This is a genomic window from Catellatospora tritici, assembly GCF_019083965.1.
GTDB lineage: Bacteria > Actinomycetota > Actinomycetes > Mycobacteriales > Micromonosporaceae > Catellatospora > Catellatospora tritici.
This window is the reverse complement of the sequence record NZ_JAHRCY010000005.1, coordinates 171,724-282,441: the sequence shown is the minus strand read 5'-3', so window position 1 is coordinate 282,441 and position 110,718 is coordinate 171,724. Positions and strand designations below refer to the sequence as shown.

The 110,718-nt window shown below is 71.7% G+C and carries 115 protein-coding genes, 2 tRNA genes, 3 pseudogenes and 1 riboswitch (2 of these 121 cut by a window edge); of the genes and pseudogenes, 74 read left to right on the top strand and 46 right to left on the bottom strand.

All coding sequences use genetic code 11. The features are described from left to right. From KUA19_RS13590 to KUA19_RS13580, 3 genes are all read left to right on the top strand, one after another. Positions 1-1,126 carry the 3' portion of an ABC transporter substrate-binding protein gene (locus KUA19_RS13590; RefSeq protein WP_217396361.1) on the top strand. It extends 149 nt beyond the left edge of the window, so only the last 1,126 of its 1,275 coding nucleotides appear in the window; the start codon falls outside the window, past its left edge; it ends in the stop codon at positions 1,124-1,126. Between the two features lie 75 nt (positions 1,127-1,201). Next, on the top strand, positions 1,202-2,098 hold the full coding sequence (locus KUA19_RS13585; protein ID WP_217396360.1) for a carbohydrate ABC transporter permease: 897 nt from the start codon (positions 1,202-1,204) through the stop codon (positions 2,096-2,098). Further along, complete coding sequence (locus KUA19_RS13580; RefSeq protein WP_217396359.1) at positions 2,095-2,982, top strand: carbohydrate ABC transporter permease; 888 nt, start codon at positions 2,095-2,097, stop codon at positions 2,980-2,982. Before KUA19_RS13585 ends, KUA19_RS13580 begins: the two co-directional genes overlap by 4 nt. Before the next feature lie 194 nt (positions 2,983-3,176). On the opposite strand, the gene KUA19_RS45285 is transcribed toward KUA19_RS13580, so the two are convergent. Beyond that, entirely contained in the window at positions 3,177-4,367 is a 1,191-nt protein-coding gene (locus KUA19_RS45285) for an Hsp70 family protein (protein ID WP_504739740.1), read from the bottom strand. Positions 4,368-4,456: 89 nt separating this feature from the next. Between KUA19_RS45285 and KUA19_RS13570 the strand changes: the two are divergent. Beyond that, positions 4,457-4,820, top strand: a pseudogene (locus KUA19_RS13570) (ABC transporter permease subunit); the annotation flags it as partial. A gap of 67 nt (positions 4,821-4,887) precedes the next feature. Here the strand turns inward: KUA19_RS13570 and KUA19_RS13565 are convergent. The 5 genes from KUA19_RS13565 to KUA19_RS13545 all read right to left on the bottom strand — a co-directional run bounded on the left by KUA19_RS13565 (position 4,888) and on the right by KUA19_RS13545 (position 10,172). Beyond that, positions 4,888-5,355 (bottom strand): hypothetical protein, encoded by a 468-nt coding sequence (locus tag KUA19_RS13565; protein WP_217396314.1) that lies wholly within the window; start codon positions 5,353-5,355, stop codon positions 4,888-4,890. A 128-nt stretch (positions 5,356-5,483) separates the two neighbouring features. Beyond that, positions 5,484-7,784 carry an Hsp70 family protein gene (locus tag KUA19_RS44530; RefSeq protein ID WP_217396313.1) on the bottom strand — a complete coding sequence of 767 codons (2,301 nt, stop codon included), beginning with the start codon at positions 7,782-7,784 and terminating at the stop codon, positions 5,484-5,486. Beyond that, on the bottom strand, positions 7,781-8,107 hold the full coding sequence (locus tag KUA19_RS13555) for a Pepco domain-containing protein (RefSeq protein WP_217396312.1): 327 nt from the start codon (positions 8,105-8,107) through the stop codon (positions 7,781-7,783). Before KUA19_RS13555 ends, KUA19_RS44530 begins: the two co-directional genes overlap by 4 nt. Before the next feature lie 95 nt (positions 8,108-8,202). Further along, positions 8,203-8,448, bottom strand: coding sequence for a DUF6289 family protein (locus KUA19_RS13550; RefSeq protein ID WP_217396311.1), 246 nt, complete (start codon positions 8,446-8,448; stop codon positions 8,203-8,205). A 101-nt stretch (positions 8,449-8,549) separates the two neighbouring features. Further along, entirely contained in the window at positions 8,550-10,172 is a 1,623-nt protein-coding gene (locus KUA19_RS13545) for an MFS transporter (protein ID WP_217396310.1), read from the bottom strand. Positions 10,173-10,356: 184 nt separating this feature from the next. Here KUA19_RS13545 and KUA19_RS13540 point away from each other — a divergent pair, with 184 nt between their 5' ends. Continuing rightward, positions 10,357-11,763 carry an aminopeptidase P family protein gene (locus KUA19_RS13540; protein ID WP_217396309.1) on the top strand — a complete coding sequence of 469 codons (1,407 nt, stop codon included), beginning with the start codon at positions 10,357-10,359 and terminating at the stop codon, positions 11,761-11,763. A 60-nt stretch (positions 11,764-11,823) separates the two neighbouring features. On the opposite strand, the gene KUA19_RS13535 is transcribed toward KUA19_RS13540, so the two are convergent. Both KUA19_RS13535 and KUA19_RS13530 read right to left on the bottom strand, forming a co-directional pair. Then, complete coding sequence (locus KUA19_RS13535; RefSeq protein ID WP_217396308.1) at positions 11,824-12,528, bottom strand: hypothetical protein; 705 nt, start codon at positions 12,526-12,528, stop codon at positions 11,824-11,826. Positions 12,529-12,623: 95 nt separating this feature from the next. Further along, positions 12,624-16,187, bottom strand: coding sequence for a choice-of-anchor D domain-containing protein (locus KUA19_RS13530; RefSeq protein WP_217396307.1), 3,564 nt, complete (start codon positions 16,185-16,187; stop codon positions 12,624-12,626). 319 nt (positions 16,188-16,506) lie between these two features. Here KUA19_RS13530 and KUA19_RS13525 point away from each other — a divergent pair, with 319 nt between their 5' ends. Beyond that, entirely contained in the window at positions 16,507-17,379 is an 873-nt protein-coding gene (locus KUA19_RS13525; RefSeq protein ID WP_308167432.1) for an ATP-grasp domain-containing protein, read from the top strand. A 62-nt stretch (positions 17,380-17,441) separates the two neighbouring features. On the opposite strand, the gene KUA19_RS13520 is transcribed toward KUA19_RS13525, so the two are convergent. The 3 genes from KUA19_RS13520 to KUA19_RS13510 form a co-directional block, all read right to left on the bottom strand. Further along, entirely contained in the window at positions 17,442-18,254 is an 813-nt protein-coding gene (locus KUA19_RS13520) for a dioxygenase family protein (RefSeq protein WP_217396306.1), read from the bottom strand. A gap of 37 nt (positions 18,255-18,291) precedes the next feature. Next, positions 18,292-19,194, bottom strand: a complete 903-nt coding sequence (locus tag KUA19_RS13515; protein WP_217396305.1) for a helix-turn-helix domain-containing protein — start codon at positions 19,192-19,194, stop codon at positions 18,292-18,294. Positions 19,195-19,378: 184 nt separating this feature from the next. Beyond that, positions 19,379-20,434: a LacI family DNA-binding transcriptional regulator gene (locus tag KUA19_RS13510; protein ID WP_217396304.1), complete on the bottom strand. Its 1,056-nt coding sequence runs from the start codon at positions 20,432-20,434 to the stop codon at positions 19,379-19,381. Between the two features lie 131 nt (positions 20,435-20,565). Here KUA19_RS13510 and KUA19_RS13505 point away from each other — a divergent pair, with 131 nt between their 5' ends. From KUA19_RS13505 to KUA19_RS13440, 14 genes are all read left to right on the top strand, one after another. Further along, complete coding sequence (locus KUA19_RS13505; RefSeq protein ID WP_217396303.1) at positions 20,566-20,928, top strand: VOC family protein; 363 nt, start codon at positions 20,566-20,568, stop codon at positions 20,926-20,928. 75 nt (positions 20,929-21,003) lie between these two features. After that, positions 21,004-22,056, top strand: a complete 1,053-nt coding sequence (locus KUA19_RS13500; RefSeq protein ID WP_217396302.1) for a zinc-dependent alcohol dehydrogenase family protein — start codon at positions 21,004-21,006, stop codon at positions 22,054-22,056. Positions 22,057-22,066: 10 nt separating this feature from the next. Then, positions 22,067-22,519 (top strand): Lrp/AsnC family transcriptional regulator, encoded by a 453-nt coding sequence (locus KUA19_RS13495; RefSeq protein ID WP_217396301.1) that lies wholly within the window; start codon positions 22,067-22,069, stop codon positions 22,517-22,519. Between the two features lie 110 nt (positions 22,520-22,629). Next, complete coding sequence (locus tag KUA19_RS13490; RefSeq protein ID WP_217396300.1) at positions 22,630-22,998, top strand: SCP2 sterol-binding domain-containing protein; 369 nt, start codon at positions 22,630-22,632, stop codon at positions 22,996-22,998. A gap of 2 nt (positions 22,999-23,000) precedes the next feature. Further along, the gene (locus KUA19_RS13485; RefSeq protein WP_217396299.1) at positions 23,001-25,070 is read left to right on the top strand and encodes an amylo-alpha-1,6-glucosidase; all 2,070 of its coding nucleotides are present in this window, start codon (positions 23,001-23,003) and stop codon (positions 25,068-25,070) included. Between the two features lie 93 nt (positions 25,071-25,163). Continuing rightward, positions 25,164-25,607, top strand: a complete 444-nt coding sequence (locus tag KUA19_RS13480) for a DUF6325 family protein (RefSeq protein WP_217396298.1) — start codon at positions 25,164-25,166, stop codon at positions 25,605-25,607. Positions 25,608-25,630: 23 nt separating this feature from the next. After that, positions 25,631-25,948 carry an SHOCT domain-containing protein gene (locus KUA19_RS13475; RefSeq protein ID WP_217396297.1) on the top strand — a complete coding sequence of 106 codons (318 nt, stop codon included), beginning with the start codon at positions 25,631-25,633 and terminating at the stop codon, positions 25,946-25,948. Between the two features lie 242 nt (positions 25,949-26,190). Then, positions 26,191-28,950, top strand: a complete 2,760-nt coding sequence (locus KUA19_RS13470) for a cation-translocating P-type ATPase (protein WP_217396296.1) — start codon at positions 26,191-26,193, stop codon at positions 28,948-28,950. Between the two features lie 21 nt (positions 28,951-28,971). Continuing rightward, positions 28,972-29,973, top strand: a complete 1,002-nt coding sequence (argF, locus tag KUA19_RS13465; protein WP_217396295.1) for an ornithine carbamoyltransferase — start codon at positions 28,972-28,974, stop codon at positions 29,971-29,973. A gap of 2 nt (positions 29,974-29,975) precedes the next feature. After that, a complete protein-coding gene (gene arcC / locus KUA19_RS13460) occupies positions 29,976-30,911 on the top strand; it encodes a carbamate kinase (RefSeq protein ID WP_217396294.1) in 936 nt (311 codons plus the stop codon). Between the two features lie 2 nt (positions 30,912-30,913). After that, positions 30,914-32,176 carry an arginine deiminase gene (locus KUA19_RS13455; protein WP_217396293.1) on the top strand — a complete coding sequence of 421 codons (1,263 nt, stop codon included), beginning with the start codon at positions 30,914-30,916 and terminating at the stop codon, positions 32,174-32,176. Positions 32,177-32,187: 11 nt separating this feature from the next. Next, entirely contained in the window at positions 32,188-32,340 is a 153-nt protein-coding gene (locus KUA19_RS13450) for a hypothetical protein (RefSeq protein ID WP_217396292.1), read from the top strand. Then, positions 32,333-33,670 (top strand): Na+/H+ antiporter NhaC family protein, encoded by a 1,338-nt coding sequence (locus tag KUA19_RS13445; RefSeq protein WP_254549202.1) that lies wholly within the window; start codon positions 32,333-32,335, stop codon positions 33,668-33,670. The genes KUA19_RS13450 and KUA19_RS13445 overlap by 8 nt, the downstream gene beginning before the upstream one ends. Next, positions 33,651-35,150: a YfcC family protein gene (locus KUA19_RS13440; protein ID WP_217396291.1), complete on the top strand. Its 1,500-nt coding sequence runs from the start codon at positions 33,651-33,653 to the stop codon at positions 35,148-35,150. Before KUA19_RS13445 ends, KUA19_RS13440 begins: the two co-directional genes overlap by 20 nt. Here KUA19_RS13440 and KUA19_RS13435 read toward each other — a convergent pair. From KUA19_RS13435 to KUA19_RS13425, 3 genes are all read right to left on the bottom strand, one after another. Continuing rightward, complete coding sequence (locus KUA19_RS13435; RefSeq protein ID WP_217396290.1) at positions 35,110-36,333, bottom strand: cation:proton antiporter domain-containing protein; 1,224 nt, start codon at positions 36,331-36,333, stop codon at positions 35,110-35,112. The two genes, KUA19_RS13440 and KUA19_RS13435, sit on opposite strands and share 41 nt — an antisense overlap. A gap of 85 nt (positions 36,334-36,418) precedes the next feature. Next, positions 36,419-36,865: an FMN-binding protein gene (locus KUA19_RS13430; RefSeq protein ID WP_217396289.1), complete on the bottom strand. Its 447-nt coding sequence runs from the start codon at positions 36,863-36,865 to the stop codon at positions 36,419-36,421. Positions 36,866-36,868: 3 nt separating this feature from the next. Further along, the gene (locus KUA19_RS13425) at positions 36,869-38,227 is read right to left on the bottom strand and encodes a ferredoxin reductase family protein (protein ID WP_308167431.1); all 1,359 of its coding nucleotides are present in this window, start codon (positions 38,225-38,227) and stop codon (positions 36,869-36,871) included. 127 nt (positions 38,228-38,354) lie between these two features. On the opposite strand from KUA19_RS13425, the gene KUA19_RS13420 reads away from it, so the two are divergent. Continuing rightward, positions 38,355-39,662, top strand: a complete 1,308-nt coding sequence (locus KUA19_RS13420) for a chloride channel protein (protein WP_217396288.1) — start codon at positions 38,355-38,357, stop codon at positions 39,660-39,662. 10 nt (positions 39,663-39,672) lie between these two features. On the opposite strand, the gene KUA19_RS13415 is transcribed toward KUA19_RS13420, so the two are convergent. Continuing rightward, positions 39,673-40,236 (bottom strand): histidine phosphatase family protein, encoded by a 564-nt coding sequence (locus KUA19_RS13415; protein WP_217396287.1) that lies wholly within the window; start codon positions 40,234-40,236, stop codon positions 39,673-39,675. Between the two features lie 183 nt (positions 40,237-40,419). Between KUA19_RS13415 and KUA19_RS13410 the strand changes: the two genes are divergently transcribed. Continuing rightward, positions 40,420-41,295, top strand: a complete 876-nt coding sequence (locus KUA19_RS13410) for a methyltransferase domain-containing protein (protein WP_217396286.1) — start codon at positions 40,420-40,422, stop codon at positions 41,293-41,295. A gap of 32 nt (positions 41,296-41,327) precedes the next feature. On the opposite strand, the gene KUA19_RS13405 is transcribed toward KUA19_RS13410, so the two are convergent. Then, positions 41,328-42,689, bottom strand: coding sequence for a KamA family radical SAM protein (locus KUA19_RS13405; protein ID WP_217396285.1), 1,362 nt, complete (start codon positions 42,687-42,689; stop codon positions 41,328-41,330). Between the two features lie 154 nt (positions 42,690-42,843). On the opposite strand from KUA19_RS13405, the gene kdd reads away from it, so the two are divergent. The 9 genes from kdd (at position 42,844) to KUA19_RS13360 (ending at position 52,969) form a co-directional block, all read left to right on the top strand. Continuing rightward, positions 42,844-43,917, top strand: a complete 1,074-nt coding sequence (gene kdd, locus KUA19_RS13400; protein ID WP_217396284.1) for an L-erythro-3,5-diaminohexanoate dehydrogenase — start codon at positions 42,844-42,846, stop codon at positions 43,915-43,917. A gap of 4 nt (positions 43,918-43,921) precedes the next feature. After that, complete coding sequence (locus tag KUA19_RS13395) at positions 43,922-45,472, top strand: amidohydrolase (RefSeq protein ID WP_217396283.1); 1,551 nt, start codon at positions 43,922-43,924, stop codon at positions 45,470-45,472. After that, positions 45,459-47,048, top strand: a complete 1,590-nt coding sequence (kamD, locus tag KUA19_RS13390; protein ID WP_217396282.1) for a lysine 5,6-aminomutase subunit alpha — start codon at positions 45,459-45,461, stop codon at positions 47,046-47,048. The genes KUA19_RS13395 and kamD overlap by 14 nt, the downstream gene beginning before the upstream one ends. Further along, positions 47,045-47,809 (top strand): lysine 5,6-aminomutase subunit beta, encoded by a 765-nt coding sequence (gene kamE / locus KUA19_RS13385; RefSeq protein WP_308167430.1) that lies wholly within the window; start codon positions 47,045-47,047, stop codon positions 47,807-47,809. Before kamD ends, kamE begins: the two co-directional genes overlap by 4 nt. A 76-nt stretch (positions 47,810-47,885) precedes the next feature. After that, entirely contained in the window at positions 47,886-48,269 is a 384-nt protein-coding gene (gene kal, locus KUA19_RS13380; protein ID WP_217396281.1) for a 3-aminobutyryl-CoA ammonia lyase, read from the top strand. 1 nt (position 48,270) lies between these two features. Then, positions 48,271-49,602 (top strand): glutamate mutase L, encoded by a 1,332-nt coding sequence (locus tag KUA19_RS13375; RefSeq protein ID WP_217396280.1) that lies wholly within the window; start codon positions 48,271-48,273, stop codon positions 49,600-49,602. Between the two features lie 405 nt (positions 49,603-50,007). Further along, entirely contained in the window at positions 50,008-51,615 is a 1,608-nt protein-coding gene (gene lnt, locus KUA19_RS13370; protein ID WP_308167434.1) for an apolipoprotein N-acyltransferase, read from the top strand. Positions 51,616-51,640: 25 nt separating this feature from the next. Then, positions 51,641-52,426, top strand: a complete 786-nt coding sequence (locus KUA19_RS13365; protein WP_308167429.1) for a polyprenol monophosphomannose synthase — start codon at positions 51,641-51,643, stop codon at positions 52,424-52,426. 24 nt (positions 52,427-52,450) lie between these two features. Next, positions 52,451-52,969 (top strand): FxsA family protein, encoded by a 519-nt coding sequence (locus KUA19_RS13360; RefSeq protein ID WP_217396277.1) that lies wholly within the window; start codon positions 52,451-52,453, stop codon positions 52,967-52,969. 63 nt (positions 52,970-53,032) lie between these two features. Here KUA19_RS13360 and KUA19_RS13355 read toward each other — a convergent pair whose 3' ends face one another. Further along, positions 53,033-53,371, bottom strand: coding sequence for an RNA polymerase-binding protein RbpA (locus KUA19_RS13355; RefSeq protein WP_217396276.1), 339 nt, complete (start codon positions 53,369-53,371; stop codon positions 53,033-53,035). A 196-nt stretch (positions 53,372-53,567) separates the two neighbouring features. On the opposite strand from KUA19_RS13355, the gene KUA19_RS13350 reads away from it, so the two are divergent. Further along, on the top strand, positions 53,568-55,055 hold the full coding sequence (locus KUA19_RS13350; RefSeq protein WP_217396275.1) for a peptide MFS transporter: 1,488 nt from the start codon (positions 53,568-53,570) through the stop codon (positions 55,053-55,055). Between the two features lie 14 nt (positions 55,056-55,069). Then, positions 55,070-56,053: a hypothetical protein gene (locus KUA19_RS13345; protein WP_217396274.1), complete on the top strand. Its 984-nt coding sequence runs from the start codon at positions 55,070-55,072 to the stop codon at positions 56,051-56,053. Positions 56,054-56,244: 191 nt separating this feature from the next. On the opposite strand, the gene KUA19_RS13340 is transcribed toward KUA19_RS13345, so the two are convergent. The 3 genes and pseudogenes from KUA19_RS13340 to KUA19_RS42720 form a co-directional block, all read right to left on the bottom strand. Further along, the gene (locus tag KUA19_RS13340) at positions 56,245-57,492 is read right to left on the bottom strand and encodes a flavin monoamine oxidase family protein (RefSeq protein ID WP_217396273.1); all 1,248 of its coding nucleotides are present in this window, start codon (positions 57,490-57,492) and stop codon (positions 56,245-56,247) included. Between the two features lie 37 nt (positions 57,493-57,529). Then, a pseudogene (locus tag KUA19_RS42725) lies at positions 57,530-58,174 on the bottom strand (maleylpyruvate isomerase N-terminal domain-containing protein); the annotation flags it as partial. 39 nt (positions 58,175-58,213) lie between these two features. Next, positions 58,214-58,630 (bottom strand): annotated as a pseudogene (locus tag KUA19_RS42720) (ASCH domain-containing protein); the annotation flags it as partial. A gap of 110 nt (positions 58,631-58,740) precedes the next feature. On the opposite strand from KUA19_RS42720, the gene KUA19_RS13330 reads away from it, so the two are divergent. From KUA19_RS13330 to KUA19_RS13320, 3 genes are read left to right on the top strand one after another with little or no spacing between them, the layout of a single operon-like run. Then, positions 58,741-59,055 carry a PadR family transcriptional regulator gene (locus KUA19_RS13330; protein WP_308167428.1) on the top strand — a complete coding sequence of 105 codons (315 nt, stop codon included), beginning with the start codon at positions 58,741-58,743 and terminating at the stop codon, positions 59,053-59,055. Continuing rightward, entirely contained in the window at positions 59,055-59,933 is an 879-nt protein-coding gene (locus tag KUA19_RS13325; protein WP_217396271.1) for a hypothetical protein, read from the top strand. The genes KUA19_RS13330 and KUA19_RS13325 overlap by 1 nt, the downstream gene beginning before the upstream one ends. Before the next feature lie 49 nt (positions 59,934-59,982). Next, positions 59,983-60,741 (top strand): MerR family transcriptional regulator, encoded by a 759-nt coding sequence (locus tag KUA19_RS13320; RefSeq protein WP_217396270.1) that lies wholly within the window; start codon positions 59,983-59,985, stop codon positions 60,739-60,741. A 51-nt stretch (positions 60,742-60,792) separates the two neighbouring features. Here the strand turns inward: KUA19_RS13320 and KUA19_RS13315 are convergent, their stop codons facing one another. The 3 genes from KUA19_RS13315 to KUA19_RS13305 are packed head-to-tail and all read right to left on the bottom strand — an operon-like array spanning position 60,793 to position 62,093. Then, complete coding sequence (locus KUA19_RS13315; protein WP_217396269.1) at positions 60,793-60,981, bottom strand: DUF1918 domain-containing protein; 189 nt, start codon at positions 60,979-60,981, stop codon at positions 60,793-60,795. A gap of 49 nt (positions 60,982-61,030) precedes the next feature. Then, complete coding sequence (locus KUA19_RS13310) at positions 61,031-61,582, bottom strand: histidine phosphatase family protein (protein ID WP_217396268.1); 552 nt, start codon at positions 61,580-61,582, stop codon at positions 61,031-61,033. A 43-nt stretch (positions 61,583-61,625) separates the two neighbouring features. Further along, positions 61,626-62,093, bottom strand: a complete 468-nt coding sequence (locus KUA19_RS13305; RefSeq protein ID WP_217396267.1) for a GNAT family N-acetyltransferase — start codon at positions 62,091-62,093, stop codon at positions 61,626-61,628. A gap of 60 nt (positions 62,094-62,153) precedes the next feature. Here KUA19_RS13305 and KUA19_RS13300 point away from each other — a divergent pair, with 60 nt between their 5' ends. The 4 genes from KUA19_RS13300 (at position 62,154) to KUA19_RS13285 (ending at position 64,771) form a co-directional block, all read left to right on the top strand. After that, complete coding sequence (locus KUA19_RS13300) at positions 62,154-62,678, top strand: DinB family protein (RefSeq protein WP_217396266.1); 525 nt, start codon at positions 62,154-62,156, stop codon at positions 62,676-62,678. A 355-nt stretch (positions 62,679-63,033) separates the two neighbouring features. Further along, positions 63,034-63,387, top strand: coding sequence for a hypothetical protein (locus KUA19_RS13295; RefSeq protein ID WP_217396265.1), 354 nt, complete (start codon positions 63,034-63,036; stop codon positions 63,385-63,387). Further along, positions 63,384-64,037, top strand: coding sequence for a nucleotidyl transferase AbiEii/AbiGii toxin family protein (locus KUA19_RS13290; RefSeq protein WP_308167427.1), 654 nt, complete (start codon positions 63,384-63,386; stop codon positions 64,035-64,037). The genes KUA19_RS13295 and KUA19_RS13290 overlap by 4 nt, the downstream gene beginning before the upstream one ends. 218 nt (positions 64,038-64,255) lie before the next feature. Next, the gene (locus KUA19_RS13285; RefSeq protein WP_217396264.1) at positions 64,256-64,771 is read left to right on the top strand and encodes an NUDIX hydrolase; all 516 of its coding nucleotides are present in this window, start codon (positions 64,256-64,258) and stop codon (positions 64,769-64,771) included. On the opposite strand, the gene KUA19_RS13280 is transcribed toward KUA19_RS13285, so the two are convergent. Next, a complete protein-coding gene (locus tag KUA19_RS13280) occupies positions 64,768-65,703 on the bottom strand; it encodes a LysR family transcriptional regulator (protein ID WP_217396263.1) in 936 nt (311 codons plus the stop codon). The two genes, KUA19_RS13285 and KUA19_RS13280, sit on opposite strands and share 4 nt — an antisense overlap. Before the next feature lie 76 nt (positions 65,704-65,779). Between KUA19_RS13280 and KUA19_RS13275 the strand changes: the two genes are divergently transcribed. The 4 genes from KUA19_RS13275 (at position 65,780) to KUA19_RS13260 (ending at position 70,041) form a co-directional block, all read left to right on the top strand. Then, complete coding sequence (locus KUA19_RS13275; protein WP_254549200.1) at positions 65,780-66,460, top strand: YqeB family protein; 681 nt, start codon at positions 65,780-65,782, stop codon at positions 66,458-66,460. Between the two features lie 184 nt (positions 66,461-66,644). Next, on the top strand, positions 66,645-67,346 hold the full coding sequence (locus KUA19_RS13270) for a succinate dehydrogenase cytochrome b subunit (RefSeq protein WP_372451792.1): 702 nt from the start codon (positions 66,645-66,647) through the stop codon (positions 67,344-67,346). Positions 67,347-67,348: 2 nt separating this feature from the next. Beyond that, the gene (locus KUA19_RS13265; RefSeq protein WP_217396260.1) at positions 67,349-69,283 is read left to right on the top strand and encodes a fumarate reductase/succinate dehydrogenase flavoprotein subunit; all 1,935 of its coding nucleotides are present in this window, start codon (positions 67,349-67,351) and stop codon (positions 69,281-69,283) included. 11 nt (positions 69,284-69,294) lie between these two features. Next, positions 69,295-70,041, top strand: a complete 747-nt coding sequence (locus KUA19_RS13260) for a succinate dehydrogenase/fumarate reductase iron-sulfur subunit (protein ID WP_217396351.1) — start codon at positions 69,295-69,297, stop codon at positions 70,039-70,041. Between the two features lie 71 nt (positions 70,042-70,112). Here KUA19_RS13260 and KUA19_RS13255 read toward each other — a convergent pair whose 3' ends face one another. Continuing rightward, positions 70,113-70,904 carry a class I SAM-dependent methyltransferase gene (locus KUA19_RS13255; RefSeq protein ID WP_217396259.1) on the bottom strand — a complete coding sequence of 264 codons (792 nt, stop codon included), beginning with the start codon at positions 70,902-70,904 and terminating at the stop codon, positions 70,113-70,115. A gap of 137 nt (positions 70,905-71,041) precedes the next feature. On the opposite strand from KUA19_RS13255, the gene KUA19_RS13250 reads away from it, so the two are divergent. The 4 genes from KUA19_RS13250 (at position 71,042) to KUA19_RS13235 (ending at position 73,962) form a co-directional block, all read left to right on the top strand. Then, positions 71,042-71,485 carry a VOC family protein gene (locus tag KUA19_RS13250; RefSeq protein WP_308167426.1) on the top strand — a complete coding sequence of 148 codons (444 nt, stop codon included), beginning with the start codon at positions 71,042-71,044 and terminating at the stop codon, positions 71,483-71,485. A gap of 133 nt (positions 71,486-71,618) precedes the next feature. After that, on the top strand, positions 71,619-72,026 hold the full coding sequence (locus KUA19_RS13245; RefSeq protein ID WP_217396349.1) for a YciI family protein: 408 nt from the start codon (positions 71,619-71,621) through the stop codon (positions 72,024-72,026). Further along, positions 72,023-73,171, top strand: coding sequence for an RNA polymerase sigma factor (locus KUA19_RS13240; protein ID WP_217396258.1), 1,149 nt, complete (start codon positions 72,023-72,025; stop codon positions 73,169-73,171). The genes KUA19_RS13245 and KUA19_RS13240 overlap by 4 nt, the downstream gene beginning before the upstream one ends. 62 nt (positions 73,172-73,233) lie before the next feature. Then, on the top strand, positions 73,234-73,962 hold the full coding sequence (locus KUA19_RS13235; protein ID WP_217396257.1) for a hypothetical protein: 729 nt from the start codon (positions 73,234-73,236) through the stop codon (positions 73,960-73,962). A gap of 65 nt (positions 73,963-74,027) precedes the next feature. On the opposite strand, the gene KUA19_RS13230 is transcribed toward KUA19_RS13235, so the two are convergent. Further along, positions 74,028-75,056, bottom strand: coding sequence for a prenyltransferase (locus KUA19_RS13230; RefSeq protein ID WP_217396256.1), 1,029 nt, complete (start codon positions 75,054-75,056; stop codon positions 74,028-74,030). A gap of 65 nt (positions 75,057-75,121) precedes the next feature. On the opposite strand from KUA19_RS13230, the gene KUA19_RS13225 reads away from it, so the two are divergent. Next, the gene (locus KUA19_RS13225; RefSeq protein ID WP_217396255.1) at positions 75,122-76,576 is read left to right on the top strand and encodes a gluzincin family metallopeptidase; all 1,455 of its coding nucleotides are present in this window, start codon (positions 75,122-75,124) and stop codon (positions 76,574-76,576) included. A 1-nt stretch (position 76,577) separates the two neighbouring features. Here KUA19_RS13225 and KUA19_RS13220 read toward each other — a convergent pair whose 3' ends face one another. From KUA19_RS13220 to KUA19_RS13210, 3 genes are all read right to left on the bottom strand, one after another. Further along, entirely contained in the window at positions 76,578-77,534 is a 957-nt protein-coding gene (locus KUA19_RS13220) for a phosphotransferase (RefSeq protein WP_217396254.1), read from the bottom strand. 22 nt (positions 77,535-77,556) lie between these two features. Beyond that, positions 77,557-78,021 carry a DUF3307 domain-containing protein gene (locus tag KUA19_RS13215; RefSeq protein WP_217396253.1) on the bottom strand — a complete coding sequence of 155 codons (465 nt, stop codon included), beginning with the start codon at positions 78,019-78,021 and terminating at the stop codon, positions 77,557-77,559. Between the two features lie 68 nt (positions 78,022-78,089). Next, positions 78,090-79,274, bottom strand: a complete 1,185-nt coding sequence (locus KUA19_RS13210; protein WP_217396252.1) for an MFS transporter — start codon at positions 79,272-79,274, stop codon at positions 78,090-78,092. 49 nt (positions 79,275-79,323) lie between these two features. On the opposite strand from KUA19_RS13210, the gene KUA19_RS43905 reads away from it, so the two are divergent. Both KUA19_RS43905 and KUA19_RS13200 read left to right on the top strand, forming a co-directional pair. Next, complete coding sequence (locus KUA19_RS43905; protein ID WP_217396251.1) at positions 79,324-79,782, top strand: helix-turn-helix domain-containing protein; 459 nt, start codon at positions 79,324-79,326, stop codon at positions 79,780-79,782. Positions 79,783-79,829: 47 nt separating this feature from the next. Next, positions 79,830-80,558, top strand: a complete 729-nt coding sequence (locus KUA19_RS13200; protein ID WP_217396250.1) for a hypothetical protein — start codon at positions 79,830-79,832, stop codon at positions 80,556-80,558. 10 nt (positions 80,559-80,568) lie between these two features. On the opposite strand, the gene KUA19_RS13195 is transcribed toward KUA19_RS13200, so the two are convergent. Further along, on the bottom strand, positions 80,569-81,123 hold the full coding sequence (locus KUA19_RS13195; protein ID WP_217396249.1) for a YbaK/EbsC family protein: 555 nt from the start codon (positions 81,121-81,123) through the stop codon (positions 80,569-80,571). Positions 81,124-81,165: 42 nt separating this feature from the next. Here KUA19_RS13195 and KUA19_RS13190 point away from each other — a divergent pair, with 42 nt between their 5' ends. Next, a complete protein-coding gene (locus KUA19_RS13190; RefSeq protein WP_217396248.1) occupies positions 81,166-81,582 on the top strand; it encodes an HIT family protein in 417 nt (138 codons plus the stop codon). A gap of 14 nt (positions 81,583-81,596) precedes the next feature. Here the strand turns inward: KUA19_RS13190 and KUA19_RS13185 are convergent, their stop codons facing one another. Together KUA19_RS13185 and KUA19_RS13180 are read right to left on the bottom strand one after the other, a co-directional pair. Continuing rightward, positions 81,597-81,851 (bottom strand): hypothetical protein, encoded by a 255-nt coding sequence (locus KUA19_RS13185; RefSeq protein ID WP_217396247.1) that lies wholly within the window; start codon positions 81,849-81,851, stop codon positions 81,597-81,599. A 122-nt stretch (positions 81,852-81,973) separates the two neighbouring features. Beyond that, a complete protein-coding gene (locus KUA19_RS13180; protein WP_217396246.1) occupies positions 81,974-82,417 on the bottom strand; it encodes an NUDIX domain-containing protein in 444 nt (147 codons plus the stop codon). 65 nt (positions 82,418-82,482) lie between these two features. On the opposite strand from KUA19_RS13180, the gene KUA19_RS13175 reads away from it, so the two are divergent. From KUA19_RS13175 to KUA19_RS13150, 6 genes are all read left to right on the top strand, one after another. After that, positions 82,483-82,905 carry a DUF1801 domain-containing protein gene (locus KUA19_RS13175; RefSeq protein WP_217396245.1) on the top strand — a complete coding sequence of 141 codons (423 nt, stop codon included), beginning with the start codon at positions 82,483-82,485 and terminating at the stop codon, positions 82,903-82,905. A 129-nt stretch (positions 82,906-83,034) separates the two neighbouring features. Continuing rightward, entirely contained in the window at positions 83,035-83,820 is a 786-nt protein-coding gene (gene yaaA / locus KUA19_RS13170) for a peroxide stress protein YaaA (RefSeq protein WP_217396244.1), read from the top strand. A 59-nt stretch (positions 83,821-83,879) separates the two neighbouring features. Beyond that, on the top strand, positions 83,880-84,767 hold the full coding sequence (locus KUA19_RS13165; RefSeq protein ID WP_217396243.1) for an alpha/beta fold hydrolase: 888 nt from the start codon (positions 83,880-83,882) through the stop codon (positions 84,765-84,767). After that, entirely contained in the window at positions 84,764-85,705 is a 942-nt protein-coding gene (locus tag KUA19_RS13160; protein WP_217396242.1) for a hypothetical protein, read from the top strand. The genes KUA19_RS13165 and KUA19_RS13160 overlap by 4 nt, the downstream gene beginning before the upstream one ends. Before the next feature lie 296 nt (positions 85,706-86,001). Next, positions 86,002-86,074 (top strand) — tRNA-Trp (locus KUA19_RS13155). A gap of 66 nt (positions 86,075-86,140) precedes the next feature. Beyond that, positions 86,141-86,217, top strand: a tRNA-Leu gene (locus KUA19_RS13150). A gap of 12 nt (positions 86,218-86,229) precedes the next feature. Here KUA19_RS13150 and KUA19_RS13145 read toward each other — a convergent pair. The 5 genes from KUA19_RS13145 to KUA19_RS43900 all read right to left on the bottom strand — a co-directional run bounded on the left by KUA19_RS13145 (position 86,230) and on the right by KUA19_RS43900 (position 90,724). Beyond that, entirely contained in the window at positions 86,230-86,736 is a 507-nt protein-coding gene (locus KUA19_RS13145; RefSeq protein ID WP_217396241.1) for a DinB family protein, read from the bottom strand. Between the two features lie 29 nt (positions 86,737-86,765). Then, a complete protein-coding gene (locus KUA19_RS13140) occupies positions 86,766-87,389 on the bottom strand; it encodes an SAM-dependent methyltransferase (protein WP_217396240.1) in 624 nt (207 codons plus the stop codon). Between the two features lie 53 nt (positions 87,390-87,442). Continuing rightward, positions 87,443-87,934 carry a hypothetical protein gene (locus tag KUA19_RS13135; protein WP_217396239.1) on the bottom strand — a complete coding sequence of 164 codons (492 nt, stop codon included), beginning with the start codon at positions 87,932-87,934 and terminating at the stop codon, positions 87,443-87,445. 149 nt (positions 87,935-88,083) lie between these two features. Then, a complete protein-coding gene (locus KUA19_RS13130) occupies positions 88,084-88,998 on the bottom strand; it encodes a site-2 protease family protein (RefSeq protein ID WP_217396238.1) in 915 nt (304 codons plus the stop codon). 31 nt (positions 88,999-89,029) lie between these two features. Beyond that, entirely contained in the window at positions 89,030-90,724 is a 1,695-nt protein-coding gene (locus tag KUA19_RS43900; RefSeq protein ID WP_217396237.1) for an ArnT family glycosyltransferase, read from the bottom strand. A gap of 146 nt (positions 90,725-90,870) precedes the next feature. On the opposite strand from KUA19_RS43900, the gene KUA19_RS13120 reads away from it, so the two are divergent. Together KUA19_RS13120 and KUA19_RS44965 are read left to right on the top strand one after the other, a co-directional pair. Beyond that, positions 90,871-91,107 (top strand): helix-turn-helix domain-containing protein, encoded by a 237-nt coding sequence (locus tag KUA19_RS13120; protein WP_217396236.1) that lies wholly within the window; start codon positions 90,871-90,873, stop codon positions 91,105-91,107. Beyond that, the gene (locus tag KUA19_RS44965; protein WP_217396235.1) at positions 91,107-91,700 is read left to right on the top strand and encodes a Clp protease N-terminal domain-containing protein; all 594 of its coding nucleotides are present in this window, start codon (positions 91,107-91,109) and stop codon (positions 91,698-91,700) included. The genes KUA19_RS13120 and KUA19_RS44965 overlap by 1 nt, the downstream gene beginning before the upstream one ends. A 43-nt stretch (positions 91,701-91,743) precedes the next feature. Here KUA19_RS44965 and KUA19_RS13110 read toward each other — a convergent pair whose 3' ends face one another. Beyond that, positions 91,744-92,172, bottom strand: coding sequence for an NUDIX domain-containing protein (locus KUA19_RS13110; protein ID WP_217396234.1), 429 nt, complete (start codon positions 92,170-92,172; stop codon positions 91,744-91,746). A gap of 67 nt (positions 92,173-92,239) precedes the next feature. After that, on the bottom strand, positions 92,240-92,707 hold the full coding sequence (locus KUA19_RS13105; protein WP_308167425.1) for an HIT family protein: 468 nt from the start codon (positions 92,705-92,707) through the stop codon (positions 92,240-92,242). Positions 92,708-92,747: 40 nt separating this feature from the next. On the opposite strand from KUA19_RS13105, the gene KUA19_RS13100 reads away from it, so the two are divergent. From KUA19_RS13100 to KUA19_RS13085, 4 genes are all read left to right on the top strand, one after another. After that, entirely contained in the window at positions 92,748-93,680 is a 933-nt protein-coding gene (locus tag KUA19_RS13100; protein ID WP_217396233.1) for a hypothetical protein, read from the top strand. Positions 93,681-94,162: 482 nt separating this feature from the next. Beyond that, positions 94,163-94,804: an ABC transporter ATP-binding protein gene (locus KUA19_RS13095; protein ID WP_217396347.1), complete on the top strand. Its 642-nt coding sequence runs from the start codon at positions 94,163-94,165 to the stop codon at positions 94,802-94,804. Continuing rightward, positions 94,801-96,312, top strand: coding sequence for a DUF6297 family protein (locus tag KUA19_RS13090; protein WP_217396232.1), 1,512 nt, complete (start codon positions 94,801-94,803; stop codon positions 96,310-96,312). The genes KUA19_RS13095 and KUA19_RS13090 overlap by 4 nt, the downstream gene beginning before the upstream one ends. A gap of 213 nt (positions 96,313-96,525) precedes the next feature. Further along, positions 96,526-97,689 (top strand): sporulation protein, encoded by a 1,164-nt coding sequence (locus tag KUA19_RS13085; RefSeq protein WP_217396231.1) that lies wholly within the window; start codon positions 96,526-96,528, stop codon positions 97,687-97,689. A 250-nt stretch (positions 97,690-97,939) separates the two neighbouring features. Here the strand turns inward: KUA19_RS13085 and KUA19_RS13080 are convergent, their stop codons facing one another. Together KUA19_RS13080 and KUA19_RS13075 are read right to left on the bottom strand one after the other, a co-directional pair. Beyond that, positions 97,940-98,743 (bottom strand): hypothetical protein, encoded by an 804-nt coding sequence (locus tag KUA19_RS13080; protein ID WP_217396230.1) that lies wholly within the window; start codon positions 98,741-98,743, stop codon positions 97,940-97,942. Between the two features lie 97 nt (positions 98,744-98,840). Beyond that, positions 98,841-99,716, bottom strand: a complete 876-nt coding sequence (locus KUA19_RS13075; RefSeq protein ID WP_217396229.1) for a bifunctional 5,10-methylenetetrahydrofolate dehydrogenase/5,10-methenyltetrahydrofolate cyclohydrolase — start codon at positions 99,714-99,716, stop codon at positions 98,841-98,843. 12 nt (positions 99,717-99,728) lie between these two features. Further along, positions 99,729-99,810, bottom strand: a riboswitch (ZMP/ZTP riboswitch). An 87-nt stretch (positions 99,811-99,897) separates the two neighbouring features. Here KUA19_RS13075 and KUA19_RS42685 point away from each other — a divergent pair. Next, the gene (locus tag KUA19_RS42685; RefSeq protein ID WP_308167424.1) at positions 99,898-100,503 is read left to right on the top strand and encodes a GNAT family N-acetyltransferase; all 606 of its coding nucleotides are present in this window, start codon (positions 99,898-99,900) and stop codon (positions 100,501-100,503) included. Here KUA19_RS42685 and KUA19_RS13065 read toward each other — a convergent pair. Continuing rightward, positions 100,500-101,036 (bottom strand): DUF6817 domain-containing protein, encoded by a 537-nt coding sequence (locus tag KUA19_RS13065; protein WP_217396227.1) that lies wholly within the window; start codon positions 101,034-101,036, stop codon positions 100,500-100,502. The genes KUA19_RS42685 and KUA19_RS13065 overlap by 4 nt on opposite strands. 113 nt (positions 101,037-101,149) lie before the next feature. Here KUA19_RS13065 and KUA19_RS13060 point away from each other — a divergent pair, with 113 nt between their 5' ends. Beyond that, complete coding sequence (locus KUA19_RS13060; RefSeq protein WP_217396226.1) at positions 101,150-101,527, top strand: FKBP-type peptidyl-prolyl cis-trans isomerase; 378 nt, start codon at positions 101,150-101,152, stop codon at positions 101,525-101,527. Between the two features lie 4 nt (positions 101,528-101,531). Further along, on the top strand, positions 101,532-102,332 hold the full coding sequence (locus KUA19_RS13055; protein ID WP_217396225.1) for an HAD family hydrolase: 801 nt from the start codon (positions 101,532-101,534) through the stop codon (positions 102,330-102,332). Here KUA19_RS13055 and KUA19_RS13050 read toward each other — a convergent pair. Further along, positions 102,323-102,694 carry an ankyrin repeat domain-containing protein gene (locus tag KUA19_RS13050; protein WP_217396224.1) on the bottom strand — a complete coding sequence of 124 codons (372 nt, stop codon included), beginning with the start codon at positions 102,692-102,694 and terminating at the stop codon, positions 102,323-102,325. The two genes, KUA19_RS13055 and KUA19_RS13050, sit on opposite strands and share 10 nt — an antisense overlap. A 131-nt stretch (positions 102,695-102,825) precedes the next feature. Here KUA19_RS13050 and KUA19_RS13045 point away from each other — a divergent pair, with 131 nt between their 5' ends. From KUA19_RS13045 to KUA19_RS13035, 3 genes are all read left to right on the top strand, one after another. After that, positions 102,826-103,506: a GOLPH3/VPS74 family protein gene (locus tag KUA19_RS13045; protein ID WP_217396223.1), complete on the top strand. Its 681-nt coding sequence runs from the start codon at positions 102,826-102,828 to the stop codon at positions 103,504-103,506. Between the two features lie 91 nt (positions 103,507-103,597). Continuing rightward, the gene (locus tag KUA19_RS13040) at positions 103,598-104,584 is read left to right on the top strand and encodes a DUF2332 domain-containing protein (protein WP_217396222.1); all 987 of its coding nucleotides are present in this window, start codon (positions 103,598-103,600) and stop codon (positions 104,582-104,584) included. A 42-nt stretch (positions 104,585-104,626) separates the two neighbouring features. After that, positions 104,627-105,010 (top strand): nuclear transport factor 2 family protein, encoded by a 384-nt coding sequence (locus KUA19_RS13035; protein WP_217396221.1) that lies wholly within the window; start codon positions 104,627-104,629, stop codon positions 105,008-105,010. Between the two features lie 13 nt (positions 105,011-105,023). Here the strand turns inward: KUA19_RS13035 and KUA19_RS13030 are convergent, their stop codons facing one another. From KUA19_RS13030 to KUA19_RS13020, 3 genes are all read right to left on the bottom strand, one after another. Then, positions 105,024-105,761, bottom strand: a complete 738-nt coding sequence (locus tag KUA19_RS13030; RefSeq protein WP_217396220.1) for a phosphotransferase — start codon at positions 105,759-105,761, stop codon at positions 105,024-105,026. Further along, positions 105,758-106,855 carry a sulfite oxidase gene (locus KUA19_RS13025; protein ID WP_217396219.1) on the bottom strand — a complete coding sequence of 366 codons (1,098 nt, stop codon included), beginning with the start codon at positions 106,853-106,855 and terminating at the stop codon, positions 105,758-105,760. The genes KUA19_RS13030 and KUA19_RS13025 overlap by 4 nt, the downstream gene beginning before the upstream one ends. A gap of 108 nt (positions 106,856-106,963) precedes the next feature. Beyond that, entirely contained in the window at positions 106,964-107,311 is a 348-nt protein-coding gene (locus tag KUA19_RS13020; protein ID WP_217396218.1) for a GlsB/YeaQ/YmgE family stress response membrane protein, read from the bottom strand. 111 nt (positions 107,312-107,422) lie between these two features. Between KUA19_RS13020 and KUA19_RS13015 the strand changes: the two genes are divergently transcribed. The 4 genes in view from KUA19_RS13015 to KUA19_RS13000 are tightly spaced (at most 32 nt apart) and all read left to right on the top strand, a layout consistent with a single transcriptional unit that may run on beyond the window. Beyond that, positions 107,423-108,205, top strand: a complete 783-nt coding sequence (locus tag KUA19_RS13015) for an RNA ligase family protein (RefSeq protein WP_217396217.1) — start codon at positions 107,423-107,425, stop codon at positions 108,203-108,205. Beyond that, entirely contained in the window at positions 108,192-109,331 is a 1,140-nt protein-coding gene (locus KUA19_RS13010; protein WP_217396216.1) for an AAA family ATPase, read from the top strand. The genes KUA19_RS13015 and KUA19_RS13010 overlap by 14 nt, the downstream gene beginning before the upstream one ends. A 32-nt stretch (positions 109,332-109,363) precedes the next feature. Further along, positions 109,364-110,170, top strand: a complete 807-nt coding sequence (gene otsB, locus KUA19_RS13005; protein ID WP_308167423.1) for a trehalose-phosphatase — start codon at positions 109,364-109,366, stop codon at positions 110,168-110,170. A gap of 21 nt (positions 110,171-110,191) precedes the next feature. Further along, on the top strand, positions 110,192-110,718 hold the 5' portion of the coding sequence (locus KUA19_RS13000; protein ID WP_217396215.1) for an SDR family NAD(P)-dependent oxidoreductase. The gene runs 283 nt beyond the window's last position; 527 of the gene's 810 nt are visible here — the first part of the coding sequence; its start codon is at positions 110,192-110,194; the stop codon falls past the right edge of the window.

Genomic DNA, 110,718 nt, shown 5'->3' with positions numbered 1-110,718 from the left:
GGCCGGTCTCGACGGCCTGGTCGCCGTGTTCGGCACCGATTGCAAGGACTTCAAGTTCGTCAACGGCGCCGTCGCCGGCGGCGCGGGCAGCAACGCCAAGCAGGTGCTGGCCTCCCGGCTGCAGCAGGGCACCCCGCCGGACACGTTCCAGGCGCACGCCGGTGCCGAGCTGTCGGACTACATCAACGACGACCAGGTCGAGGACCTGTCGGCGCAGTACGGCGAGTGGGGCCTGACCAACGCCTTCCCCAAGGGCCTGATCGACAACCTCACCGTGGCTGGCAAGATCTACTCCGTGCCGGCCAACATCCACCGTGCCAACGTGCTGTGGGGCAACAAGACCGTGCTGGCCAAGGCGGGCATCACCAAGGACGCGACCACCCTCGACGGGTTCTTCGCCGATCTGGACAAGCTGAAGGCCGCCGGAGTGGCCACGCCGCTGGCGCTGGGCAAGGACTGGACGCAGCAGATGCTGTTCGAGGCCCTGCTCATCAGCAAGCTCGGCCCGGAGAAGTTCAACGCGCTCTGGAACGGCACCGGTGACTGGACCGGCACCGACCTGACCGCCGCGATCAACGACTACAAGAAGCTGCTCACGTACACCAACAAGGACCGTGACACCTTCGACTGGACCGACGCCGAGAAGATGCTGATGGACGGCAAGGCCGCCTACCAGCTGATGGGCGACTGGGAGGCCGCCGACCTCGACGCCAAGGGCTTCAAGGACTACAGCTACTCGGTGTTCCCGGGCAACGGCAACGTCTTCCAGTGGCTGGCCGACTCGTTCGTGCTGCCCAAGGGCGCCAAGAACCCCGACGGCACCAAGTGCTGGCTGAAGACCGTCGGCAGCGCTGCCGGTCAGGCCGAGTTCAACAAGAAGAAGGGCTCGATCCCGGCCCGCACCGACGTCCCCGCCGACGGCTTCCCGGCCTACCAGCAGGCGGCCATGAACGACTGGAAGACCGCCACCCAGGTCCCGAGCTGCCCGCACGGCTCGGCCTGCGCGCAGACCTGGCAGGGCGCGGTCGGCTCGGCCCAGGGCAAGTTCTCCACCGACGGTGACGTCGCGGCGCTGCAGGCGGCGCTCGCGTCGGCGGCCGCGGAGTTCGGTCCGAAGGCCAAGTAACCGGTACGTGATAGGAAGGGCACCTTCCCGGATAGCTGTTGGGAAGGTGCCCTTCCTCACCCCTAGGAGGTCGCGTTGCGTCACCGTAGGCGGACCTGGATCCCCGGTCTGCTACTCATCTCCCCCTCGCTGATCCTGCTGGCCGTCTTCGTGTACGGCCTGATCGGCTGGACCGTCAACCTCTCGATGCAGGATCGCCACAACGCGCGACCGTCGAAGGGCTTCGTCGGCCTCGACAACTACGACAAGCTGTTCAACCACGACATCAACGACCGGTTCACCCACTCGCTGCTGAATCTGCTGGTGTTCACCGTCGTCTTCATCGTCGGCACCATCGTGCTCGGCCTGCTCTGGTCGCTGCTACTGGAGCGCGGCGCCCGCGCCGAGGGCTTCTTCCGCACCATCTACCTGTTCCCCATGGCGGTGTCGTTCGTCGCCTCGGGCGTGGTCTGGCGCTGGCTGATGAACCCCGGCCAGGGCGAGAACGCGGGCGGCATCAACGCCGTCTTCGAAGGCCTCGGGCTGCATTTCCTGGAAGGTCCGTGGTGGACCGACCCGGACTGGGGCATGGCCGCCATGGCGATGCCCGCCATCTGGCAGCTGTCCGGGTACGTGATGGCGCTGTTCCTGGCCGGGTTCCGGGGCATCCCCGACGAGCTGCGCGAAGCCGCGGTCGTCGACGGGGCGACCACCTTCCAGCTCTACCGCCGGGTGCTGTTCCCGCAGCTCACCCCGACCATCCTGTCGGCGCTGATCATCACCGGACACATGTCCATGAAGATGTTCGACCTGATCATGTCGGTGTCCGGGGCGCAGTGGCTCACCGAGGTGCCGGCCGTCTACGTCTGGCAGACCCTGCTCACCCGCGACTACGCCAAGGCCGCCGCGATCTCGGTGTTCCTGCTGCTGGTCGTCGCCGTGGTGGTCGTGCCGTACCTGATCCACGTCAACCGGTCGGAGAAGCGGTCATGACCACCCAGACCATGACAGCCCCGCCGGCGTCCGCCCAGTCCGCGGCGACCGGTCCGGGGCCGCGACGGCGGCGGCTGCCCAACGTCGTCCGGTACGCCGTGCTGCTGTTCTTCGTGCTGATCGTGCTGATGCCGCTGTACGTGCTGATTGTGACGAGCTTCAAGTCCGGCCGGGAGATCGGCGTCAACGGGCAGTGGACCCTGCCCGAGACGTGGACGTTCGCCTCGTGGGAGAAGGCCTGGCTTTCGCTCGGGCCGTCGTTCGGGCGCACGTTCCAGCTGGCGATCCCGGTGGCGCTGCTGTCGTCAATCATCGGGGCGGCCAACGGGTTCGTGCTGTCGCGCTGGCGGTTCCCCGGTGCGGACGTGGTGTTCACGCTGATCCTGTTCGGCATGTTCATCCCGTACCAGGCGGTCATGATCCCGCTGCGCGAGGTGGTGCTGTGGCTGGGTGTCGCCCCCGGCATCCCGACGCTGATCTTCGTGCACACCGTGTACGGCATCCCGATCTGCACGCTGATCTTCCGCAACTACTACGCGACCGTGGTGCCGGAGGAGCTGATCGAGGCGGGCATGATGGACGGCGCCGGGCTGCTGCGCACGTTCCGTTCGCTGATCCTGCCGATCTCGATCCCCGGCTTCGTGGTCACCGTGATCTGGCAGTTCACCTCGTCGTGGAACGACTACCTGTTCGCGATCTTCATGTCGAACACGCGCAACGGGCCGATCACCATCGCACTGAACGCCCTGGCGGGGGCGCAGTCACCGGACTACGCGGCGTCCATGGCCGGGGCGCTGATCACGTCGCTGCCGACGCTGCTGGTGTACATCCTGCTCGGCCGGTGGTTCATCGGCGGCCTCATGGCGGGTTCGGTCAAGAGCTGACAGTGAAGAAGGGCCGTTTCCCTCGCAATGCGATGTAGAGGGCCCTTCTTCACTTCCCTCCCTGACGCGCCGACCGCATCACTCACCGCTGCGGGTATCCCCGCCGGCGATGAAGGTCTCCAGCAGTGGCAGCATCCTGGGCGAGGCTGCCGGCCCCACTGGGGCAGGCAGCCTCGCCCGGTTCACGGCAGCGGTCACTGCTCGTACGTCACCTGCAGGATGAAGCTGTCCGACGTGAACTTCTTCCAGCTGTTGCTGTCGGTCTCGGTCTGCGCCCGCAGGCCGAAGGAGTAGTACAGCTTGTTGGCGTTCAGATTGGAGACCAGGTCGTTGATCAGGCCGGTCGACTGGAACTGCAGGGCCACCGGGCCGGCGCAACCGGTGGGGTACGAGACCGCGCTGCGCGTGTCCCGGATCTGGCTCCAGTAGGACTGCGAGTTGGTCCAGGTGACCGGCGTCCCTGCGGTGAGGTGGGTGTTCAGCGACCACAGCTGCACGGGGCTGGGGTTGCAGCTCCAGGTGTGGAAGAGCTGCCCGAGGATCGAGGCGTTCACGATCGTCTTGCCCTGCAATTGGCCGATGTCAGCCTGCATGAGGGCACGCCAGACGTTGCCGCTGCCGGTGGTGCTGTCACGGCCGACGCGGATCGCATCCCGGTTGGTGGTCCAGTTCGACTGGCTGGGGTACAGGCTCGCGACGGTGGTCCAGGTCGTGATGGGGATCTGGACCGTGACCTGGGCGACCGGGCGGGGAGCCGTGGCCGGGCGCGAGGCCCCTGTGGCCGGCGTGAAGGCTACGACCACGGCGAGCGCGGTCAGGGCCAGGGTCAGCGGTGCGAATCGGGCCAAGCGTCCAGTGGTGAGCGAGCGTGACAAAGTGTCTCCCCGTGTGGTGTGGGTGGTGCCGGTCGAACCGGTCGGCGGTCTCCGACGGGGCCGGCCCGGGTCGCGGGGACGTCGGAAAGGTCGCGCGAGGTATTGCCCCGCAACCGTTCTCGAACTCCCCGGCTGTACGCAATGAGAGCATTCGACCTCGGCCGCTGTCCGCCCCGTGACCGAATCGAGACCTGACCACCGAGCTCCACCGCAGTCGGGTAAGGGCGAGTGTGGAAAATGAGCACGCGTGCGGGCACCACGGGGGTAGCCGTGGCGGGCCCGTAGCTGGTCGACGGCGTAGTCGAACAGCGCCTCGTCGAAGTCGAGGCCGCCGATGAACTGGCTGCCGACCGACGACTTGAGCTCGGCGAGCGACCTTTCGTCGTCGATGCGCATGCAGTCCATCAGCGCCACGTCGAACGTGCCGCCGCCGAGGTCGACCACGAGGACCTCCTGCTCGTCAGCGGGGGTGGTGACCAGCGCGGCGAGGTTCGGCTCCCCGACGCTCAACGTGCCAGAGGGTCGTCTCGGTCCGGAACCGCTCCGCCTCCACTGCCGCCGCGCCGACCAGGTAGTCCGACCCGGGCAGGAAGTGCAACATCCCGTACCAGGCGGTCATGATCCCGCTGCGCGAGGTGGTGCTGTGGCTGGGTGTCGCCCCCGGCATCCCGACGCTGATCTTCGTGCACACCGTGTACGGCATCCCGATCTGCACGCTGATCTTCCGGAACTACTACGCGACCGTGGTGCCGGAGGAGCTGATCGAGGCGGGCATGATGGACGGTGCCGGGCTGCTGCGCACGTTCCGTTCGCTTCCTGCCGATTTCGATCCCCGGCTTCGTGGTCACCGTGATCTGGCAGTTCACCTCGTCGTGGAACGACTACCTGTTCGCGATCTTCATGTCGAACACGCGCAACGGGCCGATCGCGATCGCACTGAACGCCCTGGCGGGGGCGGCCTCATGGCCGGTTCGGTCAAGAGCTGACCGCTGGGCCTGGGCCCGGCTGTCACACCGGGCCCGGCCCTCGCCTACTCGCAGGAGTCGACGTCCTCGATCACGATGAGCGAGGCGATGGGCAACTGAACCCCGACCTCGTGCTTGACCAGGTCGCCGTTCCGGTCCACCTCATGCGCGCCTGGACCGGTCGGCTCCACCATGATCGTAATCGACAGGAAGTCGGCGTCCTTCGACGAGATCCGTCCGCACAGCGTGTCGGTACGGTCGGCTCCGGTCCGGTACGTGACCTTCGATGTGTTGTTGCCGAGCGCGACCACTGACGGCGGGGTCAGCGCCAACGCCACGGTTCCGATGAGGATTGCCAGGCCGCCTCCGGCAAACAGGCGCAGGTCGGCCGTTCGGATGCCGGCCAAGGTCAGACCGGTGAAGGCCAGCAGCAGCCCGAGCACCACCAGCCAACGGCGGCCGGTCCCGAGGTCGGCGACGAGCGCGGGTCCGCCGACGATCACGGCGGCCCCGAGAATGGCCGCGACGATCATGAGGGGCTTGCGGTCTTCGCCGGGAGCCGGTGGTGGTGCCGGAGCGGGCGCGGAGGTGACGGTGGGGTCAGTCATGCGCACAGATTAGAGATCTTGGTCAACGGCCGCTGCCCCGGCTCGGCCGACCATCACGTCCGCTTCCGCTGATTCTCGGCCTCTCGACGTATCTGCTTCCGCCGGGCGATGACATCTGCCCGTAAGACATCGGCGACCTCGATCCGGACGATCGAGTTCGCGTCGATGTCGACCACCACCTCGACGTGCCCGGTGGCGGAGGTGACCTCCCGGCGCTCCATCAGCTGGCGTTCGCCGGACAGCAACTCGTACACCTCCAGTGTGTGGGTGCGGCCGGCGCCGTTGGAAAGTCGAACTGCCTCGCTGCGCTTGGTGGGGATCGTGGTCTGCGCCTCGATGACCGTCAGCTGCTGACGGTTGTGGACCGGTTCGGCGTCGACGACCGTGAAGTCCTCGTCGTTGTCGGGATGAGCGACGTACGCGCAACCGAGGGCGACACCGTAGTGCAGGACGTTCAGCAGCAGCACGTCACCGACCTCCCCGGTCAGCACCCCGGCCTGCACCGCCCCGCCGCGGACCACAGCCGTCTCCGGCGATCCGCCGCCCGCCTGGACCAGATCGAACTCGGCCAGGACCTCCTGGACGGTGAAGATGCGCCCGCCCTGGCCCGCGAGGAAGACCGACGGTTTCGGCGAATCCGGGGCCGCGTACCGCAGCGCCTCGCGGATCTTCGTCCGGATGCCGGCCGTCATGTGCTGTGTCAGCAGCCGGAACGTGGGCCGGTCGATGCCGATGCTGACGTCACGGTAGCCCTGCTGCCCGTCGGGCAGGTCGGTCAGCAGCATGGTCGCCGACTCCTGCCGGCCGAGTTCGCGCTTGGCCCGTTCGGCCTCCCGCCGGATCAGGGCCTCGATCTCCGGCGTCAGCTCGCCGTGGTAGCCGTGGCGGCCGCGCAGTTGGTCGACGGCGTAGTCGAACAGCGCCTCGTCGAAGTCGAGGCCGCCGATGAACTGGCTGCCGACCGACGACCTGAGCTCGGCGATACCGTGCAGATAATCCACCAGTGCCACGTCGAACGTGCCGCCGCCGAGGTCGACGACCAGGATCTGGTCCTCCTCCGCCGCGTCGGTGACCATCCCGGCCAGGTTCGGTTCGCCGACGAACCGCACGGCGTCCCACTCGGCGAGCCGGAACGCCTCCCGCAGCGCCGCGAGCTGGGCCCGGCTGAAGTTGGCCGGATAGGAGGCGACGCATCGCGTGACCGGTATGCCGAGCGCCTCCTCGGCGTTGCGGCGCAGCGATCGCAGGATCAGGCTGGCGGCCAGCTCCGGACTGATCGAGCGGCCGTCGACCGTGTACCCCCGGTCGGTGCCCAGGCGCCGCTTGGCGTGCCGGATGGTCGCCTCCGGCCGGAACCGCTCCGCCTCCACCGCCGCCGCGCCGACCACGTAGTCGGAGCCGGGCAGCAGGTGCACCACCGACGGGACCACCAACCGGTTGTCGGGTCCGGGCAGCACGAGCGGCTTGCCGTCGGTGTCCAGCGCGGCGACCAGCGAGTACGACGTGCCGAAGTCGACCGCGACCATGCTGCTCGGCCGGGCCCGAGGGACCGGCGGCACTCGCCGGGTCCGGACCTCCACGCCCAACGGCGTGGCCGCCGCCCAGGCGCCGCCCCGCGACGGAGATACCAGTTCCAGGTGCTGCACGCCCAGCGGCTCCACCCGCGAGAACGGCGTCTGCCGCGGCTTGCCGTGTGCCACGGCCAGTTCCGGCACCCGCCGGGCCAGGTACGTGTCGAGTTCGTGCACCGTCCGGCAGCGGCCGATGTCGCTGAGGGCCTCGCACAGCGCGGCGGAGAAGATCCCCGACTGCAGCGCCTCGGCCTCGTACGAGACCCGCCCGGGCTGGCAGGAGCACAGCGACACCACCCCGGACGGGCACAGCGCGGCGATGTCGACCTGCCCGGCCCCGCCCGCGGACTTGCCACCCTCCACCACGTTGCGGCAGGCGTCGAGCATCAGCACCGTGTGCGGCGCGTCGGCCCGCCCCAGGTGCTGCACGACCCGGTCGAACGGCAGCGCGGTGTCCTCGATCTCGTCGGAGACGCAGTCCAGCGGCAGCAGAAACTGCGTGCCCGACCGGGACTGGATGCCGTGGCCGCTGAAGAAGAAGTAGAGGATGCCGTCGGCGGTCAGGTCCCGGGCCCGTACCAGCTGGCGCAGGATGTTCGACTTGGTCGGGCGCAGCCACGGGTCGGCGGCCTCGTCGTGCATCAGCACGAGCCGCTCGGCGGGCACGTCGCAGCTGTCGCGCAGCACCCGCGCCACCGCCTGGGCGTCGCGGGCGGCGAAGCGCAGCGGCGCGATGTCCGGGTCCTCGTACGATGAGCACCCGACGACGATCGCGGTGTTCACCCGCGTCGCCGGAAGGTCAGCGTGATGCCGCCCCGGATCTCGCTGGACACCGACCCGATCATGCGCACCTCGCCGGAGGCGGAGACGTCCAGCGACACCTCGAAGGACTCCAGCTCGTAGCCGCCCCGGGCCGTCTCGGCCGCCGCGACCAGCTGCCCGAGCTGGTCGCAGACCGCGGACAGGTTCCCGGCCAGCACCCCGGCATCCAGCACGCCGACGTGGGCGGCCGCCTTGCGCGCGGCGGAGAAGAGACCCTTCTCGCCGTCCACGGGAGTGCCGTCGACGGTGATGACCGAGAGCGTGCCGCCGGGGGAGGGGTTCATGCGGCGCAGTGTATTACGCCCGGTCCGGACTGGACCCGCCACCGAGTGCGGCTGGCGCGGCCCGGTCCGCCGCTACGGACCGGGCCGCGCGCCGGTCAGCAGTTGATGATCACAAAAGTCGAGTACGAGGTCTTGCGGCCCCACTGGAACGGCTCTCCGCAGTAGCCGTACGACCACTCGCCGACCACGGTCGTCTTGGCTGCGCTGGAGTAGTAGGTGAAGGTGACGCTCTGGTTCGGGCCGGCGGGCGGGATTGCCGCGGCGGGGGCAGCGGTGGTGACGGTGACCAGGGCGCACGCGGCTGCGGTCAGCAGGGCGGCGCGGCGGGCCATACGGCGCATGGTTGCTCCTCGATAATCGCGGCCGCACACCTACACATAGGTGTGCATCGATCGGTAAGTCTATTTAGGATGCGCTTTGCCGCGCAACCGGCAGCGGCGGCTCATTCGGATCCGGCTGGCGCGTCGGCCGTCGGCGGTCGGTCGGGGAGCTTCCGGCAGCAGAACAGCGCCGCCAGCGCGATCAACGACAGCAGGCCCAGCGCGGCCCGCAGGCCCGCCAGTCGGGCCTGTTCGTTCTCGGCCAGCACCGCCGCCGCGGTCTCCGGCGGCACACCCGCCGCGCCGAGCGCGGCTTCGAGTTGTGCGTCGGACAGGAACGGCACGCCCGCGGACAGCTCCACCTCGGCCTGAGCGGACAGGTCCGGGGGCACCGCCGGGTTGCCCGTGATCCCGGTGAGCAGCGACGCGGTCAGCCCGCCGATGAGCACCGCGCCGGCCAGCGCGGTGCCGATGGAGGCGCCCAGGTTGGTCATCGTGTTCTGCAGACCACCCACCTCGGCACTGCGCTCGTCAGGCTCGGCCGACACGGTGACGGCGCCGAGTTGCGAGGCCAGCGAGCCGATGCCCAGCCCGGCCAGCACCAGCGGCAGGGTCACGATCTCGGCTCCGGCGCCGGACTGCAACGCGGCCGCCAGCGTCACCAGGCCCGCCAGCAGCGTGGCGAAACCGACCCGGGCCACCTTCCGTGGTGAGGCGCGGGGCAGGAACCGCGGTACGCCGATCGCGGTCACCAGCAGCGCCAGCGACAGCGGCAGGATCCTGACCCCGGTCGCCACCGCCGACAGCCCGAGCGCCACGGACAGGAACAGCGGCACGGTGAAGAACAGGCCCGCCTGCAGCAGGTACTGGAAGCCGAACGCGGTCAGCCCGGCCCGCAGCACCCGGTTGTCCAGCATCGCCGGGTCCAGCAGCACCGGGCGGCCGCGGTCGCGGCGGGTCCGTTCGCGGCTCAGGAAGGCCAGCAGCACGGCGCCTCCGGCGAGCACCAGCCAGAGCACCGGCGACAGGCCCAACCAGGCGGGCCCGGTCGGCTTGGGGTTTACGAAGCCCCATACACCGCCGTGCAGCACGCCGTACACGATCAGGCCGAGGCCGAGCGCGCACAGGCCGGTGCCGCCCAGGTCGAGCTTGGTCTGGCGGTCGGGTGGCAGGTCGGCCAACCGGCGGGTGAGGGCCAGGATGGCCAGGACCACCACCACCTCCCCGGCGAACACCCACCGCCAGGACGCGTACGTGGTCAGTGTGCCGCCGACCAGCGGGCCGACCGCGACGGCGATGGCCCCGGCCGCCGCGACCAGGCCGTAGGCGCGCGGGCGCTGGGATCGGGGAAAGTTGGTGGCGACCAGCGCGACGATCGCGGGCAGGATCAGCGCCGCGCCGAGGCCCTCCAGCACCGACCAGCCGATCAGGAGGATCACCAGGGTGGGGGCGAGCGCGGTCAGCAGTGACCCGCATCCGTAGATCACGCAGCCCAGCGCGAACGCGCGCTTGTACCCCATGATCTTGCCGATCCTGCCACCGGTGATCATGAATGCCGCCATCACCAGGGTGTACAGCGTGATGGCGGTCTGGATGCCGGTGACGTCGGTGCCCACGTCCTCGGCCACGGTCGCGATGGACACGTTCATGACCGAGCTGTCGAGCGTCATCAGGAACTGGCCACAGGCCAGCGTGGCGAGCACCATGCCCGCACCGCGCGCGGGTGGCTGCGGGACGACGGCCATGGGCTGCTCCCTTCCGCTGGCGATCCACTGTCAGCGTCCCCGACCGACCGCGTCGGGGTACGCGGTTCGCCGGGATGGCCCCGGTAACGCCCCGGCGGTCGTCCGTCGCGGGACAGGTTGGTAAGGACCACATGGCGATCCGGTAATGTCTGCTCGACTCGACGGCGAGAGGTAGGAGCAGCCCATGGCGGAGCAGAAGTTCCACACCGGCAGTCACGATCTGCCCGTGTCGGCGGCCCTGGAAGAGTTCATGCGTACGGGCTGGCTCGACTCCGAGCACCACGACCTGCCCGCCGCCGAGGTCGCGGCGTGGACCCCGGCGCGGCGCAGGCGGCTGCACCAGGCGTTCCCCGGGCACCGGATCGTGGTCCCGGCGGGCGGCTTCAAGCCGCGCTCCAACGACCAGGACTACCGCTTCCGCCCGCACTCGGCCTACGTCTGGTTGACCGGCGACCAGTCCAGCGACGGCGTGTTCGTGCTCGAACCCGACGGCGACAGCACCCTCTACCTGCGCCCCCGCTCGGCCCGCGACAACGGCGAGTTCTTCCGCGACCGCCGCTACGGCGAGCTGTGGGCCGGGCGCCGCGCCACGCTGGGGGAGAGCGCCCGCCGCCTGGGACTTGCCACCCGCCACCTGGCCGAGCTGGCCGCGGCGCTCAAGCCCGACACCCCGACGTTGGTCCTGCGCGGGCTCGACGCCGAGGTCGACGCCCTGGTCGCCCCCGCCTCGGCCGACGCCGAACTCAGGGCGGTGCTGGCCGAGCTGCGCCTGATCAAGGACGCCTGGGAGATCGGGCAGCTGGAGCAGGCCGTGGCGATCACGACCCGGGGCTTCGAGGACGTGGTGCGGGCCCTGCCGCAGGCCAAGGCCACTTCCGAACGCCTGCTCGAAGGCGTGTTCTGGCAGCGGGCCCGGCTGGAGGGCAACGAGGTCGGCTACCACTCGATCGTGGCCGCCGGGGCCCACGCCGCGACGCTGCACTGGATCGACAACGACGGCCCGGTCCGCGACGGCGAGTTGCTGCTGCTGGACGCCGGGGTGGAGACCCGCGACCTGTACACCGCCGACATCACCCGGGTGCTGCCGATCTCCGGCCGGTTCACCCCGCTGCAGCGCGACCTGTACGAGCTGTGCCGCGCCGCCAACGACGCCGCCCTGGCCGCGTTGGTGCCGGGGGCCGCCTACCGGGACTTCCACCGGGCCGCGATGCGGGTCTTCGCCTACGGCCTGGCCGACCTGGGCATCCTGCCGTGCTCGGCCGAGCAGGCCCTGGACGAGGACAGCGGCCTGTACCGCCGCTGGACGCTGTGCGGCTCCGGCCACATGCTGGGGCTGGACGTGCACGACTGCGCCGCCGCCCGCGCCGACCACTACCTCGACGGGCGTCTGACTCCAGGGCACGTGCTCACCGTCGAACCGGGCATCTACTTCCAGCCCGACGACGCGCTCATCCCGGCGGAGTTGCGCGGGTACGGCTTCCGCATCGAGGAGGACCTGCTCATCACCGACACCGGCTACCGGATGCTGTCCGCCGACCTGCCCCGCACGGCCGACGACGTCGAGTCCTGGATGCACCGGGTGGCGTCGTGACCTGCGGCGCGTACGGCGCCGAGCTGGATCGTCGGGCGGGTCGCGGACCCGGACCGGGGCTCAGCACAGGTCGTCACCCTCGCGGAACAGGATCCGCCAGAAGCCGGTGATCCAGCCCAGCCACCAGGCCAGGTAGGCCGCTGCGCCGCCGACGAGCAGCGTGGCGAACCACCACTGCTCGCGTGCGCCGCCGCCGGACGCCTCGAACACGGCCGTGCGGTCACCGGTGTCGACCGCACGGATCCGATCGCCGGCGCGCACCTGCGCCGGGGGATCCCAGATCCAGACACCGGCACGGTCCACGGCGCCGTCGTCGCTGCGGAACGTGCCGGTCCAGGAACAGGTCCTGTTGCAGGTGCGCTCCTCGGTGACCGCCCAGCCGGGGCGGCCCTGGCCGTGCCACGCCTGCCACGCCGGTCCCGCGTCGATCCCGCCGAGGATCGCGAAGACCAGCGCCATCGGAGGCATGAAGTACCGGAAGAACCAGCGGCGGTACCTCACCTCCCGAGCCGCGTCGAGCCGCTTGTCGGCCGCCATGCGCCGCTCGCCGTAGACCCGCCGCATGACGTGTCGCGCCAGCGGCCAGTAGAGCACCGCGACCGGGATGCCCCAGAACTTGACGTGGCGCCAGTCGTTGCCCGGGAAGACCAGCTCGACGAGCCCGATCATGGCGGCGAGAAGGCTGAGAAAGACCACGATCGCGAGAAGCTTCGCCCGGCCCGGAATGCTTGGCTCGGCCACGGCAGGCGGTGAGGTGGGCGGCACGCCCGGCATCGTAGTGACCGGCCGCCATTCGTGCGGTACACGCGGGCGGGGCCGCCGGTCGATGCCCGGCGGCCCCGCGTGTCAGCGATCCGTGGTCAGAAGTTCCAGACCTGGAAGCCGGAGATCTGGCCCGCGGGCCAGACGGTGTTCGCCGTGATGTTCAGCCGGAAGTAGCGCTGGGTGGTCGCGGTGAAGGTGATGGTCACGGTGTTGTTGCTCGACGGGTTGAACGTGTACGCCGCCGACGCCTTCACCGTGCTGAAGTTGCTGCCGTCGGTGCTGCCAAGGATCGACAGCGTCTGGCTGCGCGCGCCCCACGAGGCGGGCAGTTGCAGCACGACCTTGCCGGCCGACTGCGCCGAACCGAGGTCGACCTGCACCCACTGCGGGAACGCGTTGTTGTTGCTCTCCCAGTAGGTGTTCTGGTCGGCGTCGGTGACGTTGCCCGAGCCGTACACCTGGGTGTGGCTGGACTCGCTGGTGGGCTTGCCCGCGGCCAGGTTGGTGGCGACCGCCCCGGCCCCGGTGCCCGTCAGCGCGACCGTGGTCGGGCTGTTGGTGGCGTTGCTGGTGATGGTCAGCGTGCCGGTGCGGGTGCCCGAGGCGGTCGGCCGGAAGCTGACGTTGACGGTGCAGGACGCGCCGGCGGCCAGCGAGCTGCCGCAGGTGTTGGTCTGCAGGTAGTCACCGCTGACCGATACCGCCGAGATCGCCGCGGCGGCGTTGCCGGTGTTGGTCACCGTGACCGCCTGCGCGGCGCTGGTGGTGTTCAGGGCCTGGCTGGCGAAGGTGAGCGAGGATGGGTTGGTGCTCAGCGTCGCCGAGGTGGGCGGGTTGCCGCCGCTGGGGTAGACCTCCAGCTCGGACAGCTGCCCGGCGGGCCAGCCGGAGTTGGCCGTGATGTTGATCCGGACGTACTGCGCGCTGGTCGCCGTGAAGGTGATCGTGGCGGCGTTGCCCGTGGCCGGGTTGAACGTATACGTGCCCGACGCGACCGTGCTGAACGAGCTGCCGTTGGTGCTGGTCTGCACCGACAGCGTCTGCGTCCGGGTGGCCCACGCCGCCGCCGGCGGCAGCTTGAGGGTCACCTTGTTGATGCTGGTCGCGGCGCCGAGGTCGGTCTGCACCCACTGCGGGAACGCGTTGTTGACGCTCTCCCAGTAGGTGTCGGCGTTGCCGTCGGTGACCAGGTTCGGGGTCTGCACCCCGTTGACCTGGCTGCTGGCGGTGGCCGGGCGGCCCAGGGCGATGTTGGTGTCGGCGCCGACGCCGCTGCCGGAGAGGCTGACCGTGGTTGGGCTGTTGTTGGCGTTGCTGGTGACGGTGAGCGTGCCGGTGCGGGCGCCCGACGTGGTCGGGGCGAACCGGACCGTGACCGTGCAGCTCGCGCCGACGGCGACGCTGCCACAGGTGTTGGTCTGGCTGAAGTCGCCGCTGGTGCTGACCGCCGACACGGTCGCGGTGGTGGTGCCGCTGTTGGTGACAGTCACCGTCTGGGTCGCCGACTGGCTGCCGACGGTGGTGGCGGGGAAGGTCAGCGCGGACGGGTTGGCGGTCAGGATCGGCCCCGGCGCCACACCGGTGCCCGACAGCGGCACGGTGCTGGTGACGCCCGCGGCGACCACGGTCAGGTTGCCGGTGCGGTTACCCGCGGCGGTCGGGGTGAACGTGACGTTGACGGTGCAGGAGGCGCCCGCGGCGATGCTGCTGCCGCAGGTGTTGGTCTGCGCGAAGTCACCGGAGGTGGCGATCGAGGTCACCGGCGCGGCGGCCGTGCCGGTGTTGGTGACCGTGACGGCCTGCGCGGCGGTGGTGGTGCCGGTGGCGACCGAGCCGAAGCCGAGTGCGCTGGGGCTCACCGAGATCGCCGACCCGTTGTCGGGCAGGTAGGGCGGGAACGCCGGGTTGGTGATGTTGCTGCAGCCGGTGGAGCCGAAGATGCCGGAGTTGCCGCCGCCGTCGGTGAGGGTGAACCCGACGCCGCAGTTGTAGACCGCGGCCGGGGCCCCGGTGCCGGTGGCGGTGCTGTTGGTGATCGTCGCCGAGCCGCCGACCTGCTCCTGGACCACCCAGGTGCCGGTGTTCTGGATCGTGGCGTTGTTGATCTTCACGTTGGTGATGTTCGAACCCGAGACGAACTGGATCGCCTCGAACGGGCTCTGCTGGATCAGGATGTTGTCGACGTTGGTCAGGCCGGTCATGGCGCCGTCACGGGCGTCGAACCACAGCGCGCCCACGCCGAAGTTCCAGTTCGGGTCCAGCGCGCCCGAGCGGATGATGGTGTTGCGCAGCACGTCGGTGCGGCCCAGCGTGGTGGAGGCGAACCGCTGCGCGACGTGGATGCCGCCACCCTGGGTCAGGCCGGAGTCGATGACCCGGTTGTCGGTCACGAAGTTGTCGTGGCCGCCGTAGATCGCGATGCCGTTGGCCAGGATCGGGTACTGCACGGTGTTGTGGTCGAAGCTGTTGCCCGAGTCGGCGTTGCTCTCCGCCCACATGGCCAGCGCGTCGTCACCGGCGTTGCGCACGTCGCTGTTGGTGACCTTGGAGTTGGTGACGCCGTTGTGGAAGTTGATGCCGTCGGCGGTGTAGTTGCGCAGCCGCATCCCGCTGAACACCAGGTTGTTGAACGGGCCGTCCATCCACGCGCCGACCTTGGTGTGCTCGATCCACACCCGGTCCACGGTGGAGTTGCTCATCGCGCCGCCGATGCCGTTGACCTGGTCGCCGTCGTTGCGCTCCTGCACGTTGCCGAAGATCGCGAAGTCGGCCAGGTGCACGTTGCTGCTCGGCGTCGGCGGGTAGTTGCCGTAGAAGCCGATGCGGTCACCGGTGGTGCGCGAGTGCCACATGCCCGCGCCCTTGATGGTCACGTTGTTGACCGCGATGTGCCCCAGGATCTTGAACGTGCCCTGCGGGATCCACACCGTGCCGCCCGCGCCCGCCGAGGCGATCGCGGAGTTCATCGCCGAGGTGGAGTCGGCGACACCGGTCGGGTCGGCGCCCTTGCTGGTGATCGAGACCGATCCGGCGGGCTGCGACAGCGGCCCGGCCACGTTCTCGAAGTCGGCGAAGTCGATCGTGTACGACGAGGCCGTCGAGTCCGAGTCCACCTGCAGCTTGAACTTCGTACCCACCGGGTAGGTCGTGCCGAACAGCCGGTTGACGTCGTCGTAGAAGTGGTGCGGGTTGCTACCCGGGGAGTTGGTGAAGGGGTAGCCGCCGTAGTACCAGCTGTAGGCGTTGGTCAGGGTGAAGTTCGTCTGCCGGGTGCCGTTGATGTACAGCGACAGCGGTGCCGTGTACACCGAGCCGCTGCCGGAGTCCGGGATGCTGTAGCGGAACACGATCGAGTTCGTGGTCACCGGGGTGGTGAACTCGACGTACTTGCCCGAGCCCGACAGCGTCACCGCCTTGCGGTAGGACGCCTCCGCGGCGAGCGTGTTGTACGCCGCGGTCGGCCCGATCACCGTGCCGTTGGTGGCGGCGTTCTCGGCCTGCACCTGCACGTAGGGCAGGGTCGCGCCGACGCCGCCGGTCGCGGCCGCCAGCGCGGGCTGCGCCGACAGGGCCACGATCCCGGCTGCGACGAGCAGCCCGGTGGACAGGAGGGCACCGGCGCGGATCGCCCGGCCGGTGCCTGAGGAGAGTCTGGACATCACAGCTCGCTCTCGGGGACGGGTGCCGAGAGGCCCGTCACCGTTTGCGGCACCGGCGCCCGTGCCCGGGCGCGCGGCATCCGCCGACGGGGGCGGTCGGCTCGGCGCGATTACAGCCGCCCCGACCGTGCCGACCTGGGGGGACAGGGGAACGGCTCGGCCGATGACGGTTTGCTTGCCGCACCGGAGCGGTTGGACGGTGCTGGATGGACCGTAACCCTCTGGACACACGCGCGCAATATCCGGACCGAATTTATGCATGGGCTTGCGCATGGTTACGTAACATCGGGACTTGCGTTGCGCTGCATAAGATGCGGCGGTGACCGCCTCCGCGTTGCTGGTGCCCGCCGATCCGCTGGCCGAACGCCGCCCCGACCCGCACTTCGCCGCCGAGGCGGCGGCCATCCGCGAGCTCGGCCGCACCGTGGCGCTGCTCGACCATGACGCGCTGCTCGCCGGGGACGCGACGGCCGCGGTGCGCCGGGTTCCGCTCGAACTCGGCGAATGCTGGTATCGCGGCTGGATGATCCCCGCCGACCACTACGCCGAACTGGCGACGGCTCTCGCCCGGCGCGGTGCCGCACTGCGCGTGCCGCCGGGGGACTACCGGGCCGCCCACGAACTGCCCGGCTGGTACGCGCACTTCGCCGCGGTCACTCCGGACAGCGTCTGGCTACCCTGGCCGCCCGGCGTCCCGCCGTCGGTCGACGAGGTCGCGGCGCTGGTCGCCCCACTGGGGATGGGTCCAGCGGTGGTCAAGGACTACGTCAAGTCGCGCAAGCACGAGTGGGACGAGGCCTGCTTCATTCCCGAGTTGGCCGACACCGCGCACGCATACCGGGTGGTCGCCCGCATGGTCGAGCTGCAGGACGACTTCCTCGCCGGCGGGATCGTGGTGCGGCGGTTCGAGGCTTTTCAGCGCTCCGGCGGCCGAGCCGTCGAGGCGCGCGTCTGGTGGGTGAGCGGGCAGCCAGTGCTGGTCGGCGCGCATCCGGACACCCCGGATCTGACCGCCGAGCCGAACCTGGACGCGATCGCGCCGCTGGTGCGCGAGTTCGGACCCCGGTTCGTCACCACCGATGTGGCGCAGCGCGACGACGGCGTGTGGCGGGTCGTCGAGGTCGGCGACGGCCAGGTCAGTGACCTTCCCCGCGGTGCCGATCCGGCGGCGGTCCTGGCGAACCTGACCTGAGACGGTGCGGGCGGCGCAGGCGCCCGAAGCGGTGGTGCCTGCGCCGCTGCTCCGGCCGCCCGTCAGCGGCGCCGCCACAGGGCGGGGGTGTTCGGCGGCTCCCAGCCCGGCAGCGAGGTGTGCGCGATCTGGCAGACGTACGCGGCGCCGCCGTAGGTGACCTGCGCGCCCACGGCGTACGCCACGCCGGGTCGCCACGTGCTGCCGCCGGGCGGGGTCGGGCTCGGTGGCGTCGTCGGAGTCGGGGAGGGCGACGACGGCACACCAGGCACGTTCAGGACGAAGTCGAACGTGGCCTGTCCGGCCGAACCGACCGTCATCAGCAGCGCCGGGTCGTACAGGGTGTCGGTGCTGTTGCGGGGTTCGTTCGGGAAATACAGCTGCGTGGTGAGGATCGGGCGGCCCGGCGCCTGCGCCTTCACATGGATGTGGCGGGTGCGGCCCGGATAGAGCCCCGGCACGATGGTGGTCAGGGTGAACCGCCCCTGCGCGTCGGTGAGCTGGTGGCCACGGAAGCGGTTGCCGACGTTGTCGTAGGCGCCCGCGTTGTCGGCCTGCCAGAAGTCCAGCAGGACCCCGGCGATCGGCTGGCAGGCCAGCCCGACCACGTACCCGGTCAGGGTCAGCCGGGTGCCGGTGCCGTCGAGCATCGAGGTCCGCAGCGGCGAGCCGGGCTTGAAGTAGGGGCCCTCCAGCTGCGGCGGGGTCAGGTCGTCGTCACACGACTGCGGGGTCGCCGTCAGCGGTTGTCCGGACGGCGTCCGGGCCAGCGCCGGTACGCCCGCCAGCAGCAGCGGCGCCGCGGGCACCACCACGGCGGCGCGCAGCAGGGTCTTGCGGGTGACGCCCACGGGGCGCGGTTCGTCGTCGGTCATCAGCACTCTCCTTCACAACGATGCCGTCGTAGCCACGCTAGGTGCCGACATCGTCGTGATTCGATGGACGAGATCCGGTGATCGTGGTGCTTTCCGCGTCGCCACAGCTGGCGCGGCGGAAAGCACCCGGGGTCGAACCCGTCTGCCTGCGGAAGAAGCGGCAGAAGTACGCCGGGTCGACGAACCCGACCTCGTGGGCGACCTGCGCCACCGTCAGCCGGGTGCCTGCCAGCAGCCGCATCGCCTCGACCGCGCACGCCTGCCGGATCAGGTCACCCGGCGTGCGCCCGGTGGCCGCGCGCACCGCGTCGCCGAGGTGCCCGGCGGAGACACCCAGCGCGGCCGCATACTCGCCGACCGTACGCAGGCCGCCGCCGGGTCGTGCGGCCAGGTCGCAGAACCGTCTGGCCAGCTGCGCCCGCTGCCCGCCGACCCCGCCGGGCGCGGGCGCCCCGGCCTGCCGGGCCGCCGTCGCCAGCAGGATGTGCAGGTACGCCCGAAGCACGCCCAGGGTGTCCGCGGCGGGGCAGGCGTACTCCCGGCGCATCCGCGCGACGATCGTGCCGGCGTGCTCGCCCGCGTCCGGGCCCAGGCTGACGCACGGCCGGTGTCCGAACCGGTGCAGCAGCTCGCGTACGCGCGGGCTGCCGGCCAGGAACTCCTCGCCGAGCAGGATCAGCCAGCCCTCCAGCGCGGACGCGTCGCGCCAGTGGTGGGTGCGTCCTGGCAGGACGACCGCCAGGTGCGGCGGCCGCAGCGGATACCCGGCGAGGTCGACCACGTGGGTCCCGGTGCCCGCCCGGACCAGGACCACCTCATAGAAGGTGTGCCGGTGCGGGAACGGCGCGTGCGACAGCGGCCCGAGCGCCTCGAACGTGTCGACCGCGAACGGCACCGTGAGTGTCTGGGTCGCGGTGAGGCGGTGCAGGGGTAGGGACATATGTCGAGCCTGCGCGGCGGCGGCCGGACGCGGGCAGTGCCGACCCGGTCCTATCGCGCACCCGGTCGCCGGTCCGGCGGCCGGGTCGGCCACTCGCCTGCCCTGGCCCGCCGCAGCGGGCAAACGTGGCCCGGAACCGGTTCCGCGGGCACCGGGCGGTCAGGACGGCACCGCGGGCCGGGTGTCACATCCGCGGCAGCACCGGCTTGCCCGCCGCACGGCGGCTGCGCTGCCCCGGAATGCGCCCCACCTGCGGCGTCGTGGCCCGGACCACCAACGAAGTCGGCAGCAGCGTCGGCCCGGCCGGGGTCACGTCGCCGCCGATCAGGTCCAGCAGCAGCCGCGCGGCCGTACCGCCGAGTTCCGGCCAGGGCACCCGCACCGTCGTCAGCGCCGGATGCGTGTACGCCGCCAGCGGCAGATCGTCGAAGCCGATCACCGCCACCTCGCCGGGCACCGACCGGCCCGCCTCGCGCAGGGCCCGCAGCGCCCCGGCCGCCATCGCGTCACCGTGCACGAACAGGCCGTCGAAGAACTGCCGGGCCCGCAGCAGCCGCTGCGCCGCGTCGTAGCCGCCCTGTTCGGTGCCGTCGGCCTCGGTGACGCAGGCGGCCCGCAGCACCGCCCCGGTGGCGGCCAGCCGGTCGGTGAACCCGCCGGCGCACTCCATCACCGCCACATGATCGGAAGGTCCTGTGATCATGGCCAGCCGCAGCCGCCCGGCGAGCAGCAGATGCTCGGCCGCCCGACGTCCGCCGTCGGCATGGTCGGTGGCGACGGCGGGCAGCGTCGACTCGCTACGACCGTCCACGACCACCACCGGCACCCCGCGCTCGCTGAGTACACGCAGCTCGGAGGCGGTGTCGGCGGGGAACACCGCGAGCACCCCGTCGAAGGACTGTGCCGCGGCACGGGCGGCGAACCGGTCCCAGCCGGTGCCGTCGCCCGCCGGATGCAGTGACAGTGTGTAACCGTCCGCCTGCATCACCTCGGCGGCGCCGTGCAGCAGCTCCGACAGCCACGGTGTGCGCAGGTCCGGCGTCAGCACACCGAGGGCCCGGGTCCGGCCGCGGGCCAGGTCGACGGCGTGCGAGCTCGGCACGTACCCGGTCTCGGCCATGATCTGCTGGATGCGCTGCTGAGTGGCCGGGTCGACATCGGGCCGGGCATTGAGCACCCGCGACACCGTCGCCTTGCTCACCCCGGCCAGCCGCGCGATGTCGGCGATGGTCGTGCGCATGGGCACCTCCGCTGCGGTACCGGTACCGGAAGCGGTAACGGTCACCTACGGTAAGACCCCTCCGGCTGAGGATGTCAAGGGGCGGGATATCCGATGGCGCCCGTACCCAAACCTGCCACTAGGTTGGCGCCATGCCGTACATCTCCTCGGTCGTGATCCACTGTCGTGACCCTTATGTCATGGCCCCGTTCTGGAGCCTGGTCACCGGGCTGCCCATCGTCGACGAGGACGCGGCCAAGCTCGCCGACCGCAGCCTCGCGGAGCGCGAGTCGGTGCTGCTGCACGACCCGTCGGGCACCGAGCCGGACGTGTGGATCGCTCCGGCGTTGGACCTGCTGCCGGTCGGTCGCATCCACCTCGACATCGTCGCCGACGACGACGAGCGGGCCGAGATCGTCGCCGCGGGCGCGACCCTGGTCCGCGAGCAGGAGGACCTGACCGTCTTCACCGACCCGGAGGGCAACGAGTTCTGCCTGCTGCGCGAGCGGCACTGACGGCGGCACGGGCGGCGGCGCGGACACGGCCGCGTCCGCCCGTGCCCGCGCGGCGGCGACCACTACGATGATCACATGCGCGCTACGGTGATCTACGCCCCGCACGACATCCGGGTGGAGGACGTGCCCGACGCGACCCTGCGGGAGCCGACCGATGCCGTGGTGCGGGTGACGCACGCCTGCATCTGCGGCAGCGACCTGTGGGCGTACCAGGGGGTGGCCACCAGGCAGCCGGGCCAGCGCATCGGGCACGAGTTCCTGGGCGTGGTCGAGGCCGTGGGCGCCGACGTCACCACGGTCAAGGTGGGCGAGCTGGTCGTGGCGCCGTTCGTGTGGTCGGACGGCACCTGCCAGTTCTGTCGCGAGGGCCTGCACACCTCCTGCCCCGATGGTGGCTTCTGGGGTCAGCCCGGCTCCGACGGCGGCCAGGGCGAGGCCGTGCGCGTCCCGTACGCCGACGGCACCCTGGTCGGGCTGCCGTCCGGGCTCGGCGACGCCGAACTGGTCAAGATCCTCGCGCTGTCCGACGTCATGTCCACCGGCCACCACGCCGCCCTGGCGGCCGGCGCGCGTCCCGGCGCGACCGTCGCGGTCGTCGGCGACGGCGCGGTCGGGCTGTGCGGCGTGCTCGCCGCGCACCGGCTGGGCGCCGAGCGCATCATCGCGCTGGGCCGCCACGACGCGCGTACGGCGTTGGCGCGCCGGTTCGGCGCCACCGATGTGATCGCCGAGCGCGGCGACGAGGCCGTCGCGGCCGTACGCGAGCTGACCGGTGGCCACGGCGCGCACGCCGTCATCGAGGCGGTCGGCACAGAGCAGTCCATGCGCACCGCCATCGGCGTGGCCCGCGACGGGGGCGCGGTCGGGTTCGTCGGGGTGCCGCACGGCGGCTCGGCCGGGGTCGACATCGGCGACATGTTCGGCCGCAACATCGCGCTGCGCGGCGGCGTGGCCCCGGCGCGGGCGTACATTCCGGAGCTGCTGGCCGACGTGCTGGCGGGCACGCTGGACCCGAGCCCGGTGTTCGACGTCTCCGTCGGGCTGGACGGGGTGCCCGGCGGATATGCCGCAATGAACGACCGCAAGGCGCTCAAAGTGCTGGTGCGCCCCGGCGGGGGGTCGGTGTAGCTTGAGCGCCGTGGAAGAGACCGACCAGGCCATCGTTTCGGCCCTGACCGCCGACGGGCGGATGTCGTACACGGACCTGGCCGAGAAGGTCGGACTCTCCGTCTCCGCGGTGCACCAGCGGGTGCGCCGCCTGGAGCAGCGCGGTGTGATCACCGGGTACGGCGCACGGGTCGACTACCAGGCGATCGGGCTGCCGCTGACGGCGTTCGTGGCGATCCGGCCGTTCGACCCGGCGCAGCCCGACGACGCCCCGGAGCGGCTGGCGCACCTGTCGGAGATCGAGTCGTGCTTCTCGGTGGCGGGCGAGGACTTCTACATCCTGCTGGTCCGGGTCGCCTCACCGGCCGACCTGGAGCGGCTGCTGCAGGAGATCCGCACCTCGGCCAATGTCACGACGCGTACCACGGTGGTGTTGTCGACCCCATTCGAGCAGCGGGCGCCTCGGATCAACCTCAAGGAATGAGACCCGGCGGTTCGGGGTATAAATCGCATTGAAATACCACCGATCCGGACCGGTAGTACGCTCAGGGAGCATGCGCCTATAAGCGACAGCTCTCGGAGCGGATGATCACTATGGCGACGACGACGGCGACCGAGGAGTTCTTCGCCGCGCTGAACAGGCGGGGTCACGAACCGCTGCTGCGGCGGACTGAAGGCACGATCAGATTCGACATCGGCCCGGTGGGCAAGCCGCAGCAGCGCTGGCTGGTGACGCTGAACCGCGGCGACATCTCGGTGTCCCGCCGGGGCGGCAAGGCCGACTGCATCGTGCAGGCCGACGCGGCCGCGTTCGACAAGATCGTCACTGGCAAGGACAACGGCTACGCGGCGTACCTGCGCGGGCTGGTCATCGCCACCGGGCGCCTCGAGCTGCTGCAGCTGTTCCAGCGCATGTTCGCCGGGCCGCCCGAGGCCGCCCGCCGCCGCGGAGAGGAAGGCTGACCATGGCCGCGCAGGTACGCATCCTCAACGGCAACACCTACGTCGTCAGCGACGAGCGCGGCGACATCGAGGCGACCTCCGCCGACCCGTCCGGTTTGTTCTCCTGGGACACCCGGTTCCTGTCCACCTGGGTGCTCACCGTCGACGGTCAGCGCCTCAGCCCGCTGTCCACCGACGACCTGCAGTACTTCCAGACCACCTATTTCCTCGTGCCGGGGACCGGGACCGTGTACATCGACGCGAAGCTGTCGGTGATCCGGAGCCGTTCGATCGACACTGGGGTCACCGAGTCCATCATGGTGATCAACCACGGCGACGGCCCGACCGACCTCACGATCCGCATCGACGCGGGGTCAGACTTCGCCGACCTCTTCGACGTCAAGAACGACCAGAAGAAGAAGGGAAAGCTCTACCGCAAGGTCGACGGCGACAAGCTCGTCTTCGGCTACCAGCGCGAGACCTTCCACCGCACCACCACCATCAGCGCCCAGCCCCGGGCCGACCTCGACGAGCACGGCCTGACCTGGACCGTCCGGCTGCAGCCGCAGCAGAACTGGTCCACCACGATCCGGGTCACCCCGACCGTGGTCGGCGCCAACGGAAAGCCCGCCAACCTGGCCCTGGCGGAGCCGCCCGACCTGGCCGGCGACCTGGACCGGTGGCTGGCCGAGGCGCCGCGGCTGGAGTGCGACTGGGAGCCGCTGCGCAGCACCTACCGCCGCAGCCTCATCGACCTGGCCGCGCTGCGCTTCTCGCCGTTGACCTCCGGTGGGCGAGCTCTGCCCGCCGCCGGGCTGCCGTGGTTCATGACCATGTTCGGGCGGGACAGCATCTTCACCAGCCTGCAGGCCCTGCCGTTCGCACCCGACCTGGCCGCCACCACCCTGCGCGAGCTCGCCGAACGCCAGGGGACCCGGTTCGACGACTTCCGCGACGAGGACCCCGGCCGCATCCTGCACGAGATCCGCTACGGCGAGACCGCGGCGTTCCTGGAGCAGCCGCACACCCCTTATTACGGCAACGCCGACGCCACCGCCCTGTTCGTGGTGCTGCTCGACGAGTACGAGCGCTGGACAGGGGACAAGCGACTCGTGCAGGACCTGGAGATCGAGGCGCGCGCCGCGCTGCGCTGGGTGCACGAGTACGCCGACCTGCTCGGCAACGGCTACGTCTGGTACCGCCGCCGCAACGAGAAGACCGGCCTGGAGAACCAGTGCTGGAAGGACTCCTGGGACTCCATCTCCTACCGCGACGGCCGCCTGCCGGGCTTCCCGCGCGCCACCTGCGAGCTGCAGGGCTACGCCTACGACGCCCGGGTGCGCGGCGCGCGGCTGGCCCGCGAGATCTGGCGCGACCCCGACTACGCCCAGGAGCTGGAGCGGCAGGCCGCCGACCTGAAGAAGCGGTTCAACCGCGACTTCTGGGTCGCCGACGGGCAGTACTACGCCCTGGCGCTGGACGCCGAGGGCGGGCAGGTCGACGCGTTGTCGTCCAACATCGGCCACCTGCTGTGGAGCGGCATCGTCGACAAGCCCCGGGCCAGGGCGCTGGCCAAGCACCTGCTCGGGCCGCGCCTGTTCTCCGGCTGGGGCGTGCGCACGCTGGCCGAGGGGGAGCGGCGGTACAACCCGATCGGCTACCACGTGGGCACGGTGTGGCCGTACGACAACTCGTTCATCGCCTGGGGGCTGCGCCGGTACGGCTTCAAGCGGGAGGCGGCGCAGATCGCCGCGGGCATCCTCGACGCGGCCGAGTACTTCGACGGACGGCTGCCGGAGGCGTTCGGTGGCTATCCGCGCGAGGCGACCCGCTATCCGGTGCAGTATCCGACGGCGTGCAGCCCACAGGCGTGGTCGACCGGGGCGCCGCTGCTGCTGCTGCGTACCATGCTCGGCCTGCAGCCGCTGGGCGACAGCCTGGTCGTCGATGCGGCTCTGCCCGAGGGCATCGGCCGGATCGAGCTGCTGGACATCCCCGGCCGGTGGGGACGGGTGGACGCGTTCGGGCGCGGCCGGTTCAAGGTCGAGACGCCCAGCCACCTGCGCCGGGAGCTCGGCACCTTCCGCCGCTGACCGTGCTGACCGAATCGCCGGTGGCACCGCCGCCGCGGACCTACGATGCAGATACGCGGCGGCGTGAGCGCGCCGGACGCCACGGGGGGCGAGATGAAAGACATCGAGGAGATGGGCCCGGTCGACTACCTGGTCCTGGAGTTTCCCGGCAACAGGATGACCGGCGAGGGGATCCCGCTGCTGCTGGACCTGGTCGACCGCGGCATCGTCCGCATCCTCGACCTGGCCTTCATCCGCAAGGAGACCGACGGCACGATCACCGCGGTCAAGGTCGAGGATATGGACGCCGCGGGCGCCAAGGACTTCGAGGTGTTCGTCGGCGCCTCCTCGGGGCTGCTCGGTCAGGAGGAGTTCCGGGAGGCGGCCGAGGTCATCGAGCCGGGCAACTCGGCGGGCATCCTGATCTACGAGAACACGTGGGCCGCGCCGCTGGCCGTGGCCTGGCGCAAGGGAGGCGCGCAGGTCATCGCGAACGGGCGGATCCCGGTGCAGGCCCTGGTCGCCGCGGCCGAATCCGGGACCGGGATCGGCACCTGAGCCAATCGAGACGGGGAGTGATCATGGGACTTCTACGGGGAGTCGCGCGCACCGCGGTCATCGCGGGCACCGCGACGGCGGTCTCCAACCGCGTGTCGCGCCGCCAGGCGGGCCGGTGGGCCGAGCAGGAGCAGGCGGAGGCCTACCAGCAGGAACAGCAGGCGCAGCAGCAGGCCGCGTACGCGGCACCGCCGCCGCCCCCGGCCGCCGCACCGGCTGCCGGCGGGGACCCGATGACGGCCAAGCTGGACCAGCTGAAGACCCTCGGCGACCTCAAAGCGCAGGGCATCCTGACCGAGGCCGAGTTCGAGCAGCAGAAGAACGCGATCCTGGCGAGCTGATCCGTACCTGACGACGGGAGCGGCGGGCCGGTGCCAACGGCCCGCCGCTCCCGTCGTGTACGCCCGGACCCGGGCAGTGACCGATCGCAGCTGTCGGTTTGCGGTGGGTCTTCGCATATCCACTACGGGTGTTAGGTGCCAGGAATATGTTGTTCTAACCGGTACACCGTCTAAGACTGTCTAGTCAGATTTGCCGTTATTGTCAGCCCACGGGCGGTCCGGTCACCAGAAAGCGAGCGGCCATGGAGCTGGACCGGGAGGCCGGTGCGGGAAACCTGGCGCTGTGGTACAGCCGTGGCGCCGCGGACGTCGCCCAGTCGTTCGAGGTCCAGCCTGAGCGCGGCCTCACCGCCGCGCAGGCCGCCGAGCGGCTCGCCGAGCACGGGCCGAACCGCCTCGCGGGCGGCAAGAAGGAGTCGGCGTTCGCCGCCTTCATCCGCCAGTACCGCGACTTCATGCAGATCGTGCTGCTCGCGGCGGCCGTGGTCAACCAACTCGTGACCCGCGAGTGGGGCACCACCCTGGTGCTGGTCGGGCTGACCGTCTTCAACGCCGTGGTGGGCCTGCGCCAGGAGGCCAAGGCCGAGGAGAGCGTCCGCGCGCTGGCGCAGATGCTCAAGACCGTCGCCCGGGTACGCCGCGACGGCCAGGCTGTCGAAATCGACGCCGAGCAGCTGGTCCCCGGTGACATCGTGCTCATGGAGGCCGGCAACCGCGTCCCCGCCGACGGCCGCATCACCGTCGCCGCCACCCTGGAGATCGAGGAAGCCGCTTTGACCGGGGAGAGCCTGCCGGTGGCCAAGAGCGCCGACCCGGTCCCCGGCGGCGACGTGCCGCTGGGCGACCGGACCAGCGTGGCGTACATGAACACCTCGGTCACCCGCGGCCGCGGCGAGATGATCGTGACCGCGACCGGCATGGGTACCGAGATCGGCCACATCGCGCATCTGCTCGCCGGGACCGAGGCCGACAAGACGCCGCTGCAGAAGCAGCTCGACAGCCTCTCGAAGATCATCGCGACGATCGCCGGCATCGCGCTGGTGCTGGTCATCCTGATCGGCCTGGCCCGCGGCGAGTCGTTCGACACCCTGTTCATCACCGGTGTCGCGCTGGCTGTGGCGGCGATCCCGACCGGCCTGCCCGCCGTGGTCACCGCGCTGCTGTCCATCGGCACCCGCGAGATCGCCCGCCGCAACGCCATCGTCAAGCGGCTGCCCGCCGTGGAGACCCTGGGCTCGACGTCGGTGATCTGCTCCGACAAGACCGGCACGCTGACGCTGAACAAGATGACCGCCCGGGAACTGGCCATCCCCGGCAAGCACCGGTTCACCGTCACGGGCGAGGGCTACCGCACCGAGGGCGAGATCAAGCACGTCGGCGGGCTGCGGATCGACCTGGACCCGTACCTGCTGCCGATGGTGCTCTGCGCCGACGCGGTGCTGGACGGGGAGAGCCTGATCGGCGACCCGACCGAGGGTGCCCTGATCGTGCTCGGCGCCAAGGGCGGCCTGGACCTGGACGACACCCGCGCCGCGTACCCGCGCATCGCCGAGGTGCCGTTCGACTCCGACTACAAGTTCATGGCCACGTTCCACCGGATGACCGGCGACGGCGGGCAGCCGGTGATCCGCTGCTACGTCAAGGGCGCTCCGGACGTGCTCATCTCGCGCAGCGGCTCGTACCGCGACCCCGACGGCACGATCGTGCCGGTCACCGACGACAACCGGCAACTCGCCCTGGACGCCAACGACCGCATCGCCGCCGCGGGCGAGCGCGTGATGGTGGTGGCCCAGCGCGACTTCGACCCGGCGGCGTTCGACCCGGCGGCGAACCTGATCGAGCAGGTGCGCGAGCTGACCCTGCTCGCCATGGTCGGCATCGTCGACCCGCCGCGCCCGGAGGCGAAGACCGCGATCGGGCAGTGCCGCAAGGCGGGCATCCGGGTCCGGATGATCACCGGCGACCATGCCACCACCGCCGCCGCGATCGCCACGGAGCTGGGCATCGAGGGACGCGCGGTGACCGGCACCCAGTTCGCGGCGATGAGCGACGAGGAGCTGCTGGCCCAGCTGCCGCAGATCGGCGTCATCGCGCGGGTGGCGCCAGAGGACAAGCTGCGCCTGGTCCGGCTGCTCAAGGCCAGCGGCAACGTGGTGGCGATGACCGGCGACGGCGTCAACGACGCACCCGCGCTCAAGGCCGCCGACATGGGTGTGGCCATGGGCATCACCGGGACGGAGGTCTCCAAGGAGGCCGCCGTCATGATCCTCACCGACGACAACTTCGCCACCATCGTCAGTGCCGTCGAGTACGGCCGCTCCCTCTACGACAACCTGCTCAAGTACCTGCGGTTCCAGATGTCGACGCTGGTCGCCTACATTGCGATCTTCATCGGGGCGGGCATCCTGAACATCGCCGCCGGGGCGCCGCTGAACCCGCTGCAGATCCTGTGGCTGAACATGGTCATCGACATCCCGATCGCGATCGCGCTCGGCTTCGACAACCCGACCGGCGGGCTGATGGACCGCCCACCGCGGCCGGTCGGTGCCCCGGTGCTGTCGGCGGCGAACTGGGTGCGGCTGTGCATCCAGGGTGCGGTGATGACGGTCGGGTCGCTGGCGGCGTACCAGATCGGGCACGGCCACGGCGGGCCGGTCGTCGGCGCGACCATGCTGCTGACCACCCTGTCGTTGTTCCACCTGGTCGGCGGGCTGCTCTCCCGCGACCAGGTCAACACGATCTTCGACCGGGACGCGGTCCCGGGCATCGCGCAGCTGCGCCGCTACGGCTTCGCCCTGCTGGCGATCATCGCGGTCACCGCGCTGGAACCGCTCCGCAGGATCTTCGGCACCAGCTGGCTCAACCTCAACCAGTGGCTGATCTGCATCGCCATCGCGCTGACGCTGCTGGTCGTCGAGGAGCTCATCAAGCTGGTGCTGCGGCGGCGCGGCGCCCACCACACGCTGCCGGTCCCGGTCGAGCCGGCGCAGGCACCGGCCTAGCCGGTCGAGGAGGCACTCGCCATGGCGTTCAACCTGCGCAACCGCAGCTTTCTCAAGGAACTGGACTTCACCCCGGCCGAACTGCGCTATCTGCTCCAGCTGTCGGCCGAGCTGAAGGCGGCCAAGCGCGGCGGCTATGAGCAGCCCCGGCTGCGCGGCCGGGAGATCGCACTGATCTTCGAGAAGACCTCCACCCGCACCCGCACCGCGTTCGAGACCGCCGCCCACGATCAGGGCGCCCAGGTCACCTACCTGGAGCCGACCGGTTCGCAGATCGGCCACAAGGAGTCGATGAAGGACACCGCCCGGGTGCTCGGGCGCACCTTCGACGGCATCGAATACCGGGGCTCAGCCCAGGAGCACGTGGAGACCCTGGCCGCGTACGCGGGGGTGCCGGTCTACAACGGGCTCACCGACGAGTTCCACCCGACCCAGATCCTGGCCGACATGCTCACCATGACCGAGCACAGCGACAAGCCGCTGCACGACGTCGGGTTCTGCTACCTGGGCGACGCCCGCAACAACATGGGCAACTCGCTCATGGTCGGCGGCTGCAAGTTCGGCATGGACGTGCGGCTGTGCGCGCCCGAGCACCTGTGGCCGCGCGAGGACCTGGTCAAGACCTGCCACGAGATCGCCGCCGAGACCGGCGCCCGGCTGACCCTCACCGCCGACGTCGACGAGGGCGTGCGCGGCGTCGACTACCTCTACACCGACGTGTGGGTGTCGATGGGCGAGGACCCCGGGGTGTGGGGTGAGCGGATCGAGCTGCTCAAGCCGTACCAGATCAACATGGACGTGATCGGCCGGACCGGCAACCCGAACGTGCGGTTCATGCACTGCCTGCCCGCGTTCCACAACCGCGACACCAAGGTTGGCGAGCAGATCTACCAGCAGTTCGGCCTCGACGCGCTGGAGGTCACCGACGAGGTGTTCGAGTCCCGGCACTCGATCGTGTTCGACCAGGCCGAGAACCGGCTGCACACCATCAAGGCCGTGCTCGTGGCCACGCTGGGCGACTGATCATGCGGATCGTGGTGGCCCTGGGCGGCAACGCGCTGCTGCGCCGGGGTGAGCCGATGACCGCCGACGCGCAGCGGGCCAACGTCCGCGCCGCCGCACCGATGCTGGCCGCACTCGCTCGCGAGCACCAACTCGTGCTGACCCACGGCAACGGCCCGCAGGTCGGGCTGTTGGCCCTGCAGGGCGCCGCGTACGCCGGGGGCGAGCCGTTCCCGTTGGACGTGCTCGGCGCGCAGACCGAAGGCATGATCGGGTACGTCATCGAGCAGGAGCTCGGCAACCTGCTGCCCGAGCAGACGCCGCTGGCCACGATTCTCACCATGATCGAGGTAGACCCGGCCGACCCGGCGTTCGGCGACCCGACCAAGTTCGTCGGTCCCGTCTACGACCTGGACCAGGCCAAGCAGCTTGCCGCCGACAAGGGCTGGACCGTCAAACCCGACGGCGACCGGTGGCGGCGCGTCGTGCCATCCCCCGAACCGAAGCGGATCTTCGAGATCCGGCCGATCCGGTGGCTGATCGAACGCGACGTGGTGGTCATCTGCGGCGGCGGCGGTGGGGTGCCGACCATGTATGCCCCTGGCGGCCGCACCCTCACCGGCGTCGAGGCTGTCATCGACAAGGACTTCGCCGGGGAGCTGCTGGCCCGCGAGGTCGACGCCGACCTGTTCGTCATGGCCACCGACGTCGACGCCGTCTACCTCGACTGGGGCACCGACCGGCAGCGCCGCCTCGGCCAGGTCACCCCCGGTGAGCTGTCCCCACAGGCGTTCGCCGCCGGGTCGATGGGCCCGAAGGTCGCGGCGGCGGTGCGGTTCGTGGAGCACACCGGCAGGCGCGCGGCGATCGGCAGCCTGGCGCGGATCGAGGACGTCGTGCACGGCCGGGCGGGCACCCAGGTGGTCGCCGCGGGCACGGCCACGGAAGGAGCGGGGTGAGCATGGAAGGCTTCGGAGTCCACTCAGAGGTCGGCACGCTGCGCAAGGTCCTGGTGCACCGGCCGGACCTGAGCCTGCGGCGGCTGACCCCGTCCAACCATGACGACCTGCTCTTCGACGACGTGCTGTGGGTCGAGCGGGCGCAGTACGAGCATGACCAGTTCGTCGCCCGCCTGCGCGAGCGCGGTGTCGAGGTCTTCCACCTGCAGGACCTGCTCGGCGAGACCCTGGCCGCCAGCGAACCGGCCCGGCAGCGGATGATCGAGCTGTCGGCGTCGGAGTACACCGTCGGCCTGTCGCTGGTCGACGCGGTCCGCGCCGCCCTGGACGCGCTGCCACCACAGGAGCTGGCCCGGCACCTCATCGGCGGCCTCACCGTCGGTGAGGCTCAGCTCGACCTGAGCCTGTTCCGCGGCACCTCGCTCGGGGCGGCCGCCGCCGAGGACGACAGCGCGTTCATCCTGCCGCCGCTGCCGAACACCCTGTTCACCCGCGACTCGTCGTGCTGGATCTACGGCGGGGTGTCGGTCAACCCGATGTACTGGCCCGCCCGGCGCCCGGAGGCGTACAACGTCGCCGCGGTCTACCGGGCGCACCCGATGTTCGCCGACGCCAAGTTCGACTACTGGTATCCGGAGCTGGGCGACGACGGCCGGTTCAACGTGGTCGACTTCGGCCGCGCCACCCTCGAAGGCGGCGACGTGCAGCCGATCGGCAACGGTACGGTCCTCATCGGTATGAGCGAACGCACCCAGGCCCGCATGATCGAGGAGCTGGCGCGGGCGCTGTTCGCCCGGCGCGCCGCCGACCGGATCATCGCGGTGGTCATGAGCAAGGACCGGGCGCACATGCACCTGGACACCGTCATGACGATGCTCGACCGCGACGCCGTCACCGTCTACCCGAAGGTCGTCGAGACCGTACGGGCGATCAGCCTGCGGCCCGGCCGCCGCCCCGGCAGCTTCCATGTCACCGAGGAGCCGGACCTGCTCACGGCGATGGCCGACGCGCTCGGCGTCGGGCGGCTGCGTGTGGTCGAGACCGGCGGTGACGTCTACCAGCAGGAACGCGAGCAATGGGACGACGGCAACAACGTGGTGGCGCTGTCACCGGGCGTGGTCGTGGCCTACGAACGCAACACCCACACCATCGCCAAGATGCGCGCGTTCGGCATCGAGGTGATCACCATCGAGGGCTTCGAGCTGGGCAAGGGCCGCGGCGGGGGGCACTGCATGACCTGCCCGCTGCTGCGCGACCCCCTGTGAGGAGCGCCGCGATGCCCGACTTCCGGCGCGTGTTGCTGATCATCGTCGCGATCCTGGCGATCTTCATGCTGATGGCGTACGCCCGCGGCATCGCCCACCACCACGGCTGGCAGATCAACGGCCGGCTGAGCCAGCCCACCGCGACGGACTCCCACCATGGTTGACGGTCCCGAGGCGGCGCTGCCGCACCGGCCGATCCGGCCGCCGACCCTGCTCGACGCGCTCGCCCCGGTCGTGGTCCTGATCGCGCTGCTGGCCACCACGATCGTGCTGTTCGGCGTCGGCGCGACCGACGGACCGCTCCAGGTGGCGCTGCTGTTGGCCGCCGCGTTCGCGAGCCTGGTCGCCTTCAAGAACGGCCACACCGTCGCCGCGGTCGCCGACGCCGCCGTCGGCGGGGTCACCTCCGCCATCGGGGCGGTGTTCATCCTGCTCGCGGTCGGGGCGCTGATCGGCACCTGGAACATGGCCGGGACCATCCCGACCGTCGTCGACTACGGCATCAAGCTGGTCAACCCGGCCTGGTTCTTCTTCACCACCGCGCTGGTCTGCGCCGTGGTCGGTATGGTCACCGGCAGTTCCTGGACCACGACGGGCACGCTCGGGGTCGCGTTCGTCATCATCGGGCTGCGGACCCGGCCCGAGACCGCCGCCGGCACCGCCGCCGCCGAGGACGCGCTGGAACGCTCGTACCGAGTCTCCGTGATCTGCCTGCTGCCCCTGGCTTTGCTGGTCTACTTCGCGGTACGCCGCTACCCGCCGTTCCTGGCCATCCTCGGCTCGGCCCTGTTCGCGGGCGTGCTCGCCCCGTTCACTCAGCCCGCGGCGGTGCGGGCGTTCGTCGACGACCCGTCGCTGGGCACAGTCGCGACCGGCGTCAAGGCCGTCTTCGGCGCCATGGCCACCGGCTTCGTCAGCAACACCGGCGCCCCCAAGGTCGACCAGCTGTTCTCGCGCGGCGGCATGGCCAGCATGCTCACCACCGTCTGGCTCATCCTCGGTGCCCTGTCCTTCGCCGCGATCATGGAGCACGCGGGGTTCCTGCAACGGCTGACGGCACCGGTCGTGGCGCGGGCGCGCCATCGCGGCTCGCTGATCCTGGCGGCCAACGCCAGCGGCGTCGGCCTCAACGTCATCGCCGGCGACCAGTACGTCGCCGACGTGCTGCCCAGCCGCATGTTCCGCGACGAGTTCGCCCGGCGGGGGCTGGCCCCGCAGGTGCTGTCGCGGGCCGTGGAGGACTCCGGCACGGTCACCTCGGTGCTGGTGCCGTGGAACACCTGCGGGGCGTACATCTCCGGTGTGCTCGGCGTGCCGACGGCGGCGTACCTGCCGTTCTGCTTCTTCAACATCCTCAGCCCGCTGCTGGACATCGCGTACGGGTTCCTCGGCTTCAAGGTGCCGACCGCCGACCCGGAACCGGTTCCGGCACCGTCCGGCGGCGCGCTCGGCACGGCTCCGGCGGGAGGCGGCGATGACGACACAGAGCACTGACCCGGCCGTACCGGCGGGCAGGCGACGTAAATTCACCCTGCCCTCGGCGTACACGATCCTGTTCGCGCTGATCGTGCTGATGGCGGTCGCGACCTGGCTGGTGCCCGCGGGCACCTACGACCTGGACCCCGACGGCAATCCCATCCCCGGCACCTATCACCCGGTCCCGGCCAGCCCGCAGCGGATCATCGTCGACTCGCTGACCGCGCCCATCAACGGCCTCTACGGCATCGAGGACGCCGCCGGGAAGATCAGCTACTACCACTCCGGCGTGCTGTTCGGCGCGATCGACGTGGCGCTGTTCATCATCGTCATCGGCGGCTTCCTCGGCGTAACGATGCGGACCGGCGCCATCCAGGCGGGCATCGGCCGGCTGGTGCAGCGGCTGCACGGCCGCGAACGGTGGATGATCCCGATCCTGATGGCGGTGTTCGCCCTCGGCGGCACCACCTTCGGCATGGCCGAGGAGAGCCTGGCGTTCTACACCCTGGTCATCGCGGTGCTGGTCGCCGCGGGCTACGACACCCTCACCGGCGCGGCAGTGCTGCTGCTCGGCTGCGGGATCGGGGTGCTCGGCTCCACCATCAACCCGTTCGCCACCGGCATCGCGTCGGGCTTCGCGGGCATCCCGATCAGCCAGGGCTTCCTACTACGGCTGATCATCCTGCTGGTGTGCCTGGCCGTCGGCACCGTGTTCGTGCTGCGCTATGCCGACAAGGTCAAACGCGACCCCGCCGCCTCGGCCGTGTACGACATGAAGGCCGACAACGACGCCCACTTCCACCTGTCCGACGAGGCGTCCACCGCCGCGCTGACCGGCCGCCACAAGCTGATCCTCGGCGTGTTCGCGCTGGCCTTCATCGTGATGATGTACGGCGTCATCCCCTGGTCGGATCTGGGCATTCCGTTGCCGACCCTGTGGTGGTGGTTCCCGGAGATGACCGCGTCGTTCCTGCTGTTCGCGATCCTGATCGGGCTGCTGGGCCGGATGCGGGAGGGGGAACTGACCGAGGCCTTCGTCGACGGCGGCCGCGACCTGCTCGGCGTGGCCCTGATCATCGGCATCGCCCGCGGCATCACCGTGATCATGAACAACGGCCAGATCACCGACACCGTGCTGCACTGGGCGGAACTGGCGCTGGGCGACGTCGGCGAGGCTGCCTTCTCGATCGTCATGTACCTGCTGTTCCTGCCGCTGTCGTTCCTCATCCCCTCGTCGTCGGGGTTGGCCACGGTCGCGATGCCGATCATGGCGCCGCTGGCGTCGTTCCTGGGTGTCCCACAGGACCTGGTCGTCACCGCGTACCAGAGCGCCTCCGGGCTGATGAACCTGTTCATCCCCACCTCGGCGGTGGTCATGGGAGGGCTCGCGATCGCGCGGGTGCCGTACGGCCGCTACCTGCGCTGGGTGTGGCCGTTACTGGCGGTCCTGGCCGGGATCACGGTCGTGCTGCTGGCCCTGGCGGCCCTGCTGACCTGACCGGGCCGAGTTCCCAGCGCTGCGCGATCGGCGCCGCCGACAGCCCGTGCGCCAGGACGCTCAGCAGCACCGTCGCCGTGATCAGCACGGCCGTGAGCGTCGCGGCGGGCCCACGCAGCTGCTCCACCGCCAGCAGCGTGAAGATCACGCTGGGCAGGCCGCACGGGCCGAGCCAGCCCAATAGCAGCACCTCTCGCCGTGGCCGGTGCGACCCGACCAGGCTGGCCGCCACCGGCAGCATCCGCACGACGGTCAGGCTCAACAGCGCGTACCCCACCACCCGCCAGTCCAGCGCCGACAGCGACCGCCACACCAACGACCCGAACACGAACCACACCCCGGCCGACAGCAGCGTCACCACGTCGTGGACGGTCTGCAGACGCACTGCGGGCAGGTCCCGATCCACGGCCCGCACCGCCAGGCCCGCCACGAACCCGGCCACGATGCCGTTGCCGTGCAGCGCGTGCACCGCCTCGAACGCGAGCACCCCCACCGCCAGGTACGCCAGCCGCTCGGCGGTCACCGTCGACCACGCCCGCTTGCGCGCCCACCGCAGCAGGTGCCCGGCGCCTACCCCCACGGCCACACCCACCACCAGCGCGATCGCCAGTTCCCGCAGCGTGTGCGACAGCAGCGGTGCCGTGCCCTCGTCGTGCCCGGCGGCCAGCGCCCCGGACAGGAAGAACAGGACCAGCGGCGCCGCCAGGCCGTCGTTGCACCCGCTCTCGACCTTGACCGCCAGCCGCACGTCGTGCGGGATCCGCTCGTCGTGCACCGCCGCCTCGGCCAGGCTGGCGTCGGTGGCCGCCACCGCCGCGGCCACCAGGGCGATCACCCAACCGCTCGCGGCCGGGAACAGCAGCGCCCCGACGGCGTACCCGAGCAGGACGGTCAACGGGAACGCCACCAGCAGCAGTCGCAGCGGCAGGTGCCCGGCCCGGCGCAGCCGCCCCAGCGTGATCCCGGTGCCGTCGGCGAACAGGATCAGCGCCAGCGTCGCCTGCAGCGGGTGCTGCAACGCGGTCGAGCTGGTGTCCAGCGACACCAGCGGCGCGGAGCCGCCCGCCAGCAGGTGCCCGGCCAGCATCAGTGCGATCGGGACGGTGATGCTGAACTGGGCCGCCCGCCCGGACACCGCGGCCCAGGCGATCAGGACCACGCTCAGCCCGATCAGCTCATACACGGCTCAGCCCGGACCAGGGCCGCGGCTCATCACACCGTCGATTGTGTCACCGGACAAGCAGCGCACATCGGAAACCAGCGCCACCTCACCTGGCCGCCGCGTCCAGCGCCGCCTGCAGCGACGTCAGATACGCCTGGCTGGTGACGGTCGCCCCCGTCACCGTGTCCACCTCGGCGCTCTGCGCCGCCAGCACCGCGTCGTGCAGCAGCGGCAACGCGTAGTCGTTGAGTTCGAGGGAGTGGCCGTGGATGTCGTGCACCTTCAGCGGCACCACGTCGACCAGGCGCGGGCCGTCGAGCACCACTCTGACCTGTACCGTGCCGAACTCCGTGGTGATGACCGGGCCATCGACGTCATGCGCGCCCGGCGGCCACGACGGCAGCGGGGACGCCGACGGCGATCCGGACGGGCCGGGGGAGGGCGGCGCCGTGGCGGCCGGAACCGGCAGCGCCTCGCCGCGGCTGGTGCGGTAGCTGACCAGCGCGACCAGCCCGGCGACCGTTCCGATCAGGAAGAACGCGATCTTACGCATGGGTCACCACCCGAACCGCTCGCTGTGCACGCGGCGGGCGGGCACCCCCGCCGTACGCAGCGCCGCCCGGGCCGCGTCCATCCACGGTGGCGGCCCGCACAGGAACACGTCCCGCTCGGCCAGCCCCGGCACCAGGTCGGCCAGCACCTCGTGGTCGGCCCGCCGCGCCGCCAGTTCGGCGGTCAGCCAGGACACCCGACCCGGCGGGGGAGAGCCGGGCAGGTACACGATCGCCGCGCCGCGCCGGGCCGCGATCTCGTCCAGCTCCGCGCGCAGCACCAGCTCCTGTTCCGTGCGGGCCCGGTAGATCAGCGTCAGCTCACCGTCGACTGTCATGCCCTCCAACAGCGCCCGCATCGGCGTGATGCCGATTCCGGCGGCCATCAGCAGCACGCCGCCGCCGTGGCGCCGGTCCTCGGTCAGCCTCCCGAACGGCCCTTCCACCAGCACCGCCGTGCCCGGCTTCGCGGCGGCCAGCCGTGCCCCGTCGTCGCCGCCGGACCGGAACGTGAACCGCAGCCGGTCCGCCCGGGGCGCCTCCGACAGTGAGAACGGGTGCGCCCGGGTCCAGCCCCGGCCGGTGCGCAGCCGCCACAGCAGGAACTGCCCCGGCCTGGCCGCGAGCCGGTCCAGGCGCCGCCCGGACAGGTACACCGAGTACACGTCGGAGGCCTCGTGCACGACCCGGTCGACCCGCAGCCGGTGCCGGTGGCTGCGCCACCAGGGCAGCGCCAGCCGGAACAACAGCACCGAACCGGCCGCCGCCAGGTACAGCGTCCACCAGTACGCGCGGGCGGCCGGGCTGGTCACGAACTCGGTGCCGTTCCACAGCTGGTGCGGCAGGGCCAGGCCGATGCCGAGGTAGGCGTACAGGTGCAGCAGGTGCCAGTTCTCGTACCGCAGCCGCCGCCGCGCCGCCCGCACCGACAGCACCACCACCGCCAGCAGCAGTCCCGCTCCGGTCGCCGCCAACAGCATCCCCGGATAGGTCAGCACCAGCTCCACGAACCGGTCCACCGGACCGACGGTGGCCGTCACCGCGTATCCGACGCTGATCAGCACCAGGTGCGCCAGGAGCAGCCACACCGAGGCGAACCCGGTCAGCCGGTGCCAGCGCGCCAGCCGGTCCTGCCCCCAGGCGCGTTCCAGCCACGGCACCCGCGCCATCGTGAACACCTGGAGCAGCAGGAGATCCGCGGCCAGCAACCCGGTCAACCGACCGGTCGAGACGTACGGCTGCCCGGCCAGTTCGCCGAGGCCGCCCCGGGCGAGCCACAGCGCGGCGGCGGCGCCGACGGTGGCCGCGCCCATGAGGGCGGTCAGGCCGCGCGCGAGCGCGGCGGGGGAGTGGGGTCGAGTCACGCCCCACACGAGTCCTGGCTGTCGGGTGAGGTTCCGGGGAACTTTCCAGATTCCTAGGACGCTGTAGCTGTGGTGACCGCGCCGCCATAACCGTCCGATTCGCGCTCGGCGACCGTATCGTGACGATATGGCGCAACCGGCGGTGGCACCGTCCCCAGAAGACCTGGTCCGGCGCCCCGACTACCTGCGACTGATCGCGCTGGCGGGAGTGCTCGGCGTGCCGGTGTCGCTGGCCGCGTTCGGGTTTCTGGCCGCCATACACCAGTTGGAGCACTGGGCCTGGGAGACGCTGCCGCACGCGTTGACCGGCGGGAACCCCTGGTGGTGGCCGGTTCCGTTGCTGCTGGTCGCGGGTCTGGCCGTCGGTGCGGTGGTGCGGTTCCTGCCGGGCCACGGCGGCCACGTGCCCGCCGACGGCATGGGCGCCGGGGTCTGCCCACCCGTCGAACTGCCCGGGGTGCTGCTCGCGGCGTTCGCGAGCCTGCCGCTGGGCGCGGTGCTCGGACCCGAGGCGCCGCTGATGGCGCTGGGCAGCGGCCTGGCCGCCTGGGTGGCGGGCGGCCTCGGCATGGGGCAGCGGCGGGCGACCGTGATCGGAGTCTCCGGAGCCGCCGCCGCTATCGCGACGGTGTTCGGCAGCCCCGTCGTCGCGGCCATCCTGTTGATGGAGATGGTGCAGCTCAGTGGACTGGCGCTGTCATTGGTGATCCTGCCGTGCCTGATGGCGGCGGGCATCGGCGCGGTCGTCTTCACCGGTCTGGGCGCCTGGACCGGGCTGCCGATCGCTCACCTGAGCCTGCCGCTGCCGCCGGGCGCGATCCGCCCCGATCCGGCGGATCTGCTGTGGAGCGTCCCGATCGCCCTGGTCGCGGCGTTGGGTGTCCGCTGGGTACACGGCCTGGCCCGTGCCGTCGCCCCGGCGGTCGCCGCCCGGCCCCTGACCCGCACCCCGCTCGCCGCGCTGGCGGTCGCCGCCTGCGCCTGCGCTTACGCGCTGCTCACTGGACGCGACCCGGCCGAGGTCGCCTCCTCGGGCCAGCAGACCCTGGCCGCCGTCGCCGCCGCGCCGCAGAGCTGGACCACGGCCGCGCTGGTGCTCCTGCTGCTGACCAAGGGCCTCGGCTACGCCCTGTCGCTGGCGTCGCTGCGCGGCGGTCCGGTGTTCCCGGCGATCTGTCTCGGTGGGGTGCTCGGGGTGCTGGCGGCTCCGCTGCCGGGACTGGGCCTGGTCGGCGGTCTGGCGGCGGGGATGGCCGCGGCGACCGTCGCCGCGCTGCCCGCCCCGGTCAGCGCGACCGTGCTGGTCCTGCTGCTGCTCGGCGGCTACGCCGTAGGCATGGCACCGGTGGTGCTGGTCGCGGTCGTGGTCGCGTTCGTCGCCGAGCACATCTTCACCAACGGCCTGAACCGTGATCCGCTGCCGGACAGCAGGTGAGGCGTCCGGGTCAGGAGTTCCAGCGGAGCAGGACCGGCGTCTCCCGCTCGTAGCCGAGCACGCTGACCGTGCCGGTCTCCAGCCGGAACAGCGCGCCGTCGGCCGGTGGCAGGCCGAGCCAGCGGGCGGTGAGCACACGCAACTGGTGCCCGTGCCCGACCAGCGCGACGTCCCCGGTGGCCAGCATGGTCCGGGCCCGGTCCAGGACACGGTCGGCACGGGCGCCCACCTGCGTGGCGGTCTCGCCGCCGAGGCAGCCGTGCTGCCACAGCGTCCACTCGGGCCGCTCCTGCCGGATCTCCACCGTGGTCCGGCCCTCGTAGGCGCCGTAGTTCCACTCCAGCAGGTCGTCGTCGGTGGCGGTGATGTCCAACCCGGCCAGCCCCGCGGTGCGTACGGCGCGCTGCAGGGGAGAGCAGAGCACAGCCGCGAACGCCCGCCCGGCCAGCTGCGACGCCAGTTTCCCGGCCTGCCGCTCGCCCTCGGCGGTCAACGGCAGGTCGGTGAAGGAAGTATGGCGCCCGTTGGCGCTCCACTCGGTCTGCCCGTGCCTGATCAGCACGATCTCACGCATGAGCACACGTTAGCGGCGTTCGGCACCGAGCGGGCGTTATCGGCCGTCGAGTTCAATTCCTAGCGTCCTAGGATTGCCTAGCGGATGGGCTCCGCCTCACAAGACTCAATGAGGACGCCCTTCGGGCGACGACATACCGGAAGGGCCGGGTCAGGTCGGCCGGTGCGCTCACAGAATGGAGCTGTGACCGACGAGCCGCTCATCCCGCACTACGCCGGGGTGGACCGCAGCCCGGCGGAGGTGAGGGCACGGTTGGCGGCGTATCTGGAGTCGGCGGCGGCGCATCCGACGATCGCGCGTATCCGCGAGGTGGCCGCCGACGCGATGCGGCTCGCGCCCGGTCAGCGCGTACTCGATGGCGGGTGCGGGCTGGGGGAGGCGGCTTACCCGCTGGCGTTGCGGGTCGGGCCGGAAGGCTCGGTCGACGGGGTCGACAAGTCGCAGAGCATGCTCGCCTTGGCCGACCGGCGGTACGCGGTGTGGCTGCGGGCCCATCCGGGGGCGGCGGCAGTGCGGTTCACGGCCGGTGACCTGACAGGGCTGGATTTCGCCTCGGGCAGCTTCGACGCGGTGCGGTGCGAGCGGACGTTGCAGCATCTGGACGACGCGGAGTCGGTGATCGCGGAGCTGGTGCGGGTGACCCGGCCGGGTGGCCGGGTGTGCCTGGTGGACACCGACTGGGAGTCGCTGGCGTTCGAGGGGATCGCCTACGAGGTGTTGACGCCGATGTTGTGGCGGATGCGGCAGCGGACGGTGATGAGCAACCCGGCGATGGGGCGTACGCTGCGCAACCGGCTGCGGCAGGCGGGGGTGGTGGGGGTCGAGTGCCATCCGGTGACGGTGCACTTCACCGACCCGGAGGAGGCCCAGCATGTGGTGCCGTACTTCAAGCGGGACCTGCTGCTGCAGATCGTGGGGCCGGGCGGGGGCAACGACGAGATGGTGCAACGGTGGCTGGCGGCGGTGGCCGACGCGGCCGAGCGGGACGAGTTCCTGGTGGCGTTGACGATCTGGGTGGTGGCGGGGACGGCCCCGACACACGTGACGGGCGCCCGCTGAAACCTCGCGGGCGCCCGTCACGTGTGTGCTGGTCAGGCCTGGATCTGCTGCTCCTCGAGCTGCTTGCGCCACCACTTCTGGCCCGACTCCGGCAGGGTGTCGATCGGGTCGTAGTAGGCGTAGCGCTTGGCGAGCACGTCGCTGTCCTGCTCGGCCTCGATGGAGGTGCGGTAGTTCTTGGTCCAGTACGAGATGCCGTTGTCGCGGTCGTACTCGGTGAGCATGTGCACCCAGCGCTTGCCGACGAACGGGACGTCGCAGACGATGCGCGGGGTGGCGTAGCCGGGCAGGTAGCCCATGATGTCGTGCTGCAGGGCCTGGGCGTGGGCGACGGAGACGCGCCAGTGCTCGGCGTTGGGGATCATGTCGCACATGTAGAAGTAGTACGGCAGGATGTTGGCCTCGCCCTGCAGCGCGAAGCACAGGTCGAGCAGGTCGGGGCTGGTGGCGTTGACGCCGCGCATGAGCACGCCCTGGTTGCGCACATCGCGTACGCCGACCTCCAGCGCCGTCTTGGCGGCGCGGGCGACGGTCGGGGTGATCGAGTTGACGTGGTTGACGTGGGTGTGGATGGCCAGGTTGACGCCGCGGCGGCGGGCGGTGCGGGCGACCCGCTCCAGGCCCTCGACGACGTCGGGCTGCAGCCAGTGCTGGGGCAGGCCCATGAGCGCCTTGGTGGCCAGCCGGATGTCGCGGATGGTGTCGATCTCCAGCAGCCGCATCAGGTACGACTCGAGGTTCTTCCAGGGCACGTTGGCCACGTCGCCGCCGGAGACGACGACGTCGCGTACGCCCGGGTGGGCCTTGAGGTAGGCGATGTGGGCGTCGTAGCGGTCGACTGGCTTGAGCTCGAGCTTGAGCTTCTCCACGGCCGGGGTGGAGTTGCCGACGAGGTCCATCCGGGTGCAGTGGCCGCAGTACTGCGGGCAGGTGGACAGCAGTTCGGCGAGCACCTTGGTGGGGTAGCGGTGGGTGAGGCCCTCGGCGACCCACATGTCGTGCTCGTGCAGGCTGTCGCGGCTGGCGTGGGGGTGGCTGGCCCATTCGGTGAGCCGGTCGGAGGCTACGGGGATCATGTAGCGGCGGACCGGGTCGGCGTAGAACGCCTCGGTGGTCAGTTCCTCGCGCGCCATGGTGTTCATCATCTGCGGCGGGACCAGCATGGACATGGTGGCCATGGCCTTCTGGTCGGCCTCGAGGTCGGCGTAGAAGCGCTCGTCGACGGTGTCACCGAGGAGGGCGCGCAACTGCTTGATGTTCTTGACGCAGTTGACGCGCTGCCACTGTGCGGACTCCCACTGTGCGGGGGTGACGTTCCGCCAGCCCGGGAACCGGGTCCAGTCGGGTTCGACAAGTTCCACGCGGCGGTACTCGTAGGGCTGCCCAGCGTTCATCGGTGGCCTCTCCTTTGCGGTCCAGATGACCATACTGGAACTTCTTCGGCTCACCAACTATTCTGCCGTAGAATTTCCCGCGAGCGCTAACTTAGGCAGCAGATTTGCCTTGGTGATCGCGGGAGAGCGTCACTTTTTGAGGGAGAACCGGACAATGACGTCACCGATCGGGCTGCACCGGGTGCTGGAGCCGAAGGGCGTACTGCCCCAGGCGGCACTTCGGTTGGACAATTCGGCGGAGATCGGGCAGGACGAGGTCCGGATCTCGGTCGAGCGGCTGAACCTCGACGCCGCGAGCTTCCGGCAGCTGGAGACCAAGCACGCGGGCGACGGCGCCGCCGTACGCGCCGAGGTGCTTGACATCATCGGCAGCCGCGGCAAGATGCAGAACCCGGTCACCGGCTCGGGCGGCATGCTCATCGGCACCGTCGAGGCGGTCGGCCCGCAGTCGCCGCTGGGCCTGAGCGTCGGCGACCGCGTCGCGACCCTGGTCTCGCTGACGCTGACCCCGCTGTCGGTCACCGATGGCCTCAAGCGCTGGGACGGCCGCAGCGAGCAGGTCCCGTGTGAGGGTCACGCGATCCTGTTCGCGCGTTCGATCGCCGCGGTGCTGCCCGCCGACCTGGATCCGGAGCTGTCCCTGGCGGTGATGGACGTGTGTGGCGCCCCGGCGTTGACGGCCCGGGTGGTGCGCCAGCACGCCGAGCGCGGCAACGCCCCGTCCGTGGCGGTGATCGGCGGGGCGGGCAAGAGCGGTTCGCTGTCGCTGGCCGCGGCTCGGGCGGCGGGTGCGGCCCGTACGGTCGGGATCGTGCCGGTGGAGCGCGAGCGGGCGCTGTTGGAGCCGACGGGCCTGGCCGATGTGGTGGCTCTCGCGGATGCCCGGGACCCGGTGGCGCTGGCGGACGCGGTGTCGGCGGCGTTGGGTGGTGCGGCGGACGTGACGGTGGTGTGCGTGGACGTGCCGGGTTGTGAGCACGGGGCGATCCTGTCGACGGCCGACGGCGGCACGGTGATCTTCTTCTCGATGGCGACGAGTTTCGCGGCGGCCGCGTTGGGTGCCGAGGGTCTGGCCGCGGATGTGACGATGCTGGTGGGTAACGGTTACGTGCCTGGTCATGCGGCGTACGCGCTGGGTCTGCTGCGGTCGGTGCCGGCGGTTCGGGAATTGTTCGAGTCCCGGCTGCGGCAGGAGTCCTCGGCGGGTGCGCCGGACACGGCACACTGACCTCATGCAGACTTCGGTGACCCCCCTGCCGGCGGAGCCCACGACGCTGTGGTGCAACGCTGTGGTTCGCAGTCCCGCTGATCCGGCGGCGACGGCGATGTTGACGCGCGGTCAGACGATCGTGTGGCTCGGCCCCCTGTCCGACGCGCCGAGCGCGGATGTTCGGGTGGATCTCGGTGGTGCGTTGGTGACGCCGGCGTTCGTGGACGCGCATGTGCATGCCACGGACACGGGTCTGGCCTTGGCGGGCCTGGATCTGTCGGCGGTGCGTAGCGCGACGGACCTGTTGAAGGCGGTGTCGGGGTTCGCCGACGGGCTGGGCCAGGACGCGGTGGTGCTGGGCCACGGGTTCGACGAGAGCACCTGGGGTGCGGCGCAGACCCCGCCCACGGCGGTGGAGCTGGATCGGGCGGCGGGTGGGCGCAGCGTGTACCTGTCGCAGGCGTCGATCCATTCGGCGCTGGTCTCGTCGGACCTGCTGGCGCTGGCGGTCGGGGTGCCCGGCTACGACGCGTCCGGCTGGGTGCGTCGCGACGCCCATCATGTGGTGCGGGAGCGGGCGTTCGGGCAGATCACGACGGTGCAGCGGCAGCAGGCGCAGGTGACGGCCCTGCGGCATGCGGCGTCGCTGGGTATCGCGGCGGTGCACGAGTGCGGCGGCCCGGGGACGTCCAGCGAGACCGATTTCACGGATCTGCTGCGCCTGTCCGGCCAGGGCCTGCCGGAGGTGTACGGGTTCTGGGGCGAGCTGCTGGGCGCGGCCAAGGCCCGGGAGCTGGGTGCGGTCGGTGCGGGCGGGGACCTGTACGCCGACGGGGCGCTGGGTTCGCGGACCGCGCACGTGACGAAGGCGTACCTGGACGGGGAGCAGGGCTGCGGCCACGGTTACGTCACCGCCGAGCAGGTGCGTGACCACCTGTTGGACTGCCATGCGCACCGGATGCAGGGCGGCTTCCACGCGATCGGCGACGAGGCGATCTCCACGGTGGTGGCGGGGTTCGCGATGGCGGAGCAGAAGCTGGGCGTGGACGCGATCCGTGACGCCCGGCACCGGGTGGAGCATGCCGAGATCATGGACAAGCGGCTGATCGCGGCGTTCGTGGAGTTCGGGATCGTGGCGAGCATGCAGCCCGCGTTCGACCGCCTGTGGGGTGGCACCGGGCAGATGTACGCGCAGCGGCTGGGTGTTGAGCGCAGCCTGGCGTCCAACCCGATGGGGCAGATGCACAACACGGGCGTGGCGCTGGCGTTCGGCTCGGACAGCCCGGTGACGCCGCTGGATCCGTGGGGCAGTGTGCGGGCGGCGGTGTGGCACTTCAATCCGCAGCAGCGGATGAGTCCGAAGTCGGCGTTCGCCGCGCACACCCGTGGTGGTTGGCGGTCGGTGCACCGTGACGGCGAGGGGGTGCTGGTGCCGGGGGCGCCGGCGACGTTCGCGGTGTGGCGTGCCCCGGCTGGTCTGGCGGGAACCCTTCCGATGCTTGGGCAGCATGATGAGCTGCCGGTTTGTGTCCGTACCGTCCTTCGTGGAGAAACGATCTATGCACAGCAATAAGCTGCATCTGGACCCGGAGCTGGTCGCTCGTGCTCGTGCCTTGGCGGCGCGGGCCGGGCGCCCGGTCGTGGAGTTGGCCCGTTCGCACACCACCGTGTCGGTGGAGCGGGCGGTGTTGCGGTTGGCCGGGATCACCGGCGCCGACGCCGACGGTATTCCGTGGGTGAACCGCCTGGTCGACGCGGTGCGCGCCGATGTGGGGTTGGGGCACGGGGTGGCGTTGCCGGTGTTCCACGCGGTGGCCGAGCATGGCCTGTCCGGGTCGGGTGCGGACCTGACGTTGTTGGCGCAGAAGGCTGCGTCGGGGTCGTTGCGGTTCGACCTGCCCCGCGGCAAGGCGGTCACTGCGGCGCGCAAGGCGTCGCGGCGGTCGGTGGCCGCGGGGATCAGGCAGGTCGACCGTAACCGGGTCGAACGCGACAAGATGATCAAGAAGTATGGGGATCCGAAGCAGCGGCCGTGGATCTACCTGATCGTGGCGACCGGTGACATCTACGAGGACATTCCGCAGGCGCAGGCCGCCGCCCGCGCGGGCGCCGACGTGATCGCGGTGATCCGCTCCACCGGCCAGTCGCTGCTGGACTACGTGCCCGAGGGCGCGACCCGGGAGGGTTTCGCGGGCACGTACGCCACGCAGGAGAACTTCCGGCTGATGCGCGCGGCCCTGGACGAGTCCAGCCGGGAGCTCGGCCGCTACGTGCGCCTGACCAATTACGCGTCGGGTCTGTGCATGCCGGAGATCGCGACCCTGGCGGGGTTGCAGCGGCTGGACATGATGCTCAACGACTCGATGTACGGGATCCTGTTCCGGGACATCAACCCGATCCGTACGTTCGTCGACCAGCGGTTCAGTCGCCAGATCCACGCCCGTGCCGGGATCATCATCAACACCGGTGAGGACAACTACCTGACGACCGCCGACGCGGTCGAGGCCGCGCACACGGTGACGGTGTCGCAGCTGCTCAACGAGTACTTCGCGCACGAGGCCGGGTTGGCGGACTGGCAGCTGGGCCTCGGCCACGCGTTCGAGATCAACCCGGAGCTGCCGGAGTCGTTCCGCCTGGAGTTGGCGCACGCGCTGTTGGCGCGGGAGCTGTTCCCGCACGCGCCGCTGAAGTGGATGCCGCCGACCAAACACATGACCGGTGACGTGTTCCGCGGCAACCTGCTCGACGGTTTCTTCAACCTGGTCGGCACGCTGACCGGGCAGGGGATCCTGTTGGTCGGGATGATGACCGAGGCGGTGGTGACGCCGTGGCTGTCCGACCGTGACATCGCGCTGCAGAACGTCCGGTATGTGCTGGGTGCGGCCGGGAACCTGCACGAGGACTTCGTGCCCGCCCCGGGCGGGTTCATCCAACAGCGGGCGCATCAGGTCCTGGACGAGGCGATCGACCTGCTGGCCCGGATCGAGGACGACACCCTGCTGAACGCGATCGCCGACGGCACGTTCGGGATCATGAAACGGCCCGCGAACCGGGGCAAGGGCCTGGACGGGGTCGCCGCGCACGAGGACGGCTACTACAACCCGGCCACCGACATCCTGGAGGCGCCGGCCAAGGGGGAGCAGCAGTGAGCACGGTCATCCGCCCGTACGGCGACACCACCGGCGACGGCATGACCCAGGTCAGTTTCACGCTGCCGCTGCCGCACGACAAGAAGGCCGAGGGTGCGGCGCTGCAGCTGGCGGCGAAGATGGGCCTGGACCCGGCGATGCTGGTGCACGCCAAGCAGATGGGTGACGGGTTCACCTTCTTCGTCGTGTACGGGTCGGTGCGGCACCTGGTCGAACTCGACAAGGTGCAGGTCATCGAGCGTGACTTCCCGCTGCTGGGCGCCAAGGAGGTCAACACGGTCGTCAAGCAGAAGCTGCGCCGCAAGCTGTCGGTGGTCGGGGCGACGATCGGCACCGACGCGCACACCGTCGGCATCGACGCGATCCTCAACCTCAAGGGCATCGCCGGCGAGAAGGGCCTGGAGTACTACCGGGAGCTGAAGGTCGTCAACATGGGCGCCCAGGTGACGGTCCCGGAGCTGGTCGCCGCGGCGAAGGCGGAGAAGGCCGACGCGGTGCTGGTGTCGCAGGTCGTGACGCAGCGCGACGCGCACCTGCACAACACGCGGGAGATGTCGGCGGCGTTCCGGGAGGCGATGCCGGCCGACAAGCGGCCGCTGCTGATCGTCGGCGGGCCCCGCTTCGATGAGCTGATGGCCGGTGAGCTGGGCGTGGACCGGATCTTCGGCCGGGGCACGACGCCACGTGAGGTCGCCAGCTACCTGGTGCACGCTTTGATCACCCAGCGCGCCGAGCGCAAGAAGGAGAAGGCAGCCGCATGAGCGAGCGAAGCGAGCGAATCATGGAGTGCAGCGCGGAAGTGCCCCGTGCCGAATACGCGCGAAGCGGGGTTTCGGCATGAGCGTCGGACTGAATGTGACCCACCGCCGGTATGTGCCGTACAGCCACGCCCACTACGCGGGCAACCTCGTCGACGGCGCGTACGCACTCGCCGCGTTCGGGGATGTCGCGACCGAGGTGTGCATCCGCACCGACGGGGACGAGGGCCTGTTCGCGTCGTACTCCGATGTGCAGTTCAGGGCGCCGATGCGGGCCGGGGACGTGCTGGAGATCTCGGCGACGGTGACCCGGATGGGCACCCGCAGCCGCACCATCGACTTCGAGGCGCGGGTGGTGTGCCGGGGCCGCCCGGACGTGTCGGAGTCGGCGGCGCAGGTACTGGACCCGCCGGTGGTCGCGGTGACCGCGACCGGCACCGTGGTCGTGCCGCCCAAGGCGTGACGTGCTGATCTGCTGCGTCGACGTCGGGTCGACGTTCACGAAGGCGGCGCTGGTCGACACCGGCGACGGGCGGCTGGTCGCGACCGGGTCGCACCGCACCACCGTCGGCACCGACGTGCTGCACGGCCTGGACGCGGCCGTCGCGGCGACCGGGCACACCCCCGACGGGCTGCTGGTGTGCTCGTCGGCGGGCGGTGGACTGCGCCTGGCCGTGATCGGGTACGAGCGGCTGGTCACCGCGCAGGCCGGGCACCGGGTCGGGTTGTCGGCCGGGGCGAGGGTCGTCCACGTCGCCGCCGGAGTCCTGGACCGTGACGGCCTGGCCGCGCTGCGGGCCGCCCGACCTGACGTGGTGCTGCTGGTCGGCGGCACCGACGGCGGTGACGTCGACACGATCACCGCCAACGCGACCCGGCTGGCCAAGGCCCGGTGGCGGGTCCCGGTGGTGCTGGCGGGCAACGCCGACTGCCGTGAGGAGCTGTTCGCGCTGCTCACCGGGGCGGGGGTGCCGACGGTGGCGGTGGCCAACGTGCTGCCCGCGATCGGGACCCTGGAGCCGGGGCCGGCGCGGGCGGCGATCCGGCAGGTGTTCCTGCAGCACGTCATCGGCGGCAAGAAACTGTCGCGGGGGCCCCGGTTCGCGTCGCTGGTGCGGGCGGCGACCCCCGACGCGGTCCTGTCGGGGGTCGAGCTGCTGGCGTCGGACCTGGGTCAGGATCTGCTGGTCGTCGACGTCGGTGGGGCCACCACCGACGTCTATTCGGTGCTGATCCCCGACGCCGAGCAGCTGGCCGGGGTCCGCGACGAGGTCGCCGGGACGATGTGGGCGGCCCGTACGGTCGAGGGGGACCTGGGGATGCGCTGGTCTGCGCCCGGGGTCGTCGCCGCGGCGGTGGGGGAGAAGCTGCTGCCCCACGACGACACCCACGCGCTGCAGCAGGCCGCGGATCTGCGGGCCGAGCATCCCGGGTTCGTCGCCGACAGTGCCCTGGAGCAGGCCGTGGACTGGCGGCTGGCCGAGCTCGCGGTGGCGGTGGCGCTGCGCCGCCACGCCCGCGGCGAGGCCGTCGTGGTCGGCGGGCCGCGCCGCGGTGGCCGTGACCTGCGTGACGTGGCGCTGGCGATCGGGTCCGGCGGGGTGCTGCGGCACAACCCGCCGCTGGTCGCCCAGCGGATCATGGCGGCGGGGCTGGGTGACAGCGCGGGCGGGTGGCCGCTGCCGCGCGCGCCGCGTACGGTCGTCGACGCGTCCTACATCCTGGCCGCGGCCGGACTTCTGGCCGCCGAACATCCGGCCGCCGCGGCGGCCCTACTCGCCGCTGAGCTGCGCTGACGAGTCCCCGGACGGGTAATGGTCACGCTGCGTACACGCATGCTGAAATTGACCCGGCGGTGGGCTCACGCGTACCGTCGTAAGGTCCTCCGCCGCAACGATCGGCTCGATGTTTTCGGTTCGATGGTGCGGCAGGCGGCAGGCGGTGGCCAGTAGACAACGACCCGACGCCCGGCAGCCGGCCAGGCGCGGATCGGCCCGAAGGTCACCGGCCGCGGCCGCTTGCAGGAGTTGGGGAGTGCGGGGCGCGGCCGTCGGCCGCGCCCCGATTCTTGTGTAGCCTGTGCAGCACCCCGGGTGTGATCTTCGGTCGGGGTGGCGCGACGCGCCCGGCTGCGACAGATAGGTGATGTGGTGACGGTGCAGACCCTCGCCCCCACGACCCCGCCCGGCCCGCCCGCCCCTGTGCCAGGTGGCGGTCCGCGGCTGTGGACCGCGCTGGTGCTGGCGGTGGTGTCGGGGCTCGCGCTGCTGGTGTCGTTCCCGCCGTACGGCCTGTGGTGGGCCGCGCCCGTCGGGGTGGCGGGCCTGGCGGTGGCGGTGCATGGGCGGCGGCTGCGCGCCGGTGCCGGGCTGGGCCTGGTCACCGGGCTGGTGTTCTTCGCGCCGCTGCTGGCGTGGACGAACCTGCACGTCGGGTACGCGCCGTGGCTGCTGCTGGCCGTGTTCCAGGCCACCTACCTGCTGCTGCTGGGCCTGGCCCTGGCGTGGGTGAGTCCGCTGGCGACCCGGCGGCCGGGCCTGTGGCCGCTGGCGGTGGCGCTGCTGTGGGTGGCGCAGGAGGCGCTGCGGGACCGGGCGCCGTTCGGCGGGTTCCCGTGGGGCAGGCTCGCGTTCAGCCAGGCCGACGCCCCGACCCTGATGCTGGCCCGCCTCGGCGGCGCACCGCTGGTCACGTTCGCGGTCGCGCTGGCCGGTGGCCTGCTGGCCGCCGCGTGGCTGGCCCTGCGCCCGGTCCGGCTCACCGAGGCAGTCGCGGACCCGGCGGCCGGTGCCGTCGCGTCCGGGCGACGCTGGGGGGCTGTCGCGGCGTACACGGGTGCGGCGCTGGTCGTGGTGGGTGTCGGGCTGGCCGTGCCCACCGCCGAGCCGAACGGCAGCCCGGTGACGGTCGCGATCGTGCAGGGCAACGTGCCCCGGCTGGGGCTGGAGTTCAACGCGCAGCGGCAGGCGGTGCTCAACAACCACGCCCGCGCCACCACGGATCTGGCCCGACGGGTGGCCGCCGGTGAGGTCGCCCGGCCGGACCTGGTGATCTGGCCGGAGAACGCCTCCGACATCGACCCGCTGCGCAACATCGACGCCGCCGCCGCGATCGACGCGGCCGCCACCGCGATCAACGCCCCGATCCTGGTCGGCGCCGTGCTGTCCGGGCCCGAGGCGGGGCAGTCGCGCAACGCGGGCCTGGTGTGGCTGCCGCGCCAGTCGGCGTACGGGCCGCCGTCGCAGATGTACCTCAAGCAGCATCCGGTGCCGTTCGCCGAGTACCTGCCGCTGCGCCCGATCGTCGAACCGATCGCGCAGGCGATCACCAACCAGGCGAAGCTGCTGCGCACCGACTTCGTCGCCGGGACCGCCCCCGGGGTGCTGACGTTGGGTCCGGCGAAGGTCGGCGACGTGATCTGTTTCGAGGTCGCCTACGACGACGTCGTCAACGCCACCGTCCGGTCGGGGGCGCAGCTGCTGGCGGTGCAGACCAACAACGCGACGTTCGACATCGCCGAGGCGACACAGCAGCTGGCGATGGTGCGGCTGCGGGCCGTCGAACACGGCCGGGACAGTCTCATGGCCTCAACCGTCGGTGTGTCCGGTTTTGTAACTGCTGACGGTTCTGTGCATGATGCAACTGATTTCAATACCGAAGCGGTGGTGGTACGGCAGCTGCGGCTGAGCACCGGGTCCACGCTCGCGACCAGGGTCGGTGCGTGGCCTGAGGCCGCCGCGGCGCTGGCCGCGGCGCTGGTGCTGGTCGCGGCGGGTGTGCTGCGCCGGCGCCGGAAGCGCGGAGCGTGACCGGCCGGACGTGAGGGAGGCCCCCGTGGGCGATCGAGACGGCGACGACGGCTATCCGGGCGTGGGCCGGGTCCTGGTGATCATCCCGACGTACAACGAGAAGGAGAACATCGTCTCGATCGTCGGCCGGGTCCGGGCGGCGACCCCGCAGGTCGACATCCTGATCGCCGACGACAACAGCCCTGACGGCACCGGTGTGATCGCCGACGCGATGGCCGCGGCCGACGCCCGGATCAAGGTGCTGCACCGGCCCGGCAAGCAGGGCCTCGGGGCGGCGTACATCGCCGGGTTCGGGTGGGCCGACGAGCACGGCTACGACGCGGCCGTGGAGATGGACGCCGACGGCTCGCACGCCCCCGAGCAGCTGCCGCTGCTGCTGGACGCGCTGCGTGGCGCCGACGCGGTGATCGGGTCGCGGTGGACCAAGGGCGGCAAGGTCGTCAACTGGCCGCTGCACCGGCTGCTGCTGTCGCGGGGCGGCAACCTGTACACCCGTACCGTGCTGGGCATGGGGGTGCGCGACGCGACCGGAGGCTACCGGGCGTACCGCACCGACGTGCTACGCAAGATCGAGGTCGAGTCGGTGGCGTCGCAGGGCTACAGTTTCCAGGTCGAGCTGACCTGGCGGACGTTCCGTCACGGCTTCCGGATCGTGGAGGTCCCGATCACCTTCGCCGAGCGCGAGCACGGCGCGAGCAAGATGAGCGGGTCTATCGTGAAGGAGGCGCTGTGGCGGGTCACCGTGTGGGGTGCCCAGGCTCGGCGGGACGCGCTGCGTCGCGCGTTCAAGCCCGGCGACCGCTGGCCGTGAGGTCGGCGCGGAGGTGAACTGGATTTGCGCAGGCTGCGGTGGGTTCCGGCGGCTGTCCTGTTGGTCGGGGCGGTCGAGTTCCTGATCTTCCTGTGGCTGTCCGCGCAGATCGGGCCGTTGCGGGCGGTGCTGCTGGTGGTGGCCCTGTCGGTACTGGGCATCGTGCTGATGCGTCGTGAGGGGATGTCGGCGTGGCGGCGGCTGCGGGCGGCCCGGCAGGGCGGCGACCCGCGTGGCGAGCAGGCCCTGGACGCGCTGGTCGGGTTGGCCGCGGCGCTGCTGCTGGTGATCCCGGGGCTGCTGACCGGCCTGCTGGGGCTGCTGTTGCTGATCCCGCCGGTGCGGCGGGCGGTGCGGGCGCGGGCCCGGGTGGCGACGGAGAAGCGGATCCCGGCGGGTACGGCCAACAGCGTGTTCGGGCCGCGTCGGGTGCGGGTGAGCACGACCACCCCGCCGCACCACCCGCCCGTGCAGACCCCTGGTCCGGTGTCGAACGCCGGTTCGGGGCCGTCGGAGGTCATCGAGGGTGAGATCGTCGACTGAAGCGGATCATGCCGAAAGGGCGCCCCGGATGTCCGGGGCGCCCTTTCGCTGTTCGGGACGGGGTCAGCGGCCGCGTTTGGTGCGGACCTCGGCCAGGCGCTCGTTGAGGATCTCCTCGAGCTCCTCGATGGAGCGGCGCTCCAGCAGCATGTCCCAGTGCGTACGCGGCGGCTTGACCTTCTTCTGCTCCGGCTCGGTGCCGTCGACCAGGCGGGCGACGCTGCCGTCGAACTTGCACTCCCACATCGACGGGACCTCGGCGTCGACGGCGAACGGCACCTCGAAGCGGTGGCCGTTGGCGCACTGGAATTCGCGGGTCTGCCGGGGCGCGAGTTCGGTGTTGCGGTCCGACTCGTAGCTGACGGCTCCCAGTCGGCTTCCCCGCAGCATGCGCTCGCCCATACCAGCTCCTCACGTTGAGAACGACTACCCGGTGGTGCAACACGCCGCACCGTTTCAAGATTCCCTCTTTGGTGACGCAGCGTGTCGTAGAACTGTAGCGGTATCGGATTCGTGAGACCGCCTCACCCGTACCCCCGACCGCGATATCGTCCGATTGGAGAAGTTTTGCGGGGAACATCACATCCGGGGAGACGCGATGGCCACCACCACGGCACCGGCCGCCAAGCCGGTCAAGACCTGGATGGGCCACCCCGGCGGGCTCGTCGTGCTGTTCCTCACCGAGATGTGGGAGCGGTTCAGCTTCTACGGCATGCGGGCGATCCTGACCCTGTTCCTGGCCGCCTCGGCGACGGCCGGCGGCTTCGGGATGACCGCCGCGTCGGCGGCGGTGCTGTACTCGATCTACAACTCGATGGTCTACTTCATGGCGCTGCCGGGCGGCTGGATCGCCGACCGGCTCCTGGGCACCCGCCGCAGCGTCCTGTACGGCGGCATCGTCATCGCGCTGGGCCACTACAGCCTGGCGGCCGGTTCCAAGGCGATGTTCTACCTCGGCCTGGTGCTCATCGTGCTGGGCACCGGCCTGCTCAAACCCAACATCTCCGCCATGGTCGGCGAGCTGTACGACAAGCACCCCGAGATGCACGAGTCCCGCCGCGACGCGGGCTTCACCCTGTTCTATCTCGGCATCAACCTGGGCGCGTTCTTCGCCCCGCTGCTGACCGGCTTCTTCGCCGCCAAGAACGACTGGCACCTGGCGTTCGGCATCGCCGCGGTCGGCATGACCCTGGCCGTCATCCAGTACCTGTTCGGCTACCGGCGGCTGGAGGGTGTCGGCCTCAAGGCGCACAAGCCGCTGCAGGCCCATGAACGCAACAAACTGCTCAGGATCGCCGCGGTCGTGGTGGCGATCATCGCGGTGCTGCTCATCGCCGACATCGCCGCCGGGACGTTCAAGGCCCAGCACGTCATCGCCGCGTTGACCCTGATGGCGCTGATCGTGCCGGCGGCGTACTTCCTGATGATGTTCCGCGACAAGTCGCTGACCACCCAGGAACGTTCCCGGGTCAGCGCCTACGTGTGGATCTTCATCGGGGCGGCGCTGTTCTGGATGATCTATGACCAGGCGGGCAGCCTGGTGAGCCTGTTCACCGAGAACGACGTCGACCGGCAGGTCGGCAGCTTCGAGATCCCCACCGCCTGGTTCCAGTCCATCAACCCGGTGCTGATCCTGCTGCTCGCGCCGGTGTTCGCGTGGATGTGGACCCGGCTGGACCGGCGCCAGCCCGGCACCCCGGTCAAGTTCTCCTGGGCGCTGCTGGGCATCGGCCTGTCGTTCCTGGTCATGGGTGCCGCCGGGGCCGCCGCGGGCCGTGGTCTGATCTCCCCGTGGTGGATCGTGCTGGTCTACTTCATCCAGACCTGCGCCGAGCTGCTGCTCAGCCCCGTCGGCCTGTCGGTCACCACCAAACTCGCGCCGCTGCGCTACGCCAGCCAGGTCATGGGCCTGTGGTTCCTGGCCTCCTCTGCGGGCAACGCCCTCAACACCTGGGTCACCCCGCTGGCCGAGAAGCTGCCCGCCGGCGTCTACTACGGCGGCCTGGGCCTGCTGGCGATCGCGGTCGGTATCTGCTTCTGGTTCGGCTCGCGCAGGATCGGCCAGCTGATGCACGGCGTGCACTGAGGAGACCCGACCCGATGAGCCACGACACCGCCACCCTGGACCTGCGCCGCGACACCGGCGACGAGGCCATGGCCCGGCTGCACCGCGACCTGACCGACCTGGCCCGCCGCTACCCGGCCGAACCGGTCACCGCCGTGGCCGGGCAGCTGCTGGAGACCCAGGAACTCGGCTTCACCGCGCTGGAGTCCGGACCCGACCCCGACCGGGACCGGCACCGCTACGCCCTGGTCGCGATCGCGACCGGGCTGATGGCCCACGTCGGCCACGACCTGGGCCGCGCCCACCAGGCGATGGCCTTGGCCCGCACCATGCACGCCTGCGCCGACAACGCCGACCATCCGTGCCTGCGCGCCTGGGCCCGGGGCATGCAGAGCCTGATCGCGTTCTGGGCCGGGCGCCCGCAGGAGGCGGTCCGGTTCGCCGAGTCCGGCGCCGCCCTGGCCGCCGAGACCACCGGCACCGTCACCTGCTGGCTGGCCGGCGCGCAGGCGCGGGCCCAGGCGATGCTCGGCGCCGTCGAACCGACCCGCCTGGCCCTGGTCCGCGCCGACGACCTGCGCGAACGTCACGCCAGCGATGACCTCGACGCCGTCGGCGGGCAGCTGACGTTCAGCCCGGCCCGGCAGCACTGCTACGCCGCGCAGGCGTACGCGCTGCTGCCCGAATGCGCCCCGCAGGCCGCCCACGAGGCCACCCGGGCTCTGGCCCTGTTCGGGTCCGGCCCGGCCGAGCAGCGCTCCTACCGTGACGAAGCCGCGGCCAGGTGCGCGCTGGCGCTGGCGCGGGTGCACACCGACGAACCCGACGGCGCCCGCGACGCCCTGGCCCCGGTGCTCGCCCTCGACCTGCCCCGGCGGGTCACCGAGGTCATGGTCAGCGTCGACCGGGTCTACACCGCCCTGCGCGACCGCCGCTACGCCGACGCGCCCGTCGCCCGCGAACTACGCGACGAGATCGAGTTCTTCGCCCAACGCCCCGCCTCGGCGCTCACCAACTGACGATCCCGCGCCGCCGCGGGCCGGATCGTTGCTGCAGTTTCGGGGAAAATGCGGCAATAGCGGCATGTCTTCGTGCACCATCCCCGAAACTGCGGGTACATCGGGCCTGCGACGGCACCGGGCGGGCCCTACCCGGCGCGCCGGGCGGGGCCTGGCCGGTGTACCCCGCATGGCGGCCCGGGAGCGGCGGGTCAGGTGGCGCGGCTCAGGCGCAGGACCGCCGCATGGGCGTCGGCGACGACGTCGGCGTCCGGCCGGTGTCCGTGCAGCACGCGGGCCGCGTCACCGGCGGCGATCAGCGCCAGCACCGGCACACCGAGGCCGTCGGTCAGGTCGGCCCACTCGTTCCACGTCGGCCGATCCTCACCCCACCACAGGTAGCCGCCCGGCGACGCGGGCCAGAACCGCTCGCGGTAGCGCAGCAGGACCTTCTCCGCCTGCCCGGTGCCGATCCGCGCCAGGGCGAACGCGTGCCCGTCGGGCAGCGGCGGGTCCAGCGCGAGCGTCGGCAGCACCGCCAGCGGCACCGCGAGCACGGCCCGGTCGGTTCGCAGCCGACCCCAGGCTCCGTGCACGGTCACGCCGCCGGGGTCGGACGTCACGCCGGTCACCGGGTGGTTCAGCGCCACGTCGAGGCCGTCGGCGAGCGCGTCGCACAGCCGGGACAGGCCCGCGGGCACCCAGCGGTCGCCTTCGCCGACGCCGGGTTCGCCGAACGTGCCCCGCGCCGAGGCGGTGGTGAAGTCCAGCCCGGACTCCAACGTGATCGCGGCGGCCACCGCGTAGTCGAGCACCCGTACGCGTGCCGGGTCCAGCCGTGCCCGGTGCGCGGCAAGGACCTCGGCCACGGTCGTGTCGGCGTCGGCGGTGCGGGCGGCGGCGTGCTGGCGCAGTGCGGTCAGGGCTTCGTCGACGCCGGAGACCGGGCCGTCGGACGACAGCGGCAGCGGCGCGGCGAAGTCGGTCGCGACCGTGCTCAGGCGCAGGGCACGGGCCACGCGTGCCAGGGGATTGCGCGGGTACTGCTGCAGCCAGGCCGCGCCCAGGTCGGCGGTGACGCCGCCCAGGTCGACGCTGCGGATCCGGCCGCCGATCCGGTCGCGGGCCTCCACCACCCGCACCCGCTGGCCGTGTTCGTACAGCAGCCGGGCGGCGGCCAGTCCGGCGATGCCTGCCCCGACCACGGCGACGCTCTGGCCGGGGCGGGCGGTGCTCATTAGGTGCGCGGCGGCGGTACGGCCGGACTCGTACGCGCCGTGCACCATCGCGGGGCTGGTCGGGTGCACGCCCTCCCCGGCCAGCACCACGCGTTCGTCGACCGGGGCGGCGAGTTTCGCCCGGTCGGCGGTGGTGCCGCCGAGCAGCAGGCCGGTCCAGGCGCCGCGCGCGTACGGGTCGGTGCCCCAGCGCGACACCGCCCACGCCACCGGCCCTTCCACGGCGCACCTCCTTCCGCCAGTGTGCCGGGTGGACGGGTCAGCTCGGAGCCGTGGTCAGCCAGGTGGTGCCCAGGTCGTCCAGCCCCTGGCGCTGGGCGGCGGTCAGCGTGGTACGTCCCGTCGCCGCGCGCAGCAGACCCGGACGGTCGGTGGCCAGCAGCGACGCGACGGTGTCGGCCTGCGGGCCGAACAGCAGCCCGGCGACGACGTCGGCGGCCCGCGGGGTCAGCCACGGGGCGACGCCCAGCGCGTCGGACAGGTCGAGGCCGTGCACGGCCAGTTCCACGACCCGGGTCACCTGGAAGTCGGTCAGCCGCATCGGGTCGCCGTGGCGGGTGGTGACCAGGCGCGGCGCCGTCGCGGCGACGCGGGCGGCCACTGCGGCGCACTGCTGCTCGCACCAGTCGATCAGCTGCGGGCCGGTGCGGGCGGCGGCGAACTCGTGCGCCAGGTCGACGCGGGCGTTGTCGGCCTCGGGGGCGAACCGGGCGTCGGGGGCGTAGTAGCGCGGGGTGCTGATCGGCACGGCTCGCGGCGGGTCGGCGTCGAGCATGTCCAGGGTCCGGGACACCGCGATCGCGGTGTGGGCGAGTTCGTCGCGCACCGACCAGGGCGGGCAACAGGTGGGCCGGTCCAGGTCGGCTTCCGGTACGGCGCGTAGCCCCGCCACCAGTGCCGCCGCCTCGGCGGTCAGTGCCGCGTTGACGGTCGCCGCGTCGGGGATCAGTGACACCAGCCGGAACCGGTCGGCCACGCAGACGGTGTCGTCGTCGACGGTGAACCCGGGATCGCCGAGGTGGGCGCGCATCTGCTCGCCGTGCCAGAACCGTTCGTGGCCGGCGCGCCACTGTGCGACGGTCTCGTAGCCCTCGCCTTCGGCGATCGCGTGGACGAGGTCGACGTCGGCGAGCCGGATCAGCCGTACGTCGGTGTGCTGCAGGATCGCCAGGGGTTCGCCCGCCGAGTCGATGAGCACGCTGCGCTCGCCGGGGCGCGGCAGGGGTTCGCCCTCGTGTTCGTATTCGGTGCGCAGGCCGGTGGAGGAGGTCTTGTGCCCGGCGAGGATCGCGGCGACGAGCTGGTCGCGCAGCGGTCCGGGGAACGCGAACTCGGCCGGGGGCAGGTCGGCATAGGTCACGGCGCTGAGCCTAGACCGGCGCCGGTGATGGCGGCCGGATCACCGGCCCTTGACCGCGCCTACTACGCGCTGCGATGCTACGCGGAACGTAGTAGAGACGAGGTGGTGTCGTGGCCGGACTGTCCGACCTGGGGCGGTTCTCCGAACCGGCGATGTATGTGCTGATCAGCCTCGCCGAAGGTCCCAAGCACGGGTACGCGATGCAGGACGACATCGGCGCGCTCACCGGCGTCCGGCCCGGACCCGGCACCCTCTACGGCGCGGTCCGGCGCCTGGAGGAGCACGGCTACATCGAGGCGCTGCCCGAACGGGACCGGCGCAAGCCGTACCGGCTCACCGACACCGGCCGCGCCGCGCTGACCGCCGAACTCAACCGCATCCAGCACCTGGCCGGCACCGGCCTGCGCCGCCTGGCGGTGGCCTGATGCGCCGCCGCCTGAGCACGCTCGTGCTGGCCCTGTACCCGCGCCGCATCCGTGACCGCTACGGCGACGAGATCGCCGACCTGCTGCGCGACTCGCCCCGCCCGTGGCGGGATTTGGCCGACGTGACCTGGTGCGCCCTCGGCGACCGGGTCAGCCACCGAGCGGAGACGATCACGATGGCCCGAGTCCGCACCACCGCGCTGCGCACCGCCTGGCTGCTGGCGTCCCCGGCCGCGCTGACCGCGGTACTGGTCGCGTTCATGGCCATGACCGGCCCGGCGCTGTTCCTGACCGAACGGTTCACCCGCGTGGACCAGCAGGCCGTCCAGAGCGCGTACGCGGCGATGGTCCTGCCCGCCGCCGTGCTGGCGGGGCTGCTGGGCGCCTGGACCGGCCGCCTCGGCGTGGCCAGGCCGTGGTTGGCCGTACCCGCCGCGATGGCCGTGGGCCTGGTGGCGATCGCCGCGGTGCCCGACGCGGGGCAGATCCTCGGCGAGCACACCGGCGCCAGCGCGACCGCGATCGTGCTGTGGGCGGCGGGCACGGCCGCGCTGGCCCGCCTCGACCTGGCCCTGCGCGAACGCGGCGGCCCGCGCTGGGCCGCCCGCACGGTGGGTGCCCTGGTCGTGCTCGAACTGGCCACCATGACGTACGTGCTGGTCAGCCTCGACCCGGTCCGCGCACCCCGGCAGCACGCCCTGCTGTGGTACCCCTCGGCCATGACTGCCCTCGACAGTGGCCTGGTCGACGGCGCGTACCTGCAACTCGCCGACGTGATCAAGGTGCTGCCCGCGATGCTGACGATGTGCACGGTGTTCGCCCTGACCGTGACCGCCTGGACGCGCGAATCGGCCCGCACCGCGCCGCAACCGGCTTGACCCTCACGTAACGGCAGGCCGCAGCCTTGACCGCGGAAGGGAGAGAACCGTGGCCTACACCGTGGGAAAGGTCGCCGAACTCGCCGCAGTGACCGTGCGTACGCTGCACCACTACGACGAGATCGGCCTGCTGTCGCCAAGTGGGCGCTCGCACAGCGGCTACCGCCGCTACGACGACGCCGACCTGGAACGGCTGCAGCAGATCATGTACTACCGGGAGCTGGGGTTCTCACTGGAAGAGATCGCGACCATCCTCGCCGATCCGCAGTCCGACGCGACGGCGCACCTGCGCCGCCAGCACGAACTGCTGACCGGGCGCATCAAACGGATGCAGGAGATGGTCACCGCGATCGAGTTCGCGATGGAGGCAAACAAAGTGGGAATCCAGCTCACCCCCGAGGAGCGCTTCGAGGTGTTCGGGGAGTTCGACCCCGACGCGCACGCCGAGGAGGCGCAGCAGCGCTGGGGCGGCACCGACGCCTACCAGGAGTCGGCCCGGCGTACCGCGCGGTACAGCAAGGACGACTGGCTGCGGCACAAGGCCGAGAACGAGGACTGGGGCGGACGCTTCACCAGCCTGATGGACTCCGGCGCGGCCGCCGACAGCCCGGCCGCGATGGAACTGGCCGAGGAGCACCGGCAGATCATCAGCCGCTGGTTCTACGAGTGCTCGTACGAGATCCACACCGGTCTGGCCGACATGTACCTGGCCGACGAGCGGTTCACGGCCACGTACGAGGCGATCAAGCCGGGGATGGCGCAGTTCCTGCACGACGCCATCCACGCCAACGCGGTCAACCGCGCGTAGGCGCCCCTGACCGGTCTGCGGTCCCGCGCACCCCGCGGGACCGCAGACCGGTCAGTTGTCGGACTTGATGTGGGTGTCCGGGCCCGGGTAGAGCAGGCCCTCGTGCTGGTCGTCCTCCCAGCGCACCGTGTACGGCGGGCTGCCGTCCTCGTGCGGCACCGCGATGATCACACCGATGCGGCGGTGGTCACCCACGTGCGCACCCTCGACGATGATCGTGTCCCCGATCTTGGCCTTCATGGGGCTCACCTCCTCGTCCATTGTCCGGTCGGGCGGGCCGGTACGCAGGTCAACGCCGCCAGGCCGTCGGCAGCTCGTACTCCCAGCCGGGCTGCCACGCGAACGGCGCCGACACCAGCCGGTGCAGATCGGCGCCCTCCAACAGCACCGCCAGCGCGTGCCGGTTGGCCGAATGGGCGATCAGCACCAGCCGCTGCCCGTCGTGCCGGTCCGCGAGCTCCTCGAGCAGCTCGGCGGTACGGTCCACGACCTGCCGGTAGGACTCCCCGCCGGGAAACGGCGTGTCCACCCGCTGCGGCCGCTCCCGGTCCAGGCGGTGCACCGGCATCCCGTTGAGCTGCCCGTAGTCACATTCGCGCAGCCGGGCGTCCAGGCGGATCCCGATACCGCGGGCACCGAACGCGAGCTGCGCGGTCTGCACGGCCCGGTGCAGGTCGGAGCAGTAGACCAGGTCGACGCCGTCGTCGCGACGGCGTCGCGCCAGGTCGGCGGCGTCGCGCAGGCCCCGCTCGGACAGCTGTCCCGGCAGCCAGCCGGTGGCGATACCGGCCTCGTTGTCGGTGGTCGTGGAGTGGGTCTCGTACACCAGGCGCACGCTCATACCGTCTGCACGCCGACGCCACGGCGCCCGGTTCGCAGCCGGGTCAGGCCAGCTCGCGCACCCAGCGCAGCGGCGAGGTCGCGGTGAAGCCGAGCCGGGCCAGCACCGCGGCGCTGGGCGGATTGTCGAACTCCAGTTCGGCCACGACCCGCCGCGCCCCCGCCGCGGCGGCGGCCTCGACCAGCGCGGACGCGGCCTCGGACGCGTAACCGTGGCCGCGGGCGGACTCGGCCAGCCCGTAGCCGATCTCGACGGTGCCGTGCTCGTCGGGGGCGCCGTGGTAGCCGACCCCGCCGACGAACAGGCCGCTGTCGCGGACCTGGATCGCGTACGGCACCCACAGCCCGCCCGGCGCCCCGGCCCGCAGGTACATCCGGGCCGTGTCCTGGTCGCCCGCGAACGGGAAGTCCGGCGCCCAGCGCGGGTCGCGGGGCTGCCCGTCGGCGATCATCGACGCCAGGATCGGGGTGTACGGGTGCAGCACCAGCCGCGCGGTCTCGATCACAAGCACCGCAGCCTACCCGCGCGCGGGGGACAGCACGCGGGCGCGCCGTCGGCGAGGATGGCAGCCATGACGTGGACCGCCCCGCAGATCACCCGCACCGACGAACCGTTCATCGGCTCCGAGCGCACCATCCTGGACGGATACCTCGACTGGCACCGCACCACGCTGCTGCACAAGTGCGCCGGGCTGACCGGCGAGCAGCTGTGCCAGGCTTCGACACCGCCGTCGAACCTGACCCTGCTGGGCCTGGTCCGGCACATGACCGACGTGGAGCGGGGCTGGTTCCGCCGCCGCGTCGCCGGGCAGCAGATCGAGTCGCTGTACTCCCACACCGACGGCCGAGGCGGTGCCTCGTTCGACCTGATCGACCCCGCTGACGCCGCCGGTGACCTCGACCGGCTGGTGCAGGAGTGGCAGCACTGCCGCGACGCCGTCGCCGACCTCGACCTGACCGCCGAGTTCGTCCACGAACGCAGCGGCGCCAGGATGTCGCTGCGCTGGGTGTACGTCCACATGATCGAGGAGTACGCCCGCCACAACGGCCACGCCGACCTGCTGCGTGAACGCATCGACGGCACCACCGGCGCCTGAACCGAAAGAACCGACTTCCGAAACCTCCCGGACCTGCCTTTCGTCAGGTGCGCGGCTGTTCGGCCTGCGGGATCGTGGGAACTGCCGGTGCTCGCACCGCCACCGGCAGCCCCGCACCCAGCAGGGCGGCGGCCGCGACAGCGGCTACCACCGGGGCCCGCACTCGACCTACTGCGCGATCGTGGTCAAGGCCGCCCCGGCCCGCTGAAGCCGACGCCGGTACCTCTCCACCGGCGTCACGCACCCGGGCCGCACGCCTCGCGGCCCGGGTGCACTCATGCGGTGACCTGCGCGACCGTACCCGTGGGGGCGTACGTCATGTCCCGTACGCGGCAGACCCGCTACGCTTCGCAGTGTGGACCGCCGCGACCGACGCGCCGCGGCCGCGCCGCAGCAGGCGCGGCCGGGTCGTCGTGCTGTCGTCGTGTCCGACCTCGACGAGCTGCGCGGCCCGACCGGCGGCGTGGTCGAGCTGCCGCACCGGCTGTTCTGGCAGCCCGACCGTGGCGTCGACCTCGCCGACACGCACCTGCTGACCTGGTTGTACGAGACCGTGCTGCGCGAGGCCCGCACCGGCGCGGAACTGCGCACCTGGCTGCACGGGCCGACCCTGGTCCGGCTGTGGCCCGACCTGTTCCTGCCCCGCGGCATCCGCCGCGCCTGGGAGGAACGCCACCCGCAACTGCGCACCCAGGTTCCCGCGTCGTGACCGGCGGCGCGCAGGCGCTGCAGCACGACGTCGCCCGCATCGCCCTGTCGGTGGCACGCGCCCACGGGTTCGCCCTCGGCGGCGGGCACGCCCTCAACCTGTACGGCATCGTCCACCGCGGCACCGAGGACGTCGACCTGTTCACCGACGTCGACGGCGGGGTCCGTGCCGCCGGGGCCCTGGTCGCCGCCGCGCTGGCCGACGCCGGACTGCACGTCACCACCTACGGCGACGACCTGGGCGAGGTGTTCGACGGGCTCGACGACGAGCTGGTCGAATTCGAGGTGACCCGGGGCGCGGCGGTGATGCGGCTGACCCTGGCCCGCTTCGACCGCGAACGCGGCCCGGTCGTCATGGACGTCGGGCCGGTGCTGCACCTGGACGACGTACTCGGCGGCAAGGTCGCCGCGCTCGCGGCCCGCGCCGAGCCCCGCGACTACGTCGACGTGGCCGGGGCGCAGCGCCGCTACGACCGGCAACAACTCATCGAACTGGCGCAGCGGGCCGACCCGACGCTGACCGGCGACGACTTCGCCGCCGCGATGCGCCGCCTGGACCGCCTCGACGACTCCGTCTGGCAGCACCTGTACGGCCTGAGTCCGCAGGCGTGCGCGGCCGTGCGGGCCGCGTTCGCCGACTGGCCGCGCTGACCGGTCCGGGCACCGCGCTCGCAGGCCCGGACCGTGGCCTTACCGCCAGCGCGAACGAGAAGCCACCGGCGATCGCCGCGACCCGGGCCAGGCCGCTCACCGCCCGTCCAGCGGTACCACGGCGGGTTCGGCCTGGCCGAACCGTTCGCGGCGGTGCTGCGCCAGGTCCTGCGGGGCTGAGCGGCCTCGGCCCGACCGCGGCTGCTTGGATGGACGCCATGACCGAGCAGCCGCGGTCGGCGGACGAGATCCTCGACATCGTCGACGAGCACGACCAGGTGGTGGGCCAGGCCCGCCGCGCCGACGCGTACGCGCGCAGGCTCATCCACCGGTGCGTGTTCATCCTGGCCACCGACGCCGACGGGCGGATCTTCGTACACCGGCGCACCGCGCAGAAGCTGGTCTTCCCGTCCTGCTACGACATGTTCGTCGGCGGTGTGGTCGGTGCGGGGGAGTCCTACGACGAAGCCGCGCGCCGCGAGGCGGGCGAGGAGTTGGGCGTGGTCGACCTGCCGCGGCCGGAGTACCTGTTCAAGTTCCTGTACGAGACATCCGAGCACGCGTGGTGGTCGGCGGTCTACCGGGTGACCGTGCCCGGACCGGTCGATCCGCAGGTCGAGGAGGTCGCCTGGCACGCGTTCCTCACCCGCGACGAGCTCGACGCGCGGCTGGCGCGGTGGGAGTGGGTGCCCGACGGCATGGCCGCGTGGCGGAAACTGGCCGCCCGCGCCTAGATCGGCTCCACCCCGGTCGGCAGGCGGCTCCACGCCGACTCCTCGTGCAGGTATGCCAGCAGCACCTCCCGCATCGCCCGCGCGGCGTGGGTGGGGGTGACGTCGCGACGGTGCGCCAGCGCGATGGTGCGCTGCACCCCCGGTGGGGCCAGGGGAGTGGACCGCAGCCGGGTCCGGCCCGACAGCACCATCGACGGTACGAGCGCGACCCCGAGCCCGGCCTCGACGAACCCGAGCACGGCGTCCATCTCGCCGCCCTCGATCGCGAACGACGGATCGAACCCGGCCCGGCGGCACGCCTCCAGGGTCGTGTCGCGCAGGTCGTAGCCGGGACGGAACATCACCAGCGGCTGGTGCTCCAGCTCCGGCAGCGTGAGCACCGGCGACTCGGTCGGCGCGGGCAGGGTGATGGCCGACGCGACGACCAGGCTCTCGCGCAGGATCGGCTCGGCCCGCAGCGCCGGATCGGTGCCCTGGTCGGGCAGCACGATCAGGGCCAGGTCCAGGCCGCCGCGGGCGAGTTTGCCGACCAGGTCCTGCGAGCCGCCCTCCTCCAGCAGCAGCCGTACCCCCGGGTAGCCCTCCTGGTAGCGGCGCAGCACCGGCGCGACCAGGCTGGTGCACAGACTCGGGGTGGCGCCCAGCCGCAGCCGCCCTCGGCGTACGCCGATGAGTTCCTGCACCTCCAGGCGGGCGGTCTCGACGTCGGCGAGGATGCGCCTGGCCCGGGGCAGCAGCGCCTCCCCGGCCGGGGTCAGCGTGATGTTGCCACGCGAGCGGGTGAACAGCGGCGCGCCCAGTTCGGTCTCCAGCACGTGGATCTGCTTGCTCAGCGACGGCTGGGTCACCCCGGCCTGCTCGGCGGCCTGGGTGAAGTGGCGCGTCTCGGCGACCGCGACAAAGTACTTGAGCTGCTGCAACTGCACACCCATAGCGTAGGGCCATCGTCGGAGCCCCGACGATGGCCGCGGCAACCGCCGCCGGCTGCCGCTGTCTAGGATGGCGCCCGTGCGGCAGCAGACCCGGGTCACCTATGACGGCATCGCGTGGGCGTTCGTGTGGGCGGGGTTTCCGCTGGCCGGCGCCGGAGTTGGCTGGCTGCTGCGGGCGGTGGCCGGTTGGGTGGCGGGCCTGGCCTGGGCGCCGCTGCAGGGCCCGTTCCGGCTGGTCGCCTCGATCCGCGAGCCGTACGGCACCCTCGCCGCGGTCGGCGTCGGCGCGCTGCTCGGTCTGGGCGTGGCGCTGCTGGCGACCCTGGAGGTGCTGGTCCTGGTCATCGACGACGATGCCGTGGCGCTGCGTCGGGGCGGGGTCGAACGGGCCCGGTTCGGGCGACCGGCGGTACGCGGCGTGTTCATCGACCTCAAGCACCTGGTCCTGCTCGGTGCCGATGGTGCCGAACTGGACCGGCAGGAGTGCGACCTGGACGTCGAGCGGGTTCGGGCGGCGTTCGAACGGCACGGCTACCGGTGGCTGCCCGGCGATCCGCACGCGGCGCACTACCGGCGCTGGGTGGACGGCGACCCGGACCTGACCGGTCCCGCCGGTGCGTTGCTGCGGGCCCGGCAGCGGGCCGTCGACCGGGGTGAGGACCGCGACCGCGACGAGTTCCGGGCCGAACTGGCCAGGTTGGGCGTGGTGGTGCGGGACGAGGGCAAGCGGCAGTACTGGCGCTCGCAGGGACAGTGAGTTTTCCCACCTGCTGAGGTGTGCCTCACAGGCCGGTGACGCGTTGCGGCGGCGAAGCGGCATCTGGGGACCCTGAATGCACGCTGAAAGATCAATTGAAGCTGTTTCAGTATGGCGTACGGCTATCGACTGGGCCCGTGTCATGCATTGGACGCCTGATCCACAGCGTCCTAGCCTGCGAGACGTGGCAGTAGCGAATCAGACCCTCGCCCGACCTGGACTTCTGCGGTCCACGGTCGGCCAGAAGGTGATCATGGCGGTTTCGGGAGCACTCCTGGTGCTCTTCCTCCTCGCGCACATGATCGGCAACCTCAAGATCTTCTTTGGCGCGCAGACGTTCGACTCGTACGCGCACTGGCTGCGCGAGATCGGCGAGCCGATGCTGCCGTACTCGGCGTTCCTGTGGATCCAGCGCGTCGGCCTGCTGGTCGCCATCGTCGCCCACATCTGGGCCGCGACGGTGCTGACGATCCGCGCCAAGAAGGCCCGGCCGGTCAAGTACGCCCACCGCAAGCCCGTCCAGGGCTCCTACGCCGCGCGCACCATGCGCTGGGGCGGTGTGATCATCGTGCTGTTCGTGGTCTACCACATCCTCGACCTGACCACCCGCACCATCAACCCGGTCGCCGACACCAGCAAGGCCCACGCGGCGGTCACCGCCGACTTCGCCCCCGACCGCTGGTATGTCACCGCGTTCTACGCCCTGGCCGTGCTCACCCTCGGCTTCCACCTGCGGCACGGCATCTGGAGCGCGCTGCAGACCCTGGGTGTCAGCAACGACCGCCGCGAGAAGGCCCTCAAGGGCGTCGCGCTGGCCGTGGCCGCGGTGATCGTCGCCGGGTTCCTCTCCGTCCCGTTCGCCGTACTCACAGGGCTGGTGAAGTGACCATGTCGGACTACTACACCCTCGGCGACCCGGTCGCCGACACCAAGGCGCCCGAGGGCCCGATCGAGACCCGCTGGGAGCAGCGCCGCTTCGGCGCCAAGCTGGTCAACCCGGCCAACAAACGCAAGCTCACCGTCATCGTGGTCGGCACCGGCCTGGCCGGCGGCTCGGCCGCGGCGACCCTGGGCGAGCTCGGCTACCAGGTCAAGTCGTACTGCTACCAGGACTCCCCGCGTCGCGCCCACTCGATCGCGGCCCAGGGCGGCATCAACGCGGCCAAGAACTACCGCAACGACGGCGACAGCGTCCACCGGCTGTTCTACGACACCGTCAAGGGCGGCGACTTCCGCAGCCGCGAGTCCAACGTACACCGCCTGGCGCAGATCTCGGTGCAGATCATCGACCAGTGCGTGGCCCAGGGCGTCCCGTTCGCCCGCGAGTACGGCGGCCTGCTCGACACCCGCTCCTTCGGCGGCGCCCAGGTGTCGCGGACCTTCTACGCCCGGGGTCAAACGGGCCAGCAGCTGCTGCTGGGCGCGTACCAGGCCCTGGAGCGCCAGATCGCGGCCGGGACTGTGCAGATGCACGACCGGCACGAGATGCTGGAGCTGATCATCGTCGACGGCCGCGCCCGCGGCATCGTCGTACGCGACCTGGTCACCGGTGAGATCAGCACCGAGTTCGCCGACGCGGTCGTGCTCGCCTCCGGCGGCTACGGCAACGTGTTCTTCCTGTCCACCAACGCCAAGGGCTGCAACGTCACCGCGTCGTGGCGGGCGCACCGCAAGGGCGCGCTGTTCGCCAACCCGTGCTACACGCAGATCCACCCGACGTGTATCCCGGTCTCCGGCGACCACCAGAGCAAGCTCACCCTGATGTCGGAGTCGCTGCGCAACGACGGCCGGGTGTGGGTGCCCAAGGCCAAGGGCGACGCCCGGGTCCCGGCCGACATCCCCGAGGACGAGCGCGACTACTACCTGGAGCGCATCTACCCGGCGTTCGGCAACCTGGTGCCCCGTGACATCGCCTCGCGCGCGGCCAAGAACGTCTGCGACGAGGGCCGTGGCGTCGGCCCCGGCGGCCTGGGCGTGTACCTGGACTTCGCCGCCGCGATCAACCGCCTCGGGCGTGACGCGGTCGAGGCCAAGTACGGCAACCTGTTCGAGATGTACCAGCGCATCACCGGCGAGGACCCGTACACCACGCCGATGCGCATCTACCCGGCGGTGCACTACACGATGGGCGGGCTGTGGGTCGACTACGACCTGCAGTCGACCATCCCGGGCCTGTTCGTGATCGGCGAGGCGAACTTCTCCGACCACGGCGCCAACCGGCTGGGCGCCTCGGCGCTGATGCAGGGACTGGCCGACGGCTACTTCGTGCTGCCCAACACCATCGGCGACTACCTGGCCGCGGGCCCGTTTCCGAAGCTGGACGGCGAGAACTCGCAGGTGGCCGAGGCCCGCAAGCAGGTCGAGGAGCGCATCGAGAAACTGCTGTCGATCAACGGCGACCGCACCGTCGACTCGTTCCACCGCGAGCTGGGCCGCATCATGTGGGAATACTGCGGCATGGAGCGCACCGACGCCGGGCTGCGCAAGGCGATCAGCGAGATCCGTGAGCTGAAGGCCGAGTTCTGGCAGCGGGTGAAGGTCCCCGGCGACGGCGAGGGCCTCAACCAGTCGCTGGAGCGCGCCGGCCGGGTGGCCGACTTCTTCGAGCTGGCCGAGCTGATGTGCATCGACGCGCTGCACCGCGAGGAGTCGTGCGGCGGGCACTTCCGGGCCGAGAGCCAGGACGCCGACGGCGAGGCCCAGCGCGACGACGAGCGGTTCAGCTACGTCGCCGCGTGGGAGTTCACCGGCGACAGCCCGGTCCTCCACAAGGAGGACCTGACCTTCGAGTACGTACACCCGAGTCAGCGGAGCTACAAGTGACCCAGAAGTCGATGAGCCTGAAGCTGCGCATCTGGCGGCAGGCCGACGCCCAGGAAAAGGGCGCCATGGTCACCTACCAGCTGCAGAACGTCTCCCCGGACATGTCGTTCCTGGAGATGCTCGACGTGCTCAACGAGCGGCTGACCCTCGACGGCGAGGACCCGGTCGCCTTCGACCACGACTGCCGTGAGGGCATCTGCGGCATGTGCAGCCTCGTGATCAACGGTGTGCCGCACGGGCCGGAGAAGGCGACCACCACCTGCCAGCTGCACATGCGGCATTTCAAGGACGGCGAGACGATCGACATCGAGCCGTGGCGGGCCAAGGCGTTCCCGGTCGTGAAGGACCTGGTCGTCGACCGCCGCGCGTTCGACAAGATCATCCAGGCGGGCGGGTACATCTCCGCGCCGACCGGCTCGGCCCCCGACGCGCACGCCGCCCCGGTGCCCAAGGCCGACGCCGACGCCGCGTTCGAGGCCGCGACCTGCATCGGCTGCGGCGCCTGCGTGGCCGCGTGCCCCAACGGCTCGGGCATGCTGTTCACCGCCGCGAAGATCACCCACCTGGGTCTGCTGCCGCAGGGCCAGCCCGAGCGCGACACCCGCGTCATCGACATGATGCACGCGCACGACGAGGCCGGGTTCGGTGGCTGCACCAACACCGGCGAGTGCACCTCGGTCTGCCCGAAGGGCATCCCGCTGCAGGCCATCGCCCAGCTCAACAAGGACTTCCGGCACGCCCTGCGCGCCGCGTCCTGACCCGTACGGCCGACACAGGGCCGCGCCCGTCCGGTTGACGGGCGCGGCCCTGCGCACATCCGAGGCGGGCCTCAGCCGGGTTTGCGGCCCGACCAGACACCCGTGGTCCGCCGCAGGACCCGGTCGTCTTCGGCAAGCTCCAGCACCCCGCGGTAGAACTCCTGCCGCCGGTCGTCGGGCAGGGCCTCGATGAACGCCCGGTAGCCGTGGCTCATCGCCCACTGCCACAGCATCTCGCCGTCCCGGAACGTGATCGCGACCTGCGCACTGTCCTCGCGCAGATCCACGAAGCCCGCCTCCTCCAGCAGGTCGGCGGCGTCGACCGGCCGACCCATGCCCGCGTCCGGGTCCAGGTAGGCCGCGAACCGCCCGAACAGGCCGTTCAGGCGGCTGCCGAGCGAAGTCTCGTCGGCGACCGACGGTGCGCCACCTCCGCCGCCGGTACGGGCGCTGCCTCCGGTGAACGCGAAACGCCCACCCGGGGCCAGCACGCGGTACGCCTCGGCGACTCCGGCGGCCGGGTCGTCCAGGACGTGGATGACGAACGAGGAGCCGACGAGATCGAAACCTCCCTCCGGCAGCGCAAGCGCCTGCACATCCATCACGTGCGCCGTCACTGCCGGGTAGGCCGCGGTCAACCGCTTGACCATCGCCGGTGACGCGTCGACGGCCGTCACGACACAGCCCCGCGCCAGGGCCGGTGCGGTCAGCGCACCCCGCCCGGAACCCAGGTCCAGGAACCGGCACCCGGCGGGAGGATCAAGCACCTCCATGATGGCGGTGCCGAACTCGGCGAAGAACGGGGCCACCTGGTCGTACTCGTCGGCGACCCGGTCGAAGAGCTTCCATGCTGGTTCTGCCACGGCAGGCAGTCTCACGACGACGCCGCATCCGCGCAAACGCTTTTCCGCGCGTTTCGGGGTGTCGAGAATGCGGCGCCGGCTCCGTCCCGGGTATATCAGTGGCACGACAGGCCACGCGACGAAGAAGGAGCACCACCGTGACGATTCAGCGGATGGACAACGTCGGCATCGTCGTCGACGACCTCGAGGCCGCGATCGCGTTCTTCGTGGAACTCGGCATGGAGGTCGAAGGCAGGGCGCGGATCGAGGGCGGCTGGGCGGACCGCACCGTCGGACTCGACGGCATCCGCTGCGACATCGCGATGATGCGGACCCCGGACGGGCACGGGAAGCTGGAGCTGGCGAAGTACCGCAACCCCGAGGCGATCGGCGCCGAGCCGAAGAGCCCGCCGCCCAACACCGTCGGCCTGCACCGGGTCATGTTCGCCGTCGACGACATCGACGACGTCCTCGCCCGCCTGCGCGGCGCCCACGGCGCCGAACTGCTCGGCGAAGTGGCACGGTACGGGGACAGCTACCGGCTCTGCTACCTCCGCGGCCCCGAGGGGATCATCGTCGCGTTGGCCGAGCAGCTCAGCTGACGGCCCGGCGCGACCGTTCGGGTGAAAATCCGCCCGGAAAACGTCGCGGCGGCATGTCGAGAAACCACGTGCGGCTCCGTCCCCGGTGGTGAACACGGCCACAATGGGTCGTACCGCACCAAGGAGGAACATGATGGCCAAGTACCTGCTGCTCAAGCACTACCGGGGCGCGCCGGCGGCGGTCAACGACGTGCCGATGGACCAGTGGGCGCCGGAGGAGGTCGCGGCCCACATGCAGTACATGCGGGACTTCGCCGCTCGGCTCGAGGGCACCGGTGAGTTCGTCGACGGCCAGGCACTGTCGCCGCAGGGGACGTTCGTCCGCTACGACGGCGAGGGGCGGCCGCCGGTCACGGACGGCCCATTCGCGGAGACCAAGGACCTGATCGCCGGCTGGATGGTGATCGACGTCGACACCTACGAGCGGGCGCTCGAGCTGGCCGGCGAGCTGTCCGCGGCGCCGGGTGCGGGTGGCAAGCCGATCCACGAGTGGCTCGAGGTGCGCCCGTTCCTGTCCGAGGCGCCCACGGTGACCGAGTGAACGAGTCGCTGCTGCGGGAGCTGGTGCCCGCGGTGATCGGAGTCCTCGTCCGCCGCGGAGCCGACTTCGCGGCGGCCGAGGACGCCGTCCAGGACGCACTGCTCGAGGCCGTACGCGGGTGGCCGGACGACCCGCCGCGCGACCCCAAAGGCTGGCTGGTCACCGTGGCCTGGCGGAAGTTCCTCGACGTCGCCCGCGCCGACGCTTCCCGGCGACACCGTGAGATACGCGTCGAGGTCGAGCCCATGCCCGGCCCGGTCGAGGCGGTGGACGACACGCTGCGGCTCTACTTCCTGTGCGCGCACCCGTCCCTGACCCCGGCCTCGGCCGTCGCGCTCACGCTGCGCGCGGTCGGCGGCCTGACCACGCGTCAGATCGCCTTGGCCTACCTCGTGCCGGAGGCGACCATGGCGCAGCGCATCAGCAGGGCCAAGCGGACCGTCTCGGGCGTCCGCTTCAACCAGCCCGGGGACGTCGCCACGGTGCTGCGCGTGCTCTACCTGGTCTTCAACGAGGGCTACTCCGGCGACGTCGACCTCGCCGCCGAGGCGATCCGGCTCACCCGCCAACTGGCGGCCAAGACCAACCACGAGGAGGCCGCGGGGCTGCTCGCGCTCATGCTGCTGCACCACGCCCGGCGCCCGGCCCGGATGAGCTCCGACGGCAGGCTCGTGCCCCTCGCCGAGCAGGACCGCGGCCGGTGGAACACCCGGCTGATAGCCGAGGGCGTCGACGTGCTCCAGGCGGCCCTCGCCCGCGACCGGCTGGGCGAGTTCCAGGCCCAGGCCGCCATCGCGGCGCTGCACGCCGACGCCCAGGCGGCCGAGGAGACCGACTGGGTGCAGATCGTCGAGTGGTACGACGAACTGGTGCGCCTCACCGACAGCCCGGTGGCCCGTCTCAACCGGGCTGTCGCCGTCGGCGAGGCCGACGGCCCGCGGGCCGGTCTGGCCGCGTTGGCGCTGCTCGACCCCGCGCTGCCCCGCCACACCGCGGCCGCGGCGTACCTGCACGAGCGTGACGGTGACCCGGTCACCGCGGCACGGCTCTACGCCGAGGCCGCCCGATCGGCGCCCAACCTCCCCGAACGCGACCACCTCACGCGACAGGCCGCACGGCTCAACGCGCAGCTGCGCACGGGTTGACCGGAACGCCCGAAACCCGTCCCGGCCTCAACCATTGACATTGGTCGCTACGGTGGGCAGCCATGGAGCGGCAGTCACGGTTCGGACCCGGCGCCGAACTCGCGGTGATCTCCGTCGTCGCCCTCGCGGGCTTCACCGGCCGGCTGCTGTGGCAGCTCGGCGAGCAGCCGCCGCCCAGCGACGGCAAGTGGGTGCCGATCGTCGGCTACCTGCTCTTCGGCGTGCCTCTGCTGTGGTTCTGGCTGATCCGGCTGCTGCGCTGCGCGCTGTCCGTGCTGGCGGCACCGCGCCGGCTCACCGTCCGCGCGATGGTGTGCACGCCGACCCGGGTCGGCGTGTACAGCGGGTACCTGCGGGTGCACGACACCGATGGCGACGTCTACTACCAGCGCGTCGTCTACGAGCCGTGGTTCCTGCGGGTGGGCTCGGCGCCGCGGGAGGCCACCGTGCGCCGCTGCCCCGGCCTGAAGTCGATGTTCGTGGTGGACGTGCCCGGATTCGGGCGGCTGTGGCCCGCCACCGCGGCGGGTCGGGGGCTCAACCCGCTGTTCACGACGCTGTACGAGTTCCCCGCCGTCACCGACCGCGGCTGGACCTGGCGCTGGCTGGTGCCGGCCCTCGCGGGGATCACGATCATCATCTGCCAGCTGGACGAGCTCGGCGGCCCCGTCGCGCTGGTGGCCATGGCGTCGCTGTTCCCGGCCCTGTGGATCTGGGGCGGCGGCGTCCCGCCGACGAATCCGTGGCCCGCGCCCGGTGAGGTGCCGCGCGACCCCTGGTGGCTGCAGTAGTCAACAGGATCCGGCAGGGCCGGCGTGTATGCCCTCATCCGCGGGCGGGCGGTCGACCCCGCGCGTCAGCGCACCCAGCTGTACCCGGCCCAGGCGAGCAGGCCGAGCAGGAGCAGGCCGCCGGCGCGGCGGGTGTGCAGGAACGCGATCGGCGCCCACCACAGCGGCCATACCGGGTTGTCGGCGGGCGGCTCGGCAGGCACCGGCCGGTTGAACGCGGCCACCACCTTCACCAGCATCGGTACCGCGAGCAGCACCAGCAGCGCGGTCCACGGCAGCGCCCGGACCGCGACCAGCACCGCCACCCCGACGTAGAACGCGATCATCATGGCCTGGGTGAGCCGCTTGGCGGCGGGTTCGCCGATCAGCACCGGGAACGTCCTGGTGCCCGCCGGGCCGTCATACGGCAGCTTGTCGATGTGCTTGGCCATCAGCACCGTCGTGGGCAGCAGCGCGTACACGGTCGCGGCGGCCAGGACCTGCCACGGCAGCGTGCCCGTACCGGCGTAGTACACCCCGCCGACCATCAGCGGGCCCCAGGTCAGCAGCACGTCCAGCTCACCGAGGCCGATCTTCTTCAGCCGCAGCGGCGGCGCGGTGTACGCCCACGACAGGAACAGCCCACCCAGGGCGAACGCGACGATCCACCAGTCCTGCCGCACCACCAGCGTGACCATGATGGCCAGGTCCAGCACCTGACACAGCAGGATGCCGACGACGAGCTGCTTCCTGGTGACCAGCCCGGCCAGGATCGGATGCGGGGCGTACAGGGTGCGCGGATAGTTCTCGGTGTCGTTGCCGACGGCCGTGTCGGCCAGGTCGTTCATCAGGTTGTTGGCCAGGTGCGCGACCACGATGCCGACCACGGCCAGGGTCACGTTGAGCCAGTCGACGCGCACATCGGCGATCACGGCCAGCAGCACCGCCAGGATCCCCGAGGTCAGTGTCATCGGCAGCACCCCGGCTCGGGTGACGACCAGCCAGCGGGTGACGCCGTCGACGACACCCTGCTCCGGCGGGTTGGTGGTGAGGAACGCGTACCGCCAGGCCGCCAGGCGGGCCCGCAGCGCGAGGGAATTCGTCTGGGCTGCCACGGCCGCACTGTACCGCCATCCGGGACGGCCGGAGTCCGCCCAGCGGATCATCTATCGTCTCGGCCATGCCCGCCGCCCGCACCGCCCTCGAAGCCGCGTACCTGCACGCCCGCGAGCTCGACGACCGGGCCGAGCTCGCCGCCGCCCTCGGCCCCGGCGACCCGGACCTGACCGCGCGCGCGGCCCAGGCCCGCGACCGGGTCCGGGCGGACCTGGTCGCGCTCGGCGGCACCGACGACCCGGCGGTGGCCGCGATGCTGGCGTGGGCCGGGCCCGCGTCGGGCGGCGGCGGTGAGGACCTGGCCGAGATCGAGCGGGCGTACGCGCGTGAGCAGGGCGCCGTGCACGTCGGTGGGCAGCGGCTGACCCGGCTCGCGGTGCTCGGACTGCTCGGCCGGGAACCCGACCCGCACACGCGCCGGGACCTGTTCCTGGCGCTGCGGCCGGTATGGGCCGCGATCGACGGCGACGGCGACGACAGCCCGTACCGGCGGATGCTGCCGGACAGCGCCCGCCGGTGGGCCGGCGGCGGCCCGGTCGCCGCCAACGCGACCGCGCTCGGCCTGGACCCGGCGTCGGTCGAACCGGACCTGGTCGCCGTCCTCGACACGTGGCGGCAGGTCAGCGCCGCCCGCGACCCGATCGAACCCTGGGACTGGTGGTACGTCCACGGCACCACCGCCCGCGTGCTGCGTGAGGCCACCCCGGTCGGGCGGCTGCGGCCGCTGTCCGACGCCTACCACGCCGCGCTCGGTGCCGACCCGGCCGCCCTCGACGTTCGCTACGACACCGCACCCAGGCCCGACCGGCCACCGGTCCCGGTCGCCTACACGACGTTCGGTTCCCGGCCCCGGCCCGGCCGCCGCGCCCAGCCGTGGGTGCTGGGCACCTACACCGCGGGCGGGCTGGGGGAGTTGACCGAACTGGTGCACGAAACCGGGCACGCCCTGCACGTCGCCGCGATCGACACCCGCCCCGCGTACGCCGACTGGCCCGACAGCGACGCGTTCACCGAGGCCGTCGCGGAGCTGACCGCGCTGGACACGGCCGAACCGGCGTGGCAGCGCCGCTGGCTGGGCGGCGAGGTGCCCGAGCCGGTGTCGCTGCGCGACCGCTACGCCGACGTCATGCTCGACGTGTGCTGGGCGCTGCTGGAGATCCGGCTGCACGCCGACCCCACCCGGCGCCCCAACGACGTGTGGGCTGAGCTGACCTCGACCTACCTGGGTGTCGTGGCGCATCCGGAGCTGTCCTGGTGGGCGATGCGGGGCCAGCTCGTCCAGGAACCCGGCTACATGGTCAACTATGCGCTCGGACCGATCATCGCCGCCGACCTGCGCGCGGCGGTCCGCGCCGTACGCGGTGACTGGACCGGCGGTGATCCCGGCTGGTACGGCTGGGTCAGCGCACACGTCTACCGGTGGGGCCTGTCGCGTGGCTGCGGTCAGGTGCTGCGTGACGTCCTGGGCCGCGCCCCGTCGGCGACGGCGCTGCTGGCGCAGCTGCGCCGGGCCGGGTAGCTCACACCAGGTCCGGTTCGAGCAGCAGCCCCAGCCAGTCGGCGACCTCACCGCCGTACTCGGCCAGCGCCGCGTCGTCGACACCGTCGAGCGAACGCCGCCACGACACCGCCCGGCTGACCTTCGCCCCGGCCAGCGCCGATGTCACGTCCTGACGCAGCCGGGCCGGGTCGGCGTGGCCGGTCCACGGCTGCAGGTACGCGTCGCGCAACCGCCGCAGCACCGGGTCGCCCGGTGGCAGGCCGTACCGGTCGGCGGCCACCCGCAGCGCGACCAGCAGCACCCCGAACGGGTGGCCGACCGACGCGTCGCCCCAGTCGAAGAACCGCCAGCCGTCGCCGACCAGCACGTTGCCGTCGTACAGGTCGTCGTGCTGCACCGACGCCGGGACCGGGCTGTCACCGAGCCGGGCGCACGCCTCGGCGAACAGCGGTTGCCGCGCCCGCAGCGCGGCCAGCCGCGCCGCGGGCATGGTCGCGCGCACGAGCGGATCGTCCAGCAGCGCGGCCAGGTGCCCCGGCAACCGCTCGGGACGCATGTCCGGCACGCCCAGCGCCAGCATCCGCCCGGTGTGGCCGGTGAGGTCGCGTTGCAGCTCGGCGTGGCGGGTCAGCATCGGCGCCCAGTGCCCGGGGTCGTCCGGGGCGGCCCGGCGCAGCGTCGTGCCGCCGTCGGGCAGCAGCGACCAGCCGCGCTCCGGCTCGACCGCGATCGGTTCGAGCACCCGGCCCGGTGCCCAGCGGGCCAGCGCCGCCATGAGCGCGGCCTCGTACGTCGAGCAGGGGCCGTTGGCTTTGAACCACAGCTCGGTGCCGTCGACGGGTACCCGGGCCAGCAGTGACCAGGGCCGCACCCGGGTCTGCGCGACGGGCCCGGTCCGATGCCGCCCGCCCGCCGCCAGTGCGGTGTCGATCCAGCTCAGCGCCGCGTCCCAGTCGGGGACCACCGTGTCGGGCATGCCGGTCACGGTACCGGCCGGGTCACAGGCCGACGATCAGCAGCGCGGAGATCAGCAGTGCGGCCAGGTGCAGGGCCTGGTCGGCGGCGTACATGCCGCTGACGGGGGTGGTCAGTTCGGCGAAGCGGGGCGAGCCGGTGGCGCGCAGGATCGCCCGCACCGGCCAGCGCCGGTCCAGCAGTCCGTGCGTGGCCAGCGAGAAACCGAGCCCGGCGCCCAGTCCGGTCCACGACAGCGGCAGACCGAGCAGGGTGGTGGTGCCCAGCAGCAGCACCAGCAGGGTCAGGTGGTAGCCGAACAGGTGCCCGGCCATGGCCCGCCAACCGCGCCCGCCGGCCTCGGCCTTGCCCTCGGCCTGGTGGTCGGTCTGGGCCACATGGTCGCCGACCTGGTGCCCGACGTACAGCACGAGCAGCACGACAGCGAAGGTCGCCGCGCGTGCGACCACGAGCGGTTCGGTGAGCAGCTGCTCGGCTGGGGATGACATGTGTCAATGGTGGACCGGTCGGGGCCTGCGGCGCTGCGAGGCAGCCGACAGTTTGGCTGTGGCGTGCACTACGCGACACTCGCGGGTGTGACGGGCGCCGCGGGCAGCAGCCACAGTCCGGCGGCCGCGACCGCCGCCACGGCGAGGCTGAGCAGGTTGAGCACCAGCGCCAGCCCGGCCCCGGCCACCGCCGTGGCCAGCAGCGCGCCGGTGACCAGCGCGACGGCGTCGCCGGCGTAGAACGCGGCACTGACCCGGCCCAGGACCCGGTCCGGGGTGTGCCGGGGCAGCGCGGTCTGCACGGTCACCCCGGCGACCGCGCCCGGGACACCGGCGGCGGCCGCGGCGAGCGCGGCGACGACCAGGTTCGGGGCGTTGAACAGCACCAGGAACGCCGCGGCGACGGCCGTGTACGCGGTGACCAGGACCGTGCGGGTCGGCAGGTGCGCCACCTTGCGGCTGAGTGCCGCCCCGGCCAGGTAGCCCGCGCCCAGCCCGCCGATGAGCCAGCCCAGGTCCGGGCCGGGCCGGTGCAGCAGCCGCACCAGGTACGGCACCAGCAGTGCGCTCAGCGCCGCGTTGAGCATCCAGAACGCCCAACTGGTCGCCAGCAGCCCACGCAGGATCGGGGTCGCCGTGACGTAGCGCAGCCCGGCGGCCAGGGCGCTGCCGACCGGCTCCCCGGCCCGCGGGGTGGCCGCGACGGGCCGCCGGGACAGGGCCACCGCCGCGAGCGCCGCGAGCAGATAGGTGGCCGCGTCGACGGTGACGATGGTGCCGAGGCCGGTCTGGGCGTAGAGCAGGGTGCCCAGTGGTGGTCCGGCCAGCCGGGCCGCCCCGAAGGTGAACGCGTTGACGGAGTTCGCCTCGACCAGCCGGTCGGCGGCCACCGCCGGGATCAGCGCCCGCGCGGCGGGGGCGAGCAGCACGGCCGCGATGCTTTCGACCAGCAGTCCGGCGTACACCCACGTGGTTCCGGCCGCCATCAGCAGCACCCCGGCCGCGGCGACGACGTTGCCGACCGCCAGCAGCGTGCGGCGGCTGTACCGGTCGGCGAGCAGCCCGGCCCACGGGCCGAGCAGCACCGCGGGCAGGCCCTGCACGGCCAGCGCGAACCCGGGCGCCAACGCCGACCCGGTGCTCGCGTACAGGTGTGCGGGCACGGCGATGACCAGCAGGTACGTACCCAGTTGCGACACCGCGGCGCCCGCCCACAGCAGCCGGAAGTCGCGGCTGTCGCGAAGAATCCCCATGGTTTGGCAAGCTATCCTCACAGAACACAATGTGGCAAGATATGTTCTCATGGAAACAGGTGAGTGGGGTCAGGTGCTCAAAGCCCGCCGGACCGCCGCCGGACGCACCATCGCGGCCGTGGCCGCCGACGCCGGACTGTCCGTTCCCTACATCGCCAACCTCGAGAACGGACGCGGCAACCCCACCCTGGCGGCCCTGTCCGCGCTGGCCCGCGCCCTCGGCGGACGGCTGCGCGTGGAACTGGCCGACGACGCCGCCCCCGTGCCGCCCGAACTGCCCGCCACCCTGCCCGCGTTCACCCGCCAACCCCGCTTCGGCGCCGAGACCGCACTGCTGGCCGCCCGCACCGGCCAGCCCGAACCCGCCGTACGCGACCGGGTCGTCGCCGCGATGGCCGCCGTCGCCGCCGTTCACCCCGGCCGGTCCATGACCGAGCTCGACTGGCACCGCGTGCTGGACGTCATCGTCCTGACCACCCGAGTGGCGCAAGACCCCGAACGGCGTTAGCGTGACCCGCCGGCCCGATGCCGCGCCACCATCACGGGGAGAAAACCATGCAGGATCCGGCGACGCAGTACGCCGCGACCGTCCGTCCCGCCGTCGACCGCGTCTACTCCTCCATGCGCCGCGCCTCCATACCGCAGGTGCGCGCCCTGGTCGAACGCACCGGCAGGAATCCGGGGTTCGCGGTCAGTTTCTACTTCGGACTGCTCGCCCGGCCCATGGACGCCGCCGGGTTCGCCGCCGCCACCACCTACAACGGCGGTGACATGACCACCGAACTGGAACAGGGCATCGCCGTGCGGGACGCCGACGGCGCCTGGCACCTGACCGACACCGGCCGCGACCTGACCCTGGAGTTCCAGCGGGTGCTCGCCGAGTCGGCGCAGGAACACTGGGCGCAGACGACCCTGCCCACCATGCCGGGCCTCACGGCGCTGCCGCGCCTGGCCGAACTGCTCGCCGTCCTGCTCGAAGCCGGTCAGGCCAGCGGCGGCCCCGCGTTCGCCACCCTCACCCCGGTCTACGAACCGGCCGAGGCCACCGACGCCCTGCGCGTGTGCACCCGGCTGGGCGCCCTGCGCCACCACCGCGCCGACGCCCACCGCGCCGCCTGGGCCGCGGCCGGACTCACCCTCGACCAGCTGCGCGCCCTCGACCCCGACAGCCCGCAGCGCCAGGCGATCGAGGACGACACGAACCGCCGTGACGCCCCGATCTACCAGGCGCTCACCTCGGCGCAGCGGCTGGAGTTCCTGGGCCTGCTCGCCGCGCTGCCCTGACCGGGCCGCCTCAGACGCCCAGCGCCTCCAACACGGTGGCGCCGGGCAGCCCGGCCAGCACCTTGCCCGGCACGATCAGCTTCCCGCGCCGGTTACCCGACCCGATCACCACGTACGGGGTGTCGGCCACGGCCGCGTCGACCAACACCGGCCAGCTGTCGGGCAGGCCGATCGGGGTGATGCCGCCGTACTGCATCCCGGTCAGCGTCACCGCCTCGTCCATCGGCGCGAACGACGCCTTACGCGCCCCGAGGTGCCGGCGAGCCAGGCCGTTGACGTCGGCGCGGGTGCTGGCCAGCACCATGCACGCCGCGTAGGTCACGGTCTCGCCGCGCTTGGCGGCCACCACCACACAGTTGGCCGACAGGTGCGGCTCCACCGCGTACGCCTGGCCGAAGTTGCCGGTGTCGGCCAGGTCGGGGTCGGTGTCGACGACCAGCACCGACTCGACCGGCTCCACCCCCGTCCACGCGGAGAGCGCGGCCGCGACGGGCGCGGCCACCAGGTCGGAGCGGGTCACGGCGGGCCAGGCGGCCTCGAATTTTCCGATCGGTGCGGCAGACATGTCCCCGATGGTAGCCACCGGGCGGCTAGGCTCACCGTTGCCATGGAGGGGTGTCTGTTCTGCGAGATCGCCGCCGGTGACCGGCCGGCGTTCGTCGTGCACGCCGACGAGGCGGCGGTGGCGTTCCTGGACACCCGACCCGTGTTCCCCGGGCATGTGCTGGTCGTGCCCCGTCCGCACGTGCCGACGCTGCACGACCTGGCCGCCGACGTCGTCGGGCCGTACTTCCGGCTGGTCCAGCGCATCGCCGGGGCGGTCGAGACCGGCCTGCAGGCGCAGGGCACGTTCGTGGCGCTCAACAACCGCATCAGCCAGAGCGTCCCGCACCTGCACACCCACGTGGTGCCCCGCCGCAAGGGCGACGGACTGCGCGGCTTCTTCTGGCCCCGCACCAAGTACGCCGACGACGCCCAGGCCCGCCAGTACGCCGAGGCCATCACCGCGACCCTGAACGGCTGAGCAGGCTGCGCCTCTCAGTGGTTGGACTGGAACACCGCGGTGGTGGTGGCCAGGAAGTACACGAACATCAGCACCGCGGCCAGCAGCGCCGCCCGGGTCGCCAGCAGCCACGCGGTGCGGGCCGTCTTCACCGCCGCCTTGGCCTTGGGCACCCCGGCCACGGCCCCCTTGTACCCGGCCCGCGCCTGCGTCATCTTCAACCAGCGGCGCCCGAGCAGCACGCCGAGCAGGACTCCGATGATGCCGACCATGAGGGCGTCAGGGGACATGGCCGCTACGGTAGCGCGTCCATCGACTCTGCGCGATCACTCATTCACCCGACGGGATCCGATCACGACACCGCACGGTGACGTGATGATCCCGCCGACCGGCTGCGACGTGCCCGACCAGCTCAGGTCGGGTCGACCGGGTAGAACCGGCCCGCCATCCGCAGGTATTCGTTGGAGTCCAGGAACCGGCCCAGCACGAACCCGGACGCGGGCGTGAATGCGCGGCCGCTGAGGACCTCCTCGCCGTGGACGAACTCGGCCACGACACCGGCCTGCGGCACGATGTCGGGGGTCCACGCCGAGGTCGGCGCGGCGAAGCAGTACACGTCCACGCGGGTGCCAGGCAGATAGCCGTGCCAGAACTCGACCGGTTCGGCGTCGACGGGCAGGCCGGTCTGTTCGGCGATGTGGCGTTTGGCCGCGTGCAGTGGGGTCTCGGCCGGGCGGACCGCTCCGCCGGGCAGGCTCCACCGGTTGGCGCGCACCGCCGACTGCTCGTCGCGCATGCGCAGTAGCACCGCTCCGGTCCGGCCCACCAGTGCCGTCAACGCGATCCGCGTGGTCATGAGGCGAGCGTACTTCGCACCCGCACTCGCGCGCTGACCCCGCCGGTCTGCCTATGCTGGGCCGTATGGCCGATCCGAAGACGGTGCCGACCGACGCCAGCGTGGCGGCGTTCCTCGCCGCGGTGCCCGACGAGCGCCGCCGCGCCGACGCGGTGGCGCTGTGTGAGCTGATGGAGGCGGCCACCGGCGCGGCGCCGCGAATGTGGGGCGAGGCGATCGTCGGGTTCGGGCAGTACCGCTACCGCTACGCCACCGGCCGGGAGGGGGTGTGGCCCGCGGTCGGTTTCTCCCCCCGCAAGACCGCGCTGACCGTGTACGTCGCCGAAGGTTTCGAGGCGCACGCCGACGCCGTGGCCCGGATCGGCCCGGTCACCACCGGTCGTGCCTGCCTGTACGTCAAGCGCCTGGCGGCGGTGGACGCCGATGCGCTGGCCGGGCTGGTCGGTGACGCGTTCCGGCAGGTCGACGGCAAGCTGATCACGAGCTGACCGGGATCGCTCTCAGCCGGGGACGGCGCGGGCGCACCCGACGCCGCCGCCCGGACAGCCGCACGCCCCTGCCCGCCCAACTGCTGGCCGACCCGCACCCCGGCCCCGCCGCCGACTAGGGTTGACGGCGTGCTGATCCTGCTGCCGCCGTCGGAAGGCAAAGCCGCGTCCGGCAAGGGCAAACCGGTCGACCCGGCCACCCTGTCGCTGCCCGCGCTGCACCCTGCCCGCGCCGCCGCGCTCGACGCCCTGACCACCCTGTGCCGCGGCGACCTCGACACCGCCACCCAGGTCCTCGGCCTCACCCCCGGCCTGCAGCCCGAGATCGCCCGCAACGCCACCCTGCCCACCGCTGCGGCCATGCCCGCCGCCGCGCTGTACACCGGCGTCCTCTACGACGCCCTCGACCTGGCCGGGCTGCCCACCACCACCCGCCGCCGCGCCAACCGCGCCATCCTCATCTTCTCCGGCCTGTGGGGCGCGGTCCGGCTCGACGACCGCATCCCGCCCTACCGCTGCGCCATGGGCGTCAAACTGCCCGGCGTCGGCACCCTGACCACCCACTGGAAAACCCCCATGGCCCAGGCCATGACCGAAACCGCCGCCACCGGACTGATCCTCGACCTGCGGTCCTCGGCCTACACCCCCGCCTGGACCCCGCGCGGCGAAACCGCCGACCGCACCGCCACCGTCCGGGTCCTGCACGAACGCCCCGACGGCAGCCGCATGGTCGTCAGCCACTTCAACAAAGCCACCAAAGGCCGTCTCGTACGCGACCTGCTGCTCGACGCCGCCACCCCGCGCACCCCCGCACAACTGGCCGACGCGCTCCGCGACCTCAAGTACACCGTCGAACAGCCACCCGTCGCCGCCGGGAAACCACGCCAACTCGACGTGATCGTCAACGAGCTGTAGGCGGCGTAGGCTGCCAGGCGGCCGCGCCGACACCGGCGCCGACACACCGGGAGCCGACCATGCGAAGCGCGTACGCCGACCTGGGCGGCCCCGTGCACCACGTCGACTTCGGCGGCCCCGCCGACGCCCCGCCGGTCGTGCTCGTGCACGGCCTGGGCGGCTCCCACCTCAACTGGACCCGCCTGGCCGCGCAACTGACCCCGTACGCCCGCGTACACGCCCTGGACCTGCCCGGCTTCGGGCGCACCCCCGCCGCCGGGCGGCCCACCACCGTCACCGCCAACGCCCACGTGCTGCGCCACTACCTGTCCGACGTCATCGGCGGCCCGGCGGTGCTCATCGGCAACTCCATGGGCGGCATGATCTCCACCCTCACCGCCGCCGACACCCCCGACCTGGCCCGCGCCGTCGTCCTGGTCGACCCCAGCGTCCCCATCGCCAAAGACGCCCGCATCGACCCCGCCGTACGCCGCCAGTTCCTGATCAACCTCATCCCCGGTGTCGCGAGCTGGAGCATGCGCCGCCGCCTGGCCACCGTCCCGGCCCGCACCCGCGTCCTGGACACCCTCGCCGTCACCTGCGCCGACCCCGGCCGCATCCCCGACCAGGTCATCGCCGACGCCGTCGCCCTCGACGCACAACTGCCCCCACCCGGCCCCCGCTCGGCCGCGTACCTGGCCGCCAGCCGGTCCCTGCTACGGCTGCTGGCCGCCCCCACCGCCTACTGGCGCGCCATGGCGTCGCTGACCATGCCGGTCCTGCTCGCCCACGGCCTGCACGACCGGCTCGTCCCCGTCGCCTCGGCCCGCGCCACCGCCGCCCGGCTGCCGCACTGGACCTACGTCGAACTCGACTCCGGGCACGTCCCGCAGCTGGAACACCCGACCGAGCTCGCCGCCCACATCCTGCCCTGGCTGCGCCGCCACGACCTGCTGCCCGCCGCATGACCCTCGGCCCGGCCCACGCCTACCGGATCACCAAATACGACCCCGCCGACCGCGACGAACACGGCCACTACCAGGGCCCGCTCGACTCCAGCAGCGACCACGGCCCGGTCGAGGCCGCCTACCTGGCGGCCGTCGCCGCGTTCGCCCACGACAGCGGCGTCGACCGCCTCGCCGTACGCGAACCCGAACTCGCCCCGCACACCCTGGACAGCCCGGCCGCCGCCCCAGACCTGCGCGAGCTGTTCCCCGGCGGCGTCCACGACGGCGCCGAACTCACCATCGACGGCGCCCAGCGGCTGGTCCAGGCCATGCTGCGCGAAGACGGCATCTGGTGCCGCCTCGAACACGACGACCTGCTGCACGTTCACGTCGGCTGGGACCAGTACCTGTACATCGCCGCCCACCGCCGCTGCGACCGCGCGGTCGACCAGACGAACCGGCTGGGCCTGTTCGTCGAACAGATCCCGCACTCGCCCTACCGGCACACCCCCGACGACGAGGACGGCCAGCGCCGCCCCGCCGACGACACGTTCTGGACCGAACTGTCCGCCCTGGCCACCCGGCACGGCAGGCTCCTGATCGAGGAGGGCTACGTCCACAACGCCGTCCGCTGGCACCGCGTCACCGCCGCCGACCTACCCGACCTGCGCACCCGCCTCGCCCCCCGCGCCCGGCTGGCGGTATGGCCCGACCTGCGCGACCCCGCCGCGGTGGCCGACGGCCTGCCCGACAGCCTGTTCACCATCGTCTGGCAAACCCCCGACGGCATCCTGACCGGCAGCCTCACCACCGACACCGACCACACACGGCTACGCGAACTGCTCGCCACCGCCACCGCCGCAACCCTGCTGTACTGCGACGACGACCAAACCCGACCCCTGCTCGCAGCCGTCGGGACCGACCCCGACGGCGTCCTGCGCGCCCGCTGGTCGGTGTGACCGGCGTTAAATCCTTTGCCCGGCCACCTGACCCGGCCGTACGGTGGGACCGCAACCGATCACCACCGGCCACAGGAGACAGACATGTCACGCCAGGTACCGCTCGCACCGCGATGGCAGACGCCGCGCGGCGAGACGGCCCTACCCGGTGCCGGACGCAGCGGTGACGCCAACCGCAACCGCCGACTGCAAGGACCGAAGACGGCCCGGCGCCACTGACGCGCCGACGTCACGGCAGGCCCTCCGCCCGCCCGGTCCGACCGGGTCAGGGCGGTTTCGTCTATCCGAACTCTCCAGCGGGTGTAGCTCAACGGCCAGAGCACCGGTCTCCAAAACCGGCGGCTACAGGTTCGAATCCTGTCACCCGTGCTCGACATGCCACCGGCGCCGGTGGCATGTCCGGTCACGCCCCATGGGGATAGGGCGTGACCACCCGCCCGGGTAGCCCAACTGGCAGCGGCGACGCGCTCAGATCGCGTTCAGTGCAGGTTCGACTCCTGCCCCGGGTACCACCCAAGCCCACGCTACTGGCCGGTCTGCCCGTCGATGCTCTCGCGCAGCAGATCCAGATGCCCGCAGTGACGGGCCGTCTCCTCGATCATGTGCGCCAACGCGTACCGCAGTGTGAACGCCATACCCTCACCGCGGGCCGCGGCGTCCAACTCGGCACCGGCGATCGCGGACCGCGACCGCTCGCACTCGGCCACGTACCCGGCGACGATCCCGGCCAGGGTGTCGCCCGGCTCGATCGGGAAACCATCCTGCTCGGTCGACGGCCACGCGACGTCCAGGGCGGCGAAGTCGATGCTGAACCAGTACCGCTCCACCGCGGTCAGGTGTTTGAGCAGCCCGCCGGGCGTCAGCTGCGACGCGGCCACCGGCCGGGCGAACGCCTGTTCGTCGCTGAGCCCGTAGACCTTGTGCACCACGGTCGCGCGCAGGAAGTCGAGCAGCCCCACGAGGGTGTCACGTTCGGTGCCGTTCTCCGGCGGCCGGATCCGTTCGACCGGCGACGCATCTGCTGAAGTCACCGCGACAGCCTAGAGCCGTCCGCCGACGCTCACCGGAACCGGAACATCGTCCCGCCGGCGGGCAGCGGCCGCGGCGCCCCGGTGAACTCGTGCACCCCGACCGTGAACAGGACGTCGTCCGGGGCGTGGAAAGCCCGCTGGACGAACCCGGCAGCGGTGAACCAGCCGTCGATCACCGGCGTCAGGTCCGGGGCGCGCCTGGTACGGGTCCAGATCACGGTCGCGCCCGGCGCGCACAGCGACGGCAGCGCCGCCACCGTCGCCCGCACGTCATCGTCGCTGACATTGCCGAACACCCCGGCCATCAGCACCAGGTCCGCAGGCACCGCCCCGGCGTACGACCCGAAGCCGCCCGCGTCGGCGCACAGCACCTCCACCCCGGCCAACCCCGCCGCGCCCGCCCGTGCGGCAGCGGCGTTGCGGGGGTCGTACTCGATCAGCCGGGCCTGGACCCGGTCCGCGTCGGCTCGCCCCGCCAGCACCCCCAGCAGGTCATGGCCCTGCCCGGCGCAGGCGCTTACCACCCGCAGCAGCGGCTCGGGCCGCCGGTCCAGCCACGAGTCGATGTGCGAGCGCACCAGCGCCAGCCGCCGCGACAGCGGCGAGCCCGGATCGGCATAGTCGCGGTGCCAGTCGGCCCAGTCGGTTCCCACCGCAGCAGTATCGCGATCCGGGGCGCCGACCGCACCACCCAGGCCGAACCGGTTCAGCCAGGCCGCACCTCATACATGCTGTGACACGAACCCCACGAGATCGCGCGTTGCCACGGCACCGCCCCCGGCTGGTCCAACGGCCACTGCGACCCGACCTCCTCCGGCGGCAGCCAGAAAAACCGCCGGTACGGCCCCGTCGCCGCGTCCGCGGTCACCGGCACCGGCCACGCCACCATCGGCACGTCACCGCAGTCGGTCACCTCGTAACGCAGCTCGATGCTCACCGAACGGCCCGCCGCCAACCGGTACGGCAACCGCACGTCGGTGCCGACCAGCCGCAGCCCCGGCCCGTCCCGGCCCACCGCCAGCAGCGTCATCTCGGTCCAGCCGTCATTGCGGATCGTGATCGTCTGCCGTGGCGGATCCCAACCATGCGACACCGACGGCTGCTCGCCGAGCGCGAACCGGGGCGCCACCACCCCCGACCGCCACGCCGCCGCCACGACCGCCGCCAAGACCACGACCAGCACCAACGGCCTGGTCACACGCCGGGAACGCACGGGTCGGCTCAACTTTCGTCCACGACAGACCGCGGCCCGGAGCGGCGGACCCTGACGCGGCGCAGCCTAGCCGCGCCGCGTCGAGCATCGCTTCCACCGGTCAGCCGACCCGCACCCGCCGCCCGGTCGAGACGCTACTGCCAGAACCGGAACAGCATGAACCCGTAGAAAGCACCGTTGATCGGCGCCCCGGACGCGTGCATGATGAACGAGGTCAGCTCACCGAACGGGCCCCGCAGCACGTACAGCAGCACGAACACCAGGATCAGCCCGAACGGTTTGATCCTCTCCCCGGTACGGCGCGCGTTCGGCGGCAGGTACGGCTCGATGATCCCGTACCCGTCCAGGCCCGGCACCGGCAACAGGTTCAGCAACGCCGTCGCGACCTGCAGATACGCCATCAACGTCAGCGCACCCCAGAACACCGCCTGCGCGGGCGGGGCGTCGAACACGAAGAACGGCCCGAACGTGCCCGCCACGAACAGCAGCAGCACCGCCGCGGCCACGTTGATCGCGGGCCCGGCCGCCGACACCAGCGAATCCCGGAACCTGTTCCGCAGCCGGTGCGTCTCGATCAGCACCGCCCCACCGGGCAGCGGCAGCCCGCCCATCACCAAAAACAGCAGCGGCAGCACCCACGTCAGCACCGGATGGCCATACCGGCGCAGATCAAGCCGCAGATACCCCTTCTCCACCACCGTGTGGTCACCGCCGCGGTGCGCCGCCAGCGCGTGCGAGAACTCGTGCAGACACAACGTCACCAGCCAACCGGCCAGCGTGAACACGAACACCAGCGGCCCCGCCGGGCCGACGCCCGTCCACATCAGCACCCCGGTGCCGACCGTCACCGCCACCAGCGCCAGGAACAGCAGCGAGATACCACCCCGCTCACCCGAACGCCCCGACCGACCCAGCCGCGACGGACGCAGCGCCCGCATCCGCCGCCCCCGCACGACCTCGTTCTCCACGTCCCGGACCCGTTTCGTCCAGTCCTCTTCGGCCGCCAGCCGGTCAAGCGGGTCCTCAGCGTCTCCTGCCGGTCTGCTCATAGCGCGCAAGGCTACCCGACCCCCGACCCGATCAGGTTCCCGCGCCGTCGGCGCCCGCGCCCGGCGCCGTCGGCGCCGGAACCTGCGGCTTCGGCTCGAACAGCACCTGCGCCGGGGCCCCCACCTTGCCCACACACCACGCCACCAGCTCCCGGTCACGTACGTACAACTCGTACTTCCCACTGCGGTACAGCACCGGATAGTGCTCGCGGATCCACGTGACCGCATCCGGCCGCTTCTTCAACCGCCCCGTGGACAGGAACACCGCGTCGGCGGCCTTGGCCGCGGCGATCACCTCCGCATCGGACAGCCGCCCGGAGTCCAGCCGCACGTGCGAGGTGTCGGCCAGCCACGGCACGGTACGCAGCCCGGCCCGCGAGATCATTTCCTGGTCGTCGGTGACCACCCGCAGGTCGTGCGGCAGCCGCCGCACGCACGCCTCCACCGCCGTCGGCGTCGGGTACGGCCCGATCTCCCGGTTGCGGGCCTGCCACACACACGCCCACGCCCCGGCCAGCACCACCGCGGCCGTCACCGCGCCCAGCCGCCGCAGTCGCAACCCCGACCACAGGCTCGCCACCGCCACGGCCAGCACCGCCGCCCACGCCCCCATGAACATCGGCAGATGGTGCTTGAACGTGGGGTGGTGCAGGTACTCGAACGGCACCACCGCGCCCGCCCACAGCACCAGCGCCACGACCCCGGTCCGGCGCACCACCCCCGCGGGCCAGCACACCGCCACCAGCGCCGCGACCCCGGTCGCCACCAGCAGCGGCATTGCGTACGGCCCACCCGAGGTCACGAACCCGACGAGGTCCGGCGCGGGCCGGTGCTCGGCGGCCGCCACATGGAACCCGAACACCTGGTCCCAGGCCTGCTTCGGCGGCGACAGCCACACCAGCACCCCGGCGACCGTCGCGGCGAAGCCCAGCCCCAGCCACGCCCCGGCTGCAGCAGTACGCCGCAGCCACGCCAGCGCCGCCGCCCGCCACCGCCTTGGATTGTCCTGCCGCCACGGCGATTGGGCCTGCTCGGTGCCCGGCCGGTGCAGCGGCCGCGACACCAGCCACGCCACCAGCAGCGGCGGCACGAACACGATCGCCATCAACTTCACCAGCACCGCCAGTGCCAGCATCGCCCCGGCGCCCAACCACCACCATCGCGCCCACCGCCGCGAGCAGATCCGGGCCCGCAGCGCGCACAGCAGCGCCATCCCGCCCAGTGCCGCGGTCGGCACGTCCGCGCCGAACTGGTAACTGAACAGCTGGATCAGCGGCACCGCGGCGACCCCCAGCGCCGCGAGCATCCCGGCTCGCGGCCCGCGCACGGTCGCCGCGATCCCGGCCACCGCCACGACCAGCAGCAGCGCGAACCCGACCATCAGCCACCGGCCGGCAAGCTCACCGGCGGCCAGGTCGTCGGCGTGCCAGTGGAACGGCTGCGCCAGCAGCCACGCGAACAGCGGCGGTTGGGCGTGGAACACCTCCGAGTACGGCTTGTGCCCGTCGGCCACGGCCAGGGCGGTCTGCCAGTAGATGCCGTCGTCGTTGTCGAGGACCTGGCCGGGGGAGTGCAGCAGCCGGTGGCGGAAGGTGAAGAACACGACCGCGGCGACCACCCCCCACAGGCTCAGGTCGACGACGGTACGCAGCCGCGGCGGGCGTAGGCGAGGCAGCCGCAGGCGGGACAGCGGTGGTCGCAGGCGGCCGGGCAGGGCCAGCTTCATTCGTTCCGTCCAGTGCTTCGAGGGTCGGGCAACACCACCCAGATAACGGATAAAACGGAGCCGAACGCTGTATACGGTGATATTTATCCCATCAGAGTTCGTCAACTTGAGTTGACAGGGCCGTGCTGTCAACCTACATTGACACCATGAGCGACGCCACCAAACTGGCCGCCGCCGCAGGCAGCCCCGACCCCGGAACCGGCCTACGCGCGGTGCTCGCCCTACGCCGCCTACTGGAAACCCTCGAAATCCTGCAGGTCGGCAACGCCCGCAAACAAGGCTGGTCCTGGCAGGAAATAGCCGACGCACTCGAAGTCAGCCGCCAGGCCGTCCACAAGAAACACGCCGGCCGCTGGCCCGACACCGACCGACGGGACAAATGATGCTCGAACGATTCACCACCGCCGCCCGCACCACCGTCCTGGCCGCCCGCACCGAAGCCAGACAACTCGGCCACCCCCAGATCGGCACCGAACACCTACTACTCGCCCTGCTACGCCCCGAGTCCGGCACCGCCTACGAAATCCTCACCACCGCCGGACTCGACCACGCCACCACCACCGCCGCCGTCACCCGCCTCGTCGGCACCATCGCACCCTTCGGCCCCGGCGACGTCGCCGCCCTCGAAGCCATCGGCATCGACCTCGAAGCCGTCCGCACCAGACTCGAAGAGACCTTCGGCCCAGGCGCCCTCGACCCCGCACCACCCAAACCCAAACGCGGCCTGTTCGGCCGCCGCACCGAACCACGAACCGGCCGCTTCGGCCCCCGCGCCAAGGTCGTCCTCGAACTCGCCCTACGCGAAGCCATCCGCCTGCACCACAACCACATCGGCACCGAACACCTGCTGCTCGGCATCATCCGCGAGCAACAAGGCCTGGCCGCCAAAGTCCTCACCGACGCCGGAGTGGACCTGCGCGAGCTGCGCCGCAGCACCGAGACCGCCATCGCCGAACGCAGCGGACCGGCCAGCTGAACAGCGACCCGTCGCGGCAGCCGGCGCCGCGACCACCGCACACTCAGCCCTCGGCGACACCCCCGACCGGCCACGCCACGATCATCGGCGCGATCGGGAACCCGCCCGACCACGGCACCACCTGCGGCAACGGAACCCAGTCCAGGCCCACCATCATCGGACAGTCACAGCCGTAGTCCTCCGCACCCAACACCGGCTCACCCGGCGCCACCTCGACCGCGAACACCGCCGTCGGCCCCGACGGGAACGGCAGGTCCGCCAGGTGCCGCACCGACACCACCGTCAACCCGACCTCCTCGGCCACCTCCCGGACCACCGCGTCCTCGGCCGACTCGCCGGACGCGATCCCACCGCCGGGCAACGTCCAGTACTCCACCCCGTCATGGCGCCCCAACGGACCCCGTCCCCGCTCGCGCACCATCAGCACATGCCCGTCCCGTACGATCACCGCCGCCGCCCTTCGCCGCGCCATGCCCACCGCCCTTCGCCGCGTCCAGACTGACCGCCCGGACCGCATCAGGCCAGCGAAATCCCGCCGGTCAGCCCGCCGTGTCGAAGTAGGCCCGCAGTCGACGCGCATACGGCAGCCGCTGTTCGGCCGACGCGTAGCCCGGCAACGGCGGGAGCCGGTACAGGTCGTCACCGGCGTACCGGGCGAACACGTGCACGTGGTGGTGCCACACGTCCTGGTTGCCCGCGGGTTCGTTGTGCTGACGCACCGAGGTGCCCGCACACCCGTAGGTCGCACGGATCGCGATCGCCACCTCCCGCACCAGGTCGTGCACCCCGTGGCCGTATCGCGGCGGCAGGTCGTACAGATTCTCGACGTGCGCGGTGGGCACCACCAGGACATGGCCATGGTTGTGCGGCCACCACCGTGGTGAGATCAGCGCGACAGCCGTCGCCGTGCGCCGGACGACGTCCGGCGGACCGCTCAGTTCGTCGCCACCACCGGCGACCAGCAGGCAGAACGGACATCGGTAGCCGTCGGGTCGGTGGTTGTACACGCTCACTCCAAGGGGGAGACCGACCACTAGAGTCACCCCGGTGACCAACCTCGTCCAGAGCCGCTACGTCGAAGGCGCCTTCCACCTCTATGACCTGGCACGTCATCGCGTCGGCACGCCACTCGCCCCCACGCTGACCGTCACCCCACCGCAGCCGATCGACAAGCTGCACGGGCACGCGACCCACCCGGCTCTGCACGGCCTGGCGTACGCGACGGAGGCCGAGGTGGTCCGCCTCGACGCCGACGGCACTGTCCGCTGGCGACTCGAATTAGGCCGTCCCAACGGCAACCACGGCGGCGCCTATACGTCGTGCGCCTTCGAAACCGACGGCGAACGGCTGTGGGTGTACGTACCCGACGCCATGACCCACCGGTCCCGAACCGACCGGATCATGGTCGTCGACGCCGGGGGTGTCGTGCTGGCGCAGGCGGCGGTACCGAGCGCCGGACATGGCGCCGGTCTCGAGCCACATCCCGGCGGCGAGATGATCATCGATATAGGGGAGGGGCAGGACGGAGTGGTCCTGCTGCGCTGTCGGCTCGACGCCGACCGGCTCGAGGTGCACGAGTTCCCGTGGCGCGACCGCTGCCTGATCGGCATGGCGCCAGACGGCGCGACCTTCATGACCGTCGACCACGGACTCCAGGAGAACGTCTCGTTCCACACGTACCCGGACAGCGTCGAACTGTTCCGGTTGACGCCGGCCGACTTCGGCGAGCGGCGTGAAGAGGCCGTGGTCGAGTGGACGGGCGGCTACCTGGACGACCGCACCGCCGTCGTGGTCCTGTACGGCGAGGACGAGGACACCGGCGACGAATGGTTCGAGCACCACCTGGTCGACGTCTCGGCTCGGGAAGTGCTCGGCCGCTGGCAGGTGGAGGTCGACGACCTCTACGACGTCGATCTGGTCGGCGACGGGACATGGCTGCAGCCCGACGGGCGGGGCGGCATCCGCCGGTACGCCCGCTAGAACCGCGCAGACCTGTCTTCCAGGCCTTTTGCGTCCACCTCCGACATCAGACCTGGCCACAAACGTGGCTCAGCGGGGCTCTCAGGGCGTTTGCGCAGGTCAGAGGGCATATGTGAGGCGCGGGTCAGCATTCGGATCATCCTGGTTCGCTCGGCACCCGGGGAGCACTTCGGACACCGGGGTTCTGGACGCCCGCTGGCGCCGCCGCGCGGTGTCTCACCGACGTTTTCGAGTCCTCCCACCGGATCCGCGGCTCACCGGACTGGTTCGACCCGGTCCGGAAGCCGTAAATCTTAGTCACAACATAACTGTCATTATGGTGTTGCTAATTTATGAGCGAGATTCCCGTCCTGGAGCCGTTTTTTGATTATTGGATTACCGATAATCGCAATCCTGTAATTAACCGGGATGGTCGTGCCCGCGCTCGATGCGCCGGGCAGCACCCGGACCGGTTCGGCTACCGTGGCGCGGTGTCGGCTGTGATGGCTTCTGGTGTGTCGGTGCGGCTGGGGTCGCGTACGGTCCTGGACCGTTTGGATCTGACCGTCGACGAGGGTGAGATCGTCGCGTTGTCCGGAGTGAACGGCACCGGCAAGTCGACGCTGCTGCGGTGCCTTTCCGGGCTGCTCTCCCCCACCGCCGGAACGATCTCCGTGTGGGGTGCGCCGCCCGACGCAGGGCCCGGGTTCTGGCGCGCCGTCGGCCTGGTCGCCGAGGAGCCCGCCTGGTATCCGGGGCTGACCGCCCGCGAGCACTTGGACCTCGTCCGGTTGACGCATGAGCCGCTGGCCGAGCCGTTGGCGTCGGTGGCCGAGGTACTGGAACTGTTTGAGCTGGTGGGGCATGCCGACGCGTCGCCGTTGACGTTGTCGTCGGGTCAGCGGCAGCGGTTGGCGCTGGCGGCGGTGTGGGTGCGCCCGAGTCGGCTGCTGCTACTGGACGAGCCGGAACGGAAGCTGGATCAGCGGTTCCGTGGGGTGGTCGCGGGGATGCTGCGGGCGTACGCCGACGGTGGGGGCACGGTGGTGGTGGCCACACATGATCCTGGGCTGGCGGTGGGGTCCGGGGCGCGGATGCTGTCGATGTCGCAGGGGCGCCTGTCGGCTGCGGTGGTGGCGGGATGAGTTCGGTCGGGCAGGTCCGGGCGCTGGTGCGTGCGGGCAGACGGCGACCGGGCTGGACTGACTGGTATCTGCTGCTCGCGGCGGTGGTGATCGGGTCGCTGCTGGTGGGTGGCCCGTTGGGTGAGGTGTTGGGGCGGTCGGTGCCGCCGTTGCCGCCCTATCGGGCGGCGGCGTTGTTGTCGCTGGTGGCGGCGGGTGGGGCCGCGTTGGTCGCGGTGGCGCTCGCGGTGGGGCCGGTGGCGTTGTCCCCCGCTGACGCCTACTGGTTGGTGCTGTCGCCCCTGGACCGGCGCGCGGTGTTGACGCGTGCGGTGGCGGTGGTGGGTGCGCTCGCGGTGGTCGTGGGTGGGCTGGGTGGGGTGCTGGTGCGCTGGGCGGCGGGTCTGCCCGCGTACGGGTGGGGGCCGGTCGGGGTGGCGGCGCTGGTGGGTGCGGCGGTGGCTGTGTGCGTGGCCGGGTTGTCGGTGCTGGCACAGGCGGCCAGGCTGGGTGCGCTGGTGCGCCGGGTGGCGGTCGGGGCCGGTGTCGCGGCGGTGGGGTTCGGGTCGGCGGCGGCGGTGTGGCCCGGCTGGTCGGGGTGGTCCGGGGCCGGGTCTCTGGTGGTGTCCGGGCCGGGGCTGCTGGTGGTGGCGGTGGCCGCGTTGGTGGTGGCGGCGCTGGTGGTGGCGGCGCTGGTGTGGTGGCGGCTGGCGGTGTTTCCGGCGGGTGCGGTGTTGGCGGCGTCGGTGCGGTGGGGTGTGGTGACGGACGCGGCGGTGGGGTTGGAGCCGTCGTTCGTGTCGCGGGTGGTCGAGGACGGGTTCTGGCGGGGGCGGGTGCTGCGGTCGCGGCCGTGGCCGGGTTGGTTGCCGGTGTGGGCGGCGCCGGCGTGGCAGGACTGGCGGATGCTGGGGCGTCGGCCGCACCGGCTGGTGGTGTCGTTGGTGGGGGCGGCGGTGCCAGGGGTGTTGGCGGTCGCGGTCGGTGGGCTGCGGCTGCTGGTGGCCGGGGTGCTGCTGGCGGGTGCGGTGTCGGCCGCGAGCGCGGGTGCGTCGGGGGTACGGCGTGATGCGGGCAGTGCGGTGTTGGGGCGGCTGTTCGGGGTGGGTGGTGTGGCGGTGGCCTCGGCGCGGTTGGTGCTGCCGGGGGTGTTGGCCGCGGGGTGGCTGGTTGCGGCTTCGGCGGTGTTGGTGGCGGTGGGTGTGTGGGGGTCGTGGTGGTGGCTGGTGTTCGGGGTGGCGGTGGCCCCGGTGTTGGCGGTGGGTGTGCTGCGGTTGGCGGGGCGGGGGTGGGTGGATCATGCGTCGGTGCCGGTGGTGATGCCGCAGTCGGGGTCGTGGGTGCCGACGGGTTGGATCGTGTGGTGGGTGACGGGCTGGGATGTGGTGGTGGCTGGTGGGCTGCCGTCGGTGTGGGTGTGGTCGGGTGGGTCGGGCGACCGGGTGTTGTTGTTCGGGGTGCAGGTGCTGGTCGGTGCGGTGGTGGTGTGGGGGTGGGTCCGGGCTGGGTCTCGTCGGGGTCGTGGGTGAGGTTCGGCGGTGGGATTCGTCGGCGCTCAGTCGGGTCGTGGTGTGGCCGGACCTTGGCTCCGTCGGCGCGGCTGTCGCGGGACGCGCGGCTGTGCGTGGGGTTGGGTTGTTTGCAGGTTTCGTGCAGGCGCGGCTGTTACGGTGCGCCGGGTGTGGCGGGGATGCGCCACGATGGTGACCTGGTCGTTGCGCGTACCACCGAAGGGCTCTGGGATGGTGTTCAAGAAGCTGCTCGCCGGGTTGGGTTTCGGCGGGGTGGAGGTCGACACGGTGCTGTCGCCGCAGTCTGTGGTGGCCGGGGGTGTGTTGGCGGGGCAGGTGAATCTGCGGGCGAAGTCGGATACCGACATCACCGGGATCACGTTGTTGCTGGTGGCGTCGTCGGCTGGTGGTGAGGCGGAGCTGGCCCGGTTCCAGGTGGCGGGGAGCCTGCGGGTGCCTTCGGGTGAGGTGCGGTCGCTGCCGTTCTCGGTGCCGGTGGCCTCGACGGTGCCGTTCACGCTGCTGTATGGGCAGGTGCTGCCTGGGGTGGGTGTCGGGGTGCGGACCCAGGTGTCGGTGGCGGCGGGTAGCGCCAAGGGTGACTTCGACCCGGTCCGGGTGGACGCGTCGCCGGTGCAGCAGCATGTCATGGACGCGTTGGGGACCATCGGCTGCCGGTTTGTGCGCAATGAGTTGCGGCCGGGGGCGTTCCAGGGGTTGCCGGTGCCGTTCGCGCAGGCGGTGACGTTCTATGCGCCGGTGCCGGAGGGGCAGCCGGCGGGTCCGCACATTCCGCAGTTGACGTTCACGTTCTCGGCGGTGGACGCGACGGTGCTGGTGTTGGCGGAGCTTACGTCGCGGCCGGGTGCCGCGGATCGGCATCACCTGTCGTCTGCCGAGGTGGAGCGGTTGACCGCTGATGGCGGTTGGGTCGCGGAGGTCGATCGGTGGGTGACCACGGCGTTGGAGCGGTTGTCGCAGCCGGGGCAGGCGGCGCCGGGGGCGTTTCTGCAGCAGCCGCCGTTGCCGCAGCAGCCGTATGGGCGCCAGCCTGGGTATGGTCAGCCGGGTTACGGCCGGCCGGGGTATGCCTATGGCGGGCACGGGTACGGCGGGTACAAGTATGGCGGCTATCACGGGCGGCCGAGTGTGGCTGGTGCGGTGGCGGCCGGTGTCGGTGGTGCCGCGTTGGGGTTCCTGGGTGGCATGGTGATCGGTGACATGATCAGTGACGCGTTCACGCCGGATGTGTCGGATGCGTCGGGGTTCGACGACCCGGGTGCGGCTGACTTCGCCGATTACGGCTCTGGTGCGGCGGACGCGGACTATGCCGGTTTCGATGGTGGCGGTTTCGACGATTTCGGCGGCGGGGATTTCGGGGGCGGCGACTTCTGACCGTCTGATGTCGTGGGGGTGCCGGTTACCGGCACCCCCCTGTTTTTTGCTGTGTTTGTCGGTCCTTGAGACGCTTCTGCGTGCAGGACAACGCGATGATCTTCATCCGAGGGGCCTCCCCTGTCCGCTCAGCGCCGCCCAGGACCGGCCACCGGAGAAAAGCCCCCGTGGCCGCACACTGAGGCAGCTCAACCCATCCACATCGAGCATCACCGATACGGGTGTCGAACGGGGTGTCTCGCGTTGTCGGTCAGCTGTCGAGGACCAGGTCGACGACGGGCCGGTAGTCGGCGGTGTGGTCGGTGGTGGCCAGTCCGGCGTGGTGGCGGCCGGCGGTGGTGGCGATGCGGTAGATGAGGGCACGGATGACCAGTTGCCGCCATGCGGGCCGGTGCTGGTGGCGGCTGATCAGGTCGACGGGTGCGTCGTACCAGGTGATGGCGTCGGTGACGGTGACGGCCAGGGCCCAGTCGGCGGGCCGGTGGTAGACGGGCCAGTCGATGACGGCCGGTGGCAGCCCTGGGGCGAACAGGACGTTGCCGAGCAGGTCGCCGTGTACGGGCTGGCTGGGCAGGTCGATCGGGTGCCGTTCGGCGGCGAGCTGCTGCAGCAGCCCGGCCATGGGGGCGTCTGCGGGGACGGGTAGTTCGTCGAAGGCGACGCGGTCGCCGTAGGTCCAGGGGTTGTCGCGGTGGTCGAGGAACGCCGGGCGGGGCAGGTCGGCCAGGGCTTGGTGGAGCAGCTGTCCGGCGGTGAGGGTTTCGTCGACGCGGCGGTGGTCGGGGTGGCCGGGCAGGTGCCGCCAGGCTTGCCAGCCTTGGTGGGTCCAGGTGCCGTCGGTGGCGGGTATGGGCCGGGCCAGGCGCAGCCGGGGTGTGTCGGGGATGGTGGCGAGCGTCGCGGCGATCCACTCGTGTTCGGCGGGCAGTTCGACGGGTTTGAGCACGACGGTCCCGGCGAGCCAGGTGTGTCCTTGGCCGCCCGGTAGCGGGGCCGGTGTGCTGCTGGTGCCGAACGCGGCCAGGACCTGCGGTGGCGGTGGTGATGTGTGCACGGGGCGATTGGATCGCGGCGTGGCGGTGCCGGTCCAGTGGTTTGCCCGGGTGCCGGTGGTGGGGGCACCTCGGGTGGGTGCCCCCCTTTCCGTCTGGTCAGGCGGTGGCTTTCTCGGCGGCGGCCACGGCGTTGCGGAACAGCATCGCGACGGTGGTGGGGCCGACGCCGCCGACGCGGGGGGTGATGGCGCCGGCGACGTCGGCGCAGGTTTCGTCGACGTCGGGCAGGATGCGGCGGCCTTCGTAACGGACGCCGCCACCGATGACGACGGCACCGGGTTTGACGTGTTCGGGCTGGATGATGCCGGGTACGCCGGCGGCGGCGACGAGGATGTCGGCGCGGCGGGTGTAGCGCGGCCAGTCTTTGACGCCGGTGTGCACGACGGTGACGGCGGCGTCGGCGGTGGGCCGTTTCTGGGCCAAAAGCATGGCCAGGGGGCGGCCGAGGGTGGCGCCGCGGCCGAGGATGACGACTTCACGGCCGGCGACGGGAATGTCGTAGTGGGCCAGCAGGGCTTCGATTCCGGCGGGGGTGCACGGCAGTGGTCCGGGCACGCCGAGGGCGAGGCGGCCCATGTTGACCGGGTGCATGCCGTCGACGTCCTTGTCGGGGTCCATCGCGGCCAGGGCGGCGGTGTAGTCGAGGTGGCCGGGGATGGGGTACTGGATGAGCATGCCGTGCACGGCGGGGTCGTCGTTGTAGGCGGCGACGGCGGCTTCGACCTGTGCCTGGGTGGCGGTGGCGGGCAGGTGGGTGTGCGGTGACGCGAAACCCAGGGCGGTGGCCTGCTGCTGCTTGATGCGGATGTAGCCGGCGCTGGCGTCGTCGTCGCCGACGAGGATGGTGGCCAGGCTCGGGGTGATGCCGCGGGCGGCCAGGGCGGCGGCGCGGGCGGCGGTGTCGGTGTTGACGGCTTGCGCGACGGGCCCGCCGGGCAGCAGCCGGGCGGTGGTCGTGGCGGTGTCGGGCACGGTGGTCCTCCGTGCGGACGCCCAGGCGGTCGGCTTCCGCGAGAGGCTCCCCGGTGGTCGGTTCCACCCTGTGCCGCCAGTCGCTGTCGGCTGCCAGCCTATCGGGTGCTGTCGGCGGGTCTGGCACGTGCTGGCACGTTTTGGGTTTGCGTTCGGGGCGTGTGTTGTTCACCATCGCCTGGTGGGTGACCATCCAGTTCCTGACTTCTCCGTCAAACCGACTCTGACCGGGCGGCTGGTGCTGCTGCGGCCGTTCCAGGAGTCGGACTTCCCTGGCTTGCGGGCGGCGCTGCGCGACCCGGAGGTGGCGCGGCTGACCGGCAGTGTGACCAGTTCGCGGCAGGAGCCGGAGCCGGACGACCCGACGCGGGAGAAGCGGCTGCGGGAGTGGTACACGACCCGCAACGCCCAGACCGACCGGCTGGACCTGGCGGTGGTGGACCTGGCCGGCGGCGAGTGCGTCGGGGAGATGGTGCTGAACAAGTGGGATCCCGACAACCTGTGCTGCACCTTCCGCACGCTGATCGGTCCCGGTGGCCGCGACCGGGGGTTGGGCACCGAGGCGATCCGGATGTTCATCGGGTACGGGTTCGAGCAGCTGCGCCTGCACCGGATCTCGCTGGAGGTGTTCGCGTTCAATCCGCGGGCGCGGCGGGTGTACGAGAAGGTCGGTTTCGTGGCCGAGGGTGTGCTGCGCGACGCGTTGCGGTTCGACGGGCAGTGGATCGACGCGACGGTGATGTCGATCCTGGCGCCGGAGTGGGCCCGGCACCGGGGCCGTCCCTAGCCGCCCAGGACCCGTCGGGCTTCGGCGCTGACCCGCGGTGAGGCCAGCGCGGTCCAGGTGGTGAACAGGTCGCGCAGGTGCTCGCCGTGGCGGGCGGCGGTGTCCGGGGACTGCTCGCAGACGTCGAGTTCGTTGACGATGGTCAGGTCGAGCAGGTCGCGCAGGGTGTCGGCGGGCAGCCGGCGGGCGCTGCCGTCGAACCGGTTGTGCCACAGGCCGGTGGTGGTCAGGTGTGGCCAGGTGGGTTTGCGGGCGCAGCCGCCGTAGTGGTGGACGAGCTGTTCGGCTTCGGCGCCGACGGTGGCGCGCAGCAGGTCGCGTTCGGTGGTGGCCAGCAGGGCGTGGGCGAAGCCGTCGGTGCCGTATGCGGCGTGGGTGAGTCCGGCGAGGGCGACGTGTTCGGTCAGGCCGAGGGCGAGCAGCCGGTCGTGGACCCGGACCAGGTGTGTGTGGAGGGTGCCGCCGGGGTGTTCGATGTGGTGCGCGCCCCGGTCGTGCAGCAGCGTCAGGGCGTCGTCTCGGGGTGTGGTCATGATGGCGACGGTAGGTGTGGTGGCGGGTCGGCGGCAGCGGCTTGTGTCCGATGTCATCGGCGGTTCGGGCGGTGCCGGTTCGGGCGGGGTGGGGCGGCCCTAGGATGGCCGTTATGACCTTGAGCAAACCGATGATTGAGTTCCCTGAGGGTGCCCCGCCGACCGAGCTGGAGATCACCGACCTGGTGGTGGGTGAGGGCCAGCAGGCCGGTGCCGGTGACCATGTGGTGGTGCACTACGTGGGGGTGTCGTTCTCGACCGGGGAGGAGTTCGACGCGTCGTGGAACCGCGGTTCTTCGTTCGATTTCCGGCTGGGTCGCGGGCAGGTCATCGCCGGCTGGGACCAGGGTGTGGCCGGGATGCGGGTGGGTGGCCGCCGCAAGTTGGTGATCCCGGCGAAGTTGGGCTACGGCGACCGTGGCGCGGGCCGGGCGATCAAGCCCGGTGAGACGCTGATCTTCGTGGTGGACCTGCTGGACATCATTCCGTGACCGGATGAGGCCTGAGGTTGTCGCGGTCGACCTCGACGGGACGCTGCTGGGCACCGGTGGTGTGTTGTCGGCGCGTACGGTCGGGGCGTTGCGGCTGGCCAAGGCGGGTGGGGCCCGGGTCGTCGTGGTCACCGCCCGCCCGCCGCGTTTCGTGGATCTGCTGGTCGGACACGCGGGCGTGGACGGGTTGGCGGTGTGCGCCAACGGCGCGGTCGTCTACGACCGGGAGGTCGGCGCACACGAGGTCGTCGGGCCGCTGCCGGTGGCGGTGGCGCAAAGGTGCGCGCAGGTGGTGGACGTGGTGCTGCCCGGTGCCACGTTTGCGGTGGAGACCGGCCGGCAGGTCCTGTGCGGGCCGGGGTTCCGGCGGGCGTTCGGCGGTGATCCGCATCGGGTCGATGTCGGGTCGCGGGAGCAGCTGTGGGCGGCCGCGGAGTCGGTGGTGAAGCTGCTGGTGTGGTCGCCTGCGCACGAGGACGCCGTGGACACGGCGTGGGAGGTGCTGTCGGCGGCGTTGCCGGACGTCGAGTGCACCCATTCGGGCGGGCGGGGCCTGCTGGAGATCAGCGCCGCCGGGGTGACCAAGGCCGGGACGTTGGCGGTGGTGTGCGGCCGCTGGGGCGTGGACGCGTCGCGGGTGGTGGCGTTCGGGGACATGCCCAACGATCTGCCGATGCTGGCGTGGGCCGGTACGGCGTACGCGGTCGCCAACGCCCATCCTCGGGTGCTGGCGCAGGTGGCCCGGCACACGGCCAGCAACAACGACGACGGGGTCGCGCAGGTGCTGGAGCGGCTCTACGGCTGACCGGCGAGCAGGTCGTCGCGGCCGAACATGGCGGCGGCCTGCCGGGCCGAGGGGCTGCCCGCGTCGGGGTCGGCGCCGGCGGCCAGCAGCACCCGTACGACCTCGGCGTGGCCTTTGAACACGGCCCCGGCCAGGGGGGTCTGCTCGCGTTCGTTGATCTGGTCGGCGGCGGCGCCGCGGGCCAGCAGTTCGGCGACGGTGGCCGGGTGGCCGTGGTAGGCGGCGAGCATCAGCAGGGTGTCGCCGCGGCCGTTGGCCAGGTCGGCGGGCATCCCGGCGTCGAGGTGCGCGGCCAGGGCGGCGGTGTCGCCGTTACGGGCCAGGGCGAACAGGTTCGCGGCAGGTCCGGGGTCGTCGGTCACCGGTCCAGCATCGCCGCTGGGCGACCGGGTGGCCACCGCTTACGTGCTCGACTCGGGCCCGCGCAGGTTCGGTGGCACGGTACGCCCGGAGAGTAGCTGAAAACGGTGGCAATCTACCTAGACTGGGATGCATGGAGCTGTCATTGGCAGAGCAACTCGTCCTGCTCAGTTATGACGACGTGTCGGGGCGGCCGTTGCTGAACACAGCTCAGCTCGACTGCGGCGTCGAAGGCGCGATCCTGCTGACCCTGTCCTACGCCGGCAAGCTGGTCCTCAACCACGGCCATCTCGAGGTGAGCGACCCGACTCCGACCGGCGACCCGGTACTGGACGCGTCGCTGGCCCGGATCGCGACCGAGACGACCCGCTACCACACGCCCGACTGGTGGATCTACCACCTGGCCAGCCCCCGCCACCGGGAGGCGCTGCTGGAACGCCTCGTCGAACGCGGGATCATGGTCCGTGAGGATCATGCGGTGCTGGGGGTGTTCCACCGCCGCCGCTACCCCGAACGGGACACGGTGGTGGAGAAGGAGCTGATCACGCACCTGCGGCAGGTGGTGAACCGGATGGCCGCACCCGACCGGCAGTCGGTGAGCCTGCTGGCGCTGGCGCACACGCTGCTGCTGGACCGGCACCTGTTCCCGGAGATCAACCGCGACAATCTGCGGCACCGGATCGCGGAGCTGACCGAGGGCGAATGGTGCGGCCCGGCGGTGGCCAAGGTGGTGTACGCGATGAACATGGCGGTCATGGCCGCGATCACCGGCGGTGCCGCGTCCTCCCCCACCGCCGCCGTCTCGGCCTCCTGAGCGAGCCCGGCACCGCCGCCCGGCCGGTCATGATCGACAGGTGAGGTCGGACACGGTGCGCGCGGGGCGGCACCCGTTCTAACGTGACGGCATGCAGGGAATCCCCCACACCGACGTGGCACTGGCCGACACCTACCGCGCGTTCGCGACGCTGGAATGCGCCGGCGTGTCCCCCGTCTACGAACAGCTGTGCCTGGGCGTGGCCGCAGACGCCGAGGTCCTGGCCCTGATCGGCACCCTGCCGCTGCCTCGGCGCCAACCGAACCTGCTGCTGGGCGTGGTCCGGCTGCTCGGCGGCCCGATCGACGACTACCTGACGATGCGCGCCTGGCTGGTGGCGCACTGGGACGCCGTACGCGACCAGATGCTGACCCGCACCACCCAGACCAACGAGGCCGCCCGCACCGCGATCCTGCTGCCCGCGCTCGCGGACCTGCCGCAGCCGCTGGCGCTGCTGGAGGTCGGCGCTTCGGCGGGCCTGTGCCTGTACCCGGACCGGTACGCGTTCGCCTACGACGGCCGTGCCCCGATCGGCGACCCGGCCGGGCCGGTCATCGAATGTGTCACCAGCGGCCCGGTACCGGTCCCGCAGGCGGTTCCGCCGGTGGTGTGGCGGGCCGGTATCGACCTGAACCCCCTGGACGTCACCGACCCCGACGACGTGGCGTGGCTGCGGGCGCTGATCTGGCCCGAGCACACCGCCCGCCGCGACCGGCTGAGCGCCGCCGCCGCGATCGCCGCGGCCGACCCGCCGCTGCTGGTCCGCGCCGACCTCAACGACGCCCTGCCCGACCTGGTCGCGCAGGCGCCCGACGACGCGACGCTGGTGGTGTTCCACACCGCGGTGCTGGCCTACCTCAGCCCCGCCGACCGGGACCGGTTCTGCACCACGATGACGGACCTGGTCGCGAGCAGGCCGGGCACGGTGTGGCTGTCCAACGAGGCCCCCGGGGTGCTGCCGGCGATCACCGGGCGGCTGCCGGTGCCGGTCCCGTCGGGCCGTACGGTCCTGGCCCGCGACGGGCGGCCGGTCGCGTTCGGGATGCCGCACGGCCAGGCCCTGACCTGGCTCGACTGACCACGCGGCGCAACCCGGGCCAGGGCCCGTATCCTCACCGCCATGTCCTCGATCACGCAGACGTTGAAGAACCTTGAGACCGCACGGTTGACGGCGTTGGTCGAGGCGGACGCGGACGTGCTCGACCAGCTGCACGACCCGGACTTCGTCCTGATCCATCCCAGCGGCGGCGCATGGTCGAAGGCGCAGTACGTCGGTGGCGTCCTGTCGGGTGAGATCGACTACCGCAGGTTCGAACCCGTCTCGGAGATCGAGGTCCTGGCCGACGGCGACCTGGCGGTCCTGCGTTACCGGTCGGCCATCGAGATCGGTGTCGGGGGCCGGGAACCGGGCCCGCTGCAGTGCTGGCACACCGACTGCTACCGCCGGGCCGCGGCGGACTCGCCCTGGCGGGTGGTGTGGTCGCAGGCCACCGAATGCGGGTGAGGCGCCGACCCGGTCACAGGTACGCGGTGAGCGCGTCGGCGTGGGCGGCGGTCCAGTCATGGGCGGCACCGATGCGCTGCGGCACCCCGGACTCGCGCAGCCGCACCATCGCGGGCACGCCCCGCTGCGCGGCGTCGAGGATGCCGCGTCGGCAGCGGTCCTGCCACCACAGCACGGTCGGCAGCAGGGACCGCCGGTCGGGCAGGCCGTAGGCGTCGACGAGCACGGCGAGCAGCCGGGCGGTGGTGTCGACGTCGGTGACGTCGGGTCCGAGGTCGAGCCACTGCCAGCACACGTGCGCGAGGTCCTGGACCCGCCGGCCTGGTCCGGCCAGGTCCCAGTCCAGGAACGCGACCGGGGCGCCGTCGCGGTAGACGGTGTTCTTCGGCGACAGGTCGTGGTGGCACACGACCTCACCGCCGGCGGCCAGTGCGGTGCCGGCGGTCAGGTCGTGCAGACGCCGGACCAGCCGGGCCAGGGCGGTGAGGCTGTCCGGGGTGCGCAGCGCGGCATGCTGCTCGCTGCGCCATGGCACGTCCCCGTCGATGTAGTCGAGGATCTCCCGGCCGTGTTCGTCGTGGCCGTGCCAGCGCGGCGACCCGCCGTATCCGGCTTGGTGCAGGTGGGTGAGCAGTTCGTGGACGTAGGCGCCACGTTCGGGGGCGGTGCGGTGGACCCGCTGCCCGATCCGGACGACGTCGGCGATGTTGCCGCCGCCCAGCCGGTGCTCGGTCGGCCGGGGTCCGGTCACCGGCACAGGACGTCGACGAACTGGACGGCGTTGTTGGCGAACCCGCCGCGGTTCCACTCCTGGTCGACGGGCTGCGCGGCGCCGGTGGTGTCGTGGGCGCGGGCGGTGAGCTGGTGGCGGCCGGGTTCGGCGGTCCACCGGTGGGTGAAGCGGCGCCACGCCCACCGGTGCCCGGTGTCGGGTTCGAGTTCGGCCGGGGCCCAGGTGCGGCCACCGTCGGCGCTGACCTCGACCGACTCCAGCGGGGCCTGCCCGGACCAGGCCCGTCCTTCCAGCGTGTGGACGCCGGCGTCGACGACCCGGACGCGGGACATGAAGTCGGGGAAACCGGGCGGCACGAGCAGGGCCCGGGGCCGGATCCGGGTGACCGGGTCGCCGTCGTCACCGGGCTGCCGGCGCAGCCGGTAGGCGACGGCGTTCTGGTATCCGGTGAACGCGGTGTCGGTGACGGTGATGTCGCGCAGCCATTTGACGTGCGCCATGCCGTACCAGCCGGGGGCGACCAGCCGCATCGGGTGGCCGTGCTGCGGCGGCAGCGGCTGGCCGTTCATCGCGTACGCGACCAGCACCTCCGGCGCCATCGCGTCGGCCAGGGACAGGCCGCGCTGGTAGTCCTGTTCGACCCCGCGTTCGATGCCGTGGTCGGCGCCGGTGAACACGACATCGACCGCGGCCGGGTCGACCCCGGCGTCGGTGAGCAGGTCCCGCAACGGCACCCCGGTCCATTCGGCGGTGCCGACGGCTTCGACCAGCCACGGCTGGCTGACCGGCCGCGGGCGCAGCCGGGCGCGGCCGTTGCCGGCGCACTCCATGGTGACCCGGACCGTGCTCGCGGGCCGGGTCTTCAGGTCGGCGAGGGTGAGGGTCAGCGGACGGGTGACGTGCCCGCCGACGGTCAGCTGCCACGTGTCGGCGTCGGTCAGCGGGATGTCGTAGTGGATGAGCAGGTAGTGCAGGCCCGGTGGGGTGAGGTCGTAGCGCAGCGCCTCCAGCGGGATGCCGTGGTTGCGGGCCGCCAGGGCCAGTTCCTCGGCGGAGATGGCCTCGTCGTGGTCGGCGACCCGGCCGGGGCGGCTGATCTGGTCGAGGTTCATCGGTCTCCCCTGTCGCGTGCGGTGCGGTGCCCTTTCAGCTTCGCATCCGGGTGGCACGGGCGCGCCCCCGGTCCGGACAGGTCGACCGGGGGCGCGAACGGGTGGGGGTCAGGCGCTGCGGCGGCGACGGCGTACGGGCTTGTCGTCGTCGGCGACGAAGGTGCGGGTCAGCGCCATCGCGGCGATGATGCCCAGCACCGCGAACGCGAGCTGCACCCCGAGGGTGGCCCAACTCCAATGCAGGTGCAGGCCGATCCAGTCCCAGTCCCAGCGGGCCTGGACGTTGTCGTCCCAGCCCAGGCGTCGTGACGCCCAGCCGCCCAGCAGCGCGGCGATGATGCCGACCGCGACGGTGGCGACGGCGCCGATGTTCTGCCGGCCGGGCAGGACCAGGCGACCGAAGGTGCCGATGAGGATTCCTATCAGGAGCGCGGAGAGGATACCGGTAGCCGTCATGGGCCGCATCTACCCACGCGGCGAGGTGTTAATCCTGTCGGCGGCACCGGTTTCGGCGCCCGGACGAAACCCGGTCGCGGCCGGGCAGGTCCGGGCGGTAGACATGTCGCCGTGTTCAAGTTCCCGCGTACGCCGCACCTGGCCGGTTCCCGTCTGCAGCCCGGTGACGAGGACCTGGCGCAGGTGCCGCTGTCGGCGCTGCGTGGGGTGAGGGTGGTCGTGTGCGAGAAACTCGACGGCGCCAACGCGGGCATCTCGTTCGACGCCGACGGGCGGCTGCGGCTGCAGTCGCGGGGCCACTACCTGTCCGGCGGCCCACGTGAACAGCAGTTCACGTTGTTCAAGTCATGGGCGGCGACCGTCGGCCCGCTGCTGTGGCCGCGCCTGCGCGACCGGTACGTCTGCTACGGCGAATGGCTGTACGCCAAGCACACCGTCTTCTACGACGCGCTGCCGCACTACTTCTGCGAGTTCGACGTCCTGGACACCGCCACCGCCCGGTTCCTGGACACCGGCGCGCGCCGGGACCTGCTCGCCGGGGTGCCGATCATGTCGGCGCCGGTGCTGGCCGAGCAGGTGTTCGACTCGGCCAAGCAGATCGCGGCGCTGGTGGGGGCCTCGACGTGCCGTACCCCCGGCTGGCGCGACGCCCTGGCCCGTGCCGCCGCCGACGCCGGGGTCGACCCGGCGACCGCCGCGGCCGAGTCCGACACCTCCGACCTGATGGAGGGCCTGTACCTGAAGGTCGAGCAGGGCGGGCAGGTCGCGGGCCGGTACAAGTGGGTGCGGCCCAGTTTCGCCACCGCGGTGACCGACTCCGGTTCACACTGGGCCGACCGGCCGATCGTCGCCAACCGGCTCGCCGACCCGGAGGTGCTGTATGCGGGTCTTTGACCGGCTGTGCCCGTCCGGGCCCGACTGGGACCTGGACTGGGACGCGATCTGCGAGCGGTTCGCGTGGGTCCGCGCGATGGCCGGGGTCGGCCAGGACCCGCGGCACCACGCCGAAGGCGACGTCGCCGAGCACACCCGGCTGGCCGTCCTGGCCCTGGTCGGGCTGCCGGGCTGGCGGGCGTGTCCGCGTGAGCGGCAGGTGCGGCTGTTCGCGGCGGTGCTGCTGCACGACGTCGCCAAACCGGACTGCACCCGGGTCGAGGACGGGCACGTGCACGCGCGTGGGCACGCGCGTCGCGGTGACCTGCTGGCCCGACGGATCCTGTGGGAGCTGGGGGCGCCGCCGGGCTGGCGCGAGCAGGTGGCGGCGCTGGTGGCCCACCATCAGGTGCCGCTGCGGGCGATGGACCGTCCGGACCTGGAGCGGATCGTGCTGCGGGTGTCGTTGCTGGCCGCCAACGACGACCTGGCGCTGCTGGCCGAGGCCGACGCGCGGGGCCGGGTGTGCGCCGACGCCGACGCGCTGCTGGAGCAGGTGGGGCTGTTCCGGGAGTACTGCGCGGAACTGGGGGTGCTCGACGCGGCGTGGCCGTTCGCCTCCGACCACGCGCGGTTCATGTACTTCCGCACCCCGGGCCGCGACCCGGGTTACGCCGCCTTCGACGACACCCGGTCGGTGGTGACGGTGATGTCGGGCCTGCCGGGGGTCGGCAAGGACACGTGGCTCGCCGCCAACCGGCCGGGGGCGCCGGTGGTCAGCCTGGACGAGCTGCGTGGGCGGCTGGGGGTGGCGCCGACCGCCGACCAGGGTCCGGTGGTCGCCGCGGCGTACGCGCGGGCCCGGGAACTGCTGCGCGCCGGGCAGCCGTTCGTGTGGAACGCGACCAACGTGTCGCGGCAGCAGCGGGACCTGTGCGTCGGGCTGGCGGCGTCATACCGGGCGCGGGTGGAGATCGTGGCCCTGGAGGCGCCGCCGCCCGTGGTGCGTGCCCGCAACAGCGGCCGGGACGCGGCGGTGCCGCAGGCGGCGTGGGAACGGATGCTGGGCAGGTGGCAGGCCCCGGACGTGACCGAGGCCCATGCCGTACACCGGATCGATACAGGAATGATGGATCACTTCACGTGATCCTCAGGGCGGCGGTGGCCTACAGTGGGCGAGTGATCGAGTCGCAGAGGGTTACCGGCGCACTACACATTGCTGCCGAAAGGGCCCAAACCTGCGGTTTCTTCTTCGACTTCGACGGCACCCTGTCGACCATCCAGACCGACCCGTCCGCCGTCACCCCGGTCCCCGGCGCCGTCGAAGCCATCGCCGACCTCGCCCCCCTCATCCACACCACCGCCATCGTCTCCGGCCGCCCCGTCGGCTTCCTGCAACGCCACTTCGGCGGCCTACCCGTACGCCTCTACGGCCTCTACGGCATGGAATCAGCCGACGAACACGGCACCATCTGGACCGACCCCGAAGTCATCCCCTGGATCCCCGCGATCGACACCGTCGCCCGCCAGGCCATGGCCGACCTCGACCCCCAGATCCTCGTCGAACACAAACGCCTGTCCGTCGCCCTGCACTACCGCACCGCACCCCACCTACGCGACCACATCGAACAGTGGGGACAGGCCAAAGCCGTCGAATACGGCCTCACCGCCCTACCCGGACGCATGGTCGTCGAACTCAAACCCCCCGTCCGCCGCGACAAAGGCGACGTCATCGCCACCACCACCACCGGCCTGACCTGCGCCTGGTACTTCGGCGACGACCTCGGCGACCTACCCGCCCTACACGCCCTCGACCGCCGCGCCCACATCGACCCCGACTTCGCCGCATTCTGCGTCGGCATCCACAACCCCGAAACCGGCGACCAGGTCGCCGACTGGGTCGACCTCGTCCTGGACACCCCCGCAGACCTCGTACCCCTGCTGCGGCTCGCCGCCCGCGCGATCTCCACCGTACGCACCCGATGATCGACACCATATGATGCGTCGATGACCGACACCCCCGTCGCGCTCGTCACCGCAGGCGGCGGCGCCATCGGCGCCGCATACGCACGACACCTCGCCGCCCGCGGCTACCACCCCGTCCTGGCCGACATCGACCTCGACGCCGCCACCGCGGTCGCCGCCACCGTCGGCGGCACCGCGCACAGCCTCGACGTCAGCGACCGCGACGCCAACCTCGCCCTCATCGACACCATCCTGGCCCGACACGGCCGCCTCGACCTGCTGTGCCTGCACGCGGGCGTCCCCACCGGCCAACGCGCCACCGAACCACTCAACCTCGAACGCTACCGCCGCGCCATCGCCGTCAACATCGACGGCGTCGTCTTCGGCGTCGACGCCGCCCTACCCGCCCTGTCCGTCCGCGGCGGCCACATCATCGTCACCTCCACCCTGGCCGCCATCGACCCCAGCCAGGCCAACCCCCTCTACACCCTCACCAAAGCCGCCGTCCTCGGCTTCGTCCGCGCCCTGGCCAACCCCCTCAAACCCCGCGACATCGCCATCAACGCCCT

What these genes read in the sequence shown, in the direction of transcription:
- argF (WP_217396295.1), top strand. Translation starts at nt 28,972, where the DNA reads ATGGCGTTCAACCTGCGCAACCGCAGCTTTCTCAAGGAACTGGACTTC.
- KUA19_RS13190 (WP_217396248.1), top strand. Translation starts at nt 81,166, where the DNA reads ATGGAGGGGTGTCTGTTCTGCGAGATCGCCGCCGGTGACCGGCCGGCG.
- KUA19_RS13180 (WP_217396246.1), bottom strand. Translation starts at nt 82,417, where the DNA reads ATGACCACGCGGATCGCGTTGACGGCACTGGTGGGCCGGACCGGAGCG.
- KUA19_RS13520 (WP_217396306.1), bottom strand. Translation starts at nt 18,254, where the DNA reads ATGACCGACGACGAACCGCGCCCCGTGGGCGTCACCCGCAAGACCCTG.
- KUA19_RS13010 (WP_217396216.1), top strand. Translation starts at nt 108,192, where the DNA reads ATGCGGGTCTTTGACCGGCTGTGCCCGTCCGGGCCCGACTGGGACCTG.
- KUA19_RS13110 (WP_217396234.1), bottom strand. Translation starts at nt 92,172, where the DNA reads ATGGCGCGGCGAAGGGCGGCGGCGGTGATCGTACGGGACGGGCATGTG.
- KUA19_RS13355 (WP_217396276.1), bottom strand. Translation starts at nt 53,371, where the DNA reads ATGGGCGAGCGCATGCTGCGGGGAAGCCGACTGGGAGCCGTCAGCTAC.
- KUA19_RS13175 (WP_217396245.1), top strand. Translation starts at nt 82,483, where the DNA reads ATGGCCGATCCGAAGACGGTGCCGACCGACGCCAGCGTGGCGGCGTTC.
- KUA19_RS13090 (WP_217396232.1), top strand. Translation starts at nt 94,801, where the DNA reads ATGAGTTCGGTCGGGCAGGTCCGGGCGCTGGTGCGTGCGGGCAGACGG.
- KUA19_RS13245 (WP_217396349.1), top strand. Translation starts at nt 71,619, where the DNA reads ATGGCCAAGTACCTGCTGCTCAAGCACTACCGGGGCGCGCCGGCGGCG.
- KUA19_RS13545 (WP_217396310.1), bottom strand. Translation starts at nt 10,172, where the DNA reads ATGGCCGTCGTCCCGCAGCCACCCGCGCGCGGTGCGGGCATGGTGCTC.
- KUA19_RS43905 (WP_217396251.1), top strand. Translation starts at nt 79,324, where the DNA reads ATGGAAACAGGTGAGTGGGGTCAGGTGCTCAAAGCCCGCCGGACCGCC.
- KUA19_RS13020 (WP_217396218.1), bottom strand. Translation starts at nt 107,311, where the DNA reads ATGACGGCTACCGGTATCCTCTCCGCGCTCCTGATAGGAATCCTCATC.
- KUA19_RS13300 (WP_217396266.1), top strand. Translation starts at nt 62,154, where the DNA reads ATGACGTGGACCGCCCCGCAGATCACCCGCACCGACGAACCGTTCATC.
- KUA19_RS13315 (WP_217396269.1), bottom strand. Translation starts at nt 60,981, where the DNA reads ATGAAGGCCAAGATCGGGGACACGATCATCGTCGAGGGTGCGCACGTG.
- KUA19_RS13310 (WP_217396268.1), bottom strand. Translation starts at nt 61,582, where the DNA reads ATGAGCGTGCGCCTGGTGTACGAGACCCACTCCACGACCACCGACAAC.
- KUA19_RS13035 (WP_217396221.1), top strand. Translation starts at nt 104,627, where the DNA reads ATGTCCTCGATCACGCAGACGTTGAAGAACCTTGAGACCGCACGGTTG.
- KUA19_RS13085 (WP_217396231.1), top strand. Translation starts at nt 96,526, where the DNA reads ATGGTGTTCAAGAAGCTGCTCGCCGGGTTGGGTTTCGGCGGGGTGGAG.
- KUA19_RS13420 (WP_217396288.1), top strand. Translation starts at nt 38,355, where the DNA reads ATGGCGCAACCGGCGGTGGCACCGTCCCCAGAAGACCTGGTCCGGCGC.
- KUA19_RS13490 (WP_217396300.1), top strand. Translation starts at nt 22,630, where the DNA reads ATGGCGACGACGACGGCGACCGAGGAGTTCTTCGCCGCGCTGAACAGG.
- KUA19_RS13260 (WP_217396351.1), top strand. Translation starts at nt 69,295, where the DNA reads ATGAGCCTGAAGCTGCGCATCTGGCGGCAGGCCGACGCCCAGGAAAAG.
- KUA19_RS13530 (WP_217396307.1), bottom strand. Translation starts at nt 16,187, where the DNA reads ATGTCCAGACTCTCCTCAGGCACCGGCCGGGCGATCCGCGCCGGTGCC.
- kamD (WP_217396282.1), top strand. Translation starts at nt 45,459, where the DNA reads ATGCACAGCAATAAGCTGCATCTGGACCCGGAGCTGGTCGCTCGTGCT.
- KUA19_RS13165 (WP_217396243.1), top strand. Translation starts at nt 83,880, where the DNA reads ATGCGAAGCGCGTACGCCGACCTGGGCGGCCCCGTGCACCACGTCGAC.
- KUA19_RS13500 (WP_217396302.1), top strand. Translation starts at nt 21,004, where the DNA reads ATGCGCGCTACGGTGATCTACGCCCCGCACGACATCCGGGTGGAGGAC.
- KUA19_RS13430 (WP_217396289.1), bottom strand. Translation starts at nt 36,865, where the DNA reads ATGCGTAAGATCGCGTTCTTCCTGATCGGAACGGTCGCCGGGCTGGTC.
- KUA19_RS13095 (WP_217396347.1), top strand. Translation starts at nt 94,163, where the DNA reads ATGGCTTCTGGTGTGTCGGTGCGGCTGGGGTCGCGTACGGTCCTGGAC.
- KUA19_RS13470 (WP_217396296.1), top strand. Translation starts at nt 26,191, where the DNA reads ATGGAGCTGGACCGGGAGGCCGGTGCGGGAAACCTGGCGCTGTGGTAC.
- KUA19_RS13040 (WP_217396222.1), top strand. Translation starts at nt 103,598, where the DNA reads ATGCAGGGAATCCCCCACACCGACGTGGCACTGGCCGACACCTACCGC.
- KUA19_RS13485 (WP_217396299.1), top strand. Translation starts at nt 23,001, where the DNA reads ATGGCCGCGCAGGTACGCATCCTCAACGGCAACACCTACGTCGTCAGC.
- KUA19_RS13120 (WP_217396236.1), top strand. Translation starts at nt 90,871, where the DNA reads ATGAGCGACGCCACCAAACTGGCCGCCGCCGCAGGCAGCCCCGACCCC.
- KUA19_RS13280 (WP_217396263.1), bottom strand. Translation starts at nt 65,703, where the DNA reads ATGGGTGTGCAGTTGCAGCAGCTCAAGTACTTTGTCGCGGTCGCCGAG.
- KUA19_RS13445 (WP_254549202.1), top strand. Translation starts at nt 32,333, where the DNA reads ATGGTTGACGGTCCCGAGGCGGCGCTGCCGCACCGGCCGATCCGGCCG.
- KUA19_RS13555 (WP_217396312.1), bottom strand. Translation starts at nt 8,107, where the DNA reads ATGAACCCCTCCCCCGGCGGCACGCTCTCGGTCATCACCGTCGACGGC.
- KUA19_RS13060 (WP_217396226.1), top strand. Translation starts at nt 101,150, where the DNA reads ATGACCTTGAGCAAACCGATGATTGAGTTCCCTGAGGGTGCCCCGCCG.
- KUA19_RS13580 (WP_217396359.1), top strand. Translation starts at nt 2,095, where the DNA reads ATGACCACCCAGACCATGACAGCCCCGCCGGCGTCCGCCCAGTCCGCG.
- KUA19_RS13345 (WP_217396274.1), top strand. Translation starts at nt 55,070, where the DNA reads ATGAGCCACGACACCGCCACCCTGGACCTGCGCCGCGACACCGGCGAC.
- KUA19_RS13200 (WP_217396250.1), top strand. Translation starts at nt 79,830, where the DNA reads ATGCAGGATCCGGCGACGCAGTACGCCGCGACCGTCCGTCCCGCCGTC.
- KUA19_RS13415 (WP_217396287.1), bottom strand. Translation starts at nt 40,236, where the DNA reads ATGCGTGAGATCGTGCTGATCAGGCACGGGCAGACCGAGTGGAGCGCC.
- KUA19_RS13440 (WP_217396291.1), top strand. Translation starts at nt 33,651, where the DNA reads ATGACGACACAGAGCACTGACCCGGCCGTACCGGCGGGCAGGCGACGT.
- KUA19_RS13325 (WP_217396271.1), top strand. Translation starts at nt 59,055, where the DNA reads ATGCGCCGCCGCCTGAGCACGCTCGTGCTGGCCCTGTACCCGCGCCGC.
- KUA19_RS13515 (WP_217396305.1), bottom strand. Translation starts at nt 19,194, where the DNA reads ATGTCCCTACCCCTGCACCGCCTCACCGCGACCCAGACACTCACGGTG.
- KUA19_RS13480 (WP_217396298.1), top strand. Translation starts at nt 25,164, where the DNA reads ATGAAAGACATCGAGGAGATGGGCCCGGTCGACTACCTGGTCCTGGAG.
- KUA19_RS13475 (WP_217396297.1), top strand. Translation starts at nt 25,631, where the DNA reads ATGGGACTTCTACGGGGAGTCGCGCGCACCGCGGTCATCGCGGGCACC.
- KUA19_RS13215 (WP_217396253.1), bottom strand. Translation starts at nt 78,021, where the DNA reads ATGTCATCCCCAGCCGAGCAGCTGCTCACCGAACCGCTCGTGGTCGCA.
- KUA19_RS13265 (WP_217396260.1), top strand. Translation starts at nt 67,349, where the DNA reads ATGTCGGACTACTACACCCTCGGCGACCCGGTCGCCGACACCAAGGCG.
- KUA19_RS13565 (WP_217396314.1), bottom strand. Translation starts at nt 5,355, where the DNA reads ATGATCGTCGCGGCCATTCTCGGGGCCGCCGTGATCGTCGGCGGACCC.
- KUA19_RS13395 (WP_217396283.1), top strand. Translation starts at nt 43,922, where the DNA reads ATGCAGACTTCGGTGACCCCCCTGCCGGCGGAGCCCACGACGCTGTGG.
- KUA19_RS13350 (WP_217396275.1), top strand. Translation starts at nt 53,568, where the DNA reads ATGGCCACCACCACGGCACCGGCCGCCAAGCCGGTCAAGACCTGGATG.
- arcC (WP_217396294.1), top strand. Translation starts at nt 29,976, where the DNA reads ATGCGGATCGTGGTGGCCCTGGGCGGCAACGCGCTGCTGCGCCGGGGT.
- KUA19_RS13055 (WP_217396225.1), top strand. Translation starts at nt 101,532, where the DNA reads ATGAGGCCTGAGGTTGTCGCGGTCGACCTCGACGGGACGCTGCTGGGC.
- KUA19_RS13455 (WP_217396293.1), top strand. Translation starts at nt 30,914, where the DNA reads ATGGAAGGCTTCGGAGTCCACTCAGAGGTCGGCACGCTGCGCAAGGTC.
- KUA19_RS44965 (WP_217396235.1), top strand. Translation starts at nt 91,107, where the DNA reads ATGCTCGAACGATTCACCACCGCCGCCCGCACCACCGTCCTGGCCGCC.
- KUA19_RS13185 (WP_217396247.1), bottom strand. Translation starts at nt 81,851, where the DNA reads ATGTCCCCTGACGCCCTCATGGTCGGCATCATCGGAGTCCTGCTCGGC.
- KUA19_RS13505 (WP_217396303.1), top strand. Translation starts at nt 20,566, where the DNA reads ATGCCGTACATCTCCTCGGTCGTGATCCACTGTCGTGACCCTTATGTC.
- KUA19_RS13065 (WP_217396227.1), bottom strand. Translation starts at nt 101,036, where the DNA reads ATGACCACACCCCGAGACGACGCCCTGACGCTGCTGCACGACCGGGGC.
- KUA19_RS13225 (WP_217396255.1), top strand. Translation starts at nt 75,122, where the DNA reads ATGCCCGCCGCCCGCACCGCCCTCGAAGCCGCGTACCTGCACGCCCGC.
- KUA19_RS13235 (WP_217396257.1), top strand. Translation starts at nt 73,234, where the DNA reads ATGGAGCGGCAGTCACGGTTCGGACCCGGCGCCGAACTCGCGGTGATC.
- KUA19_RS13220 (WP_217396254.1), bottom strand. Translation starts at nt 77,534, where the DNA reads ATGCCCGACACGGTGGTCCCCGACTGGGACGCGGCGCTGAGCTGGATC.
- KUA19_RS43900 (WP_217396237.1), bottom strand. Translation starts at nt 90,724, where the DNA reads ATGAAGCTGGCCCTGCCCGGCCGCCTGCGACCACCGCTGTCCCGCCTG.
- KUA19_RS13025 (WP_217396219.1), bottom strand. Translation starts at nt 106,855, where the DNA reads ATGAACCTCGACCAGATCAGCCGCCCCGGCCGGGTCGCCGACCACGAC.
- kal (WP_217396281.1), top strand. Translation starts at nt 47,886, where the DNA reads ATGAGCGTCGGACTGAATGTGACCCACCGCCGGTATGTGCCGTACAGC.
- KUA19_RS13540 (WP_217396309.1), top strand. Translation starts at nt 10,357, where the DNA reads ATGGCGGAGCAGAAGTTCCACACCGGCAGTCACGATCTGCCCGTGTCG.
- KUA19_RS13210 (WP_217396252.1), bottom strand. Translation starts at nt 79,274, where the DNA reads ATGGGGATTCTTCGCGACAGCCGCGACTTCCGGCTGCTGTGGGCGGGC.
- KUA19_RS13130 (WP_217396238.1), bottom strand. Translation starts at nt 88,998, where the DNA reads ATGAGCAGACCGGCAGGAGACGCTGAGGACCCGCTTGACCGGCTGGCG.
- KUA19_RS13405 (WP_217396285.1), bottom strand. Translation starts at nt 42,689, where the DNA reads ATGAACGCTGGGCAGCCCTACGAGTACCGCCGCGTGGAACTTGTCGAA.
- KUA19_RS13510 (WP_217396304.1), bottom strand. Translation starts at nt 20,434, where the DNA reads ATGCGCACGACCATCGCCGACATCGCGCGGCTGGCCGGGGTGAGCAAG.
- kdd (WP_217396284.1), top strand. Translation starts at nt 42,844, where the DNA reads ATGACGTCACCGATCGGGCTGCACCGGGTGCTGGAGCCGAAGGGCGTA.
- KUA19_RS13195 (WP_217396249.1), bottom strand. Translation starts at nt 81,123, where the DNA reads ATGTCTGCCGCACCGATCGGAAAATTCGAGGCCGCCTGGCCCGCCGTG.
- KUA19_RS13285 (WP_217396264.1), top strand. Translation starts at nt 64,256, where the DNA reads ATGACCGAGCAGCCGCGGTCGGCGGACGAGATCCTCGACATCGTCGAC.
- KUA19_RS13045 (WP_217396223.1), top strand. Translation starts at nt 102,826, where the DNA reads ATGGAGCTGTCATTGGCAGAGCAACTCGTCCTGCTCAGTTATGACGAC.
- KUA19_RS13550 (WP_217396311.1), bottom strand. Translation starts at nt 8,448, where the DNA reads ATGCGCCGTATGGCCCGCCGCGCCGCCCTGCTGACCGCAGCCGCGTGC.
- KUA19_RS13450 (WP_217396292.1), top strand. Translation starts at nt 32,188, where the DNA reads ATGCCCGACTTCCGGCGCGTGTTGCTGATCATCGTCGCGATCCTGGCG.
- KUA19_RS13160 (WP_217396242.1), top strand. Translation starts at nt 84,764, where the DNA reads ATGACCCTCGGCCCGGCCCACGCCTACCGGATCACCAAATACGACCCC.